A 111215-nucleotide genomic window follows, 5' to 3' on the forward strand; every position below is an offset into this window, starting at 1 on the left:
TTGTTCGATTTGAAGAAACTGAATATTTCTTATACTAGAATAACAGATCTTCAACCTATTTCAGATATTAAAACATTAGAGGACTTATCTATAGATAACACTCCTATTTCTGATATTTCACCTTTGGTAAATTTAAAAAATCTGAAGGCTTTAAATATTTCAAATACTTTAGTAGAAAAAGTAAGTATATTGGAGAGATTCACTCAAATGGAAAAATTAAAAGTATCAGGTATTGTGAAAGTTAAAAATATTTCTTTTGTGACCAAGATGCCTCAATTAAAAACTTTTGAGTGTTATAACACTAGTGTAAACAACCTGAAATATTTAGTTGGTTTGAATGAATTGAAAACCCTTAAGTGTTATAAAACAAAATTAAATCAGAAAAAAGTAGATACATTTAAAGCTCAAATGCCGAATGTTTCTGTTGACTTCTATTAATAGGATGAAGGAATAAAAATTCTAAACATCTATCAAAATAAATTTGATATTACACTCTTATACCTACCTTTGCTGGAAGTATAAGAGTGTTTTTTTTAATTATGGAACAATTACAAAAATTTTCTTTAGATGAAGTGAAAACACTTCAATCTTTAGCTGGTGCAGCAATTAATGATGTTATATATCATATTTGGAGCAATACCTCTAATGAACAAGAGGAATACCAATGTTTAGATTGGCTGGAATTAAGGTTTGATGATAAAACAAGACTAACCTTCACAGCTGGAGAAGAAAGTGATGGTATTAAGATCGTCGTATTTGACCCAGTAAAGGAACGCAAAAAACTCTTAGAACAGTTTGATGGAAAAATAGATATTAAGAGCTTCAGAGTAGTAAAAATGGACATTTGGAATGATATTCTAAATCAAAAGATTACCAATGTAAAGCTGACAAAAATTAAAGATGATTTCTTCCCAAATGATGAAATGATACTTGTTTTTGCTAACGAAAGCCAAATCAAAATATCTATATCATATGAGGACGGTTTGTTGGTAGAAGAGTATGAAGATGAGCCTCCTGTGATCAATTCTTTAGATAACTTTCCAGAGGAATAAAAACATAACATATATATAAGCCATCAGTTTGATGGCTTTTTTTATTTTTCTTACATAAGTATTTTTTTTAGTGTAAGTAAACTTTTTTTGGTTAAAAAGCATTTATATAGATGAACACCCCAAAATTTTAGACCCTTACAGTTGAACAAACCCCCAAACCACCCATTCTATTTCTTAAAATAATTTAACTTTTTTTCATAATTGACATCACAAACCTTTATCTTTAGGTAAAATTATGATCTTCTAATCAAACTCGTTTGTGAAAACTAAACTTCTAATCTTCTTTATAGTAATATTTGGAATTTCCTTTCAAATCAAAGCTCAAAAGAAAACATATTACCACGATTCTACTTATTATAAGTCTTACAATGATTTTTTACATTTAAGACTTTATACCGTTTATAAATTTAATAGTCTAGTTGTTAATTCACATGATGAACAAAATAACCGTAGACAACTCGTCTATTCTCCAAATGGTAATATCAATTTAGGTTTTGGATTTAATTATAAAGGTTTAGGTATTAATTTCGGTTTCAATTTTCCTTTTATCAATAATGATGATAAAACACTTGGGCATACCAAAAAACTTGACATGCGTTCTTATATGTATGGAAGAAGGTATGCTATTGATTTCGGCCTACAGTTTTATAAAGGATTTTATCTTACTGAATTCGATAAAGTTACAAGACCTAACAACCCAAATCCTCCTTCTGAAATCCGAGGAGATTTAACAATTAATACACTTGGAATTACTGCCTTTAAAATCCAAAATTACGAGAAGTTCTCCTTCCGGGCTGCTTTTGCTCAGACAGAAGTTCAAAAAAAATCTGCAGGTAGTTTAATCTACGGCCCCTACTTTAATATGGTATTTACAAAAGCTGACTCTAGCCTTGTTCCTGAACATATTAGAGATGAATTCCATATTTCATCTAATGTTATAAAAGGGACCTACGGGAGCTTAGGGTTAATTGGAGGATATGCACAATCTTTTGTTCTTGGTGAACGCTTTTTCTTAACAGGCGCCTTAGCAGTGGGTTATGGTGCTACTTATGGTAATTATACTTATACTACTGATAATGGACATGTACATGATACTACTTGGAAAGGTGGTGTAAAATTAAATGGCAGAGTGGCTTTTGGTTACAATCATGGTCGAAATTATATAGGTACTTCATATGTTATCGAAAGTTATAACATAACAACAAATCATGATAATATATCTATGTATTGGATGGGTCAGTTCAGAATAAATCTAGTGAGACGTTTCAATTGGACAGTAAAACCTTTGGATTGGTTATTAGCAAGAAAAAGAGAAATAACTTCTTCCAAGAAATAAAAAAATAGCCTTTGTAATTACAAAGGCTATTTTTTTTATCAATTAAATGAACTGAATTAATAAGATGTGTTTCTACCAGAGGCAGTTACTAATCCTTTCAGTTTATTATTAAACTTCTTAAGGTTAACTAACTCTTCACAGCTCATGTGCATTCTATATCTCCAATAGTGATATTTAATTGCTGGAATATTAATTCTCTCAGCTTCAGCATCTTCTCTTCTTACTTCACTATCAATAGCTAAGATATCCTGAAGAGGGAAAATACACCAAATTGAGTCAGCATATAAATGCTGTTTTAAAACTTGTTCAGCAATCCAAGGCTCACAATCTTGAGGCGCTTCTCCCCAATTTCCTAATACCTCATTATAGAATCTTTGTGTATCTCCTCTATCTTCTTGCCACCAACCTCTTACAGTTGACATATCATGTGATGACGGTGAAGCAACAGAATCATATGGATAATTTGCTGGGTGACCAAAAGCAATAGATGGATCTTTAGGCATTCTCTGAATTTCTAAAGATAAGATCTCTAATTCTTTCATTACACCTGGAACACAATCAGGAACCATTCCTAAATCTTCGCCACAAATTAACATGTTAGTTGCCTCTTTAATAGCCGGAAGTTTTTCCATTGCTTGAGCAGACCAAAGTTCTTCTTGACGCTTAAAGAAATAATCAACATATAATTCCTGGAAATGATATTGTTGGGCAGGAGTCAACTCTGCAAAAGTACGTGACTTATCCATCGTTACCCTTGGTGCATAATGCTGTCCATCATCATAACCCAAAGCTTGAATTAGTAACACCTCATTATGTAAGCTATAAAGACCATCTCTAATAGCTTCTAAACGTGCCTTATCTTTATCGTCTTTAGGCTTTATATCATTAAAGTAAGCTTGAATTTTTACTTGTGAATCAAAAGCAGCTTTAAAATTATAAGCACTTTCCCACTTTTGCTCTAAAAATTCTTTCTTTACCCAATCGGTATCAGCTCCAAACATCTCACCTAAGAAATGTTCTCTAATATATGGTTTACAGAAACGATCATGATTAAATGAAACACCTCTATTTTCTAATTCACTAACGTGTAAAGGAAGTGCTGGTCTAAACTGACCTAATAAACCTTGAACTGAATCGATAGGAATCTCCCAAATTCTGAAGAAACCTAAGATATGATCAATTCTAAATGTTTGGAAATACTGTGATAGATGAGTCATACGACTTGTCCACCATGCATAACCGTCTTTTTTCATGGTATCCCAATCATAAGTTGGGAATCCCCAGTTTTGACCATTAACTGCAAAATCATCTGGAGGAGCACCTGCCTGACCATTCATATTATATAAATGTGGAGATGTCCAAGCATCAGCAGAGAATCTATAAATACCAATTGGAATATCACCTTTTAGAACAACTCCTTTAGATTGTGCATATTCTGATGCTTCTAATAGTTGAGCATGTAAATGATATTGTACAAAGACATAAAAATTAACCTCGTCTTTTACTTTCGATTTAGCATCAAATAATTTTGCTACTTTCTTAGCATCATAATTGGCGAAATCTTCAAATTTAGAAAAATCTGGTGTTTTATATTTATCTCTTAAATAACAGAATGCGGCATATGGTAATAACCACTCTTCTTGTTCTTTAATAAATTCTTTTACCTTCGCAGTTTTAAAGAAACTTGCTTTCTTTTCAGACCAAATTTCTTTTAAGTAGTCCATTTTAGCATTCATTACTGCTTCATAATCAACAGTATCTAAAGCGTTCAATGTCTTTTTCAACTTCTTCAATTTGGTCATCTTCTTCTTATCCTTAAGATCACCAATTGCTTCTAAGTTGATATATAATGGATGCAAAGCATATACAGAAACAGATGCATAAGGATATGAATCTACCCACGTATATGTTGCCATTGTATCATTTACTGGTAAAATCTGAACAAGACGCATGCCTGTTTCAGAAGACCAATCTACAAGACCTTTTATATCTAAAAATTCACCTACTCCAAGACCATTTTCAGATCGTAAAGAGAATACTGGTAAAGCTACACCCATACCTTTCCAATTATGTTTATCATAATTGAAACGATGGTCTGAAAATTTGACAGCTACTTTTGGATCATTTTCAATAATATTGAAAACGTGATCAAAACCGCCTTCTAATTCTGGAGCAGCATTTTTATCTTTTGTATTGACCAATACATATTTGTATTTCAATTTATGATGACTTGCTTTGATAGGTGTAGTAATTGTCCACACATTTCTATCTGCATCATATTGCATTGGTAAAGCTTTAGCAATATCCCACTCTCCTAATTCTTTAGAAGAACCTACAACTTTTGCTACATAATCCGAATTAATTCTAGGAACATTAACTTCAAATGTATAAGAGGTATCTTTCGTAGATTTTTTAGGTGCTTTTACTTTTGGTGTACTTGTTTGAAAAATCACATCAAATGCAGCTGTATCAAAAGCATTTTCTACTTCATGATACGGATTCCAAGAATCGTTTAATACTACTTTTGATAATTTTTTATCTATAGCAACTGTTCTAGGTAAACCAGCTTCTTTGTAAACAATATCATTTCCTTGATCAATTAATAAATAATTGTATTCAAAGGATTTAGCACGAGATTTTGATAAGTCAATTTCAGCAATCCATACACCTCCACCTAGGTAAGACATTTTTAAGGCATCGGATTTTTTTCCTTTTCCCAAGACAGCAATTGAACCAGATATAGCTAATTGTTGACCAAATTGGGTATCATAATGTATTTTGAAAGATACTTTCATCGAAGATAATGTTTTTATATATTCTTAGAATGGTCTTGATTTTATTATTGCAAGGTACTTCTACCTTTTTTCATAAGCTAAAATAGTATAATGTTTTAGCTTTATAAAGTAGTTCAATAAGGTATTTTTATATTTTTTTTTTGCAACGGTTTGCGTTACGGGATGCATGATTAAAATCATCAAATTTAATCTATGATAAATACTCTTTTTAATTTTTATTACATAAATCAATAAAACTTCCATTGCTTTCTGATCAAGCAGAATAACTTTCAAATTAAAATTGTAAGGAAATATAGTTTTGTGACACCAATAGATATCATAAATCAAAATTTCATCAAAATGAAAAAGAATCTATTTCTCTTAATTCTATCTCTTCTTTCTTTAAATTGTTTTTCTCAAGAAGAAAATACATTACCCTCTAAATATCAATATATTGATGGTTCAGTACAAATAGGTAATGATTTCGTAGGTTCATTATCCTACGGTCATTCTTGGGGTTTAGGCCAAAAGAAAAAATTTGTTCTAGGTACTGGTTTAAGGTTTTCTGTTTTTCAAGGATGGAATAATCAAACTAAAGAATTCTACTCTGCTCCTCCTGAGTTTTATGGTAAAGAAGAAAAACAAGATACACTTTCAATAAACTCACCTAATCAAATGAATATAGTACTCTATATTTCTTTAAGCTACCGAATCAAAAGTAAGTGGGAAGTTGGAATGAATATCGATGCAATTGGTTACACCTTTGGTAAAGATCAAAATGCTATTTATACAGGAAATGGGGCAAGTCAGAATACCACAGCACAATCTAATAATGTATCAGCACTACTCGTTGCAGCAAATGATATAGGAATGTTAAGTTCTGAGTTTTATGTACAATATCATTTCAACGATAAATGGTCAGGACGTTTGGGTTTTGCACATACTTTTACAGAGTACTCAACACCTACAGAACTTCAACCTGGCAATAAAAGGTTTAGAGGTGTAAGTGATGGTGTGATGATTGGAGCGAGATACAACCTAAAATAATACATAATGAAATATACACTCTTATTTCTTTCAGTCCTCTTATGTAATCTAACAACATATTCTCAAAATGTAAATTCTTCAAAGTCTAAAGTAGAATTCGAAATAAGTAACTTTAGAGTAAATACCGTAGAAGGTTTTTTTAATGAGATGACCGGTAATGTAATATTTGATGAAGACGACTTATCTTCTTCTAAATTTGATGTTTGTATTTCCACTTCAACAGTTAATACTGGAAATGAAAAACGAGACGATCACTTAAAAAATGAAGATTTTTTTGATGTCGAAAAGTATCCAAAAATCTGTTTCATCTCTAATGAGATTATTAAAGACGGTGATAAATTTATTGCAAAAGGTAAGTTGATGGCACATGGCGTGACCAAAAACACCAATATTTATTTTATAAAAAACTCAGACTCTTTGTCTGGAGAAATGAAAATAAATAGATTAGATTTTGATATCGGTAAAGATACTGGAACGTTTACAGTGGGTGATGAAGTAAATATAAAAATCTTCTGTTTCCTCAACAATGAATAAAAAAAGGCTGTCTATAATTAAATAGACAACCTTTTATCTTTATACGATTATAATTTTATCTAACTATAAACCTAAAAGTTTTATATAAGCTTCCAATTTTCATTCGAATGATATATAATCCCGATGAGTATTCATTGCTCAATTCAATTGGTTGAATACTACTACCTTCTCTGAAAAATATAGAATTACTATTCATCACTTTACCCTGACGATTATAAATAATATATTCACCAACTTTATCTTGAGCATTTGAAGAAATCAAAAGACTAAGATCATCACCACTATCTATAAATGTAGGGTATAACTTCCAATTTGAAATGTTATCAATATCAACTTTAATAGGACCGTAATAAGTTTTTGTACCATCAAAATCGTATTGTCCTAATCTATAATATATTCCAGCTGGAGTATTTACAGTTGTTGAATAATCAATTTTAACAAGAGAATTACCTGCTGCATTATGTTTTGAAACTTCTTCCCAATTAATTTTATCATTTGATATTTCAATGGTAAAAAAGTCTGAATTTTCTTCTGTAGCTGTAGCCCATGTTAATAAAACATCATCTCCTTGAATTTCACCTGTGAAAAATAATAATTCTACTGGTAAGTCAGGAGGAGCTGTAGGTGTAAAAGTTTTATCATCATCGTCATTTAAAGCATCACAAAACCCATCGCTATTACATGTTCTATTTAAATTATTCATATCAGCATCACATAAATCTGCAGTACCATCTCCACCATAATCTATATAAACACCACCATTTGAACCGACTTCAGGGTCTAAGCGTAAATCACAATTTATACCAATACCTTCATGAATAACAAATGCACCATTTATAGGATCCCAAGATGTCCCCCCATATGTAGTGGAAACTGTTACTTCTCCCGTTACTTCAATAATCCCATCTTCAGCAATTGTTATTGAAGTACCAGAAACTTCCATATCACCCGTATTATTTAGATAACCTGAACTACCTACATTAATAGATTGTCCACCATTAAATACAATACCAGACTTAGAATTAAAATTGCCATTAACATTTAATTCACTGTTACTAGAAGACCAGTTTAATTCCTCGGTGATAGTTAAATCCCCCCCATCTTCAACATTAATTATTGTTCTTTGACCAGAATGTTGAGAATCTCCGTCACTAATATTTTTAAATGTTGCTGTACCTCCATTTAAAATATTCACTTCGCCTCCGTCACCACCTCCGTTTTTATTCACTAAGGTCAATTCTGTGGAAACATTGTTTAGATTAAAACCAATATTAATATGAATATAATACCCACCACTTTCACCAAATAGGATTTCATCAGTAGATTCCTTTGGGTAACCATTTGTACAAGTACCGGTACATGTCCAATTACTTGTATCTTCCCATTGAGCTTGAGTTGAAAATGTAACGTTACCGTTTGGGGTATATACTCCTTGAGCATACCCCTCAACCCCCGTTATTATTATAAAAAATAGCAACGTGATTGTTAGTTTAAGTTTAAGTTTGAAATTCATAAGTCAAATAAATACGTAATAAGTATTACAAATTTAGAATAAAAAAATTCACATTTATTATAAAACGAATTTTAATTTCCATTTTTTTAACAACTCATAACATTGTACTTTCTTACGTCTATAAAAATATGTACATGAAGTTCTTATAAGTAATTAACCTCTGCTCTACTTAGTATAATTATTTTCCATAATGATTTTCTTATATTGAATATCAAATAGTTAAATAACTACTTTGATCTATATTCACACAACATAATTATCAATAAGCCCTTATACTATTAGGATAAGGGCTTACTGTTGAAATAAAATGAAATATTAAAGTTTTGATCCTCGTAACCTTAATGCATTAGATATTACTGAAACAGAACTAAAACTCATAGCTAATGTGGCCAACATGGGTGATAATAAAATCCCAAAGAATGGAAATAACACTCCTGCCGCAATTGGTACACCTAAAACATTATAGAAGAATGCAAACACTAAATTTTCTTTGATATTTTTCATCACTTTCTCTCCTAATTTGAAGGCCCTAACTAAATTAGAAATATCTCCTTTTAATAAGGTCACTTCTGCACTCTGTATTGCAATATCGGTTCCATCGCCCATTGCAATACCAATATTCGCTTGTGTTAATGCAGGAGCATCGTTAATTCCATCCCCTGCCATTGCTACAATTTTACCTTTTTCCTGATATTCTTTTACTAAAGCTAATTTATCTTCTGGTAAACAATCCGCTTTAAAATGATCAACGCCAACTTGACTTGCTACATATTTAGCTGTTTGTTTGTTATCGCCAGTCAACATGATCACTTCCATACCTTTTTTGTGTAGGTCGTGAACTGCTTTGATAGCAGACTCTTTTATTGGATCAATAATAGATATAGCTCCTTTTAGTTCTTCTTTTTCTAATAGATAAACAACCGTAGCTCCTTTTCCTTGTTCTTCTTCAATTAAGGAGAATTGTCTATCATTTAAAAGACTCTCTTTTAAGAATTTATGATTTCCCAACTGGATGAGTTTACCATTTAATTTTGCTCGTGCACCTTTTCCAATGATATATTGATAATCTTTTATATCAAATGTAGTATCATCTATTTCTTTAGCGGCTAAAACAATTGCTTTTGCCAATGGATGATCACTATTTTTATCTAATGAGGCTGCAGTTTTAAGTACGTGATCTTCCTCCCAATCTGAAAAAGAAAACACTTGATGCACCTTAGGTTTCCCTTCTGTTAGAGTGCCTGTTTTATCAATCATTAAAACCTCTACGTCGTTTAATAATTGTAATGCTTCGGCATCTTTTACTAAAATACCATATTCTGCTCCTTTACCAGTACCCACCATAATTGACATTGGTGTCGCAAGACCTAGTGCACAAGGACAAGCAATTAATAAAACTGCAACTGCATTGACTAATGCATAGACAGCAGCATTCTCTCCTGTATAGAAAAACATCCATGCAACGAAAGTTAAAACTGAAATACTCACCACAATGGGTACAAAATATTTAGCAATTTGATCCGCTACTTTTTGAATAGGTGCTCTAGAACGACTTGCGTCATTCACCATTTCAATTACTTTAGATAATAAAGTTTCTGTCCCTACTTTTTCTGCAGACATTACAAAACTACCATTGGTATTGATCATTCCGCTACTTACTTTATCACCCACTTTGACTTCTTGAGGAATTGGTTCGCCTGTAATCATTGAAGCATCCATTGTTCCATAACCTTCTAATATAGGACCATCTACAGCTACTTTCTCTCCTGGTTTTACTCTTACCTTGTCTCCGTATTCTATGTGTTCTACCGCAATAATAACATCTTTATTTCCCCTAATTACTGTTGCTGTTGGAGGAGCCCATTGAAGTAAAGCTTTTAATGCGGAGTTTGTTTTTGCGTGTGCTCTCAACTCCATCAATTGACCTAACATCACTAACAAAAGAATAGTACATGTTGCTTCAAAATAAACATCTACAGCTCCATTAGATTTAAATTGATCAGGAAAGACAGATGGAAAGAAAAGTGCGAATACACTAAAACTAAATGCAACTATAGTCCCTATACCTATCAATGTCCACATATTAAAATTCTTTGTGATGATAGAAGACCAAGCTCTTTTCATAAAAATCCATCCAGTATAAAATACCATCGGTATACTTAATACAAACTGTATTATGTTCCAAGATGTCTGTGACATGAAAGCTAACATTTGATGATGCACACTTGGAATAATATGACCTAACATTGCTATTAAAGCTACTGGAATAGTAAAAATCAAACTCAACTTAAATCTTTTGAGCATATCATTATAAGCCTCATTCTCTTCTTCGTCAGAAGATTCCGGCATCACCACCTCTAAAGGCATTCCACATTTATGACAATCCCCAGGCTCGTCATAAATTTCATCAGGATGCATTGGACAAGCATATTTTACTGCTGGTTTTGGCTCTGGAATTTTTTCCAAAGGCATACCACAAACAGGACAATCTCCCATTTCATCATATACTTTATCTCCTTCACACATCATAGGACAATAATACTTCCCGGCATTCTCTGATGTAATTTTAGGTTTTTCGTATTCTATCTTTGGTATATCATGTATAATTTTATCTGCATAATCTTTGGAGTCAACATCTCGAGATGAAATTTGTTCCTTCACCTCATACCCTGCTTCACCAATTATTTTATTAATACATTTTTGGCAGGCACCTTCGGTAACCACCCTTAGAATATTCCCTTCTATTATTTCCCAATCTATCACTCTTGGATCAGCATCAAGAAGTGGTTGCACTTTGGCTTCACACATCTTGCAACTTAACGATGTATCTAATGTTAACTCTTTCATCTTCTTTTTTTCTTTTGATATACAAATATACATTTGATATCGATCAAGATATGTACAACATTATAATTAAATTGTATAAGATTTTTGATGTAAAAAAAGAGATATTTCTAATTTGAAATATCTCTTCATTTAAATGTGGTTATAATTTAATCCCAACAATTAGAATATCATCGGTTTGTTTATGTTTCCCTTTCCAACTGTGTAACTCATCTTCTAGAATGGCTTTTTGTTTCAACATTTCAACATGTTTTTGCTTTTGTAGTAGTTCTCTATACCTTTTCTTTAGAAATTTCCTGAAATCTCTACCGCCAAATTGATCCTGATAACCATCTGATTGGGTGTAGATAACATCATCTTCCTTAAAGGAAATAACTTCTTGATCATATACTTTTTTCTTAAAAACGTGTCCACCAATAGGGAATTTGCCGCCTTTAAATACTTTAAACTCATTATCTAAGAAACCGTAAAGCGTTTGTTTGGCTCCTGCAAACGTAAGTTCTAAAGTCTTATAATCAATCGAAATGATTGACATGTCCATACCATCTTCCACAGAAGTTTGACCTTTACTTGTTTGAGCTCGTATTTCCTTATCCAATTCCTCAAGTATAGTTTTAGGTTCATGAATATTCGATATATTAACTAATTGGTGTAATAAATCATTGGCCATAATAGTCATAAATGCTGCAGGAACGCCATGTCCTGTACAATCAATTACAGCAATAATTTTTTTGGTATTACTAATCTCACTAAACCAATAAAAATCTCCTCCTACAACATCTCTAGGTTCCCATATTATAAATGCGTCAGAAAAGGCACGTTTAATAATTACTTCAGGTTCCATCAAACTCTTTTGTATTTTACTTGCGTAATTTATACTAGAATTAAGTTGATTATTGACTTTTTCCAATTTCTGAGAGTGTTCATGTAACATTTCTCTTTGAGCCAAAATCTCATCCGTTTGTTGTGTAAGTTCCTCGTAAGTAGTTGCTAGCTCATCATTTTGTTTTTTCAGTTTTTCCTTTGCTTCTTTTTGCCATTTTTCATAAGTAATAATGACAATAAGATAATAACCAAGTATACCTAAATACATAGTCCCTGAAAACACATAATACAAATCGTCTGCTATTTCATTATGAAGTTCTACTCCAAAATATTCAATAACGAATAATAACACTACTGCACTTATTGTAAAAATAGACCATATAATTCCAGATAACTTATTTGCATACCAATAAGCTGAAACGATTGTACATAATAACCACGCAATTATTGGTGAGGATACACCTCCAGAAGTAAATGCTACTACAATAAACCCCGAAAGAGTTAAAAAGGAATAAGCGTTGCCAATTATGAAAGGTGTTACTTTGAATTTAAAAAGACCAATTAATATAACATGTACTGCTAGAAAATAGATACATACTTTTACTCCTGTCGGATATAACATTACAAACTGAGAAAACAGCATGTATATAAACGATAAAATAAAAGTAGTTTGTAAAGTGGCTAGCAAAAAATTTGCTTTTTTAATAGCTACTAGATCATATTTTTCTTGATCTGAAAGCATCCACATTGAAAACTTAGATAATATATTCATAACATTAATATTGAATACTTTTAGATATTTTTGGAAGAAATATAAATTGATTTTTTATTTCGATGGTGACTAAACCACGATCTATTTTTGAAAAAATGTATTCCATGATTTTGAGATATACTCTTTTCAAATGCCTAAATAAAATTCTCATTCTTAGTAGAATTAGTTATGAATATCATTTTAGACGTCCCTTTTCTAAGGTCAATATCTCTTTCACTTTCCTTAGGACTTAATCTAATTTCAAGAGGTATATCTTCAAAAAAAGATCTAAACACGCTTATATTTTCACAATGAAAATAGGGTGATCCTAATGGAACATTTTTCAATTCGATTGAATAATGTTTATTCTTAAAATACCTTGTACTTTTTTTAAGCCCTTGTTTTTTAGCAAGAGAACTTTCTTTTTTAAGAATTGGTGCAAAAGCTGGTATATCTCGATTAATTGTATTTGTACAATACTTACGAGTAATTAAATTCATGTAACAAAAGGTGTGTTAGTTAAAAATGTAGCTAGTGTATCAAAAAGTATATTAAAAAATAATACAAAATGCTTGCATAGTTAAAAAATCTGGCATCAACCTTAAAAAATTGTTATGTAACGTTAATGCCAGTCTCAAATTTAGTTTGAATGTGATAAAAAACAAACATTTATTGTATTTCCTTTTTTAAATCTCCACATTTCAACATCATATCCCCATAATAGGGGTTTCTAACTTCCTTTACATTGGATAACCAAGATGCTCCTAAATCATCATTAGCCATTGGACAGTACATCAAATACACCTTTTCGCCCTCTGGTAATCCTAGTTTGGAAATCAAATTTGTCATTTCTTTGGATACACTAACAAAATGTCTTCTTCTTGTATCAATGTTATCTGCATTGATCATTTCAGATAATCCCACTTTTAATTGTTTAGAAGACATCATCCAATACATATGTGCATCGCCTTTAACCCCTGACATTTTTATAGCTTCAATATTTTCAGATAAGTCATTGATTAATTCAGTAGCCTTTTTATCATCACTTGCCACAAAAGCATCTTTTACCAAGATATAGCTTTGATAAGCCTTCTCCAGTTGTTTACTAAAAGTTGATGATATCAATTCCTTATCAAATTTCTCGGGATGACTCATTTTAGTCATATCCATTTGTTCATGATTCATTCCTTTTTTAGGGTTGATCATGCTTGGCTTTCCTTTTAGTTGTGCTGCAGCATCAACAGTATATGTCCCTTGAGTCACCACTTCTTCACCTTGTTTTAATCCGTTTCTAATGATGTACGCATTAGATAGCTCCGTCCCTAAAACTACTTCTCTCATTTCGAAAGTAGGTTCTTTTTCTCCCACTACTTTAACATATACAATTGATCTAGGACCTGTCCATAATACAGCAGACTTAGGAACTACAATAACATCTTCTTTCACCGGTAGTGTTGCCATTAATTTACCTGTCACAAACATTTCAGGTTTTAATTTATTTCCCTTATTATATACACTACCTCTAATTGATGCTACTCTAGTTTTAGGATTAATAAATGGATCAATAAAATCTATTTTTGTTCCAAAATTTTGACCTGGATAAGATGACACAGAGAAATTAATTTTATCACCTACTTTTAACCATGCAAGATCACTTTCATACGCATCAAATTTCACCCACAAACGTGATAAATCTGCCACATCGTACATCACTTGTCCTTCCATAATGTGATCACCTTCTACAACATTCAATTTAGTGATCACTCCAGATATATCCGCTTTGATATCAAATTCTGTTTTTACTTTTCCAGATTGATCAATTTCTTTTATTTGTTGATCCGTCAACTTCCACAATCTCAATTTTTCTATAGCTGACCTTAACAATTGAGGATTGCGATCTTTCACCTTTTTAGCTTCAAAATATTCTCTCTGAGCAGTCACTAATTGAGGAGAATAAATAGTAGCCAACTTCTGTCCTTTTCTAACTCTTTCTCCAATATAATTGACATAACTTTTCTCTATTCTACCCGAAAAATGAGCTGTTTGAGAAAAGGTTCTTCTCTCATCTACGGCTACTTTCCCTTGCATTGTCAATACTTTTTCTGCTGCTTGTTTAGATACTTGAGTGGTTTGAATATTAGCTAAGGCAACAGCAGATGCTGATAAAGAAATATGTGACATATCTTGTCCATCACTTCCTGAAGAAGCAGGAATAAGTTTCATACCGCAAATTGGACAATTACCCGGTTCCTTTTGTCTAATTTGTGGATGCATAGAGCAGGTCCATATTTGTTCTTTCGTATTGGACACATTTTCTTCATGATCATGTTGATGAGATGATTCTCCAGAAAAGATTAACCATCCAGAAAATAGACCGATGATGAAAACTAAAATAATAACACTATATGATTGAATATACTTTTTCATTTTTCTAAAATTTAAGATAACAAACAGATTCTACTCTTCTACTCCTTCTATATAACTTAGCTTTGCTAAGGCTTCCCACTGAGATAGTTCTGCTTTATGTTGTTTAAATTGATAGTTGAGGCGTTGGATTTGCAAACGCAATAATTCTAAAAATTCTGACCCTTGAGGTTTTGCAACAGCATACGCTTCTTGCTGAATATCTATTGCTTGATCTACCTGGCTTAATTGATTTTGAATTATGACAATATCCCTTTTCGCATCCTCTAATTGATTTTGAACCATAATGTATTCTGATTTTAATACATTTTCTGTTTCTTGCTTTTTTAAAGAAATACTTTGTTGTTGCATTCGCAATTGCTCTTTTTTTCCAGAGTATTTTTTCTGATTAAAAAGAGGTATTGATAGACCAACCATAGGCATAATTGTATTTTTACCAGCATTTTCAGCTGTCATTCCCTGAGGTTGACCTAAAACGCCATAATCAACACTTACTTTTATTTGAGGAGCTGCCGATTTATTGACCGTAGTGAGCTCTGCTCCTAACACCTTTTCAGATGCCGTTAGAGATTGAAGTGTTGGATTATAGTCCAAATTTATTTGAGAAGATGTATTAAACTGAAATTGATCTTCCAATTGTATATCACCTAAATCTTTATTGACCACTAATTGTAATTGCTGATACAAAACAAGACTATCCTGAATCAAACCTTCAATTTTATTTTTAGCATCTTCTTCTTCCATTTGTACTCTAAGGACATCCACCATAGACCCTTTAGAATTTTCATATTGGGATAATGCGATGTTCTCAAATGAAGATAGTATTTCTAAATTTTCTCGTGCAGAAACTAAATCTTTCTTATTCTGGATCATCTTAAAATACGCAGCTCTGACTGAATACCTAATCGTATTTTCAGTCATCATTTTTTGATTTTGAGCAAGCTGTACCTTTTCATCTACCACTTGATATTTAGTTGATCGAGTACCAAACCAAGGTAACATTATCCCAGCTGAAACTTTATGATTTAATGGTCCATTTCTTGTTTCCACAGGAGAAATACCATAACCATACATTACTTCTAAATTACCGGATCCTTGTCCTTTTATTATTTCCTTTTCAGAAGCTACAGACTGAATATTCTGTGCTTGTGCTTGAACACCATAATTATTTTCAATAGCTACATTGATATAATTGTCCAAAAATTTATTCTGTGCATTTATCTGAAATCCAGAAATTAAAAACACAAATAGGATATATTTTTTCATGATCTTTTTCATGGTTATTTCTTTTTGATTAATGCACTTTCTTTCACTGCACAATACAACGTAGGCACTACAAATAAGGTCAATAATGCAACTGTCATACCTCCAAAGCCTGGGATAGCCATTGGTTTCATTATGTCTGCACCTCTACCCGTTGATGTAAGAATAGGTATGAAAGCCAATAAGGTAGTTGCCGTTGTCATTAAACTTGGGCGAATTCTCTTCATTCCTCCTTCTAAAACTGCAAGACGTATTCCTTTTATAGTATTCGGTGAATGCGAAGCAAATGATTGATCAAGATAAGTAGCGATTAACACGCCATCATCTGTTGCAATACCAAAGAGTGCAATAAAACCAACCCAAACAGCTACTGATAAATTCACCGTGTCCACATTAAACAAATGCTTCATATTGGTTCCCAAAAGATTGAAGTCCATAAAACCAGGTTTGCTATATAACCAAAGCATCAAAAAGCCACCACTAAAGGCCACTGCGATACCAGAAAATACCATCAGGGTTGTTTTAACAGACTTGAATTGGAGATATAAAATGAAAAATATCAACATCAAACATATCGGCATAACAATAGATAACCGTTTTGCAGCTCTTATTTGATTTTCATAGTTACCCGAAAACTTATAATTCACTCCCTTAGGAACAATCAAAGAACCATCATCAATCTTAGATTGTATATATTCAGATGCTTGATCTACCACTTGAACTTCTGAGAACTCTGGTTTTCTATCTAATAAAACATACCCCGTTAAAAATGTATCTTCAGATTTAATACTCTGTGGACCTGCTACATAATTTATATTAGCTAACTCTTCCAATGGTACTTGAATTCCCAAAGGAACATTGACTAAAAATTTCTTTAATACTTCAGGATTGTCTCTGTATTCCCTAGCGTATCTTAATCTTACAGGATAACGTTCTCTTCCTTCTACAGTATAAGTTAAAGGCATACCTCCAATCACCATTTCTAAGGTCATTTGCATGTCTTTTACACTCATACCATATCGGGATAATTTCTGACGGTCCAACTCAATTTCTAGGTAAGGCTTTCCGACAATTCTATCTGCAAATACAGCCTCTTTTTTTACGGATGGAACTTCTTTCAATAACTTTTCTAATTGAATACCGAAACTTTCTATCGTTTGTAAATCAGGTCCATATACTTTTATTCCCATTGGAGCACGCATCCCTGTTTGGGTCATGATGAGACGAGTTTGTATTGGTTGCAACTTTGGAGCAGATGTTAAACCAGGAAGGCGAGTTGCCTTTACTATTTCTTGCCATATATCATCCGGAGATTTAATATGATCTCTCCATTGTCTAAAATATTTACCGTTAGGATCTAATACTAATTCCCCTTTTTCATCATATACATACTTATCATCGTCATCAACTTTAAATCTCAATCTATTCCCATTTTCATCTGCTTTATATTCAGATTTATAATTGATGATGTTCTCATACATACTGATAGGTGCAGGATCTAAAGGCGACTCTGTTCTACCAGACTTACCCACTACAGATTCAATTTCTGGAATGTTTTTCACCGCCATATCCATCAGTTGCAAGTTTCGTTTACTTTCAGAAATACCTGCATTTGGCATGGTGGTAGGCATCAGTAAAAAACTACCTTCTGATAATGATGGCATAAATTCAGACCCAATTCCAGGAAAGGCTTTATTCATATTTTTATAGGCTCTCGATTCCGTTAAGTCTATGCCAACTTTGTTACCTAAAGTAGTAAAAGGAGAAAATAGCTTTGAGAAGCCAACCCAAGCAGAAACACCTGCAAAAACAAGTGCAATCACTATAGATAAAAATGTGGCTTTATTATCTAAACATTTTGCTAAAATTTTAGGGTATAATTTGATAAATAACTGAAAGCCTCCTAAGATGAGGACGATTAATCCTGCTACAAAAATAAAGTTTTTAAAATCACTTTCTTCCGCCCCTAATGGTAGCCAATCCATAGCCAATAAATAAGCAATTACTATCGCTACAATACTGCTTCTAACTCTATCGTAATACTGATCTGAAATAATATTCTTAATGGGTTTTTCAAAAATATTATAGAGGCTAATTAGAACAACACCTAGTCCTAGACTTATGTGAGAAAATATCATTATTCCAACTCCTGTCAATAAAAAAAGATATTGACCTATATTCTTATTTCCCTTTTTCTGCTCATTCGACTTAAAGAAATAATAGGCAAATGTGGGTAAAAAGATGAGTGCAACAACAACTGAAGCACACAATGCAAAAGTTTTTGTATAGGCAAGTGGCGTGAATAGTTTCCCTTCTGCAGCTTGTAAGGTAAATACTGGAATAAAACTGACTACAGTAGTTGCAACAGCAGTAACAATAGCTCCAGAAACTTCCTCAGTAGCATCGTAAATCACATCAACAAGCTTTCTACCCTGCCGTTGATCAAGATGCTTAATTAGGTTTTCAGACATGACAATCCCAATATCCACCATGGTACCAATAGCAATAGCAATCCCACTTAATGAGACTATATTGGCCACAATACCCATATATTTCATGACTATAAAAACCATCAAAACGGCAATAGGTAATAAACTAGAGATTAACATAGAGGCTCTAAGGTTCCAAACCATGATTAGCACCACGATCACTGTTATTAATATCTCTTGTAGTAAAGCTTCATTTAATGTGCCTAAAGTTTCTTTAATTAGTGTAGAACGATCATAAAAGGGAATGATGGTTAATTTACTAATTGATCCATCTGGCAATACTTTTTGAGGCATACCTGATTGGATATCGATAATTTTCTTTTTAACATTATCCACCACCAACATTGGATTGGCTCCAAATCTAGCAGTGACCACTCCACCAACAGCCTCAGCTCCTTCTTTGTCTAAAATGCCTCTTCTAACCGCAGGTCCTTCAACTACTTTAGCTACATCTTTTATTCTAATAGGTACATTTTCATTTACTTTAATGACTGCTTCTTCTAAATCAGAAAGTTTTTTGATGTAACCAATACCTCTCACAAAGTATTCTGCATTATTGACTTCAATAGTTCTTGCTCCAACATCTAAATTAGAATTTCTAACCGCATTCATCACTTGATTAAGTGTTACATCAAAAGCTTTGAGTGCATTAGGATCTACATCAATTTGATATTCTTTGACAAAACCACCCACAGAAGCTACTTCTGAAACACCTTCAGCAGACATTAAAGCATATCGGACTAAAAAATCTTGAGTAGATCTTAACTCATCCAAATCCCAACCTCCAGTTGGTTTTCCATTTTCATCTCTCCCTTCTAAAGTATACCAAAATACTTGACCAACTGCGGTAGCATCCGGCCCTAAAGTAGGTTGTACCCCCTCTGGTAAAGTACCCGGAGGAAGACTATTTATTTTTTCTAATATTCTAGTTCTACCGAAGTAAAACTCCGTTTCATCATTAAAAATAATATTGATGGTAGAAAAACCGAACATAGAATTTGAGCGGATACTTTTCACTCCAGGAATACCTAGTAATGATGTTGTTAAAGGGTAAGTAATTTGATCCTCAATATCTTGAGGAGAACGACCCGACCAATTTGTAAATACAATTTGTTGATTATCACCAATATCTGGAATAGCATCTACAGATACTGGATTGTAAGGAATATATTCGTTGATTTTTGATTTAAAGGGGCTGTGCATCAAACCCCAAAAGATCACCAAAATCAAAGCTGCTACTGTCACTACTCTATTGTAGAGAAAGAAGCGCACAATTTTATTAATCATTTTGATAGTATGTTTTAAGGTGCCTCAACGTACTAATAAATTGTAGTACAGAAAAGCATTATTAATTTAATAAATTAAATTATTGACAACAATTATGTTGTCCCTTAAAATACTATACACGAAAAACCTCAAAAGCGATGTTTAGAGGCATATTGGAATATATGGGGGGTGTTTTTTCCTCGACGGAAGACAATAGTTTAGTATCTCCTACTAAAAATTTTAGTGCTTCTGGAAGAATAAAATGGTAAGCAGTTTGCCAAAAATTATTGACGATTTCTTTGTAAGCAACTATTGGGATATTAACGATATCAATAAGATGATCAAAATGATCTGTCACCTTAAGATGTTCCGTATTTTGTTCACAACATCCCTTTTTAGTTGAATCTTGACTGCTTTCATGAGTAGATTTATTACAACATGCATGCGTTTCTTGCAAGCTAATCTCTTTCAACATCCCATTGCAATAATGAGTGTTTACTACTACTCCAATTGTTCCGAGTAGTAATAAAGTTGAAAAGATTATATGTTGAATAGACTTTTTCATTGATACAATTTTAATTAAATAACGTGAGGGAGCAAAATGAGGTGTGAAGATTTAATAAAATTAACAACATTAAGAGGGCATTTTTAAGTTTTAAACAATTCATCTAAATATTCTGCAATTTGTACTGTTTAAAGTATTCACATTTTTAGTAATGAGAATACTACACAAGATGAATTTGATATTAGAAAATAAATTAATTACTTCAATAAAAGCGGTGTTGTTAAGACTATGTAGCAAGTTTCATTAAAATCAACTATTATTGTTATACAATAAAATCCCTTAGCTTTTGAAAAAAAATATACTTCTAATATTACTAACGCTTATAGGCTATCAATTAAATGCACAAACTATTGTTTGGGCTGATACAGTATATAATTTCAGTTCTGAATTATCTTCTGCTAGTAATTCTGCAAAACAAGCTTTAGGTAGACCTAATGTACCAAAGAATTTAAATCAACATTCGCATGCTTGGCTAGCAACTGAAGATAGTTTAAGTAGTTTAACTGTTGGGTTTTCATATCCTTTAGAAAATATTCATCAGATTATTGTTGCAGAGAGTTTTTACCATAATGCCATTCAACAAGTAGATATTATTACTGAAAGTAAGTCGAAAATAAATGTCTATAATCAAAAAGCAGGGACGCTTCAACATGGTAGTCTTATCAGTAACTTTTTCATTAAACCACCCAAAGAAAAAATCATTGGAATACAAGTGGTATTAAATTCACAAAGTTCAACCCTTAGGTGTGGTATTGATGCTATAGGTGTTAGTACTTCGACACAAACTATCAGTGTTTTACCACAAGTAAGCGAATTACTGATGGATGAGCTTGAAATAAAAAAGTTATCCTCTGATATCAATACACCTCAAAATGAAAACTCTCCAGTATTAGATATACGAGGCGAAAGATTACTTTTCACTAGGCATGTAGATCATCGACCTGTATTAATGCAAGGTCATCAAGAGAATGAAAGATGGGAAGTACAAGAAGTGATTTTTGACTCTACATTTAATATATTAGACAAGTACATTTCTGCAATTAGTCCAGATGGTATAACTGCATTATCTGTGATTGACGCATCTGGTTCTGAATTTCAATTAAGTACTTTTGAACTTTCTGATAGTGTTTGGATCAATCAAGAACAGATTATTATTCCAAATGTAGAATTACTGAAACAAAAATCCGATTTCTTCCTCTCGAATAGCCGTAAAGTAATGCTGATGTCTCTAACAGATCATCGTCAAGAGAACACCTCTAATTTATATGTTAGTTTTAAACAAGAGAATGGCAGCTGGTCTACCCCAACAAGTTTAGGGAATCTTATTAATACATTAGGCAAAGAATCTTCTCCTTTCCTATCAGTAGATGGTAAAACATTATATTTTGCTTCTGATGGACATCAAGGGTTTGGAGGAAAAGATTTATTTGTTGCTAAAAGGCTTTCGGATGATTGGACAGATTGGAGTTCTCCAGAGAATTTAGGAGGTAGTATTAATACTCCTAATAATGAAAGTGATTTATTTATACCGATCACAGGAGAATTGGGCTATTTTTCTCGCTCTGATGCTCAAAATCAATCTGATATTTTCAGTATTAAACTTCCTATTTTATTACCTCCAGAACCAGTTGCACTTATTTCGGGAAGTGTTTTTGATAAAAAATCTAAAGAAGCAGTCCATAGTAGAATTATATATACAGACTTATCTACTCAAGAAGAAGTAGGTACAGTATTCTCAAATGCACAAACAGGGAAATATTATATCACTTTGCCCTTAGGAAAAGAATATGGTTTCTTAGCTCAAGCAACTGGATATTTATCTGAATCTGAAAACATCAACTTAAAAGAGGAGAATAGTGCTATTAAGGCAGAACAAGAACTGTATCTTATTCCTATTGAAAAAGAAGCTCATTTAACGCTTAATAATATCTTTTTTGATCAAAATAGCAGCTATTTAAAAGATAACTCCTTTGATGAATTAAATAGAGTTGCTTCTCTTTTAAAGAATGAACCAAGTATAAAAAAAGTAGAGATTTGTGGTTATACAGATCATCAAGGTGATGCAAAATACAATCAATGGCTTTCAGAAAAAAGAGCCAATTCTGTTAGAAACTATTTGATTAAAAAAGGGGTAAAACAGGATAGACTTAACGTGATAGGCAAAGGGGAATTAGAACCTATTGCTGACAATAGTACTCCAGAGGGTAGAAAACAAAATAGAAGAGTTGTTTTTACCATCACTGAATTAGAGGAAATTAATTAAATGACCTCAATCTCTTTTTTTGGATATAATTTAAATCTTCCGTAAATACTTTAGATGTATTGATATAATAATAGATAATTGCATCCAATAGAATGCTTTTATATTTACTATACAATATTAATTGCTCGTTGGCTTTAAAAAGTTGATCTGCCATTTGTCCAAACCATAACTGAGGAATTTGCTTCTCTCCTACACAGCTTAATATATCCTCCATTAACAACAGCATTTCTTCAAAGCTGTAATTATCAAATAAAGTCTTCAACTGTTCTTTAACAATGTAGATGTTTTCTGATTCTTCAATTCCAGTTTTAAGATCTTTCAACCCATCTTTTAATTGTTTCAATCTATTGTTGAGTTTAATTAGATCTTCTTCTAACTCAATAATCCCTTCTTCTATTACCGCAATAGACAAAATAGATTGAGCAGATTCAATTTTACCAATAGATAAATAGGCCTCAGCCCATAGTTGAAATTCTTTTAAAGAAACTTCTTGAAAAGAATCTAATTTTTCGGACAATGAATCAATTACTGCATTATAGTTTTTATTCTGGTATTGTAAAATCAAGTCGACGTATTCCATTTTTTGTGGGTCTTCTACTTTTATAGTGATGCTTGTATAAACGATTTAAATAGGGTAATGATAGTAAGAAATCATATACATTAACCAAATATAAGATATGTTAAACTGTGAGTAGATTGTTACGAGAAAAATATTTTGAAATAGTAAATAACATCCTAAAAAATATAAGAATAAGTGTAATTTTACACATTTTTAATAATTCCTATATCTACTATATTGCTCACTATTTAATCTAAAAAGCATTGTATATTTACATAAAATAACTGAAAATTAAATCATTATGATTCGAGGATTCATGTTGATATTGACCATGTTGTCAATAGGAACATTAATAAATGAACTAACTGATCTCCCAATACCAGGCAATGTAATTGGCATGATCATCTTATTCCTTTGTGTACAATTTAAGATTATACCTTATGAATGGGTAAAAGATGCTGCCGCTTCATTAACAAAGAGAATGTCTTTATTCTTTATTCCTGCAGGTGTAGGTATGATGGAATATTTAGATCTTCTTCAAGATAACTGGGTCATGATATCTGTAACGATTGTTGGAAGTATGTTTGCAGTTATTTTAGCTGCTGGGTGGACAGGTCAAATTTTAGGTAAAAAGGATCAAAAATAATGGTAGAGATTATCAAACACTTATTTGAAAGTGAAACGTTTGCATTAGCTGCAACCTTAGGTTTATTTTTGATCTTTGAACAGGTTTATCAGAAATTAAAAACGCCTTTATTAAATCCTGTATTACTTACCATCATCACATTGATTGTTGTTTTAATCTATGTAGATGTCCCCTATAAAACATTCAAAGAAAATACACACATGATTCACTTCATGCTAGGACCATCTGTGGTAGCTTTAGGTGTTTTATTGTATGAACAATTACATACTATCGGGAAAAATGCAATTGCAATTCTTACAGCTACTTTTTTCGGTAGTGTTGCTGGTGTGGTTAGTGTTATCGTCATCGCAAAACTATTTGGTGCTGATTATGATCTAATTGTTTCAATGGCGCCTAAATCTGTCACCACTCCTATCGCTATGGGTGTTTCTGCACAGAATGGAGGTATTCCTTCGATGACTGCAGTTTTTGTAATTATTGTTGGAATTCTTGGGGCATCAATTGGTCCATTAGTACTTGAAAAAGTGGGTATAAAAAAACCTTTAGCAAAAGGATTAGCAATGGGTTCTTGTGCACATGGCATTGGTACGGCAGCAGCAATTCAAATTGGCATGGTAGAAGGGGCAATTAGTGGATTATCTATTGGTTTAATGGGTATTTTCACGGCACTAACTACTCCTGTATTATTAGAATTATTTTTCTAGAATCAATTTTATCAAGTTCTTTCTTAAACCTCTTATAGTTCCTCCTATTCTTCCCCCAGTCAAGCATCTGAGTAGGTAATGAACAAATAGATTTAAAATATATTATTGAAGTATTATTATCCTGAGGCGAAAGCTTCACTTCTATATATTCAGAAAATGAAGAAAAACTAAATCCTGTTGTAGCATATGCTCTAAGACTTTCTTGATCATTCCCCACTTTATGAAATCCAGCATTCTTAAGTGCAATTGTTATTTTTGACATATTATCATTAACTGACCCACAAAGAGTTTTTCTTGCCTTGTACTTTGCAGTTAATGCGTCTAAATCTTTGGTAAAATGCTTTATGGCAAATATGACTGTTATTGTTATAATCAATAACGGCAATTGAAATCCGATAAATAAATCCATAGTTATGTTTTTGATAGTGAATAGCTAATATAAAAAAATAATACGAATATTATTTAATACTTTCACCAAAAAACGTATGTCGTTCTAAATACCAATTAGCTACCTCTCCTTCCTCTTCATCACCAATCATAAAATCATCAACAGATCCATCTTTTCCTCTTGATTGCACTCCTTTTTGTTCAAAAATTGAGGTATCAGTAATGATCTTCTCTGTAGATAGCATCAAAATATTATCTGTAGAAAATGGTGGTTCTATGTATAATAAATCAGGATCACTCAACATCACTTTAGTTAAATAATCTCCATTCTCATCCTGACATATTTGCTCTGTAAAATTTTCGACAGCCACTTGGTTATGAGGAAATAGTAAAGTCATTTCACCATTACTTTCTAGTAAAAACACATAAATGTAACGATCTCCTGTTTTCCAATTGAGATACAAATTAGGATCGTTGTAAATCACTAAGCCATACTTTTCTCCTTCGATTAAAGCGCCTTCAGTAACAATTTCTTGATCTGATTCTCTTTGAAGCCCCAATTTGTAGGGAAAATTAGCCTCATTAGCGGGTACCTTAGATACTAGCCACCCTTTGATATTTCCTAACCTTTTAGCATAATCAGAAAGAACATATATTTTCTCCTCTGATTTCCAATCTGTTTCATCTGGAAATGGATTTTGATTACTGTTATTATGTGCATGTGCTCTAAGCCAAGCATATTCTAACTTATTATTTTCGTTAAAACGCCCGATTAGACGGTAATCATAATCTTCATCTTCAACCAATGCTACCTTTGGTTGCCCCGATAAGTCTCCTTGAAGACTTTGAGATACTTTAGTGGAAGGAGGAATTTCTATAAAAATTTTCTTCCCGTCGATTTTTTTCTTTAAAAGGTCTGTAAGCTTAGATAGTTTAGGCGTTTTTTTACCTAGATTATATTTCACATTTTCTACATCAGATCCTTCCCAACCATCGTTTGTTTGATAAACCAATAAGCCTACCTCTTGATCTAAAGGTGAAAATGCAAGTAGATTTTGTTCTAATAGTTCATCAGAAAGGGTTTTTAACTCCTCTAAATCAATATCAGTCACACCCATTTTCATCACCTTAACTTTCAATCTATCAGGACTAAAAGGTGCCCACTTACTCACTTTTAATAAATCACCTTCTTTTAATTCATCTTCCCCTTCAATCACTTTTGCATAGCATGAATTGATACCAGACAAAGAAACCACCTTTAAAGTAATTCCTTTTTCTTCATGGGTTAATTCAGCTCCTTCTACAAGGCCTATTGCATTCCCTCCATCTAAATGAATTTTGAATTTATTTTCAGCATCAATTACTGCTACTTTTACTCCCTGATAGCTATCAGATACTTCTCCAAATAAAGGTTTTGCTAATCGTTCTTTCGTTGCTTCTACTACGGGGTCTTGTCTTGGTACAGAATTATAAAGAATAATAGAATTGACTCTCTTAAAAATATCATCCGCTGATTCATGAATACTTCCCATTTGTAAAGACTTCATAAAAGCATATGTAAAAACACCATGAGATTGTCCTCTATGGTCTTTATATTCTTTTGCTAATTGATAATCTTGAGCGGCAGAAACAACCAATGCCCCTTTCTCTACTAAGTTTTTACTTTTAGGATAGCTTTTGTTTAAATCAATATCATCAACAGGTACATAACGAGATCTTAGTTGTTCAACATCAATTTTACCTCTTGATGAAGAACCCGAGAAACAGTTATCAAATACAACCACTAATTCTCCACCTTTTGATAAAATTCTCGATAAATAATTATTGATTTCAACATCTAAAATATATTCTTCTGTTTTTAAAACATCTGAAGGTACCAATGCCTCATGTTTTTTATCCGCTTCATAAAATTTTGAGTTTTTGATTTGGGCACCATGACCTGCATAATAAACAAATACATCATCGCCTTTATTAACCGAACGTATCAAATTCTCAAACTCTTTGACAATGCTCTTTTTAGTGGTTTGCTTTTCAGAAACCAATAATTCCATGTTCTTGGTATTGAAACCATACTTTGATTTCAACAAATTATATATGGAAGTAGCATCATTTACTGCCCCATCTAAATCTTGCCACTCAGCGTATCTTGCTTTTTTTGAATTGGTATAAGTATCAACACCAATAATCAAGGCATGTTTATCGTTAGCGAAGGATAAAAGAGCAAAACAAAATAATATAGTAAAGCAGAAAAGACGTTTCATGTAGATAAAAATTTGATGTTTTTTTTGAGCTATCAGGAAATCATTGATTTTGAAAAAAATAGATTTTTCTCAATGATTAGATTATGATTATATAAAGATACAATATTTAAGAATAATCTAATAATGATTGATTCACCTTGTAAGAATAAAGCTATTCTTTATGTATATGTTATAAATACCTTTAAAAATAGACATTACGGAATAATTCTTGATCTTTATAATTGTACTTTACTTTGATAGATTTCAATTGTATACAAATCAATTCAACATTAATTATGAAACAATTTTTTGTACTACTACTTATACTTTTTTCTTTACAAACAAGCAAAGCGCAATGGATGAACGAAAATCTAGAAGGAAAATGGATTGGCACCATAGACTTTGAATTGTATCCTGATTTGGTTTTTGTGAATATTGATTCTGTCATTAAAGTCAAATTATTCTATCATCAAGAAGAAACAGAAAAAGTAGAAAATTATAAGGAAACTTCTGATTCTCTTACTTTCCAAATAGACACTCCTTCTATGGCTGCTACTTACCGTGGTGTAATTCTTAACGATAGTACAATTATGGGTAAGCTAGAAGTCGGTTTTAAAACTATTGATTGTAACCTCATTCGAATTGCTGCTATCAATATTGAAGACATGGGTAGCTTATTAGGCTATTTTAGTTTTGAAGATGGAAGAGTGATACAAATTGAACCTTTTTATATAGATGGTACAACTCACCCACTACGAATTTTAGATTACTATAACGGTAAACAAAGAATACTTTATCCTACCTATAAAGATAAAAATAGAGTCACATTTGCGGCTGGACCAAAAATGGCTACTTCTTATCCAACGGATTTTACCATCACTTTATTTAGAAACAATGAAGGTGAAGCCTTAAGATTACAATATGATTCTTTTGTTGAAGGTACTTCTCTTAAAGAAGGAAAACGTTTACAGGAATTAGCTAATACAAAAGAAGTAATAGTCAAAAATGATGGAAATCAAATTGAAGGTACATTAACTTATCCCAATATTGATACATCTAAACATCCCTTAGTAATTTTTGTCCCTGGAGCTGGAGCTCAATTTAGAGGAAACTTATTTGATGAATATATAAGAACTCTTCCTTATTATGGAATTGCTACTTACGTATATGATAAAAGAGGATGCGGCTTGTCAACTGGTGATAGAAAATCTGCCAATTTTGATGACTTTGCTAGTGATTTAGAAGCAATCATCAAAAAACTAAAAAAGACTAAACATATCGATGAAAACCGAATTGGTTTAGTAGGTTTTGACCAAGCGGGATATGTTATGCCTATAGCACTTCAAGAGAATGAAGACATCCAATTTGTGGTCAACTTATCTGGTGCTGTTACTCCTTTTGCTGATCAAGAAATTCAAGCTTTGCAAAAACGTTTGACTGCCGATCAGTTTACAAAAGAAGACATTGCCATGACACTTAAATATCAAGAATTGTTTATGAAATTCTTAGATGATGGTCAAAAAACACCTGAGTTAATGGAGGTATACAATAAGATCATTTTAACTCCAATGATCGAATACATTACTACTCTTGATCAAACAGAATACATTGATTGGTGGAAAAGGTATTATCAATTTGATGCTAAAGAAAGTTGGGAAAAACTCGACATTCCTGTTCTTTGTATTTATGGTGAACAAGACAACCTCTTAGATCCTAATACTAATATTGAACGTATTCAATCATTTAAAAATAAAGACCTATTTACGACGAAGATTTTAGAAAAATCTAATCACTTTCTTTTAAGAGGTGGAAAACGTGGAGATGTTCAACTCACAGAAATTGAAGGTTATCACCCCTATTTATTCAAAACACTCAACGAGTGGATTGGAGAAAAAATGGGATTAATAAAGTAACTACTCCCAATTCTATTTACTCTAAGTAAAATTGGTTTAACACAAAGAAACCCTGATACGTTTTACATATCAGGGTTTCTTTGTGTTATGTGCAAAAAGCACAAGGATATTTTATAATACCTTACGCTTCGTTTTGCCAAACGATTTTTCTATTTTTTGAATCTACATTAAGGATTACTCTTAATGGGTTAGGTATAATTACCAAACGAGTTGGCTTACTTTCTAACTCATCTACCTCAACTGGTACACCTTGACCGTGGTTACAATCAAATTGTTTACCTAATTCATTAGCTCCAGTATCAACATACTCTTGAGCGATATAACTTAAAGGAGAAAGCACTTCAGTATCTACCTTGTATTCTTCGTGAACATCTCCTAGAAGATCTTCCAAAGTCTCTCCATACTCATCAATAAAATCGTCTTCTAATTCATGTAACTCATCCTCGATATCATCATATGATTCGTCTTCATAAGTTAATGCATTTAATTGTTGGCGTTTTTCTATGATAGCAATAAGTGCTTTATCAATTGCTGTTGTATCCATAATTATTTTATTAAGCAGATTAATGCTTTAGTTAAATTAATTTTCAAAGGTTGAATATCTAAATTCGTTTTGATCAAACAAAATAAATTTAAGGTTAAATATACAGAAGATTGAATTATTCCTATCATTTATATGCTTCCTTCATTCACAACAATTTGTAATGTATCTCTAGAATACTGTCTCATATAGACATCATCAAGGGATAAATTTAAAGATTGAATGGAGTCTTCATTATAATTTTTGATAGTCACTAACTCTAACTCCTTGATCATCTCTATTTTAAATCTATCATCAAAAAGGTGAATGAGTTTTTCGATCTTATCTTGTCGGTGATTGACACAGATGGAAAGTGATAATGCTGAATTTTTAATCATATTCACTTTAATATTTAAACGAGCACATTCTGTTAAGATCACTCCTAAATCACCTTTAGAAACATTAAGGTAATCTTGTTCTTCAAATCGAATAAAAGTCTGGTTTCCCTTAAAAATTACTGAAGGTGTTGTTGGAAAGTCTGCAAAGTCGCCAATTGATGTTCCTTTTGCTTTTGGGTCAAGAAATGAATTCACAAACAAAGGAATATTCTTTAATGCTAATGGTCGAATAGTTTTATTATGAATTACAGATGCTCCAAAATAGGTTAGTTCTGCTGCATATTTATAGGGCAATTTATCAAATTTCTCTACCTCTTTAATACGTCTTGGATCTGAACTCATAATTCCCGGCACATCCTTCCACACACATACTCTTTCCGCATCCAAACAGTAGGCAAAAATTGCTGCGGTATAATCAGACCCTTCCCTGCCCAAAGTAGTTGATTTGTTATTTACAGTACCTCCAATAAAGCCTTGTGTGACAACAATCCCATTTTGAAGATATTCTGGTAAATCGGCCTTGATCATTTTTGTGGTCCAGTTCCAATCAATACTTGCTTCTCTCCAATGTTCATCGGTTTGAATATATATTCTTGCGTCTAAAAACTTAGTTTCTACTTTTTCTTGATTTAGATAAGCTGAAATAATATGAGTCGATAATAATTCACCGTAACAAACTACTTGATCATAGAGTTCATCATTGGAAAAATATCTAAGTTTTAAGTTTACTTCTAAGTCATGTATAATCTTTTCAATTTGATTGAAAATACTTGCTTCTTTATTGATGAATAACTCATCAGCAATGGTAAGGTGAAAAGATTTTAATGTTTCAATTTCAGTTGAATAATTGTCATTTTTGATAAATTTGACAACAATTTTTTCAATAAGATTTGTTGTTTTCCCCATTGCTGAAACAACAACAACAAGTTCTTTCTGATCAGAAAAGTCTTTGATAATGTCTTTTACATTTCTAACAGCTGCTGCATCTTTTACAGATGCTCCTCCAAATTTGAAAACTTTCATGTTTATTTATGGCTTAATGGTAGTAAATAGGATGGATAATAGTGTTTTTGCTTTGATTTATTTTCCACAAATTAAAACAAAAAATGGATTGTCGCTAACTCTTTTTAAAGATAAATACTGATTTATTACTTCGTTTTATAAGATAAAAAAAGAGTAAAAAATGAAACTTTTACATATCCACTTTTTACTCTATCATAAATATTTACCTATTAAAGGCACAAACATCTAAAGGATGTTTAGAACTTAATCTTTTCAATTGCTGCTTTAGGATCTTCTGCTCCAAAAACATAGCTACCAGCTACTAAAACAGTTGCTCCAGCTTCAGCAAGTTTCTCAGCGTTTCCGCTATCAACTCCTCCATCAATTTGAATCAATACATCTGCATTAGCAGCATCAATCATTGATTTTAATTTTCTTACTTTATCGTAAGTTGAAGGAATAAACTTTTGTCCACCAAAACCAGGGTTTACAGACATGATACAAACGTAGTCGATATCATTAATTAAAAACTCCAAACAATCTAATGATGTATGAGGGTTTAAAGCTACTCCTGCTTTTAGACCTAATTCTTTAATGTTTTGAATAGTTCTATGCAAATGTGGACAAGCTTCTGCATGTACAGAAATCATATCTGCACCCGCTTTTTTAAAAGCCTCCAAGTAACGATCTGGCTGTTCTATCATTAAATGAACATCCATAGGCTTTTTAGCATGTTTCTTAATTGCAGCACATACAGGTAAACCAAAAGATATGTTTGGAACAAACATTCCATCCATAATATCAATATGGAACCAATCAGCTTTACTTTCATTGATTAGTTCTACATCTCTCTGAAGATTAGCGAAATCTGCTGCTAAAACACTAGGTGCAATTATTGTTTTCATTAGACTGATTATACTATTTTATAAATAATCTTGTTGCAAAATTTCGACAAATGTAATTCTTTTTCCATTATTTCAATGATAAAAGATCAAAATTAGTTTATACTAGGTTTAAATTAATTGTCTATACAACAATTGTGAACATTTTATCAAAAATTAATTTACAGCTAATCAGCAATTTAAATCGGTTTCTGAAATTAAAACATGATATAAATTATGAATTTATAAGTGTGTACTCTATACACTTAAATTGTAAATAGAAAAAGATTAGTTAGTTTGCAATGAAACTATATAACTATCCTGTTTTAAGTAATACAATATGAGTAAACAATTACCTCAATTAGTTAAAGATGACATGTGGCTTGAGCCACAAACAGAACAAATTAACGCTCGTATCAACTCTTATAAAGAGCTTAAAAACGGCTTGGAAAACAAGTACGGTTCTTTATTAGATTTTGCGAACGCCTATAAGTTCTTAGGGGTAAATTATGACCCAGTTAACAAGGGTTGGTGGTATAGAGAGTGGGCACCTGCTGCTCATGCTTTGTATTTAGAAGGTGACTTTAATAATTGGAACAGAGATTCACATCCTTTAAGAAGAATTGAAGGATCTAATGAATGGAATGGTGTATGGGAAATTTTCCTACCAGAAGCAGACTATAAAAATACTTTTGTACACGGAAGTTTCATTAAAGTAAGAATAGTATCACAAATTGGTGATCATGAAAGAATTCCTGCTTATATAGAAAGAGTAGTACAAGAAGAAGGAACGCCTAATTTTGTGGGTCAACTTTGGTTTTCTGATGAAACTAACTTTGATTGGTCGGACGATAACTTTGTTACCTCTTCGATAAAGGCTCCTATTATTTATGAAGCCCATGTAGGTATGGCTCAAGAGGAAGAAAAAATGGGTTCTTATAACGAATTCACCGAAAATATTCTTCCTAGAGTTCGAGATCTTGGCTATAACTGTATTCAGTTAATGGCTGTTCAAGAACATCCTTATTACGGTTCTTTTGGTTATCATGTAAGTAACTTTTATGCAGCTACTTCAAAATTTGGTACTCCAGAAGAATTAAAAAATTTAATTAAAACTGCTCACAGTATGGGAATTGCTGTGATCATGGATATAGTACACTCACATGCCGTTAAAAACCACAATGAAGGTATTAACGAATTTGATGGTACGGCTTACCAATATTTCCATGCTGGAGAAAGAGGTCATCACCCCGATTGGGATTCAAAACTTTTTGACTACAGCAAATGGGAAGTTATTCAGTTTCTAGGTTCTAATGTCAAATATTGGTTAGAAGAATACCACTTCGATGGATTCCGTTTCGATGGTGTAACTTCTATGTTATATCATCATCATGGTCACGCTGGCTTTGGTAGTTATGATGACTATTTCAATATGGGCGTAGACGTAGATGCTGTAAGGTATTTACAACTTGCCAACGACATCGCTCATCAAATTAAGCCTGATGTTATTAGTATTGCTGAAGATGTTTCAGGAATGCCAGGTTTAAGTAGAGCTATTGAAGAAGGTGGTATTGGTTTCGATTATAGACTTTCAATGGGTATTCCTGATTTCTGGATTAAAATATTGGAAGAACAATCTGATGAACAATGGAACCTTTGGGATTTTTGGTCGGTGATGCTAAACCGTAGAGCCAACGAAAAAGCTATTGCTTATTCAGAATCTCATGATCAAGCTCTTGTTGGTGATAAAACAATTGCGATGTGGTTAATGGATGCAGAAATGTATACTGGAATGGACAATGCTAGTAACAGTCTAGTTATTGATCGTGGTGTTGCATTACATAAAATGATCCGTTTCCTAACTTGTGTTATTGGTGGCGAAGGCTACTTAAACTTTATGGGTAACGAATTTGGACATCCAGAATGGATTGACTTCCCAAGAGAAGGAAATGGATGGAGTCATCAATATGCACGTCGTCAATGGTCTTTAGTTGAAAATGGATTTTTAAGATACCAAAAGTTAAACAACTTTGATGGTGCCATGGTCCATTTAGTACGTGAACATGATACACTTGCTCCAAATACACCAGTTAACCTTTTAAATATGGATACTGAAAACAGTACAATCTGTTTCCAAAAAGGTGACTTAGTATTTGTATTCAACTTCTCTCCTACTAACTCATTACCTGACTACAAATTCAATGTAGGAAATGAAGGTAAATATGAATTAGTTTTATCTACTGATGAGAATAAATTTGGAGGCTTTGACAGAGTTAAAGCAGGAAGTGAATATTTCACAGATAAAGACAAAAACATCTCGATTTACAATACCAATAGAACTGCTTTGGTATTTATGAAGAAAGACTAGTTAATCATATATTATTGCTCTCTCTTTATTCACTTATTGAGAGAAATAAAAAAGCCTGAATCTATATAGACTCAGGCTTTTTTTATACACACATTCTTACACTAGTAACTTCTATTTCTGAATAATTCTATAATTATCAAATGCTTTATGATTCCACCAAACTGTTTTGCCATACATTGTGTTTGTAATTCCTTCTGCAGCCACAGCCCAATTACTTGCATTTGTTGTTTGTTCTGAAATTGCATATGGAAATCTATTTGGTAAACCTAAACCTTTATATTGTGTCCCTCCTCTTACAAAAGTAAGTTGAGGATAGTTTGTTCTTCTTACCTCTACAAAAGCTTCCGGACCATTTGTAAAAAGAGAAATATACTTTTGTTCAGCTATCAATTGCTCTGCGTTAGAGATATCCCAAGCAACATTCATCTGACTTAAAGTTCTTTGAATATGTTCTTCCAAATTAGCCATTGATACCTCTACCACGTAACCATCTTCTTCCTCCACTTTACCTTCAGCAAAAGTGATTGAACCATTTTTATCTCCAAATGACGCCGTTTTGACACCATATTGCTCAATCAAATTATATTGTCTTTCAAAAGACGCTCGAATACCTTTTTCATAGGCCACTTGAGGCGAACCTGCTGCACTCACCCCCAAGTTCACAGCTGCTTCTGCTTTAATAAATTCTAGTTCTGCATAAGACATAATATGCGATACACCATTGGGAGTTGATCTATACAAAACACCCAATCTAGAACGATCTGCAATAGCGAACTCTTCTCCTTTGGGCACACCATTCTCCTGACCTGTATATTGTAAATCTGCGTGGTTTTTAGTAGAATCAAAAACAGTTATTGATGCTGGTGTAGGTGTCGCATAAATATACATTCTTGTGTCTTTTCTTTCTTTCAACATATCAATCATTGTTTTCGAAGAAGAAAAATCGTCTCTATTATCTCTCACATAGTTTTTGAAAAATGGATGTTCATATGGCTGAGTTCCAGCATATGTCATCATCGCATCATCTTCTATTGATGTAAAAACAGGATATTTTGAAACATCACTAAATATTCTTGTTAATCCGGTTTGAGCAGTGGCTGCATCCACTTTAGAAATATGTATATATAACCTAGCTGATAATGAATTGGCTAACCTTCTCCACTTTGAAGCATCTCCACCGTAAATAAGATCTGATTGAGATTCCACACTACCACCATTGGATAATAATTCATTGGCAAGAGATAATTGATCAAACAAATCAGAATAAATATCTTTTTGATGATCATATTTTGGCTGAGTGATTGTTCTTTCATAACCCAATGCTACTGTTTTGAAAGCATCACTGTAAGGAACATCACCCCATACATCTGTCATGATAGAAAAGAAGTAAGAACGCATCACTAAAATGGCACCTTCCATTGCTTCATAATTCGCAATTTGTTTTTCATTACCAGTTGGATTCTCAGACAACGCTTTTTTAGTTTCTCTTACTTTATGTAAAGCCAATTCTAAATCATACATTGATGCAGAACCATTATCTGAAGATCCAGACATGGCGTATTTCCAATAAGCATCTATTGCATTCGATCTGTATTCATACCAATCTTCATCTATATATTGAATTTTTGCATACTGTTGTGCCCATAATCCAGATGCTGTTAAATTAAAATCTTCTGCTTGAAAACCATAAATCCCTCCAATTCTAGAATAGGTTGCATTTGCAAATAAGTTACCCGGATTCACATCAGTAGGAAAATTAGGATTGGTTTGCATCTCATCAAAATTCTTGAAACAAGACGTTGTTCCTAATGTTATTATGATGGATAATATATATATAATTGATTTTTTCATTTTACTGTTCATTGAGGTCCTTAGAAATTCATTTTGATATTAAATCCAAAACTTCTTGGTGATGGTAATTGGCCAAATTCAAAACCTTGACCATCTAGTCCAGTACCAAACCCTGCTTGAGGATCTATGTTTGGTGCATTTTTATGAATCATCCATAAGTTATTACCTACAAAAGCGACGCTCATACCCTTTATTCCATACTTATTAGTAAAGGCTGATGGTATATTATAAGCGATAGATAATTCAGCCAATTTAATATAGGTAGCATCGTAAATATACTCTTCATGAATACCATAAAGTGATTGATAATAATCCTGAGTTGGTACTACTTTATCGTTTGTAGAACCATCTGGAGCTACACCAGGTGTTATTCTACCACCTTCTCTATTTATTGCTGTTACATCTAAAACACCAGAATATTCACCAAACATATTAGTTACTGAGAAAATATCTCCTCCTACAGAAATGTCTATCAATGCCGATAATGTAAAGTTTTTATAGGATACTGAATTTCGGATACCTCCTCTCCAATCTGGATTGATTGATCCTAATTTTTCCTTCTCATCTGTCTTCATGGCATAACCGTTTTCATCTACCATGATATTTCCATGATCATCTCTTTGGTAACCATAACCATAAAAAGTACCTAACTCTTCCCCTGGCCTAGCTTCGGTAGTCAATCCCCAATAAGAACCTAATACAAAAGAATCTACTCCTTCTGCAAGAGAAACTACTTCATTCTTATTTTTTGAGAAATTAAATGATATATCCCATGTCAAATCATTTGTTTGTATAGGAGTTGCAAAGACCATTAATTCAACACCATTATTATCTATTTGTCCGGCGTTGATATAAGAATATCTATAACCCGAAGCTGCAGATACATCTGCTGGTACAATTTGATCATAAGTTGACTTCTCATAATAAGCTGCTTCAAACCCTAAGCGGTTATTAAAAAATCCCATATCCAATCCCACTTCCCAAGATTGAGTTGTTTCAGGTTTTAAATCAGGATTGGCCTGTGTTGTTTCATATTTAAACATAGGATAACCATTGTATGGCAAACCAGATACATAAACATTGGATGTTGAATAAGGAGATGCTCCATTACCCACTTCAGCCCAACCTCCTCTAATCTTACCACTTGATATCCACTGAGGTAAATCCATATGTTCTGAGAAGACATAAGATAAGTTGATGGATGGATATAAAAATGAATTATTAGCTCTTGGCAAAGTAGATGACCAATCGTTTCTTACAGATATATCGGCAAACAAGAAATCTCTAAAACCTACAGAAGCAGTACCATATAATGAATTGATAATTTGCTCTTCAAAATAAGTGGTTGATTCTACCTGTCCCGTTGCATTGGCTGGAGTATATACTCCCGGAGATGCTAAACCAAAAGCGGTCATAGAATTATTTGAATACACTCTGTACATATTGTTCCCTCCAAAATTGGCATTCACATTCCAATCAGTTCCAAAATCCTTTGAAAAAGAGAATAAGAAATCAAAGTTGGTTTCATTCACAAAGTAATTCGACTCTGTAAATCCACCATCCGGATCGTTAATAGAATACATAGCTGATTTAGACAAACGATTTTCGTTATATAAATCAGTACCACCTTTCACTTTGAAATTAAGGTAATCTGTAATATTCCATTTTAAGGAAGCATACCCGTTAATTCTATCACGTAATTGAGAATTAGTATTTTCGTGTAAAATCCAATAAGGGTTATCATGATAATTATAGTTCCAGTTATAAGGGGTTCCATCAGGTTTTTTATAATCCTTCAGCATATTCGTATCTACCTGACGACCAAACCAAACAAATTGTTGCATCACGTTATTCTCGCCATAACCCTGTGCAGGTAAGTTATCAGAAGAACGTCTAGAGTAAGTTACTTTTGAATCAAACTGCAAGTTCTCATGAATTTTATGCCCAAAATTTAAAGAGGCAGAATAATTTTCCAAACCAGTATTTGGTACCATCCCTTTCTGGTCTGAATACATCATCGAAAAACGCACATGAGATTTATCCGTGGCATTTTGAATCGATAAATTTGTAGTAGACACATGTCCTGTTTCGAAGAAGTCTTCAACATTATTAGGGTTAGACACCCAAGGAACTGATTCTCCATTTGAAAAGAATTGGGGAATCATTAAACCAGCATCTAATTTTGGCCCCCATGATTCATCTACACCATCATAAGTACCACCATTTGCTCCATCAACAAAAGAAAACTGACCATTTAAACCCTGCCCATATTCATTCTGATAATTTGGTAGAATTAAAGGCTTTTGAAAAGTAGTTGTATTCGATAATGAAACTCCTAATCCTTCAGAACCTTTACCTGATTTTGTAGTGATTACAATTGCTCCGTTTTGAGCTCTTGAACCATATAATGCTGCTGCATTTGGTCCTTTTAAAACAGTCATCGACTCAATATCATCAGGGTTAATGTCATTGATTGGAGAACCAAAATCGGTCCCCCCACTTGCTGTATTCCCTGAGTTGTAAGAGTTATCTACAGGAACACCATCAATAATAAATAAAGGCTGATTATTACCAGTTAATGACGAATTTCCACGAATAGTTATTCTAGAAGATGCACCCGGAGCTCCCGAAGATGAGTTGACCATCACCCCAGCTACTTTTCCATTTAAATTATTGAGAACATTGTTATCAGAGCCTTTTAAGTCATCCCCTTTTACTTCTGAAACAGAATAACCTAAAGATTTTTTATCTTTCTCAATACCCAAAGCGGTCACAACTACTTCTTCTAATTGTTCCACATCCTCTTTCATTACAAATTCAAAAACTGTTCGAGTTCCAATAGCTACTGTTTGTGTTTGATAGCCAATAAGTCTCACTATTAAGTTTTCTGAGGTTTCTTCAGCATTAATCAGAAAAGAACCATCAAAAGATGTTACAGCTCCAATTGTTGTTCCCTCTATCATTACAGTCGCCCCCGGAAGAGTTTCTCCAGACGCGTCCATAACAACACCCTCAATTCTTCTATCTTGAGCAAGAGACATGACAGTCAAGCCCAAGAAGAAAAAGAGAAATTGTAGTACTCCTTTTTTCATGATAATAGTATAAAAATTGATTGATTGATAAAAATAGGCGGTAATTATACCGTCTAAAACAGATTAATATTTATGTAGATTTAGTTATGATTTTCTATAAAAGTTATGATGTAGTCGAGGGTACAGATTTATTTATTTGACTATAGCACAGATTTAATGTTACAGTTTAGCTAGGTACGCCTTTTTGATTACACTACAAGTTTAACAACGTACATATCACAAAGCCAAAATCATTTAACATCTAACAAGAAATACCTTTCAGAGGCAAGAAATAGATAAGTAATTGATATAATGAAAGTTACTATTTCTTTAAAAAATGTTATTCTTCATCAGCGTTAAGTAACACTGATACTTTTTTTATAAATAAAAAAACAAGAGATAATACATTGACAGATTGATCCTTAACAATTCAGTCCTTGAAAGTCAATACAACATAAAAAACACAATGAAATTTGATTTATTTATTTCGAATTACAAAAATAGAATAGAAAAAAATATTTTGAATTATTTAACTACAAAAAACAAAAAACCACTTCCCAAAATGGAAAGTGGTTAATTACAATTATGATTCTTATTTTACTATTTTCAACTTATATGAATTAGTCCTTGATGATGTAATCAATTTCTGGTGATTTCTCAGCAAACCAAACTTTCTTACCATATACCGTTTGATCGATACCTTCTGACGCTTTCGAGAAGTTAGTATAGTTTGTTGTTTGTTCTGAGAACGGATAAGGGAACCTATTTGGTAAACCTTGCTCGTATTGAGTTGCACCTCTTACCCAATAAATTCTAGGTAAACCAGTTCTTCTCAACTCAGCATAAGCTTCAGGACCATTAGTATATAGCGCTAAATATTTTTGCTCCATAATTACTGTCATAGGATCTTTTCCACTTGTATTCACTTTATCAATTACAATCTGAGCATCTTCTAAAGCTGTTCCTACAGTCACTCCATTTTCAGGAATCACTGGTGCATTGTAATCTACAATGTCAGAATAGTGCTTTTCAAAAGACGCTTGAATGCCTTGCTCTACTAGCGTATTGTAAGCACCAACAGGCACTCCCAATCTGTATGCAGCTTCAGCTTTGATAAACAATAATTCAGAATAAGACATCCAGAATGATTTTCCTGAAGGCTGATCTCTAAATAAGTTACCAATTCTAGAAACAGAGCTTAAAACAGGCATTTCATCACGAGGAACTCCGTTTTCTTGTCCAACATACTTAGGATCATTTTCATCTGAATCCGGAGTAGGTTGAGCATAAATGTATAAACGGTTGTCATTATTTTCTTTCAACATATCTACAGTATTTTTTGATACTGCAAAATCGTCTCTATTATCAATATATCTATTGAAATAGAATGGGTGCATGTATGGTTGAGAACCAAGGTATCTTAACTCAGCATCATCTGAATTAGATTCAAAAACAGGACGGTTACCATCTCCAAACAAAGCTGTTAAACCTTGAGTAGCAAATGCTTGGTCAGTGTAACTCATTCTAATGTAGATTCTAGCTGCTAATGAATTAGCTAATCTTTGCCACTTTGTAGTTGAACCACCGTAAATTAAATCTGTACCAGAATCAATTTTACCATTGTTCGCTAACAAATCATTCGCCTCTGCTAATTCCTCAAGAAGATCTTTGTAAATATCACCTTGGTTATCATAAACAGGTTGGAAATTAGTTATTTCAAATCCTAAAGCCATTGTTTGGTTTGCTTCAGTATAAGGAATATCACCAAAAGCATCCGCTAGGTTAAGAAAGATATATGCTCTTGTTGTTTGCATTGCACCTATCAAAGCTTGAGCGTCTTTTTTCTGACCTTCGTCTCCTGTTTCTTCAGCAATAGCTAATCTTTCACGAGCTGCTTTTAAACCAAGTTCAAGATCATGTAAACCTGCCATGTTTGGCGTAGATCCAGAATTTGTAATACCTGCATATAATCTTTTCCAGATTTCATCCATTACAGACGGACGGTACTCATACCAATCCTCGTCTAAATATTGGATTTTAGAAAAATGCTGAGACCAAATACCTGCGGCAGTTAAGTTAAAATACTGACCTTGGATACCATATCCACCACCTGTACTTGAGAACAAAACGTTAGCAAACAAACTTTCAGGTTCTACATGAGAAGGATAGTTTGGATTCTCACGTAATTCATCAAAATTCTTAAAGCATGAGGTTAAAGTAAAAGCGATAACCACTGCGTAAATATATTTTATATATTTTTTCATAATTGATTTCTTTTGAAGGAAGTACTATACTTCCTAGATGAGGTAAGTCTTGTTATTAGAATTGCAATTTGATATCAAATCCAAAGCTTCTTGATGTTGGTAATTGACCAAATTCAAAACCTTGACCTGACATACCTGCACCAAAACCAGCTTGAGGGTCAATATTTGGAGCATTTTTATACATCATCCAAAGATCATTACCTACTAATGAGAATGTAGCTCCTTTAATACCAGATTTTCCTAACCATTCTTGTGGTAATCTGTATCCAATTGATAATTGAGCTAATCTGATATATGAAGCGTCATAAACATACTCTTCATGGATACCATATAGTGATTGATAATAAGTCATTGCATCAACAGCAACTTCGTTTTTCTTATATCCACCGTTGCCATCAGGAACAACACCTACAGTTCTACCTGCTTCTCTATTTACAGCAGTTACATCAAGTACACCTGCGTATTCACCAAACATGTTTGTTACAGAGAAGATGCTACCACCAAACGACATATCAATCAATGCTGAGAATACGAAGTTTTTATAAGAGAATGAGTTTCTAATACCACCTCTCCAATCTGGGTTAATATCACCTAAAGCAGATTTTTCTGATTCTCTCATTGGGATACCTTGTTCATTCACAATAATATCACCTTCTGGAGATCTTTGGTATTTGATACCATAAAGAGTACCCATTGGTTCACCCGGACGAGCTTCAGTAGTTAAACCCCAATACTCACCAAGAATGAATGAATCTACTCCATCAGCCAATGATTTTACTGTGTTGATGTTTTTCGTAAAGTTGAATGAAACATCCCATTTAAAATCTGTTGTTTGTATTGGTGTTGCATAGATCATAAATTCAAAACCTTTGTTTTCTATTTCACCAGCGTTAATAGTAGTATATCTATAACCTGAAGATGCTGATACATCGGCATTTACAATTTGATCATAGGTGTTCTTTTGATAGTATACAGCTTCAAAACCGATTCTATTATTTAAGAACGCCATCTCTAAACCAGTTTCCCATGAGTTTGTAGTCTCTGGTCTTAAGTTAGGGTTAGATTGGATATCACCATACTTAAACATTGGATTACCATCCCAAGGAAGTGGAGAACCATAAGTGTTCATAAGCATATAAGGGTTAGCTGCTGCACCTACTTGTGCCCAACCACCTCTTACTTTACCATTTGAGATAAAGTTTGGTAAATCAAACTGCTCTGAGAATACATATGATAAGTTAATTGATGGATACAAGAAACTATCATTCATTGCTGGAAGTGTTGAAGACCAGTCATTACGAACTGATAAGTCTAAGAATAAGTAATCTCTAAACCCTACTGCTGCTGTAGCATATAATGAGTTAATTACTTGCTCTTCGAAGTATGTTTCTGCTCCTACTTGACCTACTGCGTTAGCTGGAGTATAAATACCTGCTGTAGCAAGACCAGTCACTGTCATTGCATCTCTTTTATAACTCTTATACATGTTGTTACCACCTGCATTAGCTGAGATATTCCAATCTTGACCAAAGTCTTTTGAGAATGATAACAAGAAATCAAAGTTTGATTCGTTCACAAAATAGTTTTCTTCAACAAATCCACCTGTAGGGTTGTTGATAGAGTGTTTTGCTGTTCTTGACATACGATTTTCAGAATAAAAATCAGTACCGCCCTTCACTTGTAAACTTAAGAAATCAGTAAAGTTATATTTCATTGAAGCATAACCATTCATACGATCACGACGCTGTGAGTTTGTGTTTTCATTCACAATCCAATACGGGTTATCGTGGTAGTTATAGTTCCAGTTATATGGAGTACCATCTGCTTTCTTATAATCTTTCAATTGGTTAGTATCCACTTGACGACCGAACCAAACGAATTGTTGCATTACGTTGTTTGCACCATAACCTTGTGATGGTAAGTTATCTGATGATCTGTTAGAGTAAGTTGCTTTCGCATCAAATCTAAGTTTATCATTAATCTTATGACCAACAGCCATTGAAGTACTAATGTTATTTAAACCAGTATTTGGCACCATACCTTTTTGATCAGAATACATTAATGAGAATCTCAAGTTTGTATCATCAGTACCATGTGCAATAGCTAAATTTGTTGTTGAAACATGACCTGTTTCGAAGAAATCCCTTACGTTATTAGGACTAGATGTCATTTCAACCGCTTCTCCATTAGAAAAGAATTGAGTTGCCATATAACCAGCATCTAATCTTGGTCCCCAAGATTCGTCAAAACCATCATGAATACCATTACCTTTACCATCCACAAATGAGAATTCGCCATTCATACCTTGACCATACTCATTTTGATAATTTGGTAAGATTAAAGGTGTTTGGAAAGTAGTAGTGTTTGATAATGTAATACCTAAACCTTTAGCTCCTTTACCTTTTTTAGTTGTCACGATAATCGCACCGTTCACGGCTCTTGAACCATATAAAGCGGCTGCGTTTGGTCCTTTAAGAACCGTCATCGATTCAATATCATCAGGGTTCAAATCTGAGATTGGTGAACCGAAGTCAGCACCACCTGAAGATGTGTTACCTGAGTTATAAGTATTATCCACTGGCACTCCGTCAATTACATATAACGGTTGGTTATCACCTGTTAAAGATGAGTTACCACGAATAACTACACGAGATGATGAACCTACAGCTCCAGAAGAAGAAGTTACTTGTACACCAGCAACTTGTCCGTTTAATGCACCTAAAATATCATTATCTCCTGATTTAAGGTTTTCTCCTTTTACCTCTGTAACTGAGTAACCTAGTGATTTTTTATCTTTTTCCATTCCCAAAGCCGTTACCACAACTTCTTCTAGTTCTTGAGAATCTTCTTCTAAGATAAAATTGATTACAGTTTGCGTACCAATTGCTACTTGTTGGCTAGCATAACCGATAAGTCTCACTTCCAGTGTTTCGCTTACTTCAGGTAAAGCAATAGTAAATTTACCTTCAAAGTCAGTTACAGCACCTACTGTTGTTCCTACTACCATTACGGTAGCACCAGGTAGAGATTCTCCTGAGGCATCGGATACTACCCCACTTACTTTCTTATCCTGAGCATACAAGTTTGCGATTGTACACAAAGTCAAAGAGAAGAATAATAAAACTCTTTTCATGTTAATAGTAAATAATTAATTGGTTTATAAATAATTGGAGTCCATCTCCAAGATCGAGTTGTACTTATATTTAGCTAGTTTTTACATACATAATTTAAAATGGCAAAAGTTATGAGTGATCAGCCATTCAAAATGTAGGAGATTTAGCATAAGATAAATAATAAGTTTCTTTTGAGTTTTTTAGCAGGTTTTAGTTCTAAAAATTACTCATATAAATAGCCTGTAAACAGGTTGATTTTGTTTTAGTTTTTTATTAAAATTTTTGATTTATAAAAATGTCAGGTAACTAACATTTCATTAATCGAATTGGTTTTTAGTTTTTTTATAGTCGCAAGGATACGACAAAGAATATTTTTAGTTCAAATCACTTAACTTAATTTAATGTTATACGATGATTATCACCTCTATTTAACTACTCATAACACCATGTAACATTTGATTAACATCAGAAAAATCTATTAAATGTCATAATTATACTTATTTCATCTTTTTGATGAAGAAATCACAACAATACCCCTATTATTTTCAAAATTCACGATAGAATTAAGAAATCCATACAACTATAAAAATTAGTCAAAAAAAAAGTCACCTCAAAAGAGGTAACTTTTTTAATCTAAACCAATTGAATAAAACTAATTCTTATAATTGATATCGGTGTTATTTGTGAACCACATTTTACCACCATAAATTAAATTTCCTTGTTCAATATTTAAGTCATTTACAGCTTTATTATAATTTGCTGAATTTGTTCTTGATTCTGAAATAGGATATGGAAAACGGTTTGGCAATCCCTTTCCTGGCCATTTTCTACCACCTTCTACTACATCAATAGCAGGCCATCCTGTTCTTCTTAATTCTGCATATCCTTCAATACCATTAGAAAAAATAGAAATGTATTTCTGTTCCATAATCACTCTTATGATTCCTCCTTCTTTAGAGTAATCCAATCGAGCAATCACTTCTGCTGCATCTTCTGCTACTGTTTTAATTTCATGACCATTTACAGGTACAATTGGAGCTTGATATGCAGAAGCTTCTGAAAACTGTTTCATAAAAGAAGATGTAATACCTTCTTCAATAAAAAACTGTGGCGAACCTCCTACGTCTGTAATACCATTCAAAGCTGCTTCAGCTTTTATAAATTGTAACTCTGAATAAGTCATCCAAAAAGATTTACCAGCAGGCTGATCTCTAAAAATATTACCTATTCTAGAAATTGTTGCTAATGCAGGAGGTGCTGTTGCTCCATTAATCTGACCCACATATTCTACTGGAATATTTTCCTCCTCATCCATAGATTGAGGTGTTGGTTTTGCATATACATACAAACGCTTATCAATAAAACTGATATTATCGTTAGCATCTTTAATTTGTAATAGATCAACCAAGTTTTTTGAAACGGCAAAATCTTCTCTATTGTCTAAGTATCTGTTCGAATAAAAAGGATGAACATAGGGCTGTGAACCTGTATACATTAGTTGTGCATCGTCTTCATTACTTTCAAACATGGGATAGTCGGCAGGATTTCCAAATATCTTTTTAAGTCCACCTGTCACATCAATTTCAAACCCTGCCTCAAACGTATTCACTTTATTCAATCGAGTATAATATCTTGCCATTAATGAGTTGGCTAATTTTCTCCATTGATTAGCTCTACCTTGATATATCAAATCAGCGCCACCATCAATAGCTCCTTCTTTTAGAAGCTCATTTGCCTCTTCTAATAGTTTAAATACAGTAAAATATACTTGATTTTGAGTATCATATTTAGGTTGGCTGATATCATTTTTAAAAGCCTCAGAATATGGGATATTTTCAAAAAATTAAGCAAAAAAAAAACACTAGACCTTAATCTAGTGTTTCTTTGGGCGAATGATGGGATTCGAACCCACGGCCCCCGGAACCACAAACCGGTGCTCTAACCAACTGAGCTACAATCGCCATTGCATACAAAAACAAAAACTTGGGCGAATGATGGGATTCGAACCCACGGCCCCCGGAACCACAAACCGGTGCTCTAACCAACTGAGCTACAATCGCCATTTTGTTTTTTTGCTGTGCAAAGGTAACATAATTCACCTTCTTTTTCCTAATCTTATTTCGCAAATGAATTCAAATAAGATACAATCATCTGTTTTTAAAGGAAATAAATATAAAAAAAACATGTTTAATGCTTATTTCTCGCATCAAACATGTCTTATTTTAAACACTTTTTATTGACAATCTCAGATTAATTATCTTTCAAATGTCAATCTTTGTCCTTTTACACTATCATTAAATTGACCATTTTCAAAAGCTAAATGTCCAGAAACAATCGTGTGTGTGATACTTGAAGAGAAAGTATGACCTTCAAAAGGAGACCATCCACATTTGTAGTGTAAACTTTCTTTATTTACTTCATGAGATTGATTAGGGTCTACTAAAACTAAATCTGCCCAATATCCTTCTTTAATGTACCCTCTTTTCTCTACATCAAATAAAATAGCAGGATTATGACATGCTTTTTCAACGATCTTCTCTAAAGAAATTTTTCCTTGTTTATGGAAATCAAAAAGAACTTGTAATGAATGTTGTACTAATGGACCTCCAGAAGGTGCACTATTATATTTATTACTTTTCTCTTCTAATGTATGAGGTGCATGATCCGTTGCTATTACATCAATCTTATCATTTAGAACACCAGCTAGAACACCTTCGCCATCTGCTTTTGTTTTTACAGCAGGATTCCACTTAATAAATGCTCCTTTCTTCTTATAATCTTCATCAGAGAACCACATGTGATGTACGCATGCCTCTGAGGTTATTTTCTTATCCTTCAATGGAATATCATTGTCGAATAACTCCAGCTCTTTCGCTGTAGAGATATGAAGAATATGTAAACGAGCACCGTGCTTTCTTGCTAATGCAACTGCTTTAGAAGAAGACGAATAACAAGCTTCTGCACTTCTAATTTCTGGATGACATTCCATAGGAATATCTTCACCATATTTCTCTATATATTTTTCAAGATTCTCTGCAATCATAGGATCATCCTCACAGTGTGATGCAATGATCATTTGTGCCTTTTGGAAAAGGTTAGCAAGTGTTTCCTCATTATCCACTAACATATTTCCAGTAGAAGAACCCATAAAGACTTTTATCCCACAAACATTTTTAGGATCAGCCTTTAAAACCTCTTCTAAATTATCGTTAGAAGCTCCAATATAAAAAGAGTAATTTGCTAATGAAGTCTCCTTAGCAATAGCATACTTTTCTTCCAATTTTTCAATTGTTGTTGTTGGAGGTTTCGTATTAGGCATCTCCATAAATGAAGTTACACCCCCTGCTACTGCAGCTCTAGATTCTGTTTGAATATTTGCTTTTTGAGTTAAGCCAGGCTCTCTAAAATGAACTTGATCATCAATTAATCCTGGTAATAGGTATTTCCCATTAGCATCAATCAATTTTTCTCCGTTGTGAGAAATAGAAGCTGCGATTTTTTCAATCTTACCTTCATTGATTAAAACATCAGTTTGTTTGATTTGCCCCTCATTGACCATCTGGGCGTTTTTGATCAGAATCTTTGACATATTCTTATGTTTAATATTTGATTCCACGAAGATACATCCCAAAAGATCCTTTTTAAAAAAAAAGCATAAAAAAAAGACCTCAATTTGAGGCCTTTTATAATGTCTGTTTGTCTAGTCTATATTAGTGGAAAGAACTTTTTCGTTCCTGTTGTATCATAACTATTTGTCTTTTAACTAATTATAAATACGGCACTATAGCTATCATAAGCTATAAAATTGATGTATCTTAACAAGATTAACACTAATTTAAGATAAATGAATGAATTATCACTCATGAATTAAGCTATGATAATTTCACCTATCATTCATTTTATCAAATAATATTTCTTTAATGAGTTTTAGACCAAACTAATAAGGTAATACTTAGTGTACATTGCCAAATTTTCTATATCTGATTAAAAAATTTAAGAATATCACCCATCACCTCAATCCTTTTTACCTCATGATTGATTGTTTCAAAAGGAAAACCTAATACAATTACTCTTCGATTTTCTTTTTGATAGGCTACACCAGCACTCTTATTACTTCCTAAGTATCTACCAATTACTGCCCCATAAGTATCTGATGGATCTAAAGCATCCACAGACTCTACTGCATATAAATGGGTATCAATATTTTTTGCATAGGTGAGATCTTTAAATGATTTGAAATTTTTATGTGTCGCTACCAAATTTCCTGTTCTATCAGCATGTGCTCCCCTACTTTTAAAATGTAAACTATTCGTTGCAAACAGCACGTCATTATGTTTCCTCCCTTTATGAATACCTTCATTGGTAAAAACCAAATCTGAGCCAACAAAAGCACCTGTAATTAATAATCTACTATCTTCTTTTCTTGAGAATTGGATCAATTTATCTCTAAACGATATTGAAAAACATTCATAGTCATACAATTTAGTCTTACGATTTAATGTTGACTTTTGCTCTCCTAATAATACATCAATAATTTTATATCTATTAAGGTCAATAGCACCATTTTCAACAGATGCTTTACTTGTTGATACAAAAGATCTTTTATAATAGAATAATGCTTTTCCATGTATTTTAGTAAAGTCGTGTGTATTTCCCCTGACTAATATAGTTTCAGCATCTGCATAACTTCCTCCATGTCCAGGGGTGTCATCATCTAACCATTCTGATTTTGGGTTATAATCATATTGCTTCCCTGTGAAACTCACATCAACACCATCTGCTACACCTTCATTTTCTGATGTAAAACCTTTATAGTTATCCGTTTCAATAGAACTCGGTCCTCCTATTCTTTCAAATGCATTGACAATAAGCACAGGATCGTTATGAAAATCAGCTAACGCCAATTCTTCTGTCGAAAAACTCTCCCCTCCCTCATTTAAGGCGGTCACCTTAAACTGATATAGTTTTCCTTTTTCTACCTTTAATTGAAAAGTCGAATCCTTTGTAATTTGACCATTATCCCAACCTTTATTTCCGATTTGTGTATACACTTTAAAATAAGTTGGCTTTGCTGATTCTTCTAGAGGATCTACTTGAGGTTTCCATTTTAGTATAGCCTTTGACTTTTCGAGTTCAACAGAAAATTGTGTAGGTTTTAAAGGACTTACTACATATTCTGTTGCATTTTGATATGCTAGATATTTAAGTATTCCTTTATAGATGGCACGACTCACATCAAATCTAAATTTAGGGTCCAAAGCAAATTGCATGTCCTTAAAATTCTGATGTGATAGCAACTCTATAAGTATGGAAGGAACATTAGTATAAACGGCTTCACTATATCTTCTATCCCATAGTTCTCTTCTATTCCAGATAGAATCATGAAGAACTCTAATATCATTTACGATTTGAGTTTGTACAATATCTGCTAAATCTCTGTTTGTAAATCTTGACTGACCTGAAGGAAATTCTTCTCCCTTTTTCATATTGGTGGTACTATATATCATTAAAGTACCTTTCGTAGTGTCTGATTCCGAAATTCCAGAATCAGTATGTAAAGCAACGGCAAGATCTATATCCAAATTCAAACCTGAAGAGGCTATTTCTGGGCTTAAAGCATAAGGTGCTCCTACTAACCAATTGACCCATTCTCCTCTGCATTGATAATCATCTTTATAATCGTTTTCATTTTCGTTTGGAGTAAATACATGTTTTGGAGCCCCGCTATATTGTAAATGATACCTAGCACCTTCCATAAAACGAGGTCTACCACTTGTAGCAGTCCCTCTCTGTATATTACCAATTCCACCACCAAAACGCACTGCATCTGCAGTAATCATAACATTTTCACCTTTGTCCAAAGAATGACTTGATAAAGTGACTTTTTCATTCTCAGAACCATTAAAAGTAAAAGTACCTAAGTAGACCCAAGTACCTCCACCGATCTTTTGATTAACGATAAATTCTTTCTTCTGTTCTTGATGATAAACAGTATATTTTGCATCGGAAACACCATTTTCTAAAGAGGCATAACTGATGTAAACAGCAAAATCTCCTTTTAATTTTGATTGAGCACTCCAAGTAATCACTTCTTTTTTATGGTGGGTAGGTTTAAACTTTCTATAAGTACCCATCGTGAAGGGCTCTTCATTGTCATTATAGATCATTTTATTTAGAAAACCCTCACCTCCGGCAAAGACCGTTCCTTGTTCCGAGTATCCTTTTCTATCCCCATCGTTATCTACCACTAAGGAGGTTTTCTGAGTATCTCTTTCCCTTGGTAATATTACTCTAGCCCCTGCTTTTTCTAACATGGGTGTTAAATATGGCAACACAAAAGAAGTAGGTAATAAATCTTCTACGGTTTGAAATAATCTGGCTCTTTGCCATTCCCATCTATTTAAAGAAGATTCGTAATACCATCCATGACTATTCCATAATGCTATATTTTTATTCTCCAGTCCCTTCGAAAAATGAATATTATCTATACTACTTACCCATTGAACTCTATTGGAATCTTGTAATGGCATTAAATTTCTTGATAGATCAATATCATGATCATTGCGATATATATTGGGTACTAAATCTTTTAACTCGCATTTTGGTGTAATCGGCCACCTATTCTTACGAGCAATTTTCACTTTCTCTTTTTCAGTAGATTTCCCTACATAAAACTTAAGATCATATTCTTGATATGTTTTCCCTAAGATGTTTCTCACTTGAAAATAAATATCTTCAACATCCTCATTTCTGAGTGGAGTATATTCAAATTGTTTACCAAGGAAAAAGTTAATCTTCTTCGATTTAGGTACTATCTGAACCGTTTCTAATTTTGCTGAAGTATCAGGAATAAAGTGATATTCTTTATTTATTGCTTTTTCTAAATATGACTTAAACTTATTGGTAACATCGCTTTTAGATTGTCCAATAAGTAGTAATGGAAAAAATAACAAAAGGGCAGAAAAAATCCTTTTCATTTTCAAAAAAGTAAGCGTTAGATAAGAAGAATACTATTTAGATGATCAAACCACATTCAATATAAACCTGAATCTTATTTTTAAATCAAATGGATAATCAATCGATAATCTAAAATATATTGCTCTATTATTTAGTTAATTGTAGTATTTACCAATTTGACAGTAATGCCATTGGATATTAGATTCCACTTGGTATAACTTGAGTAACACAATAAGTTAACCAAAGGTGAAAATATAAAATAAAAAAGACGGATAAAGTATCCGTCTGTTTCACCTTCAGTAATATAAATTAAAGGCTTTCACCTTTATCAAGTACTTTTCATTGTTTAGCTTAACGCTTTTATCACTAAACGTGCTACAATTTTTGCATCACTTTCAGTTAAACGTTCTTTACTAAATACTTCAGTTGCTCTTGCAGAAGCATACTGAATTGGTATTGCAGGAAAAACGGCGTTGAACATTTCAACGTTGATATCCTTTTGAATTTCACCTGTATTATACCCTCTTTCTACCATTCTTTTTGAGCTTTCTGGTATTTTTAAGACCATTTCTTTACTCATCAAGAAAGTGTAATCATTCATAAGCATATTGATAAACTTTGCTCTTGAAGGATTATCATTTGCTAAGTTAAATATTTCAACACAGAAATGATAGATCACTGCTTCTAAAGTGTCGTATTCTTCCATATATTTAAAAATTAAATTACGGAAATACTCAATATTAGAATGATATAAAGATTGAACTAATGCAGCTTTACTTGGATAGTGTCTATATAAATATCCATCAGCTACTTGTGCTTTTTTAGCAATTGACGAAACGGATGCTCCCCCATACCCCTTAGAAACGACCATTTCAATAGTTGCTTCCTTAATTCTTTGTAGTTTTGTTTCGTCGATACTTTTTGCCATCTTCTATCAGTTTCTGTTGTATAATGAATGAACGAATTCTCATTAATGAATATACAAAATTATAGGAAACCAATAAGCAACCAAACTTTTTTAAAAATATATGGATGTTAGCATAATAAAATATGCATTTTGAACAGATTATGGTAATAATTAATTAGTTCAAGGAATAACTTTAACTTTCCAAGGGATTTCTTCCTTCCTAAATCTTTACTTGTAATGTGAAGTAATAATTCCTTCCATCTGAAGGTATTATACCTGGACCTGGATACCCTGTTGCTCTTCTTGTAAAGTACATATTATTAGTAAGGTTATTTATACCTGACTCAATACCCAACCATTTAAAATTATATTTTGCTGATAAATCCATTACATAATAGCTTGGAATTGGACCATAAACGGCATCAGCTAACGGTTCTTCTGTATTCGCTGCATCTGTATAATGCTTTTCAACATAAGTATATTGAAGAGATAAATTGAAAGATTTATAACCTGCATTCAATCCTGTTTTGATATTAAAGGGAGGAACTAACTCAACATCTTTACCATCATACACTCTATCATCTGAAATATATTTACCTTGTATTAAAGCTACATTAGCAAAGAGATTCACATGATAATCTGATAAAGGTGAAAAAATATCCATCCATTTTATTTCTGCATACGACTCTACTCCTAACGTATATGCATCTGCTATGTTTGTTCTAATTGGATTTGCTGGGTTAGCCAAACCAATTTTATCATTGTATCTCAAATAAAAAGCACTTACATCATAATTTAACCACTTTAAAGCACCTCTTGCTCCTAAATCTGCAGAATATCCTTTTTCATCTTTTAGATTAGGATCAATTCTCACATTCGTATTTAAAGATCTTAAATCTGAATATGTAATGGCTCTATAATTCTGAGATAAGTTGGCATAAACCTCTAAATCATCTGTTGGTTTATAACTAAAACCAATACCTGCGATAAATATATTTCTATTGTTTTCTATATTATCCTCCATCGGACGAGTGATCTCTTCTATTAAACCATCATCGCCCGGTTCGTAAAACGTTTGCTGATAATACCCTTTACCAGTAGTTTGAATCATTTCAAAACGTATACCGGGTGTAATTGAGAATTTGTCTGATATCTGAAAAATATTTTCAGCAAAAAACGCGTAATTATTTATTCTAAAATTATGGTCTGATAATAAAGAATCTGGATGAGAAAAAGAAAAGTCAGCATCTTTACCATCCGAAGCATCACCTTGCTTTTTATCATCATTACCATGATAAAGACGAGAACCCACAACAAAAACAGAAGGCTTCCCTCTAAAATCATAATGCTGCATGTATCTTATTTCAGTACCAATATTTCGAAATTCATCCGCCACTAATAACCTTGGTTCATTATAAGGATCAAGTTTATTCAAGTTTATACCTAATGCATCTCTACTAGCAAGTAAGCCAAAATTTCTCATTTCAATTTTAGCTTTTGGAGAGAGTTGGTATTGAAAATTGACTGAAGCAATATTCCAATTCACTTTAAACCAGTTTTGATCGGTATAAGATGCCCTTGGATCGTTGTAGAATTCATCATCAGTTAAACCACCTGGCTGCTGAGCTAGGTAATCCATATGAGTTATTTCTACTCCTATTTTCAACTTATCATTGATATCATATTGTACTCCTGTAAATATTGTATTGACATTAAAATCAGAATTAGGTCTCCAGCCATCTCCTTTTTTGTATTGGTACATGGCATAATAATTCACTTTACCTTTTTGTCCGCCAATACTATTAAATGAATTAAACAGACCAAAAGAACCCACTGTCTGTCTTGTGACGAACTCAAAAGGTTTTTCTGTATTTCCTCTCTTCATTTTAAAGTTCAAAAGACCTCCAAATTGAGTTCCATATTGTAAAGAAGCGGCTCCTCTAACTATTTGAACTTCTTCTACAGCTTCCATTGGTGGAGTATAATAGCTTTCAGGGTAACCTAATGCATCTGCAGCAATGTCATAACCGTTTTGTCTTGTATTGAAATTAGAGGTCCTGTTAGGACTTAGTCCTCTACCTCCAATTCCTAGTTGAATTCCTGCTCCATCACTTTCCCAAATATTTAAACCTGGTACTCTATTATATACCTGACGAGAATTGTTTGTAGCTAAATTGGCAGTCAGATTATCTACCAAAATGACTTCACTCTTTTTCCCTTCAAAAATGGAAGTTCCTACTACAGCTTCCATTCTTTTAATTTCTGCTGATGACGAGGCATCTCTCACATCTACTTCCTCTAACAACGTTTCTAAAGGTCGTAAGGTGAAATTCAAATTTTGATCGGCATTCGTAATGGTTACATTATTTTCTAATGGTGAGAATCCATATAAAAAAACACCAATACTATAAGTTTTACCTTCTGATAAATTATCTAATTGATATTCTCCTTTATCATTGGTGATCACTTTTTGTGTTTTTCCTTTTATATATACATTCACTCCCTCCAAAGGTTGATTGGAAGAATCTAATACTTTACCGGATATACTCCTTTGTGCATTTACATAAGAAGCGGTAATAAAAGAAAGACAAATAAAAAGTAGTAATCTGTATTGCATAAAAATTATCCATTGAAAGGAAGAATCCATTCTTTAGGTAAAAATGAGTCTGAAAGTTCTGTTAAGTCGATAGTAGGATCAATAAATCTTTTACTTGATCGACCATTTAAAGACACAAAAGCATCTACATAAACTTTAGGAAACTCAATACCTTTTTTCTTGTATTCTTCTTTCAAATATTTAGCGTATTGTAAAATAAAATCTGGTTGAGTGGCCATCATTTTTTCTTGTAATGGCGTTAAATAATCACTGTTTGTTATTTCAATTCTATGATTATTTTCTGGGTTTTCCACATAAAAAGTAGCAGCTCCTGATTTTTCCATCAGCATCACTCTCCAAGAAAACCTAAATCCTTGTTCTGTCCAGAAAAGATTATCATCATAAAGAGCATATCTAAACGGAAACGATAATTGTAGGATAAAAAACAATAAGAATGAGGCTCTCATTATCTTTTGTGGAATAGAATTTAGTTTACCTCTCTGTACCTTAAAATCTAAGTTTTCAGTACTAAAAAAACGACTTAAGGCAATAATAATCTTTTCATGAAACTCATCAGAAAAGAAGATTAATGTACTCAAGATCATAATGAAAGGAAACATTCCGATAGGGAATAATAATGAAGTAATAATATGGAAAAAGATTACAGCTAAATAAGCATATATTCTTGTTTTCTTATTGGCCAATAAAAAGGGTACAAATAAATCGTAAAAACAACCTGCCCAAGAAAAGAAATAGGCAACCCATTTATATTTAAATAATGGACCTATTATCCATAAATCTGTTCTAGAAGCTAACCACAACTTTAAAGGTTGTGCTCTAAAAAGCCAATCTGCGTTTATTTTGGCAACACCAGCATAAAAATAAACTATAGCTAATTGTAATTTCACTACATTGATTGTCCAAGCAGATACATGCGTTCTAAACGTCTCTGGATTTCTATAAACATCGACTGAAAAACGTCTGTGAGCAGGAAGGAAGATCATGATGAAAGCCATCAAACTCACAAAATAATAATGATTTAGATAATTGGTTAGGTCAATAAGTTCAACATAAGTGAATGTCAAGAAGTAAGTTAATGCTGATAGTCTATAAAAGGCGCCAAAGGTAATTCCAATGGCAGAAATAATCATTAAAATGAAAATCAGATACATGCCCAAATCTCCCAAAGGGCTTATCCATGAAAAACCGTAATAATGAAAAAAGAACGAGGGTTGAATAAACTGTGAGTCTATCCAACCGTTCGCCCAAAATCTTATAGCACTCCCTGCCATCATTAGGCCAAAGATCATTCTAAAAACTACAAGAGGTGCAATAGAAACTTGTTTGTGTATGTATTCTTCTATTTTAGTCTCCATCACTATCTTGATAAGTAATTTTCACAGAAAGAATAGATGGCATTTCTGATTTTATCATTACCACCAACTTTGACATTTCTGTATACAAAGTTTCTACAGTCTCGTCTTTTTGATCTATATGATTTGAAAATGGATCAGAACATTTGTCTAATTGTGCCAAAATCACATCAAATTGATTATTGATTTTTTCAGAAAGGTCCTCTTCTACTGCACCTGCTGTATAATAAGCTTTCAAATAGTCTGCTAAACCTAACTCGCTACCGCCATTAAAGATATTTTTTAATGATGTAACATTCGACTTTAGTAAATCTAATGTTTCTTGACTGTAGTAAGCTTCTACAGACATTGGTGAAGAGTTACCTGAGATTGAATTTTTACCTAAAGCATATCCTACCCTCTGATTCTTACATCTCTCATAAGCTTTATTGAACTCATTAATAATGTAAGATATAGAACTACTTGGATCCACCCCTTCGTTTGAAGTGAATTCATCAGAATAACCTGAAGTCCATGAATCATAAATTGCAATAGCATCATTATTTACTGCATTCACCACTTTAGTTAAATACATACGACGATTTTCTTCTTGAGCGTCTGTAGTGTATAAATCTAATGTTGCCCCTACGTTTAATAAATAATCTAATGCAGGAAGACCTTTTACATTAAATGATGAGATAGACTCAATATTGAAATCACCAGCAGCAATTTTAGTTTCTATTTCAGAAAATTTAGTTGGAAAAGAATTGGTATTCACTAATAAGTTTGAAGTCAATGCTTCCCCATATTGAAATGCATTCACCTTAGCCCAATTACCATAAGCATCATCTAATTTACTTCTAAGGTCAGTAAGCGTAACATCATTTGTGTTTTCCAAAAATTGGTTTGTAGCGACTAGTAAAGCAGCTGTACTTTCTGAATAAGCCTTAAAAGCTGGTAAAATAAGGTTATCTGAATAGTTTTCTAACATTTCTTTTTGAGAAAACTCAACACTCACACTGTCCGAAGAATCATCACAAGAATAGAGTATTGTACAAAAAAGAACTGTAATAAATAGGTTAATTTTGTTCATTAGAAAAAATCAAATTTAGGTGTATGCACAACAACTCAGCAGATAGATTGTCTGCTGAGCTGATTATGTATTTGTAAATATTTTGCAAAGATAATTATAAATTACTCATTACCTCATCAGAGAAGCCATAAGTATTTTTAATTATTGCTTTAGCTGCTTCCATTTGAGCATTTAAAGCTTCTTTGTTAGCATTTTTAATATCCTCAACATAAAGAGAACCTAGTACCCCTGCAATTTCTTCGTTAGTGATCACTTTTGAAGTATTGTATTGTAAAGCTGTAGCAAATGCAACTGCCTCAGACCAGTGGTGTAGGATGTCCCCAAGTTCAGTATCTGAAATCACTGAGTTTGCATAGTGAACAACGTTTATTGCTACTAATTCTTCCCATTTGTTTTGGATAATAATTGCTTGAGCATCTCTTGTTTCATAGTCTTTATCAGAAATAGCTTGACGACCTGCAATAAATGCATTAAAGATATCTCCTCTTACATCATAAACATCTGCTCTTGAAGCAGCATATTTAGCCCAATAGTATTTTGTTGCTTCTTCGTTAGATAAATAATCTGTTGTTGCACCAAAGTAACCGAAACCTTCATCCCAGTAATGTTCCATGTCAGTACCTTTACCTTCAGTAACTGTTTCGTTATCGGCTCCTTCAAGTTTTTCTGGAGTTAAATAATAAGAAACAGATTGGAAGTATAAAACAGCACCCATTAGACCTTTTCCTACCATTTGAGCTGGCTCATGACCATTTGCATCAAATAATCTTCCTCCAATGATATTATCCATGTTACCTGATGCAGCTTCTGCTGAGGCAAAATAAAATGGAATTTGAGTATAAACATTAGCCAACAGTGTAGGATCGTTAGCTGTTTTACTTTCTAAATCTTTTGATGAACCAAATAAATCACCAGACTCGTTAGTATAAATCGCATTCATGTCAACTGCAGAAAGCTTAGTAACGCCATCATTACCAGATTTGATATATGATTCTAATGAATCTAACATCATGATTCTTGCTGTTTGACCAGAGTAGTCAACATTAGCAAAATCATAATCTGTTTTAGCAGAAGGAGTGCTGTCAGAATCATCATTACATGAGAACAATACTGATGAAATTGCAATTAAAGAGATAAGAGATTTAAAGTTTAGTCTTTTAGTATTCATTTTCGCTTTTAATATTTTTTGTAGCTGAAATTATTGTGAAACAAACGTAATGCTTATTAAGATTAATTACAAATAATAAACATATTATTTATAATGAGTTTAAATAAAAATAATATTTGTTTGAACAAAAAAAAGAGATCACTTATAAAAGTGATCTCTCAATGTCTGTAATTAAATTACAGCTAAATATATTTTAAATTCTAATTAGAATTTGAAATCTTGTTTGAATGCGTTCAAACCTAAGTATTTAGCAGTAGAACCTAATTTTTCTTCGATACGAAGTAATTGGTTGTACTTAGCCATACGGTCAGAACGTGAAGCTGAACCAGTCTTGATTTGACCACAGTTCAATGCTACTGCTAAGTCAGCAATAGTGTTGTCTTCAGTTTCACCTGAACGGTGAGACATTACTGAAGTATAACCAGCTCTGTGTGCCATTTCAACTGCTGCAATAGTCTCAGTCAATGAACCGATTTGGTTAACTTTGATCAAGATTGAGTTAGCGATACCTTCGTTGATACCTCTTTCTAATTTCTCTACGTTAGTTACGAATAAATCGTCACCTACTAACTGTACGCTGTCTCCACAAAGATCAGTTAACGCTTTGAAACCTTCCCAATCGTTTTCGTCCATACCGTCTTCGATAGAAGTGATAGGATATTTCTCAGCTAAAGCAGCTAAGTATTCAGCTTGCTCTTGAGAAGTTTTAACGCCACCTTTCATGTCGTTGAATTTCTCATAGTTGTATTTACCATCTACGTAGAATTCAGAAGCAGCACAATCAAGAGCGATAGTGATGTCTTTACCCCATACGTAACCAGCGTTTTCAACTGCTAATTTTACTGAATCTAAAGCATCTTCAGTTGATTCGAAAGCTGGAGCAAATCCACCTTCGTCACCTACTGCAGTAGAAAGACCACGGTCATGAATAACTTTTTTCAATGCGTGGAATACTTCACAACCAATACGGATAGCTGTAGTAAAATCAGGAGCAGCAACAGGTTGGATCATGAACTCTTGGAATGCGATAGGCGCATCTGAGTGAGAACCACCGTTGATGATGTTCATCATTGGAACTGGCATTGTGTTCGCAGAAACACCACCTACATATCTATATAAAGGAAGACCAAGTTCAGCTGCTGCAGCTTGAGCAACTGCTAAAGATACACCCAAGATAGCGTTAGCACCTAATTTTGCTTTATTTGGAGTACCATCCAAAGCGATCATTGCTTGGTCGATAGCATTTTGTTCAAATACAGAAGCTCCGATTAATTCCTCAGCAATAATTTCATTAACGTTTTCAACCGCTTTCAAAACGCCTTTACCTAAATATTCAGAACCACCGTCACGTAATTCTACAGCTTCATACTCACCAGTTGATGCTCCAGATGGAACTGCAGCACGACCAACTGTACCAGTCTCAGTTGTTACATCTACTTCTACTGTAGGATTACCTCTTGAATCAAGGATTTGTCTTGCGTGAACGTCTACGATTAAACTCATGTCTTCGTAAAATTAATAATTGTTGATTTTTTAAATAACGATCCAATATTAGACAATCAAAACGGTTTAAAACATGACTATTGTCAGTCTAGGAAAAAGACTATTAAAAGAATCAATGCATAATCTAAATAACTCTTTGTTATTGACCCATTTACAGATCTAACGGATAAAAAAAATACAAAAAATTATTAACAAATATTTTAGATAAAATTTAAATAAGTGTAATTTCAACACATTAGTTATCAGTGATTTATAAAAAAATTGAGATTGCTTTGTACTATCAAAACAATCTCAATTATATTAAATATACTCTCTGATATCTATAACTCTCATGCCTGCTCTTCTTGCTGCTTCTATTCCGGGAGCACCATCTTCGAATACCATACAGTATTGTGGCTCTACCCCCATCCTTATAGCACATTGCAAAAATGTTTCAGGATTAGGCTTGCCATTCTCTACTTGATCGTACCCTACTTTTACATCAAACATATGAAAAGCTCCAATTCCTGTTAAAGTATGCTCTATGAGTTCATCATTACCTCCTGTACCTATCGCCATTGGAAGTTTTCCAAAATACTCTTTTGCCACATCTAAAATTGGATCTATAGGTTTCACATCACCTTTTGATACTAATTTTAGATATTCATTTTCCTTTTTATCAGCGTACAAGTGTGCGTCGACAGAGAAACCATTTTCAGAAGCAATCTTTTCTAATATTTCTACTGTGGTAACTCCAGCTAATTCATAAAATTCCTTTTCAGTAAAATTATAACCTAGCTCATCAAAAACTACTTTCCATGCTAAATAATGAGTAGGCATTGTATCTGCTATAGTTCCATCCATATCAAAGATTAACCCTTTAATTTGAGGTGGAATATTAATTTTTTTCATTTTATCACTGATTATTTTTGACGAAATTAGTTAGAATTACCTTGTATAAAAAGAATTCAAAGAACTATTTCTTTGATAAAGTTGTTGCTAGATATTCATTTTCTTTCAGAATTTTATTAGCTACTAATGTGCTATAAAAACCATAACCTAAGATCATAAAAAAGCCTATTTTAAAAAATATACCTTCAAAAATAAGGCTACTATCTAAGATCCCTAATAGACCAATGTAGATTAAATACATAATAATAGGTCCACCTGTCGCAAAAAGAGGAGATTTATTTGTCATATAAGCAAAGAACATAAACAATCCTCCTAAAGCTGTTTGAATCCCTACCCCAAAAGTAAACCCTGTATTTTGTACTAACAATTGAAAGGCTACCATACATAAGTTAAATACACCAATACCAAAAAGAAGGTTTTTAGATAACTTCATTTTGTTTAATGAATCTTTAACCTCTGCCTTTTGGTTGATTTGTTTAGCTAGAAATTTCGATTGCTCCTTATCTGTTCCCAAAATTGGGTAATGACAGACCTCACAGTCTTGTTGAGTGCTTTCGTGTGTTGTTTCACAATTACTACATACCAATAGTTCCGCTTGTTCCATAGTTATTTTTGACGTTTAGACTAAAAAAAATGATTTTCCTTTAAGGATAATTTTCTCTATTCTGAAAAAGAAACCTATTAATGAGAGAAAGTTGTTAATTATAAATGATGTAAAAGACTTCAAATGTCATTCACATCATTATTTATTTCTTAAAATGAAGGTAATTGAACCATTTGTGATACCTTCTATATCAGCATCAGCTCTATTTGGAGCAAATGATAAGTTTCTAACTGCATCTTCATATTGCAATACTACTGTTCTTGGCACTGACCTAAATACAGTTTTTAAGGCAATTACATCTCCATATTCATCTACCTGAATATCAATAATTATTTTACCTGTTGCAGAAGAACGGTCATTCACAGAAGGAGGCTCTAACCAATTCCAACCAGGCATACTTAATGCTGATCCTCCAGATCCCCCATCGGATTTCATTTGAGTATCAGAATTTAAAGTACCTTTTTCTGTTCCTTGATTACCTTGAGCTCCTTCAACATTACCTTTATTATTAGATTTTTGTTGATCAGCGACTCCTGTACTATTGACAGGTCCCATCACATTTTGAGGAGTTTTAGGCTTAGGTTTTTCCTTCTTAACCTCTTCTTTTGGTTTTTCTATTTGTTCTTTCTTTTCTTCCTTTTTTATCACAGGTTTTTCTGTAACAGGAACAGGAGTTTCCACTTCTTGATCGGTTACTGCTTCAGGTTCATTCGTTGGAGTTTCTTCAGTAGGTACTTCCTCTGGAATATCTTCAACCACTTCTTCAACAGTTTCCTCTATGGTTTCTTCAGGTGTTGGTTCTGGCGTTGGTTCAGAAGGTTTTGGATCATCTAGAACATCATTATCTTCTACAAAAGGAGTTTCCGATTTCGTATTTCCAAACCCAGCGTCATCCATACCAAAAGCAACTTCAATTCCATATTGCGGAATTGGAGGATCTGGTGGAGACCAGACAATCGTATACCAAGCTAAAATCAATATACCTATAGTCACTAATGTTGTGAAGAATATTGAAATCCATCTATGCTTGAAATCCTGATCTCTTTCTGCCTTTGTTTTCTTTAAAGCCATAATTACTTTCCAACTTTAGAGGTAGGTTTTGTAGCTATTGACACTTTCGCTTTTAACCCTGCCGCTATACCTGCAACATTCACTAAATGTTGAACTGGAACATCTTTATCTACAGTTAATACTACTACTCCTTCTTTTTTCTGAGGTAGTACGTTCTTTAGCTCTTCTTCTAAATAGTTTAGTGGTACTTCTACTTCGTTGACATAATATTTTAAGTCCTTTGTAATACTCACAGACACCTTAGGCATCACTTTAGTTGATGTTTTACTACTCGGGACAGAAATTGGTAAACCTGAAGGTGTTACAAAGTTTGAAGTCAACATAAAAAAGACCAATAATAAGAAAATCATGTCCGTCATGGACGACATGTTAAATGATGGATCAATTTTATTTTCTTGTTTTAAGCCCATAACTTTTAATTATTTTGTAGAAGCTCAATAAATTCTATGGTTACTACTTCCATTTTATGTACTACATCAGCCATCGCTCTTACTAAATAATTATAAGCAATGTAAGCAAATATACCTACTGCTAATCCACCTGCTGTAGTGATCATTGCTTCATAAATACCTGAAGATAGTAATTTGGGGCTCACAGAACCTTCTTCTTGAGAAATAGCAATAAAGGCGTTAATCATACCAATTACTGTCCCAAAGAATCCAATCATTGGAGCAGCACCTGAGATCATACCTACTAATGCTAAATTTTTCTCAAGTTTGTAAAGCTCAATTTTTCCAACATTTTCGATACTTTTCTCAATCATTTCTAATTTAGAAGTGGTACCGATATAATTTAGACCCGACTTAATCATTTTCCCCATAGGGGTTTGTTCCTTGTCTGCGTATTTTTTAGCGGTTTCAATATCACCTTTTAATACATAAGCCGTCACTTTATCCACCATTTTGGTAGGATCTTTTTTGGCTTTTCTAATAGTCAATAATTTATTCACTAATAGATAGAATGCTATGACAAAAAGCACCCCTAGAATTACCATAGTGATACCTCCTTTTTCAATCAACTCAAAAAGAGATACTGATTCTTCAAAAACACCTTGCATACCTGTTTCAGGCATTGCTGTGTCTTGTAAAACGCTCATTAAAAAGTTCATCTATAGTACTGTTTATTTTAATTTTTTATTTTCTGATAATCCAAGCTCCTTTATACGATTTTTGCACTTTTGACAAATCCGCTTTGGCTTCTTGGTGAGAATTAAATCCTTTTACTGCTACTCTGAATTTTTTACCTGAAGCAATTACACCTACATGATCAAAGCCTTTGTTTTCTGCTTCTTTCACTGCTTTTTCAGCATTAACTTTTGCACCAAATGAAGCAATAACAATATGATATTCACCATTTCTTTCCGATGAGCTATTCACTTCTACTACAGGGTCAGCTTCTACTACCTGAGGTTCCTCTTTTTCTGGTACTGCTTCTTCAGTTGACACTTCGTCTGATGTTCCTTCTTCCGTAGAAGAATTTTCATTAGTCACATCGTTCTCTTCAGTTGTATTTTCAACAGCTACATCCTCTGTATCAATTACTGATGGCTTTAAGAAAAAATAGGCTCCAGCAGTGAATAATATGATGACAGGAATTGCAATAAATAACCAAATTGGTCTTTTTGATTTACTCTCCTCTTCATAAATATCATCATCAGCATAAATTGGTTCATCCTCAAGAATTTCTTCTTGTACTAATGGAGTAGCTGTGATTTTAGGTAAACCAAAACTATCAGGAATGATATTACTTTCACTTCTTTGTCTAAACTCTATCTCTTCATCATCAGACATTACAAAATATCCAAGATCACCAATAGGAGCTGTTTCACCATCTTCTAAACGCTGCTTGATGTTCATTACGAACATACTGATTTGAATTGCTATTTCTTCAGCATCATATTCTTCATTTTTAGAAATAAATTCCACTAAAGAATAGACTTCCTTGTCTTTTTCTTCAATCTCTGTTTTATAAGAGATATTTACATGTGGCGGCTTAATAAGATTTCCTGATGGAGAAAGCTCTGCCCCACTTTCTTCAGACCAAAAAGTACCCAAATCTGGGATAACAACAACGCACCAATCTAAAAGTGCTTCTTTTATTGCATCAGCAATCATGCGTTTATATTTATAATTAAAGAGTAAATATCAAAAATCATCAAAGTATTATATCAATACCATTTTACGCCTTTATAAAAAGACGTCTTTAATGTATCTATCACTTTTCACATACATTATTGATACCAATATATTTGAAGTAATGAAATCAATATGTAAAAAAAGTATTACAATAGACTATCAAACATCCTCTAAAATAAAGAATCAATATTTGATATGAAAATTCTTTTTGTGTTATATAATTAAAATCAGGCCTTCCTTTTAATAAAAGGGTAAAAAACCATTTGAATAGAGAGAAAACAGGCTTCTGTTAAAACTTATAACTCAAACCAGCCATTAATTGAAAACCTCTCACATCATACCTATTATAGTTTTGATACTTTTGGCTAAATAAATTATTTACCAGACCAAAAGCAGAAAGATTTTCGTTAAATTGATATTGAGCTGTTAAATTAAGATCAAAAATTACAGGTAAATTTATTTCATTTCTAACTCCTGTTGAAGGATCAAATTCTACTGCTTTAATTCCAATTTTATTATACAGTACTGCACCAAATTTCCAATTAGATAGATATTTATAATTAACCGTAACAGAGTTCTCTGATAAAGGACGATGATATGCCTTACCTATTAAAGTGTCTTGCACATTATAGGCGTTTAGACGAGCTTGGGCAATTACCTCCCACTCTCTTTTACTCCACATCCCTTCTAAATCAATTTTAAAATTACCTGTTTTATTATTGGTTGCATAAACCATCTCAAATCTTGATACATCAGTTACCGAATTCACAAAGAAACCCATATTATTCGATGAGGCATAGCCTATGCTACCTTTAACTCCCATCTCATCAGATAAGATGGCTTCAGCTCCTAATTCTATATTAATTACTTTATCCTCGTGCAATAAATTTAAATTATTATTCACCCAAGGGTTCTGACTTGACAATCCTTTATAGTTCACTAATTCAAGATCACCATCTATTTTTATATAGGCCGCCAATTCATCTTCACTAATTGTATATCTCAATAAAATATCGGGATAGATATAAAAGCCTTTATCATATTGAGAAGAATCTCCACTATAGGCTAATTTCAAACCAGCTTTAATGTATAAATCGTCAATAAATGTTTGATAACTAGCCCCCAATTTAAACCAACTCCTATTATTACTAATTTCTGTATCTGTTGTTGTTGTATTTGAATATTGATTGTAGGCTGCTTTTAAATCGACATTAATTTTTGTTTCCTGATTTATATCGAATGCTCCTCCAAGGTCTATACCTACCTCAATTTCACTTGCCTTATAGTGATCAAATGTATAATCAAAAATTACATCTCCACGCAGAGAGTAATTATTATCTGTAATGTATGATGGCATTTCATGACCCACAGAGAAATTAATGTTCTGAATAATTTGTTTGATACTATCTTGAGAAATCACATTTGGATCTGCATCGAAACCATAAAAATGAGTTCCTTGTCTTTGATAATTGACAGAAGCATTTGTAATACCATAATCAGAATACTTGGAAGCAAAGGCGTCAAATTCATTACGACTTTCAGCTGATAATTTTCTACCTACCGACCCTTCTTGAGATGATTTATGATAGTATTTAACACCATAATCAAAATCTGGATTGGTATTACCATTAATACCTAATTCAACATATGGAGTTAGATAATTACCAAAACCAGCTCTGATGTATTTATCATAGAATTTCTTTTCTTCTCTTTGATCCAGCACTGCGGGCAATTGTTGAGGAAGAGAATCAGCCACTTCTTCATTGATTAATTGCACCGAATATTGTTGAGGTACCTTTTTATTTTTTCTTTTTACCTTTTCAAGCTTTTCATAATCTCTACTCATAACAGGCAGTTCGAAACTAGATTGCTTCTCTATTACTACTTCTGCATTATCTAAGCTAGAGTTTTGTGCGTTTGACAATTGTAATGCTCCTAAAAAAATGAGCATACATAGCATTAAATTTCTCATTTATTTTTAGTTTGTTGGTGGAACAGTACTTTTATCTATCTTAATTTGTTTGATATCTTCTAATCTCTTTATGGCTATAAGCTTATCCTCTTGAGAAACAGTATATTGCTTCACAGACTCTAAAGTAGCTTTAGCATTAAATAAATCATCAATTGATATATAATTCTCTGCTATTAAAAGGTACGATTTACTGGTCCAAATCGGATAACCAGCAAATTTTTTCTGTACTCCTAATAAAGCTTCTGTACTTTCTGTAAACTTTGATTCCACCGTTTTCTTAGCATCTTCAGCTCCTCCTGCTTGACTTCCTTTTTTGTAAACTTTTGCCAACTCTCTTAAAGTTAGGCCTGCATGATATTGAGCTTGAGCACCAATCTCACTACTAGATTCTTTAGAAAGTTGATCAAACCCAGTGAGTGCTTTAAGGTAGTCTCCTTTCATTAATGAGATCTTTGATAAATAAAGTTTAGCTTCTAAAACATAACGAGTCATGTTTTCATCTATAATTTTATTCGCATAGGCACTAGCCGCAGTATAATCTTTTTCCTCAAAATGCGACTTCATTAAACCCAAATTCACAGACCAAGTTGTTGTTCTTCTAGTAGCAATCTTATCTAATTCATTGTAAGTTTTAATCGCGTCTTTAAATCGTTTTTCTTGCATTAGTAAATCACCAACATAACGTAACGACTTTTCCTTTTCAGGCATGTGTTCTACTTTTTCAAAAGCCTTGATTGCCTCTGTATTATTCTTAAGCATTCTGTATGAAAAGCCTAATGAAAAATAAATATCATCAGAGAACTTAGAACTTGGTGTAGTGGTAATAAATGAGGTAAGAGTTTGAACAGCCCTACTATATTCTTTTTCTTGATAAGGCTTCATAGCAGCATTAAAATCATCAATTAAAGTTGCATTACTTTCTGGATTTGCCTCTTTAAAAATTGATTTGTAATGTTCTAAATCTTGTACAACATAGTTTTCATTGTCCATTTCCTGCAAAGCTTCTATCGCATTTTCTGCTTCTGAAGAAATTGGATCTTTATCTATTAAAAATTTGTAATCGGCCTCTGCCAATTCATTTTTTGCTAGCAATGAATAGACTAATGCTCTGTGAGCAACGGAAGAAATAAACACAGAAGACTGAGGATATTTATCAATAACAATACTATATTCTTTAATCGCCTCTTCGTATTTATACCCTTCCCTTAATAAATTGGCAGCATGATAAGCTGACAATGGAGCAAAAGCAGACGTACTATATTCTGAAACAATGGATTTATATTGTCTAAAAGCATCGGTTTTCATACCTCTCGCTCTTTTAATTTGAGCTCTCTGATAGGCAATGTATTCCATATCTCTGGAACCATAGCTCTCTGCCATAGCATAAGATCTTTCTGCTACTTCATATTTATGGGTACCGAAATAACAATCAGCCCTTCTAACAATAGCTTCCGTTATTTTTTCTCTAGGCTCTGAATTCCTTCCTTGGTTGATGTAATAGGTATAATTATCTATTGCAGAAGAATAATCAGCAACAGCATATTGCACATAAGCTAAACCGTATTTTGATTTAAGATTGTATTCAGAATTCTCTGGTATTTGCTTATAGTAGTAGGCGGCCGTATCGTAATAAGAAAGTGCTGAATATCCTTCTCCTAAGTAAAAGTTAGATGCTTGCAACAGTTCATCGTTATACGGATATTTTTGAGACTTTCTTAAAAGTTTCACTTCCCCTGCCTCATCGTTATCATTTCCTAGTTCTACCGCTTTATTGAATGCGGCTTCTTGATAAGCCATTTTTTCAGCTTCAGTTAAATACGACTTCTTGTCCAGTATTTTCAATGCTTTTGAATAATCTCCAGAATTGACAAAAGCCAAATTCATTAAATTCTCAATTTCAGTATATCTACCTGAATTAGGGAAATAAGCTAAAAAGTAATCACATGCTCTTGGTACCTGTGCATAAAATTCTAGATCAAAAAGTATTTTACAAAAGTTATAAGAAGAATGTTCTTGAATTTCTTTATTGAATTCTAACAATGAAGCCTGTTCAAAACCTATCATTGCTTTTCCTTTATCACCCAAACTTAGAGCAACCACACCTAAATTATAGGCAGCTAGCTGAGCAAGTTTATCTTTTTCTCCACTATCTGCGGCATTAGAAAGATAGGGTAAAGCTTCCTTTGGTTCATCAATTTTAAATTTTGTATAACCAATTTGATAAGAAGTTATTCTATCAACGGCAAACAAGGGAATTTCCTTTAAATACTCCTCAAAATATAAATTAGCTTTCTCAAAATTATTCTTTTTAAAATATACCTTTGCTGCAAAAAGAAGTGCGTCCATTGGTAGATCAATCCCATCAGCTTTAGCTTGAGAGATCATTTTCAACATCTTATCTTCTTGTCCTAATTGATAATAAGCTAATGGCAATAATGCAAAGGCAAATGGTCTAATTTCAGGATCGTTTACTGCTTTTTCTAAATCTTGCGCAGATTTCTCATACTCTTTATTATCATATTCCATATATCCTGCATAATAACTTGACTTATTAGCGTATGGATGTGTCCCTTTTTTTAAGACTTGAAATAATTTGTTGGCTTCTTTTCTATTTCCTTGATCAAAATTAGCATAGGCAGCTTGGTAAGCAATTTTCCTATCTTCATCATCGTAAAAATCAAAAAATGGATCCTTATTAAAAGCCTCAATAGCTTTAGAATACTCCCCTTTTTCAAAATAATGTGACCCTAATGCTTTATAAGCTTTATTAGAGAAGGGATGAACAGGGTATTTCTTAACAAAATCTTCTATTTGTTTATCTGCATCTGGGTGTGCTAATTCCATTTGGCACAACGCTAAATAATATTCAGCTGCGATACACTTTTCATTTTCGCCACAGTATTTATTCGAAAATGTTTCAAATAGTCTACGGGAAGCAGAAAAATTATTATCTGTAAATAAAACCTTGGCTTTATTAAACAATCTCTCCTCTTCTGAGTAATATATCTGTTGTTGAGCCATTAGTTCTGTAATGCCTTTTAATATAAAAGCAAACATTAGGCAGTATCTAATCAGTCCTTGATTCATTATGAGTTAGGGAATTGAAGCAATTAAATTAATTCAAGTTTAATTGAAAAAGTAATTCAAAATAAATATTTTATCTCAGAATATCTGAAATAAGGTGATAAAAAAACGAATTTGGAGTTTTTAAAGCATGATTCCTAAAAAAATATTCTTCAAAAATAAGAAAATGAATTGAAACAAGCTGTATTTTATATTAGTACTTATATTTCTTTATTATCAACAGTTTGTTTAATTATTTATAAATACCATTTTAAAAATGAATAATTAATGAAATATTCTAAAAATATAAGTAAATTTGATATAAAATTGATTTAACTGAAGAAGTTAGATCATTTATTTTGTTCAAGTAATTAACTGAACTACATTATTAACTTTTTAAAAGTGTTTGACAATCAAGGGATAACACAAAACAATTATGACAAAACTTAAGATTGCAATCCAAAAGTCAGGTCGTTTGAGCGATGGATCTTTAAACTTGATCCGTCAGTGTGGAATTAAGATTCCTAGAATGAAGGGTGCATTAAAAGCTGAAGCTAGCAACTTCCCTCTAGAGTTTTTGTTCCTTCGTGATGATGACATTCCGGGTTACGTTCAAGATGGCGTTGCTGATCTCGGTATCGTAGGAGCCAATGAGGCTGTTGAAAAAGATAAAAATGTAGACACAGTCCATCATCTTGGTTTCTCAAAATGTCGACTTTCAATTGCTATTCCTAAAGATAAAAAATACGACGGTCTTAAAGATTTAGATGGTAAAAGTATCGCTACTTCTTACCCAAAAATCTTAGGTGATTATTTAAAAGAGAACGGTGTTACTGCTGATATTCATGAAATTTCAGGATCTGTAGAAATTGCTCCTAACATCGGTTTAGCTGATGCTATTTGTGATTTAGTGAGTACTGGTTCTACATTAATGCAAAATAACCTGAAAGAAGTTGAAAGCATCTTCGATTCAGAAGCATTAATGATTGCTACACCTGGTTTATCTGAAGAAAAGAAAGCTATTGTTGATCAACTATTGTTTAGAATAAATGCTATTCAAACTGCTGACAACAATAAATATATTTTATTAAATGCTCCAAAGGAAAATTTAGATACAATCATTAATCTACTTCCTGGAATGAGATCTCCATCCATTCTTCCTTTAGCTAACGAAGAGTATGTTTCTATTCATACTGTAATTGCTGAAGATGATTTTTGGAGTAAAATTGAAGCTCTTAAAGAGGCTGGTGCAGAAGGTATCTTAGTTGTTCCAATTGAGAAAATGATTCTGTAGAACCTATTGATCGCTTATGAAAGTATACAAAAATCCAGAGAGATCAGAATGGAATGACCTTCTTCAAAGACCAGCAATGCGTATTGAAGAAATTGAAAAACAGGTCACTCCTATTCTTAAGACAGTTCAAAAAGATGGTGATTCTGCTTTAAGAGCATTTTCAAGACAATTTGATGGTGCAGAAGTTGATTCAATCACTGTATCTGAGAAAGAATTTGAAGAAGCTATTTCATTAGTAGATGATGAATTAAAAGCTTCCATTGATATTGCTATAGAAAATGTTAGCAAGTTCCATGCTTCTCAAAAAACGGAAACGTTAGAAGTGGAAACAATGGAAGGAATAAACTGTTGGAGAAAGAGTGTTCCTATTCAAAAAGTAGGTTTATACATCCCTGGTGGATCTGCACCACTTTTTTCTACAGTAATCATGATCGGTGCTCCTGCTATTATTGCTGGATGCCAAGAGGTATGTTTATGTACTCCTCCTAATAAAGAAGGTAATATTCATCCTGCTATTTTATATACTGCTCAAAAAATTGGGTTAAAAAACGTATACAAAGTAGGTGGTGCTCAAGCAATTGCTGCAATGACTTTCGGTACAGAAACGATACCATCAGTATCAAAAATATTTGGCCCTGGTAATCAATATGTAACTGCAGCTAAACAATTAGCAACTAAAGAAGGTGTTGCCATTGATATGCCTGCAGGACCATCAGAAGTATTAGTTTGGGCTGATGCTACTGCTCACCCCGAATTTATTGCTGCCGATTTATTATCTCAAGCTGAACATGGCGCTGACAGTCAAGTGATTTTAGTTTCTTCATCAATGGATACCATAGAGAAATCAATGGTTGAAGTAGAAAAACAATTAAGAGTACTTCCTAGAAAAGACATTGCTGCTAAAGCTTTATCTCATTCTAGAAGCTTTTACATTGAAGACGAAAATGTTGCATTAGATTTAGTCAATGAATATGCAGCTGAACACTTGATTTTATCTTTGGATAATGCGGAAGAGGTCAGTGAAAAGATCATTAACGCAGGTTCTGTATTTGTTGGTCACCTCACTCCAGAATCAGCAGGTGATTATGCATCAGGTACAAATCATACATTACCAACCTATGGTTATGCTAAGAATTATTCTGGTGTTTCTTTAGATAGTTACTACAGAAAAATTACTTTCCAAAAAATAAATAAAAAAGGACTTACTGCTTTAGGACCACATGTGGAACGAATGGCAGAAGCTGAAGAGTTACAAGCACATAAAAATGCAGTCACTGTTCGGTTGAATTCTTTGAAATAATAAAAAAGGGTTGATGTTTTTTTAACATCAACCCTTTTTTTAGCTCTAAATTGGATTAAAGATTAAATGATAACTTTATTCCATCCATAAGCATATCTGTTCCAATGATTGCGAGAATTAAACCCATAATTTTACCTATTACAGCAATTAAGTTTCCTCCTAGTTTCTCAAGAATACGATCACTAAGTACGAAAGCTAGATAGGTCAGGAAAATCATAACTCCAAATACAACAACAACTATAGCTATTTTTTCATAGCCAGCATTTGTCACTTGGTTCATTGCTGTTACAATAGTTCCTGGTCCAGCTAATATTGGGATAGCTAAGGGAGAAACAGCTATACTATCTGAGTTTTCTTCTGTTTGATTCGTGCTAATTTTTGATTTCTTAGACATCAACATTTCAAACCCAACATAAAAAAGCAATACACCACCGGTAATTTTAAAAGCTGGAATTGTGATCCCAAATAACTGGAATATATATTTTCCTGCAATTACAAAAACCACAACAATTAAAAATGCTGTAAATGTTGATTTCTTAGCAATATGTTTCTTGTCCTCTTTTGTTTTATCTCCAACCACTCCTAAAAAAATAGGTGTATTAGCAATCGGATTCATAACAGCAAAGAAACTTAAGAATACTGTTAGTGCATAGGTTAATAATTCATGCATACTACTTGTTTTGATCTAATTTTTTCATCACTCGTCCGCAATGTAGCATCTCATCGCCAAAATAAGGGTTGATCACTTCTTCTGTTGCACTTAACCAATCTGCACCCGTATTGTTGAATGCCATCGGACAATGAACAACATAAACATCCATTCCAGCGTTCCCTTCTTCAGCAATCTTTTGATAAAATTTCGTTACTGTTTCGAATTCTTTTCTTTGTGCTGCTAAATCATCTGTTGCGACAATAATATTCACAGCATTACTCACCTCATCAGGAGTGTTTTCTGGTAAAACTGCTTGTAACCTTTTGGCATACGTTTGTGCTGCTGTCGGGTTAGAATTGATTAAACATTCAGACAGCTTAAAATATGCTTGATGCCCTTTGGCTTTTGCTGCATCATAAACTACTGGTTTTAATTCCACTTTCTCGTCTTTAACACGCTTTTTAGCATCACCCGGTTGGCATGAGAAGAAAGTAAAACTTAATAAAAATACAGGTAATAAAATTAATTTTCTCATTGTTCTTAAAATAAATCAGTTGAAAGATATTTGTCCCCTCTATCGCAAACGATAAATACTATGACACCTTTATCTATTTTCTTTGCTGTTTCTAAAGCTACATAACATGAACCACCACTACTCATTCCGGCAAATATGCCTTCTTCTTTCGCTAACCTTCTTGCTGTTTCTGTAGCTTGTTCCTTAGAAACATCTATTTTTTGATCGACACGGCTTTCATCAAATATTTTAGGTAAGTATTCTTTTGGCCATCTTCTGATACCAGGAATTCTAGCTCCATTTGCAGGTTGAGCTCCAACAATTTGAATGGCACTTGATTGCTCCTTCAAAAATTTTGATGTACCCATAATTGTACCTGTAGTTCCCATTGCAGAAACAAAATGAGTCACCTCTTGATTAGTATCTCTCCAGATTTCAGGACCAGTAGTTTTATAATGTGCTAAATAATTATCGGGGTTATCAAATTGATTCAGCATAAAATACCCTCCTTCTTCTACTTTTGATAATGCATAATCTCTAGCACCTTCCATAGATATTTTTTGTGGAGTTAAAGTTACTTTAGCTCCATAAGCTTTCATCGATTTCACTCGCTCAATAGTAGCACTATCTGGCATTACTAATTCAATTTCAACCCCCATTAAGCTGGCCATCATTGCTAAAGCAATTCCTGTGTTTCCACTTGTTGCTTCAATCAACTTCACTCCTTCTTTTAAATCCCCTCTTTTTTGAGCCTCATTAATCATATTAAAGGCTGCTCTATCTTTTACACTACCCCCCGGGTTTTGACCTTCCAATTTAGCGAAGATCTTAACATTAGGATTAGGGTTCATATTTTGTAATTCGACAAGTGGGGTATTGCCTACTAAAGAAAGTACTGAGGACATAAATTTTTTGTTTGAATGTAATTACACTTATCACTTGAGGTAAAAAATATCCCACACTAAATGATGTTTTTCATTTTCTCAAGTAAATCATGCTAAGATCTTTATTTTTTTGTTGGATATCAATAAAACCTAAGGTAATATTTTTGTAAAAGTTAAGTAATGAATACAAATGAAAGTATATGAAATTAGAGAACTATATCTTACTTTTGGCTTTCAATTTAAAACCGAACATAAAGAAAGAAATTTCTAACCTTATAGAACACATATACTTGTTATGACAGAACAAACATTAAAGAAAATTGCCCTTAATGATGTACACGAAGCTCTGGGTGCTAAAATGGTTCCTTTTGCAGGATACAACATGCCAGTCAGATATTCATCAGACATCGAAGAACATAAAACTGTTAGAAATGGTGTAGGTGTTTTTGATGTATCACACATGGGTGAATTCATGTTGAGAGGTCCAAAAGCACTAGATCTTATTCAAAAGGTTTCTTCTAACGACGCTTCAAAACTATTTGATGGAAAGGCACAGTATTCTTGTCTTCCGAATGATAAAGGTGGTATTGTAGATGATTTAATCATTTATAAAATCAAAGATGAAGAATATATGTTAGTTGTGAACGCTTCTAATATTGAAAAAGATTGGAACTGGATTTCTAGTCATAATACTGAAGGCGTAGAAATGGAAAACGTTTCTGATGAGTATTCTTTATTTGCAGTACAAGGTCCTAAGGCTTCAGAAGCGATGCAATCTTTAACTGAAGTAAATTTACAGGAGATGGGATTCTACACTTTCTCATTAGGTAAATTTGCTGGAGTGGACAATGTTATTATCTCTGCTACTGGATATACAGGATCGGGTGGTTTTGAACTTTATGTTCCTAATGCAGTAGCTGAAACTGTTTGGAAGAAAATTTTCGAAGCTGGTGCATCTTATGATATTAAACCAATCGGTCTTGGCGCTAGAGATACTCTACGTTTAGAAATGGGTTATTGCTTATATGGTAATGATATAGATGATACTACTTCTCCTTTAGAAGCTGGTTTAGGTTGGGTAACAAAGTTTACTAAAGACTTTATCAACTCAGATAATCTTAAAAAGCAAAAAGAAGAAGGTGTTACACGTCGTTTAGTAGGTATCGAATTATTAGACAGAGGTGTTCCAAGAGGTGGATACAATGTATTGAATCTAGAAGGAGAAGTCATTGGCAAATTAACTTCTGGTACAATGTCTCCAATGTTGGGCAAAGGTGTTGCTTTAGGTTATGTCAATAGACCTTTAACAAAAGCAGGATCTGAAGTTCTTATTGAGGTAAGAAATAGAAAGTTAAAAGCAGTTGTTTCAAAACCTCCTTTCTACAAAGGATAAGTACTTGGAAACTATAAAACATAAAAAAACCTTATCATTTAATTGATAAGGTTTTTTTATTGTAGTATATCTTTTACTTGAGGCCTGAGCTTTTCGAATAAAATAATCAACTCTGATTTATCTTGTAGAAAATTATCTACCCTACTATGTATCAATCTATTTTGGGAATCAATATCTAATGTGTCTAGATCTTTATCATCCCCTATGATACTCTCTGCATCCACATACTCTTCATAGAGTAAAACACCATCATATCTAGTGATTGTAAAGTGCAATACTGAAGAGTTCAAATCATCACCTGTAAGTGATGCTTGGAAAGTATCTAATTTCAAAGGCTTACTGTAAGTTAACTCATATTTTTTGGTATACAGAACACTACCATTCAGATCTTTCTGAAGGTCTTCTTCTTCACAACTACCAAGTAGTAGCAAAATAAAAATTCCGTATAGTAACCGTTTTAACAAAAGCACTCAGTATTATTTATAATTTCGTTACGCGAATATACTAAATTTTAACTCTTTAAACTTACAAATATTGAAATTTTGTTAAAAAATTAAATTTTATTGACATAGAAACCACACAATGAACTTTCTACACTAATGGATAATAAATAATAATCAAAAAAAAAGGTATCGAAATATATTCAATACCTTTTGTACCTGGGGTGGGACTCGAACCCACACGAAGTTGCCCTCACCAGATTTTGAGTCTAGCGCGTCTACCAATTCCGCCACCCAGGCGATTATAATAACATTGTTGTACTCGAGGTGGGACTCGAACCCACACGAAGTTGCCCTCACAAGATTTTGAGTCTAGCGCGTCTACCAATTCCGCCACTCGAGCAAATGTTTTATAACAATATTTTTTGTAGTACCTAGGGTGGGACTCGAACCCACACGTGGTTACCCACACAAGATTTTGAGTCTAGCGCGTCTACCAATTCCGCCACCTAGGCTGAAAATAAATCATATAAATAGTACCTGGGGTGGGACTCGAACCCACACGAAGTTGCCCTCACAAGATTTTGAGTCTAGCGCGTCTACCAATTCCGCCACCCAGGCATTAAATGAAGTATTTCCTACAGCTCTCCGTTTGAAAGCGATGCAAATATGCATGGTTAAAAATTAGAAAGCAAACTACTTTTCTATAGTTCTCTATCTCTAATCCTTAACCATTTGAAATTTAGTCTATAAATTTTTTAAAAATACTATCCCAACCCTCTATACGAGTACTAAGAGAGCAATTCTTTTAAATATTCATGATCTGTTAGGTCTATTTTAGCAGGTACAACACTTGCATAATTATTGTTAATAGCCCATTCATCAGTATCTTCTCCCTCATCAGACAAGACATATTTACCAGTTAACCATAAATATTTTCTACCACTTGGGTCTACTCTTTCATCAAATTCTTCTTGCCACTTCCCTTTGGCTTGTCTACAATACTTGATACCTTTAATTGGTTCTTCACTCACCTTTGGGAAATTCACATTTAATGCCACTCCTTTTGGCAATCCTTGATCAATAACTTTAGAAGCTACCTGAGTAATCAAAGATTCAGTATGAGTAAACTCTGCATCATGACTATAATCACAAACAGAAAAACCAACAGCAGGCAATCCTTCAATAGTAGCTTCCAATGCTGCACTCATTGTTCCAGAATATAAAATGCTTACTGATGAGTTACTTCCATGATTAATACCACTTACCACTAGATCAGGTAATCGGTCTAGAATATGATTTTTAGCCAATTTCACACAATCAGCAGGTGTCCCTGAACATTGATAGGCCTTTATATTTAATTTTTCAAATAGGTCAGACTCATGATATTTCAAAGGATCATGAATTGTAATAGCATGTCCCATTCCAGATTGAGGACTATCAGGTGCGACCACCACTACTTCACCAATCTTATGCATCACATTAACTAAGAATGCTATTCCTTTTGATGTTATTCCATCATCGTTGGTTATTAAAATTAAAGGTTTCATATTTTTTATCATTAAAAAAACGGGCAGTATTGCCCGTTAAATATAGTATTTATTAATTCAAGAAGGTGTTATAAAATCATATTTTGATTATACCATTCTTAACTTCCTTCCTCAGGACCAACAAGAGTATCATAATATCTTACAATCTGAAGAAAATCTTCACGATCTTGATAATCTAATTTATTTACTCTTATAAATGCTTCCACTTTATCTTTGTATTTACCAAAATAAACCAACATTGTCTCCAACTTTCTGGTGTCAACTTGTCTTATCTCAGCATACAAATCCATTAAATAAAAATCATAGACTAAAACTCTCCTCCTAGTATTAAAGTTCGACCCCCAATATGGATCATATGACGTTTCAGATATTTCTGCAATTCTTTCTCTAATTAATAGCACATAAGGGTCTCCATCTTCCAACAATTCAAAAAAGTGATTTTTCACATACCCTTTTGCTTGTTTGAATGGTAATGAATAAAAATACCTTTCCCTTTTAGTCATCGCATCCATGATTTGAAATGACCTTACATTTTGGGCTCCAAAAGATTTAATTACTCCATTAACGATAATTTGAATAGACTCTACCCCTTCTTCTAAAGAATATTTTAATTTTCCTTTTAATGTTGAACCATCATTAAGATCTACCTCACCAAAATGCCAATATTCGGAAGGGAAATCTTGAGCTTGAAGATTAAATGAAATTAGGAGGGCACTAATAATGCTTAAGATTCTAAGTTTTATCATCGAATGATAGATTGTGTTTATTGTTTTTAGGTGATTCATTTTCATAACAAACTTTTGAGATAACTAAATCTTCAATTGGCATCTAGTATTTAGCACTTATATTAATCACATATAATTGTCATCCTAAAATAGATACTCACCTTACTTAATTAAAAATACATTTATTATTTGTGAAATTGAAATAATATCGACGATTCTTCAATTCTTAGCTCAAAAAAATCCTATGATGATCTTAGATAATTAAAAGTCGAAAATTGAACTTTTTCAATAAATTTTATAACAAGTGAATAATTATTCATTTTTATAGCGAATTTTCGCTATTTAACATTTATTGATAAAATACAACATTAAACACTATTTAATATGCTTTTATTAAATACTAAACAATTTATAATACTATTTTTATAAATTAGTTGAAATGTTTTTAGCGAATTTTCGCTTTTTTTATTCATTTCGCTTTTTATATATTTGTGTCAACATCAAATCACCAATAGCTAACGTTTGTTTAAATGAAGACAGTATCTACTTTAACTGAAAAAAACATTGAAATCAAAGAAATGATGACAATGGAACACCAAAGTATTTTAACAGAAGATGCTTTGAAGTTTGTTGCTACTTTACATCAAAGATTCAACAAAAGAAGAATTGCATTATTAGATGCAAGACTTAAAAGACAAGAAGAATTAGATAGCGGTAAATTGCCCACTTTTTTGGCTGCCACTGCCTATATAAGAAACAGTGAATGGACGGTTGCAGAGGTCAAAAAAGACATTCAAGACAGAAGAGTAGAAATAACTGGTCCTGTTGATCGTAAAATGATTATTAATGCGTTGAATTCTGGAGCCAATGTTTTCATGGCTGATTTCGAAGATGCCAACTCTCCCACTTGGAGTAATTGCATGAATGGTCAGCAAAATTTAAAGGACGCTGTCAATAAGAACATAAATTATACACACCCAAAAACTGGAAAGGAATACCTTCTTCATGACACTACTGCAACCTTATTTGTTCGTCCAAGAGGTTGGCATTTAGAAGAAAAGCACATGCAATTTGAAGGCATGAACTGTTCTGCTTCTTTGGTAGATTTTGGGTTATACTTCTTCCATAACGCTAAAACACTTATAGAAAACGGAAGTGCGCCTTACTTCTACTTACCAAAAATCGAGAGTCATTTAGAAGCGAGATTATGGAATGACATTTTTGTTTTCTCACAAGAGTATATAGATATACCACAAGGATCAATTAAAGCCACGGTATTAATTGAAACAATTTTGGCAGCATTTGAGATGGATGAAATCTTATATGCTTTAAAAGAACATTCTGCAGGTTTAAACTGTGGTAGATGGGATTATATATTCTCATACATTAAAAAATTGAGAAATATCCCTGGACACACACTACCTGATAGAGCCAAAGTCACTATGAATGTTCATTTTATGAAATCATACTGTGAGTTATTAATTCAGACTTGCCATAAAAGAAAAGCATTTGCTATGGGCGGTATGGCGGCACAAATACCAATCAAGAATGATCATAAAGCCAATCAGAAAGCTATTGATAAGGTTGCCAAAGATAAGACACGTGAAGCTTTAGCTGGACATGATGGCACTTGGGTCGCACACCCTGGCTTAGTTCCGGTTGCTAAAAAAGTTTTTGATCGTTATATGGGTGCTCCGAATAACATCAACAAACCTTTTCAATACAAAAAAATTAAAGCAGAAGATTTACTGAAAGTTCCAGAAGGCAATATCACACTTGCGGGATTGAGAACTAATATTGATGTAGGTATTCAATATATCAGTAAATGGTTAGAAGGACAAGGTGCAGTACCTATCTACAATTTAATGGAAGATGCTGCTACTGCTGAAATCTCAAGATCACAAGTATGGCAATGGATTAAAAATAAAGCCATTACAGCCGAAGGAAAAGAGATTAATGAAGTACTTTATCATCAAGTAATTGATGAGGTGATGCACTCCTTTAAAGAACTTTTGGGAGATGAAAGATTTCATCAATCAAAATTATCAGAAGCTAAAGTAATTTTTGACAAGTTAGTTTTGACAGATGAATTCGTTGAATTCCTGACGTTACCTGCTTATCAACAAATTGATTAAAGATATCAAGATGCAGAGGTAAATTGGGACATACATCTGCTGCCATCATCTTTTTTGGTGAGTACATCAAAATTGATGGTGGTCTTTTCCAGACATTTTCAAACTCTAACTTTTTTATCAGGCAAAAATTATTGCCCTGGTACTCTATTGTCTAAATTTTTATATAAAACCAAAAAACAACATCGATTATGACTAAGAATGAAAGAATTGAAGCGCTTAAAAAAGAGTGGGCAAACAACCCAAGATGGTCGAATATTGAAAGACCTTATACAGCCGAAGAAGTAATTAAACTTCAAGGTAATGTTGTCGTAGAACACACCTTAGCTCGTATGGGAGCTGAAAAACTATGGAAAGGGCTTCATACTGAAGAATATATGGCAGGACTTGGAGCTTTAACCGGTAACCAGGCCATTCAAGAAGTGGAGGCTGGATTAAAAGCTATTTACTTAAGTGGATGGCAAGTTGCGGCTGATGCAAACCTTGCCGGACAAATGTACCCAGATCAATCGTTATACCCTGCCGATTCAGTTCCAAAAGTGGTACAAAAAATTAACAACGCCTTGAGAAGAGCAGATCAAATACAATCTGTTGCTGACAAAGATGATATTGATTACTTGGTGCCGATTGTTGCTGATGCTGAAGCTGGTTTTGGTGGTAATCTAAATGCATTTGAGCTCATGAAAATGATGATTGAAGCTGGTGCTGCAGGTGTACACTTTGAAGATCAGTTATCATCAGCAAAAAAATGTGGACACCTTGGGGGTAAGGTATTAGTACCTACGCAAGAGGCCATTAATAAATTAGTTGCTGCCCGTTTAGCTACAGACGTTTGTGGTACTCCTACTATTATTGTTGCAAGAACTGATGCTGATGCGGCTAATTTGCTTACTTCAGATATCGATCCAAGAGATCGAGAATTTATTTATGGAGAAAGATCTTCAGAAGGTTTCTACAAAGTAAATAATGGTATGGAACAAGCTATTTCAAGAGGTTTGGCTTATGCTCCATACGCTGATTTAATCTGGTGTGAAACTTCTCACCCCGATTTAGCAGAAGCTCAAGCTTTTGCAGATGCTATTCATGCTAAGTTCCCTGATAAACTTTTAGCTTATAATTGTTCTCCGTCTTTCAACTGGGCATCAAAATTAAGTAAAGAAGAAATGGGAAGCTTCCGTGAGAAATTAGCGGCAATGGGCTATAAATTCCAATTCATTACACTTGCTGGCTTCCATGCCTTAAATACAAGTATGTTCCAATTAGCAAAAGCATACAAAGAAAGTGGCATGGCAGGTTACTCTCAGTTACAAGAGAAAGAATTTGCATTACAAAAAGATGGATTTAGAGCAGTGAAACACCAAGCTTTTGTTGGTACAACCTATTTTGATGCAGTACAAAATACTGTTACAAATGGTAAATCTTCAACAACAGCAATGGAGGGTAGTACAGAAACTGCTCAATTTTAATCAGAAGAGATTTAATGAAATAATTTTTCATCAATAGTCATAACAAACAACTTCCTACTAACATATTAGTTACTTGTTTTTATAAAGAACTCGCCTTTATGGGTGGGTTCTTTTTTTATTGATCATCTAAAACAAGTTCTTCTAGTTGTTCAATTTCTTCAGCTGTTGTAAATTCTTGATCATTGACATAAATACTTCCATTCGTTGCCAATGCTATGCGTTTATAATCTTTAATTACTTTAGGCAAACCTAGATGATTAATAGGTGCGTAATTTAATATGATATGAATCGGATTTTTTACTTGAGGCAGCAATTCAATATCTCGAACTGTAGACTGATTGTCCCCTACTAAAATAAAGGTATTGGCATCAGTATACTCTTTTTCTGCTTTTAAAATTGCTTCAATGTCATTTTCGGGTAAATCTCCTCCATCCCCTTTACGTTTCACCATTGACATTAAATTCATCACAGGCATCACTTTACTAGAACGTATAGAGTAAATTCCTTCTGTCTCACCAATTTTCTTTTGATGACTCATTTTTGTATCACCATCATTAAAAAATACGAAACCAATCACCTGATCTTGAGCTCTTTCTTTTATCAACCAAGAAAGTAGATCTAAAGTATATGGGTACATACTTCCTGTCCAGTCACTAACAACTACAGCTTTATTCCATACGTCTCTATTTTTTTCGAAAACTTTGGAAGTGGTCTCCGTTAATTGCTGGTCTTCTCCTAACTTTTTCTTGACAAGATGATGGAATTTATTATCAATATGCTTCCTTCTCTTTACTTCTTCTTCAGGTGATAAGTCTTGCCTTTTATGTTTATCATAGTAAACGACAATACCATGAAACTTTTGGGTAAAATCTTGTTTATTCTCACCTCCAACTTGTTTGATGATTCTCCATCGAATTACGGGGTCATCGATAGCTCCATCAAACCATTTAGAAAAAGCATGAATTCTATTCGTATTCAGTAACGAAAAATCAAAATTCTTTGGATGATCAGTATATACTAAAAGTACACTATCAATTTGAAGACGTGAAATATCATTTGCTTCTGGCAATTCTAAAATCTCAGATTGACCATAAGCCATAGGTAGCGTAAAGAAATGTTTAGTAGAATCTATTTCTAGTGTATGCACATCTCTGTAAGCTGCTCTAAAATAAAGTTGCTCAGCAGATTGTGCATACACATTATAAGTTATAATTTGAAGAATAAAGATTAACCACCATTGGCTATTTCGTCTAGTTCCATCCATCGCATCATTTTCTCATCAACTTCTTCCATCACCTGACCTAATGTTTCTGATACCTCTCTGATATCATCGGGTGATGTCACACTTCCATCAGACAATTTCCCTTCCAATTCTTCTTTTTTTGCTTCAAGAGTTTCAATTTCTTGCTCTAAAGCTTCGTATTCTTTTTGTTCTTTATAAGAAAGTTTCTTGGAACTTGTCTTTTGCACGACCTTTTTATCGTCGGCTTTTTTCTCTTCTTTTAGTGCCTGCTTCTTTTGTTTTTCTACCTCATCAAGGTAGGCTCTATATTCAGAATATTTACCATTGAAGTCTTTGATAACACCATCTCCCTCAAAAATAAATAAGTGGTCCACTAACTTATCCATAAAGTATCTATCGTGGGTTACCACTATCACACATCCTTGAAATTCCTCTAAGAAGTCTTCTAAAACACTTAGTGTATCTAAGTCTAGATCGTTTGTAGGCTCATCAAGAATTAGGAAGTTAGGATTCTTTAAAAGTATGGTACACAAATACAACCTTTTTCTCTCCCCACCTGATAGCGTAGAAATATACGAATGTTGTTTCTCTGGTGTGAACAAAAACTTATTCAGTAATTGAAGTGGCGTAAGTGTTGTCCCGTCTGACATAGTATGATTTTCTGTGATGTCTCTTACCACATCAATCACTTTTCTATCTTCGTCAAAACTTAAGCCTTTTTGTGTATAGTAACCATAGACAATGGTCTCTCCTTTTGTGATGGTTCCTTCGTCTATTGATTCAGTACCCGTTAACATATTTAGAAAAGTAGACTTTCCGACACCATTGTCTCCAACAATACCAACTCTTTCTTTTCTTTTAAAAATGTAAGAGAAATCATCAACAATTTTCTTTGTTCCGAATGATTTGTAGACACTTTCAAACTCAAGGATTTTTTTACCCAATCGGGACATATTCACTTGAATTTGAACTTTCTCATCTTTCTTTCCGCTATTTGCTTTTTTCTTGAGGTCGTGAAAAGCATCCATTCTATATTTTTGCTTTGTACCTCTAGCTTTTGGCATTCTTCTTACCCAATCAAGTTCCTTACGCATTAAGTTTTTAGCCTTTTCCACAGTAACGGCGTGGTTAGCTTCTCTTTCTGCTTTTTTCTCGATATAATAAGAATAATTACCTTGATGGGTATAGATTGTTGAATCTACCAATTCTATAATTTCAGTACAGATTCTATCTAAGAAGTATCTATCGTGAGTAACTAACAGAATAGATAGTTTAGAACGGGTTAAATATTCTTCTAACCATTCAATCATATCTAAATCCAAATGGTTAGTCGGTTCATCAAGAATCAATAAGTTGGGTTCTTCGATAAGGACTTTACTTAGGGCTACTCTTTTTTGCTGCCCACCAGATAAAGAAACCATTTTCTGTGCAGTATCTTCTATCTTGAAGGCCGTAAGAATTTGTTTCACTCTAGCTTCAGCATCCCAAGCTTTCATTTCTTCCATCTTAGCAGTGGCAATATCCAACTGTTTTAAAACGGCATCAGAATAGTCTAGTGTGGAAGCTTGTAAAGCTGCTTCATAGTTTTTAACGGCTCCTAAAATTGGAGAATCACTTGATAGAACGTAATCTAAAACATTCTGTCCTTCTTCAAATTTCGGTTCCTGCTCTAATAATCCTACTGTAATATCTTTATTGATGGCAATTTCACCACTGTCTAAAGATTCTTTTCCTGCTATAGAATTTAACAAAGTAGATTTACCTGTACCATTTTTTGCTACTAAGGCTACTTTCTGACCTTGCTGAATACCAAAGCTTATATTTTCATATAAGGGTTTTTCGCCCCAATATTTTGTTGCATTATCAACTGATAATAGATTCATTCTCTTCTAATTTTAACTTCTGACAAAAATAGAAGATTTCCATGGGTTTTGAACAGTTTAAAAGGATATTAATCTTTATTTAATGGTAATTGATGTTTAATATCAATGACTACATCACAGAGAATTCAATTCTTCTATTTTTAGTTCTTCCTTCATCTGTTGTATTATCTGCAATTGGCGATTTCTCTCCATATCCTTTTGCAGTTAAACGTTTCGCGTCAATTCCTTTTTCAATTAAATAATTAACTACCGCTTCTGCTCTTTTTTGAGAAAGTTCTTTGTTATAATTATCGTCTCCAATATCATCAGTATGACCTCCAATTTCTACTTGTATATCTTTATTATTAGACATAAAAGTTAAAATCTTATCTAGTTCAATTTGTGATTTTCTTTTCAGATTAAATTCGTTCGAATCAAAAAAGATATTATTTAAAGTGATGTTCTTCCCTGATTCAATTCGATCTAAAAAGATATCTAGCCTTTTACCATCCACTCCCATATTATGCGTATCAAAGGTAAGACTTTGAAATAGGTAGCCAGGGCGTGAAATGTAAAGGGCATATTCTTGATCTTGATTCAAAACGATCAAATATTTCCCCGTTTTTTTATCAGAAAGTAATACTGACTCTGTCTCTTTGTTTTCTAATAACTTTAATTCTAATTCTGCTTTTAAAGGCGTTTTTGTGATAGCATCATAAACTACACCTTCCAAAAAGCCACTTAAAACAACAGGTTGAATTTCTTGTGGAATATCAATGGATACTAAATGAGAATCTCTTGTACCATCCTCTTGAATTTCTTCCTTTGAAAAATAACCTTTAGATCCGTCTGCAGAAACAATAAATGCAACTTGATCTGTATGATCATTCACTGGATAACCAATATTTCTAACCTCTCCCCATTCTTGTGAATTTTTCTTTTCAGAGATAAAGATATCCAAACCTCCAAAACCTAAATGTCCTTTTGATGAAAAATATAGCGTTTGCCCATTGGCATGTATGTAGGGAGAAATATCATCATCTGTAGTATTGACAACGTCTCCTAAATTAACAGCTGGCTTCCATTGTCCTTGACTGTTTAACTCAGATTTCCATATATCTTTTTTACCTAACCCTCCTCTTCTATCAGACACAAAATACAACGTTCTTCCATCTGCAGATAATGAAGGTTGTGATTCCCACTCAGCAGAATTCACATTAGGACCTAAATTACGAGGCTTTAACCATGTATCACCTTCTTTAATTGCCATAAACAAATCACAACTACCATAGCCTGGTAAATCTCTTGTCGATTCACAAGAAGTAAAAATCATAATAGTTCCATCTGCTGAAATAGTACAAGTACCTTCATTAAATTTAGTATTGAGTTCTTTTACTTCTTCAGGCGACGCCCATTTCCCTTCCTGCTTTTTAATTTTATAGATATTTTCGTCTGTGTTTTTATCACGTGCTGTAAAATACATTTCTTCACCGTTGGCAGTAATCGCAGGGAAATATTGTTGGTCTTTTACATTGACAATTTCCCCTAAATTCATAGGGCTATAAGGCAATGCATTTTTCATGTTGGCTAATGCATAGTTACATGAGGCAATAATTTTATTCGCCGATTTTTTCTCCCTGTATAATTTCTTATCAGGATTAAAATCAAGAAATTCTATAGCATATTTTTTAGCTTTTTCATAATTCCCTTCCGACCACTCATATTGAGCTAGAGAAAGATGAGCCAAAGCATATTTAGGGTTATCACCACAACAATTCATTAATTGAGCATACAATGCTCTTGATTTTATATAATCCCTTTCTAATATGTACAAATAGGATAACAGATAATAAGAATCACCAAAAGTGGAATCTGCCGCAATTGATTTTTCTAAGAGCAATTTTGCTTCTCCAATTTGCCTTATTCTGATTGCTTCTTCCGCTTTAATAAAGTGTTTAGATGCTTTATTAGCGTTTTGTGCACCTACTACTGATGATAGTAATAGAAATAGATATATAAAAAATTGCTTCATTTATTTTTAAGTAAATAATTTCTCGGCTAACTCGGCGACTGTCCCAACAGGTATCACCTTCATTTTCAATTTAGTGAAATCAATTCCTTTAGTATTGTATTTCGAAATAAACATTTCTTTGAAACCTAACTTTTCAGCTTCAGAAATTCTATTTTCAATTCTTGATACAGCTCTCACCTCTCCACCAAGACCTACTTCTGCTGCAAAACATGTAGTAGATTCGACGGCTATATCTTCAAAAGAAGAAATTAAAGAGACCACTACCGCTAAATCAATTGCTGGGTCTTCTACTCTTAGACCTCCTGTTATATTGATAAAAACATCAGAAAAGTTAAGTTTATAGCCTGATCTTTTCTCCAATACCGCCAAAAGCATATTTAATCGTTTTGCATCAAAGCCCGTAGAACTACGTTGTGGATTTCCATACACAGATGGTGTAACTAAAGATTGTATTTCAACTAATAATGGTCTGTTACCTTCCATAACTGTACCAATTGCAATACCACTTAATCCATCGTCTCTTTGAGACAACAATATTTCTGAAGGATTGCTTACTTGTCTTAAACCAGAGGCAATCATTTCATATATCCCTAACTCTGACGTTGAGCCAAATCTATTTTTTGCTGTTCTTAGAATTCGATAACTCATATGTCTATCCCCTTCAAATTGTAGAACAGTATCAACCATATGTTCCAATACTTTAGGACCTGCTAAACTGCCTTCTTTAGTAATGTGACCGATCATTAAAACAGGTGTTCCTGTATCTTTTGCAAATCGGATTAGCTCTGCTGCACATTCTTTAACTTGAGAAACACTACCTGCGGCTTGTTCTAAAAATGGAGACACTAAGGTTTGTATAGAGTCAATCACCATTACATCAGGTGTCATTGTTTCTACATGGGCAAATATTTTTGATGTATCCGTCTCAGTCAAAACATACGTCTCTTCTGATGAAAACGGAATCCTCTCCGCTCTTTGTCGAATTTGTTGTCCACTTTCCTCTCCAGAAACATACAACACCTGCTTATTATTTAGAGATAAAGCAATCTGTAGCATTAATGTAGATTTACCAATACCGGGTTCTCCGCCAATCATAACTACCGAACCAGGAACGATACCCCCACCGAGAACTCTATTTAATTCTTCGTCTTGCGTAATTATTCTTGCTTCTTTCTCGTATTTTACCTCAGTAATTTTAGTCGGTTTTGCTGTTTCTGCCCCTACGTTTACATAACCACCAGATTTTGTTGCAGTGGAACTCATCTTCCAATCCCCTTTTTTAGGAGTTTCTTCCTTTTGAAGTTCCTCTACAAACGTATTCCATTCGTTACACGTAGGACACTTGCCTTGCCATTTTGGCGATTCAAAACCACAATTCTGACAAAAATATGCTGTCTTTATTTTTTTAGCCATTTGATGCTTCTCGTTCTATGTCTGATTTTCTGAGATGAAAGAAATTCTCTTGAATGTGATATTAGTTCTTAGATTTTAATTTTACAATTTTTTTGAAAAAGTTATCATCACTTTACAACAGGAAGTTTTTTTACCTCAAAATTGATCAAAAGTGATGATCAAATTGATAAATGGTCAAAAAAAGATTTTAATTTGTACTATAATTTTTTCAAGAGCATATTTCATCTTACATCTAATATGCCCATTGATTTGTGATTTTTTAATAGACACAAGTAAAATATAGATGTTAGAACTAGTTACATATCACGAAAACAGCCCATTACTTTTTACACAAGTTATTTTTTGGGTTCTTTTTGGGTCCATCATCATTATATATCAATTTATTTATAAAAATATTACGACTAGAAATGTATTGTTATTATTAGCAAGTTTGTATTTCTATTACATGTCTAGTGGTTTCTATTTTGTTCTTCTGTTATTTTCAACCATCGTTGATTATTACATAGGAAAACAAATATTCAATTCTAACGATAAAAAAACGAGGCGATTCCTAGTCACTTTAAGTGCTGCCATTAATTTATCATTATTGGCCTACTTTAAATATACTTTTTTCTTTACAGAAGGAGTTAATACTTTATTCGATTTAACCCTTGAACAAGAGAACTACCTTGCGGTATTTTTCAACACTGTATTTGGAGCTGGAATGGATACCTCGAATATATTTTTACCTATTGGTATATCCTTCTATACTTTTCAAACCATAAGTTATTCTGTAGATATTTATCGTGGGGACATTAAGCCAGTAGATAATATTTGGGATTTTGCCTTATTTGTTAGTTTCTTCCCTCAGCTTGTGGCTGGCCCTATTGTTAGGGCGTCTGAATTTATTCCACAGATTCATCAACCCTATAAAGTAAAGGAGAGTGAATATGGACATGCACTATTTTTAATTGCTTGTGGTCTGATAAAAAAGATCATGATTTCTGATTATATCTCCATTAATTTTGTGGATAGGATTTTCGAATCGCCTTGGTCCTACTCTGGTTTCGAAAATTTAATGGCAACATATGGTTATGCAATACAAATTTATTGTGACTTTTCTGGATATACTGATATTGCAATTGGTGTTGCTGTATTATTAGGCTTTAGATTACCGTTAAACTTTAATTCACCATATAAAGCTACCGATATCACAGACTTCTGGAGAAGATGGCATATTTCTCTGTCTTCCTTCTTGAGAGATTACCTTTACATCCCTTTAGGCGGTAATCGTAAAGGACAAGTGAGAACCTATATCAACCTTTTTGTGACTATGTTACTAGGTGGATTATGGCATGGAGCACATTTTAGGTTTATCATTTGGGGTGCGTTACATGGAGGAGCATTGGCCCTTCATAAATTATGGATGGAGTTTTTTGGAAAGAAAATTGGGCATTTTAAATATCAAAATATTATAGGAGGTGTTATCACATTTCATTTTGTCTGCTATGCTTGGATTTACTTTAGAGCAGAAGATATGCAACACGCCACAAGTATGATTAGTCAGATAACTACAAACATGGACCTTAGCATTGCGTTGGAAGTAATACTTGCTTACAAAAATGTATTTGCAATTATGGTTTTTGGATTTTTTATACATTGGATGCCTCAAAGTTGGAAAAACAAATTAGCTATTGAGTTTATTTCAATGCCTGATTTTGCAAAGGCTGCTTTTTTATTTTTTATAGGCTTTGTATTGTTCCAAAGTCGATCTTCAGATATACAACCATTTATTTATTTCCAATTCTAATATTGTTCACGTATATTTACAATTAATGGTGTTTATTATTATTATGTGCTCTTACCCTTCTAAACTTACGTTTTTATGCAATCAGCAACAATCTACAATCTAAGAAGTGCTCTATGTGCTTTTACTTTTATGTGTGTGACAACAAATTTATTTGGTCAAAGTATCAAACAAAAAAAGGCGGAAGAGTTTCTCCGTCTATCTGGTTTAAAAGAATATACTCTTCAAATTGATGAAATAGCTCTTGCTAAATCTGATGAAGAATTATTATTTCTAGATGATAGCCAAAGTAATCTTGAAATTAAGGCAATTATAAAATTGTACTTAAATCATGATAACATCAATCATCATATCAAAGAATATCTAGCTCATAAAGTGGATGAATCATTATTGAATCATGCTAACTTATTTCTAGAGAACCCTATTAATGAAGATATTCAAGGAACTAGAACAAGAACTTTATCAAGATTTGAAAAGATTGATAAAGCCAAATATGTCAATAGCTTTGACATGGAAAATGTCGATCAAGATCGATTTGACATTTGTGTGAATATTTATCAGTTATTGAAAATTGGTAAAATAACGGAAAGCATCTTACATCAAACCACCTTAAACGTATCTATGGGCTTTAATGAACATAAGTCCACAGATAAAAAGACGGAAGAAGAGATTAAAAACGAAATTGACATGATGTTCTCAGATCAATACCGTCAGGTAATGATGACGAATCAGATTGCCAATATGATGTATATTTTCTCAGGTATTTCTAACACTACTTTAAACTCTTATATTAATAAGTGGCATACATATGATGGAGAAAAAACACTAATATTAATGGACGAGGCTATTAATTACTCTTTTATTGAAGTTATGAAAGAAATAAAAAATCATGGCTCTTAAAGTTTACTCATCAGTTATGATGATAATTAAGAAGTTGAAACTATATATATAGTCTGTCTATTGACAAAAAATAAGGTGATCACATGAATTGATGAGATCACCTTATTTTTTATTCCATAATTTAGCATCTCAATCTTTCTATGCTCTCTTCTTTAACGAGTGAAACTATAGTATACTAGAACATCTGTTATCAGCGATAACAAAGCACCCTACTTCAATGATTAAAGACATGAGGTAGTTTAATCCTTATTTGGCATCAAGACTACCACCCCTATTAAACAGGCATAGTTTGAAACCATAATCTTACTAGGAACAACCTAATTAAACTACACAAAAAAAGGCTACCACATTTAAAAATGTGGTAGCCTAAATATTAATATCTTAAGTATATTAATTTATGCTTTATGAAATGGATTTAAACCCACCAAGAAGTCGTTAATATGAATAAGTGATTCATGTATCCCTTGAATAGAATCAGGGGTATATCTATAGGCTAAAGTATACAAAATAAATAAAGCATATAGAGACACTAAGAAATAACCACTTTTTGCTCCTAACCTTTTTCGTTTTGCTCCAATATAGAATATTAAAGTAGACAATAAGGTGAGTACTAATAAGATAATTCTGAAAGAACCTATGAAATCCATTTCAGCATCCCCAGACATCTCAATAGTTTTCCCAGACATCAAAGTATAAATTGTTAGAGGCAAACCTAATGCAAAACAAATGTCAAAAATATTTGAGCCTAAAGCATTAGAAATTGCATCGTTATAAGCACCGTTATTCGCACTCTTCACAGAGATGATCGTATCTGGAACTGAAGTTGCTGCAGCTGCAAAAATTAAAGCCACAATGTACATATCCCAATTCATACCCTGTCCTAACATTTCACATCCTTTAGTTAAAAAGTGACATGCAGCACCTACTAATGCAGTTGATGTTAAAAGTAAGAACCATGCTCTTCCGGTATTCATTTCTTTATTACCAATAATTGCATGAGATAGGTCTAATTGTAATAACGCTTTAATACGTCCACCTTCACCCGCTTCATACTCATACTCATCATGTTCATCTCCATGGTCATCCATTTTAATAAACAATAAAGAAACTACATAAACTACATATAGAGACATTAAGAATGCACCATGCATCCATGTTAATTCTTTTTCTGATACAAAAACGATTAAACAAATAATAGCTAACATTAAAGCCGTACCATCACGTAAAATCACTTTAGGATTTACATTGATGAAATTAACTTTTCTGTTAATTACGATAACGCTTATTATTACCGCTGCAGGGATAATCATAATATTAAATACCGCACTACCTGATGTAGTACCGATTCCACTTGCAAAACCTTTTGCGTCACCTGCTATGACCAAAAAGAAAAATGTGGTAAAAAGTTCAGGCATAGAACTACCTATTGCATCAATAGTTGCTCCTTTAACACCACCTTTCATATTTCTACCTAAAAACCCAGAGGCATCCTCGAATCCATCACACGCTCTCCAAATTACAATACAAGCAATAAAAATAATGACCAGACCTAAAAAAATTTCCATTCTTTGTTAATCTATTTGACTTATTAGTTTTTTTTCTTCCAATAACGCAATAATCCCGCCACACTCATAAAGGGTGGATTGGCAGCATCATATTGTTTTAATGCATCATCCTTCAAACCTAACACTTTTAACTCATTATTTACATATGTTATGAAAAGTTCTTCCATTTTTTCCTGAGAATAGTCTTTTTCCATATACATTTTGACAATATCTGCCATCTTATATAAGTCTTTTTCAAGTGCAATGAGGTGATTCACTACATCAGTAACGACACCGAAATGAGTTAAGTATAATTTAGCAGGAGAAATTTTACGAATTAAATCAATTGATGCTTGCCATTTCTCTAAATTAATATCCGGAGGAGGACAAGGAGCAACCACAGGACCCTCTCCAATTTTAACTCCCGCAACATCGCCAGTAAATAATAAATCTTCTATTTGCCACGCAATATGATGGTTAGCATGACCCGGTGTATGCCAAGAAATAAGATCAACATCTCCAACACAGACTTTTTCGCCATTTTCAACAGCTATTAATAGATGTTCTGGAATATTATGCATTTCTCCCCATAACCTATCCATATCTTCTTTATAAATCATTTTTGCTGACGCCATTAACTTTGAAGGATCAGCCATATGTCTTACCCCAAAAGGATGAAGATGAATTTTTGCACCATGTTCTGCAAATTTCCAAGCAGCACCAGCGTGATCTAAATGAATATGAGTAATAAATACATTCATAATATCTTCCACTTTATACCCCAAGTGGTTGATTGCTTTTTCTAAAACTGAAAAAGTGGAATGAGGACCGGTCTCAATTAAAATAGGACCTTCTGAAGTTTCAATTAAATAGGAAGCGATGGCTTCATCACAACCTAAAAAATTTAAATCGATGGGTTGAATGTTATGCATGATTATTATATATGTTTAGAATATAAATATGAGAGTAAATTTGAATGCAAAAAATGATTAGTATTACATTGATAAATTATTTTAAATCACTCTTCCCTATTTATTTAATTACGAAGTAAAATGAGATCACTCTAGAAATGTTTTTTGAGTAGTACCTATTATAATGACTCCTTATACCTACAAGAAATAAACAATTGCCTCAGATGGATAAAACCACATCATATATAAGAGAATATCTTCATTATTCATGCTGCTATTAATCACAATAAAATTTAAATTCCTGATAGGAAAAAAGGCAATTAATCTTTTTTCACCTTAAAAAATTCTATATTTATAGTTAGAAAGGTTAAACAATATCTTATTGTTTCATTATCCTAAGTTTATACTACTCTTTCATAATATCAATCTTAATATAAAGGTTGATTAAGTTAACAATATGCACTCGAGCTTACGTTTATTTTTTGTAATATCAATACTCGTTTTTTGTATTACCGAAGATGTATTTGCCCAGAAAGCAAACTTCTTTATCAAAGATATTGACATTATTGCGGATACTTCTGTAACCTCTCTTTCTGTACATGGCATTCATGATAGGAGAAGAAGAGGCGAGATAACCCTACCTTTTTATTTTGAAGATATTGAGCAAGTTTTTGAAGTAAGAGTGTACCTTAAAAACGAAGAAAAAATTACTGATTTAAAATTAATCCATGCCAATGATTTTAAAGTAATAGAGGAACCTTTGAGTGTAGGTGATAATGTATATAGGTTTAAACTTCAATTTGTAGAAACAACAAAAAACACTAAGCCATCATTTGTCATGAACTTATGGACAATTGACGGTCAAGAAATAACCTATGAGCAAAAATTGCTTCCTTACACCAATACAGTTGTTGAAATAGCTGATAAAAAAATATCGGAAGTAAGAGAATTATACATTGGTGAAGAAAAGGAGTATGAAATACTAAGTAACAGAAGGGACAATTTAAGGGTAGATAATATTTGGCACGAACAAAAAGACCTCTCTTGGAGACTTTTTGAAAGAGACAACAAACTCTACATTAGTGTATTACCCAAGTTTGTAAATACATTTTCTACTGAAATTCTTTTTGAGACACTTATTCCTAATATTATCAATGGGAAAAAGAAATACGAAACTATGCCACTAGCCTTAAACTTTAAGGTAAAAGCACCTCGTTTGACTTATTTAGCCACTGATAAGAATGAAATTGTTTATGAAGGTCCTAAATCAAATGAAGAGGGAATAGAATTACAAATTCAACAAAACCGTAAACTTCAACTTGAGAAAACATATAGAATTGAAAATCAAGAAGAAAAAGGGGGCAATTTAATTGCAGAGCTCTTTACAAAAAGAAACATGAGTAACAATAAAACACTCTGTTTATTACGTGTTTACGATTACCACACCCTACAAGATGGCTACCTCTATATAAAAGATGGTGATGACGCTAAATTCATTACCAACTTTAATATTATATCAAAAAATATTATTGAATCGATCGAAGTTTTAAGGCCCGGACGTAACTGGACAAGTAACTTGTCGGTCTTCCCTGGTGAAACCGTTTCTCTTAAGTTTTCAGGAAAACAGATGCAACATGCTCGTTATATCTTTGAAGGTTTAAGTAACAGAAATATTGACTCTGTAAATACTACCATGGAAATGCAAACCATGCAGATAAGTGTACCTTTAAATATTAGCCAAAAGGAATTAAAAATATACAATGGAAACGAATTTACAGGACATTCTATAACAATCACCGAAAAACAATCTCCTAAAAACTTTGATTTTGTGACTATCGATTGTGGTGATGGACCACGTATTGTAAGTCAAATCGAAAAGCCGATTTTTTATCCTAAAGCAATCACTGATGTTATACTTAAATTCAATACCGAAGAAATTGATGGCTTACAATTGTATGGTAAACAATATATCACATTAGATGTTAGAGTCATTGGCCCACAAGGGCAATTGATAGAACTGGCTAGAGATGAAAATATTGTGATCTGTCCTGGAGAAACTTCTCCTAGGCACTTTAACTATGAGAAAAACAATTGTACAGATCCACTAGTAACGCTAAACAAATATCTAGGGATAAAAACACACCGTTTTGAGGATTGGACTAAACTAGAAATATATATTACACATCAAAAAGATAAATATTCTGAACAGTCTTATCAAAAGAAGATTGAGATTTACGCTTCAAGGAGATCTCAATTTGATATTGACCTGTCCTTCCCTGCCGGTTTATTAGTGAAAAAAGCCAATGAAGACGATATTTCTTCTGGTATTAGTGGTATTAGTATCTCAGCAATTGCTCAATTTAAGTTCTTTAAACCTGGTACAATAGGTCGTGTTAGACCTTATCGTATTGGTGTAGGATCCATTGCTTTAAATGCCTTCAACCTTTCTGACAATGAAGACATTGATAGAGATTTAGGTATTGTAGCCTTAGGATCTGTCCATCCATTACAAAGACCCGGACGTAAATTATCTTTACCACTCTACATTGGATTTGGGTATTTCTTAAAAGCTGATACTTTCTTTTGGATGGTGGGGCCTGGAATTAGTGTAAGTTTCTAATTGGATTTAATCTCGCCTACATAGATTTTTGGAAGCGTTGTAGGAACAAGTAAATCGGGATGCTGTTTCCCTCCAGACTTTTCTTTTACCTCTTTTGATAAATAGTAAACTAATTCCTTCAATGATATCAATTGATTGCCTGTATAATCTGCTTTCCCTTTTGATATACCATTAAGAATAGAAGAAGTAAAAATACTGTAATCAGACGCTTCTTCATTTAACGATGATTCCTTTCCTGTAGCTGCAGCTAAAACCACTACCCCATTTTCATTCGATGATATGTTTCTATATCCTTCAACGTTTTGAGTATTTTTAAAAATAGCACCCAGTTTTTCATTATGCTGAGTATCCAAAATTAATATTACTTGAGCGGGGAATTTTGATAACTCACTCGTTAATTCTTTCCAGTTTAGAGAGGTGGATGAAAAAGAATTAGGATTGGTATCATAAGTAGTTAAATGGAACTGATCTTTATAAAAGGTACCGTGTGTAGACAAATAAACAATTACTATATCATTGGCACTAACTTGTTGATTCATAAATGACAAAGAAAATAATATAGAAGCTTTATCAGCGTCGCTATTGGTCAACCTAGTCACTTTTACATCATTATAAACATGTCCTCTTTGCTGTCCTAAAAATAAATCGGATATTGCTAAAGCATTTTTGTGTGCACCATTAATATTCAATACCTCATGTTGATGTTCTGAAACTCCAACTGAAAGAACATATAGATTTTTCTTTTCAATCACATCTACCTCCTTGAGTAAGGAATGAATGTCTAAATCCAACGTTTCATCTTCTGTTTCAGAAACAATTACCTTAGGTGGAGAAGTCCAATTACAATTTTGATTTTCAATAAACATGCGTAATGTCTTTTCCTCATTACCTACAGCGTATTCATGTTTAACATGATAGTTAAAATGATCTCCCTCTTTTGTTGTCTCAATATCTCTGATAACAATCGGTCGACCATCAATTAGTAATTTTATGGTCTTTACAGAAGTACTACTTTTAATAATAGCTTCTACCATCACCTTACCGTCAACAACAAATTCCTCTGCTTGAGGTGATATCCATTCTATTTTTGGTTTTACATCTGCTAATAATACATGTTCTTTCTCTTTTAAATCTAAAGTGGTTTGCGCAGATTGAAATCCTCCGAGAGTATAAATTTTTTGTAACACTTGTGGTTGATGGTACATTTTTGCAAAAGTACTTATCTCACTAAATTCAGGAAGATCTCCAAATTCTTTTTTCATTAACCACCCTACATATTTTTCCCCTCCAGCCGAAGCTGAATAATATCCTTGAGGCGACCAAACTACCCAATCATCGTTCTTAGAGATAAAAAGTGATACTAACAGCTCTCCTGTTGCTAGGTTCCATACTTTATATGTTTGGTCTAAAGAGAAAGTCAAGAGATATTTATCGGAATGTAAAGCACTCATTGCATTCACCTGCTTGTTGTGCCCCATAAATTGAAATTTCTCCTCACCACCTTCACTAAATACTTTTAATGATTTTTTATTACTTACTATTATTTGATTATTGATCTTGCCATAAGTAACAATTTTACCATCTTTTTTAGGGTCAACAGATAATTCAAGGGTACCATTTTTTAAAGTATAATCATCAACTTTTGACCAACCATCCTTAGACAACTGAGTTCCTTTTTGACTAGATGAGGTGTGCAACATTAATTTCATTTTAGTGAAATCAAAAGCATACTGATCATTATTATGTCCAGTATATAAATGATCACCCATAGAAGTGATGGAATCAAAATATTTAGATTGATTGGTGTAAACTCTTACAATTTTATCTTGATTTAGATCCCATAATTGCATTTCACCTTTATGGCCACTTGCCACGAGAATATAATCTTTTGATGAGTTTGCAAATTGGGCTGAAGACACTATTCCGTTCTTAGATTTGAAGCTTTTTTGTTGTTCCCATGCTTCAGTATCATACAATACTATTCTACCTTGAGAATCCGTTACCAATAATAATTCATCATTATCAGAAAAATCCAGGCTTGTAATAAAGCCTTTAGTATCGGTTAATGACGCTACCTCTGTACCGTTAGTATTCCATACATAAACTCTACCGTGGTCATCCCCTGCTACTACAAATTTGTTATCTACAGAAATTTCTACATTGGTAAATTTATCTGCTGTTTCCCATACTTTCATTAACGAGGCACTTTTCATACCTACAGACATAGAATACATTTTTACTGTACCATCAAACGAAGAGGTAACTAAACGACTACCATCATCTGATAAATCTATATTATATACTAAATCAGTATGTTCTTCAATAGTTAATTCTTCATAAGGTTCTTCTTCGAAAATTTCATTATCAAGAAAAGGCATATACCACACACGAACAGTTTGATCTACTCCAGATGAAATTAAATACTCTCCATCTGCTGAAAATTGTAAATCTGTAATTTTACCTTCATGCCCTAGTAAGGAGGCAATTTGTTCTCCTGTAGATAAATTTAGGATGGCAATTTCATGCTGATCTAAATTACCTCCAACAGCAATTAGTTTATTATCAGGTGATAATGAAAGAGCGTTATATTCACCACCTTTGCCTGCTTCATTTACATTACCCCAAAAAGTATTGATAAGTTGCTGAGATTTTGTGTCCCAAACTCTCATCGTTTTATCTTCAGAAACAGAATAGATTTTTTTATTGTTTCCAGAAAATAATACTTTTCTAATAATTGAGGTATGCCCTTTAGAATCCACCACAATTTCTTGCCCTTTTTCTTGGGCAATTGATGGTAAAAACGTTAATAATATCAGATAAAAAGAATATATAGAAATCCTCATTTTGAATTATGAAGCTTAAAAAATTAATTTTGTCTATGCAAAATAAAATTATTATCCGTCATTTTTAATTAAAATCGTATTTTTGCAACATCCACTAAAATAAAAGTGGTATTTTTTTTCGGTGATGAACTCATTACCTCATTTTTTCCTATACTTTTTATATCAATTGATCCGTCAAAAATTAGAACAATATTATTTAGGTCATGTAATTCTTAAAGCAATTAAATTGATCTTAGCTGCTTGGAAAGAATTTAATTTAGACCATGCTTATATATATGGAGCTTCATTAGCTTATTACACCATCATTTCTCTTCCGGCAGCATTGAACCTGCTTTTTACTTGGTTAACCACATTTTTTGATGAGGCACAAGTAAAAGAAGATATGATAGAAGAGATTGCTTTAATCACAGGTGATGTTGTCGCTTTAGAATTAGAAACTATGATCAATAGTTTGACGGCTTTACAGATAAACCCAACGATATCTACTACCATAAGTATTGGCACTTTAATATTCACTTCTACTTTATCATTTCATACATTAAAGATTGCTTTGAATAAGTTTTGGAAGGTCCCTAATCGAAAACAAAAATTCAAACAACTCATTATAGACCGATTAGTGGCATTCAGTATGTTACTTGTTGTAGGTGTACTATTTATAGTATTAATCTTTGTTGACTCAGCCATTAGTTTCCTATCTGATTTTATTCGAGAATGGATGACTACAAAAACAGTAGATTTTATATATGCTGTCCGACAATTAGTGACTATTTTGATTTCATCAGTACTTTTTACAAGTATCTATAAATTCATCCCAGATGTAAAAATCAAATGGAAAGATGCCTTTATAGGTGCAATTGTAACCACCATTTTATTTCAATTCGGTCAATACGGTATTCGTTATTATCTTACACATATTCAAGCCAATTCTTCTTGGGGAGCAGGATCGCCCATAATTGTGGTCATGGCATGGACTTTTTACTCTGTACAAGTGATGTTTTATGGTGCAGAGTTTACTTATGTCTATTCAGAAGAATACGGTAAAGGAATTGAATCTACAATAAATCATGGAAATGAATAATTATACATTAATAATAGCCGATAGTAATCATATTGATACCATAGCTCAGTTTCAGGTTGATATGGCATGGGAAACAGAAAGTTATAAATTGGATCTTTCTACAGTAAAACGTGGTGTTAAACACATCATAGACAACCAAAACCTCGGAAGATATGTCTTAGTTATGGATGGCGATACTTGTATTGCTTCTATGCTAAATTTATACGAGTGGTCTGACTGGCGATGCGGCAACGTTTTATGGATTCATTCTTTGTATGTAATTGAAACATACAGAAGAAAAGGTTTATTCAGAATGATGTACAATCATGTTAAAGAAGAGGTAGATAATGCTGATGATTTAATGGGATTACGTCTCTATGTCGAAAAAGACAATAAAAGAGCACAAGACACTTATAAAGCTATGGGGATGACAAAAGAACATTATGATATGTACGAATGGTTAAAATAAACCCTAAAGTCTATCTTTTTTTACAATATCCTCTTTACTTCTCATCTTTTAAGTATAAATTTGAAGTTTAATATCAAAATATCTTTTTCTACGAAGCAATCGATCTTGAAAAGAATAGTCTATATACTTTTATCTTTCCTTTTTCTATCATCCATCACTTTTGCACAAACTGATAATAAAGATGATGAAGAAGTAGTTGAAGGGCAAGAACCTAATAAGGATGGTGTTACCCTTGAACAGGATAGTTCATGGCTAAAAGGACCACATACTACTTGGTATCTTACAAAAGATGACGTTTATAAGATACACTTCGAAGAACATGTAATGGACTCTTCTTATACTCATTTACATCGTTATGATGTACATGGACAGAAAGGATACGTTCATCAAACTCTTGGTAATAACGCTAGTGCGTTAAGAAGCTATTGGGATCTACCCATCACAGATTTAAAGCAAACTATGGGCATCACAGCTTTTGACCCATATACTTTAGACCTAAATAAATGGCAATATTACAACGCTTACATTCCTGTTACCGATTTTAACGGTGTTGTTGGACAAGATAACAGGGGTAAAATTGGCGGGCAAATTGGTCGTAACATAGATCCCTATTGGGCTGCTGGAGTTTATTTTCAAAGATATTCAGAGCCTTACCTTATTGGTCGTGATAAAATCAGTAACTCTTATAACGGGCAAGTTCACACCGCATTTGGTCTCAATACTCGATACGAATCCAAAGACAATAAGTATAAATTAATGGCCAGCTTTTACCAATATTTCCATGAAGGACCAGAATCTGGTGGATTAGCCATGAAAAGTTTAGTCACTGAAGAACAATCACCTGACGACTTATTTGCTTTAGGAAGAGGGCAGCTTACCAACTATTTCCCTGATGGGGTGAGTTCATTTAAATGGAGTACCAACTACCAACTTTATCATCAATATGCTTTAGTAGATAGTGCTAAACTACAAGTATTTCATGAGTTTAATAGAAATCAATATCGTTATCAATACGCCAATTCTGAAAGTACTATAGCCACCAATAGATTGTATTATGATCAATTTAATGACCACACATACAACTATGTATTAAGCCTTGATGATAATGCAGGGTTTGCTCCAGGGTATCAACCTCCTGTTGATACAAATTATAAATATGGCGACAAGCCTTATGTAGGCTATAAAAAAGAATATATTGACAATAAAATGGGTGTAAAAAGTAGATTAGGCCCTACTTTTTGGTCAGGCTTTATAAAACATCGCTTTTACAGATATCAACAACAAAATTCTGACGACTTTACACCTATCCCTGTAGACCAACAATTATTTGTTGGGGGTGATGTTGAATTACAACTCCCTAAAAAATTAGGTGCGTTAACCGGACATGCAGAATATGACCTTTTAAAAGGGAATATATTTAATATAAATGCTGATATAAAAAGTAAATATTTAAACGGAGGATTTGTTCTTCAAAACACTCTTGCTCCTTTATTTACACAACAGTTCTCTAGTGTATTTTTGTCTTGGCAAAACGACATGGATCCAATTTCTAGACAACAAATATATATAGCACCTCAACTACCATTGGGAGAAAATGGTAATTTCTCTGTATTTGGAGAGGTCAATAATATTGGGAATTATATTTATTACAATAAATATGCTCGACCTGTTCAAGTAGATGAAAATATTACTTATTCTAGATATGGGACAAAGTTTAAGATTAAATTAGGCCCTATTCAACAAATAGCACAGGTAGTATATACTCAAAATAACAATCAAGAGGTAATGCCTACACCTGAAATTTTTGCCACTTATGAACTCTCCTATGTTAAAGAATTTAGAGATGGCATGATCAGTTTATATACAGGCTTCGATACAAGATTTATTTCTAGTTATTATGGATATGCTTTTAACCCAGTTACTCAGCAGTTCCATGTACAGAACGACTATAAAACAGAAGGAAACTTTAATCTAGACTTTTTTGTCAACTTCAAAATGAGAAGATGTATGGCTTTCCTTCGATTAAGCGATCTTATGAATTTAGCAGACGCAAGAAGTGGATACTGGGCTACTGCAGGTTATATGGGACCTGGCTTTGGCTTATCTTATGGAGTGCGTTGGTTAATGTTTGAATAAAATAATTATGAAGAACCTAGTTTTTACACTATTACTTTTTTGCTTGAGCAGCACACTATTCGCTCAACGTTTTATTGCTGTCGATAATTACGGTAGAAATAGAATTAAACTATACGAAGGGGACGAAATTCGTTTTAAGATGACTGGAGAAAAAGCAGTTTATCGAGATGAAATCTATGCGCTAACAGATTCATCTTTTTACCTTTCAAGAACTGGTACCGAAGTTCCTTTATCTGAATTATCTGAAATTAGAAGAGCAAGAATTCTTCCTAGAGTTATCTTTGGTGGTAGCGTATTTATTGGTACTGGATTTTTGGTTTCTAGTGCAATTAATCGGGATGAAGAATCGGTAAAAGCAAAGGATATTCAGGTTTATCAAGGTATAGCTTTTTATGCTATTGCTATAGCAATGCGCCCTTTCTTTTGGAAGAAATACCGTTTAGGAAAAAATTCTCAGGCACAAATTTTAGATGTCACAATCCGAAAAAAGCCTTGATTGTTAACAAAAACATTAGTAAGTTAGGTTAAACTTACCAACCCCCTTATGCATAAATTAGCGATTACTTGGAGCATTACCCTTCTATTATTAGGACATTTTGCTTTCGCAGAAAAAAAAGTCGACATCAGTTTTATGACTGAGGCTTCTGGATTTCGTCTTTTAGAAATAGCAGAGGATTCTTCCACTATCAAAAAATTGAAAGAAGTTGATGCAGAACTTTACATCGGTTTAATCGACTTTTCTAAAGATAGAACAAAAGCTTTACAGATATTCAAAGAGAATGGCATACAATGTCATGCTTGGCTCCTTCTGAATAAAGGAGAAGGTTATTTTCCCAATGCACACAATGCCGAATCTTACCTTAAAAGGTTTGAGCAATTTATTGCTTGGTCTCAGAAAAATGGGTTCCAATGGAAAAGTATGTGTGTAAGTTTAGCACCCTATATTACTGACCAAAGAATTGTAGATAATGGTTATATCTCTGTGTCAAAAGTTATTCTTAAAAGAATGATTAGCGGTTCTATCCAACACCAAGGAGATATTGAATATGGTAAGCTAAGAAACCTATCTAACAGAAATAATTTAAAAACGGTCAATATTGTCTCGCCATATTTAGTAGATGGTCGTGAGGTAAATGTAGATTCTTGGAAACAAATTACAGGCACTTTTGACATTCTACATGATGAAGAATATATTGAAATATTTAATCATTATACTACTTCTACCGTACTTACATTAGCACAATTAAAATCTTATCAAAGTGGGTTTAATACCATTATTATTGGTTCTGCTAACGATAAAAAACCTTTAAGTAAGGAGGAGAACCCAAGACCTTTACAGTGGAAAGAATTAACTCAATACGTTACTTTATTAAGGCAATACGATAAATCCATCATCATCTATGGATTGGATGGAGCTATCAAAAAAGACATTTTAAATAATTTATCGCAACATCTTACCGACGATAAGTTACCCAATTTAAAAGCTGCAGAAGAACAAATCATTAAAGAAAGAGAGAACACTCAAGTAATTTTATCGTTACTTTCTCATACAGGATGGCTCCTTTTCTTTGGTCTTTTCTGCTTCCTCACGTTCTTTATTGCCACGATAAGAACACTTAAACTCATTTTTTAATGCACCTTAAGGAAAGCATCTCCTATTGTCCGAAATGTGGCAAAAAGGAATTTATATTTGATAAAAAACGATTCGTCTGCAACAGTTGTCACTTTGACTTATACATCAATGCTTCTGCTGCTGTTGCTGCATTAATTCTTAACGAAAAAAATGAGTTACTCCTTTCCAGAAGAAAGTTTGATCCACAAAAGGACACTTTAGATCTTCCAGGAGGATTTGTGGATATCCACGAAAAAGGAGAAGACGCCTTAAAAAGGGAAATCAAAGAAGAACTAAATTTAGAAATCACCGAAATGCAATATTTCGGTTCTTTTCCCAATACCTATACTTTTAGAGACAACGATTATTATACGTTAGACTTGGCTTTTGTCTGTAGGGTCGCAACTTTTGACAATATACAAGCCAACGATGATGTAAGTGCTATTGAGTTTATTCCTTTGGATAAAGTGAATGTAGATGAGATTGGTTTGAGTTCTATTAAGGTGATTGTAGAAAGTTATTTAAAAGCTAATTTATAGGTTAAACCCCACCCTAAACACCCAAGGATCTTTCTGAATAGGATTATTTTCTTCTTGATACACAAAGGAATACAACAATTGAAAACTGATACCAAAAAAGTCTCCGAATTGATACGTATATCCTGTCCCTGCTCTTAGAGAGGGAAACCAATGTCTTTTGTATTCTGCTTGTGAGGGATCGGAGGCATTCATGCTTTCTACCTCTGCATCTAAATGTGGATATCCTTGTTTTGGGGTATATTGAGAAAATAAACGACCTCCATACACCCATAAATCTTTGTTACCTACTTTTGAATACCTCAATAAAGGAGATATACCAACATTGGTTTTCTTTTTGACTCCCAATGTTTTATACAACTGAGGGGCAAGTTCTACGCCTGGATATTCTCCTAAGGCAACGTTCATTCCTCCTCCTACTTTCAAGAACTTTCCTAAGTCTATGGTGGCATCAGGAATTTCTAGCTGATCTAACTCTGGGTTAGCAAAGGGTATGTCTTTTTTGGTGGAAATTTGAAACTGCCAAGGGCTTCCGTTGACGGGATCAACCCAACCTGTTTTTCGCATGGCGGAGGCTTCTATGGAGAACAATCTTCCTATTTTGAGGGAGTAACCTGCTCCTACTAAAAAGTCACTTTTCCAGCTTGAGGTGGTTGACTTTGCTACGCCTTCAGATGATATAGCTACGGAGTCTGCTTCGTAAAGACCATAGTATTCTATTTGTAAATAGGGCAACCACTTTTTAGGTTGTACTCTTACAAAAGCTCTTCCACCAAAGGACCAATCCGTTTGAAGGGAGTCGTAGAGCATGGAAATATTTGGTCCGATACCTACACTCCATGCTTCGCTTAATGGTAATTGTATGGAAGGAGAATACGTTACTTTTAAAGGATCTTGTTGCGATACAGTGACTGTATTACCTATGTTTAACGCTTTTGACAACATACCGATACCTTCGCCCAAAGACATATTTTGCATATCCTTAAATTTATCTAGGAGCTTTAAGTTTGGACTTTGGATTTCTTTGTTGGGATCAAATCCATTGAGATTACTTTTTATGACTTGATCTATTCCTTTTTTTCCAAAACCTAATGTGACTCCTGCCAATATCCCCCAATCGTTGTATTGGTAGTGATAGTTGATATCAGTATGTAAGGTGATGATTTTATCTTTCTTGTTTTTCCATGCGTAACCTCCTCCTACACTGATGTAATTGGTATGTGCTTGCCATCCATGACCTAAGGTCAACATTCCTTTTCGTTGTTCTCCCAATCGGTATTTTAGCTTGCTTTCTGCTAACCAACGCTCAGCGATATCCAAGTTCAAAGAGTCTGAGTTGAAAGAGATATTTAACCCAAACAAGGCTTCTAACTCCCATCGTTTGTAACGGTAGCTTAAGCCTGAGGTGAGGTATGGAGCAATGCTCCAATTTTCATCCTCCATTAGCCCACAATTGAAATCATGGGCTTTTGAGATACCTACTCTACCTCCTACAAAAGGTACCAATTGTGGTACCTCTCCCATTTGCAACAAGCTGTCTTCCAATTGTTGTTGTTGGAGGGTAGCTTGTTGTTGTTTTAGTTGGGAGAGCGAGGGGTAGGTTTGGGAGAATGTTATCCCGTGGATTAGAAGGAGGAATATGAATAGAGATTTTTTCAAAAAATATTTTGTGTTAAATTTAAAGACTTTTATGAATAAATTAGTTCAAAATGACACCGCGTTTAACACTTCGAACAAGAGTTTGAGTAATTATTATAAAATCAAAAATTTGCAAGTTATTTTATTCCCCTTTTCAATTTTGGTCACAAAAATATAATACTTAACCTCACCACCTAACCATTTTATTTCACGAAGTTTTTTATTCTCTTCAATTACTTTATTAAAATCCCACTTCTCAACATCATAATTATCTACCATAAAATCAGAACACCACCAATTATTGAAATCAAAATCACCTTCAAAATAAGAATAACATATTTCAACACTATCATTCCATATTTTACCATGATATCTATTATAGCTATTGGAATAAACAAATTCAATTATATAAAAAGAGTTCGATAAATCTATTCCTTTTTTCTTAACCAATTTTTTTCTTATATAATGAAAATATTTTAGATCCTCATCGAAGATATGGTTTTTCTTCCTGGATTTTAATTGTTCTTTTAAAATTTCATTTGAAATACTTTCAAAGTCTTGACATAAGATTTTATTCCAACAAAATATTAATGATATTAATAAAACATATTTCATAATCTATTCATTATTTATTTTTAGTCTATTAATAATAGGGTTGTTTGTTTCTGGATAGAATAAACTTTCATCTGTGATATAATTAATTATCATAGAATTTCTATCCCACATTTCATTTGGTCCAATACCATAAGATGCTCTTAGAGGAATATTATGTTCGTTCCTTATCATATTTTCATAATAAGTCGCATATTTTTCATTATTTGGAACAGTATCTAATCTACCTTTATCATTAATATATGAAAACCATATGCTATCATCTCTCGTTTTATCCCAAGTATCTTGAATATGTGCTAATTCATGACCTAAACCAATAAATGGATCTCTTAATGTATTATTAAAAACATCAATTCCTCCATTCATATTATCTGGATTCCACCCTACCATATTACCCTCTGGAGACGCTTGATTGCTTTTAGATTTCATTAAACTTACACCTCTTGTTGTATTCGAACTTAAACTTAAAACTAATGATTTTCCTACTTCACCTTCCATTAATTTATTAAGAGCACTAGAAACCTGGTTTACAAAATTCATATTTCCTGAATATTCTTCTCCTGATGAATTAATAAAGGCATAATTATTATCATTATTTACCCCCCAATGATACCTTCCACCTTCTGTAAATAGAAAAATACTATCTCCATTTACATCAATACCATTAATAGGATTATTTGCAACATATTGGTATGAATTTAAATTCTGATATTTTTGTGAATATCTATCTACAACAAAAAACGTCCCAAACTAGCATCATAATGTCTAGCCCTATAATCAATAAAACCAATTTCCTCCTGCTTCTCTTTTCCATGGTATTGGAATTTATGATCAGGTGTTCCTTGCTTTTCAATTCCCACCATATTCATACCAAATGGGTAGTAGTGGTTTTCTTGGACTATGTAGTCGTTGAAAGATACTCGGATATCATCAAAGTAAACATTTAACTCAGGTGATTGGTTATGAATATCTACTTTTACAAATTATGCATTGGCTGGATGGAGTTTGCAACTCTTGTCTTTAAATGCTTTGAGTAATGTAAGATTGCTTCGTTTCTGTTGGAAATCAATTTTTAATGTGTGATTATCAAAAATTGACCTTATGAATTATTATTCTTTTTGGTTTGATGTTATAAGTTCGGAAACTTATTCAATAACCAAGTTCCGAGTGACGCTAGCGCTTAACACTCGCGAACAGTGAGGGGATGTTTAACCCAAACAAGTCTTCTAGTCCCCATCGTTTGTAACGGTAGCTTAGTCCTGTTGTGAGGTATGGAGCAATGCTCCAATTTTCATCCATCATTAGCCCACGATTGAAATCATGGGCTTTTGATACGCCTACTCTACTTCCTACAAAAGGTTCCAACTGTGGCACTTCTCCCATTTGCAACAAGCTGTCTTCCAATTGTTGTTGTTGGAGAGTAGCTTGTTGCTGTTTTAGTTGGGAGAGTGAGGGGTAGGTTTGTGCCTGCAACACCTCTATTGTGAAAAATAAGAGCAAGAAGAGAGTGTATCTCATTTTTAGATGTTTGTTTTTTGACGTTATGTTGTAAGTCAAAGACTTAATCAATAGATGAGTTCTGAGTGACACTGCGTTTAACACTCCGAACAGTGGGGGTAGATGAGACTACTGAGCTAATTTTACTATACCTAACTTTTCTAACTCCTGTTGTGCCTGTTCTATTTGAGATTTTGTACCAATATAAAACTCGACAAACTCTATCCGCTCTTCACTTTCAGCACTTTTCTTTACTGTTCCATTAGCTCCTATAAAGCCTACTACTGTGTCAATTGGCACTTTTTTAATTTCACCAAAAGAAGGCAACTTATTATCAGGAGTTATTCTCTCGTAATAGTATTCAGGAAACTCTCGCCATCCTTCATTTCCCGTAAATTGAGTTTTTAAAACACCATTTTGCGGTATTTCATAAACACGTTTTTTCCCCTCGTACTTTGTAGGGATGCCGTCTTTTTGATTAAAAATGATTAACACGTAACCTTTATAATCTTTTGGAACAACAATAATTTCTTGCTCTCCGCTATCACAGCTAAATAACATAAACGATATTATTAAAGACAAAATCATCTTTCTCATCTTTCAAAGTCTGTTTGTACTTTCTTATTCCAATCTTCTACTGAATAAGTTGTTTCTCCCTGTCTAACACCTGTAAAGTTTCCTTTATCGTTAAACATAATCTGCATATTGACATTAAACAGCTTTTCCTTATTATCATCAACCAAACTATGCAATCCACCATTTTCCATCTGAGCACCTAAGAATAATTTTGTTTTGCCCGACTGGTCTGTGATAAACGATTCTGTACTTGGAAACTCATCTCCTGTAAATGACCCTGTAACAGTCAAGTGAGGATACCGATTAATGTTCTGAATACCAGAGAGGTACAAATCATGTAGCATTATGATTTCTTATAGAGTCAGTCAATTCTTCAATAATGTTTGTTTTTTCAAAAAAAGACTTTAAAAAAACATTATAATTAACACCAAAAATATAATTACAATCTTTAAAGTATATTCTATAGTAGAAAAAAAATACATTCTCAATTTTAATAAATTCACTTTTATGATGTTTCTTAGTAAAGATTACATTCTTTATAAAAAACTTATTGTCTTTTATTTGAATTTCTTTTATTAAAAATAACATTTTCAGAATTAATAATTGAAAGATAGCAATAGGAAATAATATCAATAATGTTCGTATTGTATCAGATGAAGATAATATAAATATTATTTCAAAAATTAGAAATATGAGGATCAAAACTCCAACGCTTCGATTTAAGTAAAAGTAATTTTTTATTGATAAATACATAATATAACTTTTAATGACTAAATTTTAATCTAATTCCTATTTCTAATCCAATTTCCCCTACAATACCTAATCCTCCTTTTGCTCCTGTTGCTACTGAACCTGATAAAACAGTTTGATCTTTTTCTACTTCTAATTTACCTCCACCTACAACTCCTGGTAATAATGTTTGTCCTACAGATCCTTCAACTTTAAAATTTGATTTAGGTCCTCCTCCAATACCTTGATTATATTCTATTTTACCTCCGCCTTCAATACCTTTACCTATTATCAAACCGTGAGTAGTTTTTACTTGAAAAAGTCAAAGACTTAATCAATTGGTGAGTTCGGAATGACACTGCGTTTAACACTCATATCTTTACATAAATAAAGAATAATACAATTTTCATAAATTGAAAATTATATTATTTGGGACAAGAAAAGTATTGCTTTAACACTAGATATATTAGAAATAAAGTACTAATAATATCGTTTCGGAGGAATTGACTTTCTTGTTTCTCTTTTCGAGCTAGAACAGTACCCAAGGAAGTTTCATTGTATATCTATCCTGTATTTTATGAGTAAAAGCGATAAAAGAGAATCCAAATTTTCTTCAATCCAAAACAATAAAACTATGAATCAAAAGTACAGTGTTGGTATTGATATTTCAAAAT

81 protein-coding genes and 6 tRNA genes (1 of these 87 cut by a window edge) are annotated in these 111215 nt (G+C 33.0%); 24 read left to right on the forward strand and 63 right to left on the reverse strand.

The annotated features are described in order from the left end of the window. From NH26_RS04775 to NH26_RS04785, 3 genes are all read left to right on the forward strand, one after another. Positions 1-438, forward strand: the end of a protein-coding gene (locus NH26_RS04775; protein ID WP_084812061.1) for a leucine-rich repeat domain-containing protein. It extends 2151 nt beyond the left edge of the window; 438 of the gene's 2589 nt are visible here — the last part of the coding sequence; its start codon lies off the left edge, out of view; its stop codon occupies positions 436-438. A gap of 101 nt (positions 439-539) precedes the next feature. Then, positions 540-1052, forward strand: coding sequence for a hypothetical protein (locus tag NH26_RS04780; RefSeq protein ID WP_044222298.1), 513 nt, complete (start codon positions 540-542; stop codon positions 1050-1052). 259 nt (positions 1053-1311) lie between these two features. Then, positions 1312-2388, forward strand: coding sequence for a DUF4421 family protein (locus NH26_RS04785; RefSeq protein ID WP_044222301.1), 1077 nt, complete (start codon positions 1312-1314; stop codon positions 2386-2388). Positions 2389-2444: 56 nt separating this feature from the next. Here NH26_RS04785 and NH26_RS04790 read toward each other — a convergent pair whose 3' ends face one another. Further along, a complete protein-coding gene (locus tag NH26_RS04790; protein ID WP_044222303.1) occupies positions 2445-5183 on the reverse strand; it encodes a 4-alpha-glucanotransferase in 2739 nt (912 codons plus the stop codon). 339 nt (positions 5184-5522) lie between these two features. Between NH26_RS04790 and NH26_RS04800 the strand changes: the two genes are divergently transcribed. Both NH26_RS04800 and NH26_RS04805 read left to right on the forward strand, forming a co-directional pair. Then, the gene (locus tag NH26_RS04800; RefSeq protein WP_139262865.1) at positions 5523-6209 is read left to right on the forward strand and encodes a hypothetical protein; all 687 of its coding nucleotides are present in this window, start codon (positions 5523-5525) and stop codon (positions 6207-6209) included. Positions 6210-6215: 6 nt separating this feature from the next. Continuing rightward, positions 6216-6743 (forward strand): YceI family protein, encoded by a 528-nt coding sequence (locus NH26_RS04805; protein WP_044222311.1) that lies wholly within the window; start codon positions 6216-6218, stop codon positions 6741-6743. A gap of 55 nt (positions 6744-6798) precedes the next feature. Here NH26_RS04805 and NH26_RS04810 read toward each other — a convergent pair whose 3' ends face one another. The 8 genes from NH26_RS04810 to NH26_RS04845 form a co-directional block, all read right to left on the reverse strand. Continuing rightward, positions 6799-8220: a T9SS type A sorting domain-containing protein gene (locus NH26_RS04810; RefSeq protein ID WP_158021887.1), complete on the reverse strand. Its 1422-nt coding sequence runs from the start codon at positions 8218-8220 to the stop codon at positions 6799-6801. 351 nt (positions 8221-8571) lie between these two features. Next, positions 8572-11103, reverse strand: coding sequence for a copper-transporting P-type ATPase (locus tag NH26_RS04815; protein ID WP_071397086.1), 2532 nt, complete (start codon positions 11101-11103; stop codon positions 8572-8574). Between the two features lie 139 nt (positions 11104-11242). Next, positions 11243-12697 (reverse strand): PP2C family protein-serine/threonine phosphatase, encoded by a 1455-nt coding sequence (locus tag NH26_RS04820; protein WP_071397087.1) that lies wholly within the window; start codon positions 12695-12697, stop codon positions 11243-11245. A gap of 134 nt (positions 12698-12831) precedes the next feature. Beyond that, the gene (locus NH26_RS04825; RefSeq protein ID WP_044222320.1) at positions 12832-13176 is read right to left on the reverse strand and encodes a hypothetical protein; all 345 of its coding nucleotides are present in this window, start codon (positions 13174-13176) and stop codon (positions 12832-12834) included. A 169-nt stretch (positions 13177-13345) separates the two neighbouring features. Then, a complete protein-coding gene (locus NH26_RS04830) occupies positions 13346-15103 on the reverse strand; it encodes an efflux RND transporter periplasmic adaptor subunit (RefSeq protein ID WP_044222323.1) in 1758 nt (585 codons plus the stop codon). 30 nt (positions 15104-15133) lie between these two features. Beyond that, positions 15134-16378 (reverse strand): TolC family protein, encoded by a 1245-nt coding sequence (locus tag NH26_RS04835; RefSeq protein ID WP_044222325.1) that lies wholly within the window; start codon positions 16376-16378, stop codon positions 15134-15136. Between the two features lie 2 nt (positions 16379-16380). After that, positions 16381-20139, reverse strand: coding sequence for an efflux RND transporter permease subunit (locus NH26_RS04840; RefSeq protein WP_044222328.1), 3759 nt, complete (start codon positions 20137-20139; stop codon positions 16381-16383). A 112-nt stretch (positions 20140-20251) separates the two neighbouring features. Beyond that, positions 20252-20683, reverse strand: a complete 432-nt coding sequence (locus NH26_RS04845; protein WP_044222331.1) for an HYC_CC_PP family protein — start codon at positions 20681-20683, stop codon at positions 20252-20254. A gap of 286 nt (positions 20684-20969) precedes the next feature. Between NH26_RS04845 and NH26_RS04850 the strand changes: the two genes are divergently transcribed. Then, positions 20970-22946, forward strand: a complete 1977-nt coding sequence (locus NH26_RS04850; RefSeq protein WP_044222334.1) for an OmpA family protein — start codon at positions 20970-20972, stop codon at positions 22944-22946. On the opposite strand, the gene NH26_RS04855 is transcribed toward NH26_RS04850, so the two are convergent. Next, the gene (locus NH26_RS04855) at positions 22939-23526 is read right to left on the reverse strand and encodes a hypothetical protein (protein WP_044222338.1); all 588 of its coding nucleotides are present in this window, start codon (positions 23524-23526) and stop codon (positions 22939-22941) included. The two genes, NH26_RS04850 and NH26_RS04855, sit on opposite strands and share 8 nt — an antisense overlap. Before the next feature lie 280 nt (positions 23527-23806). Between NH26_RS04855 and NH26_RS04860 the strand changes: the two genes are divergently transcribed. Further along, positions 23807-24151 carry a CidA/LrgA family protein gene (locus tag NH26_RS04860; RefSeq protein ID WP_044222341.1) on the forward strand — a complete coding sequence of 115 codons (345 nt, stop codon included), beginning with the start codon at positions 23807-23809 and terminating at the stop codon, positions 24149-24151. Beyond that, positions 24151-24855, forward strand: a complete 705-nt coding sequence (locus tag NH26_RS04865) for an LrgB family protein (RefSeq protein ID WP_199880228.1) — start codon at positions 24151-24153, stop codon at positions 24853-24855. Before NH26_RS04860 ends, NH26_RS04865 begins: the two co-directional genes overlap by 1 nt. Here NH26_RS04865 and NH26_RS04870 read toward each other — a convergent pair. Continuing rightward, positions 24824-25264, reverse strand: coding sequence for a hypothetical protein (locus NH26_RS04870; protein WP_044222344.1), 441 nt, complete (start codon positions 25262-25264; stop codon positions 24824-24826). The genes NH26_RS04865 and NH26_RS04870 overlap by 32 nt on opposite strands. A 49-nt stretch (positions 25265-25313) precedes the next feature. Further along, positions 25314-27503 carry a caspase family protein gene (locus tag NH26_RS04875; RefSeq protein ID WP_084812062.1) on the reverse strand — a complete coding sequence of 730 codons (2190 nt, stop codon included), beginning with the start codon at positions 27501-27503 and terminating at the stop codon, positions 25314-25316. A gap of 275 nt (positions 27504-27778) precedes the next feature. Between NH26_RS04875 and NH26_RS04880 the strand changes: the two genes are divergently transcribed. Then, positions 27779-29395, forward strand: a complete 1617-nt coding sequence (locus NH26_RS04880) for an alpha/beta hydrolase (RefSeq protein ID WP_044222349.1) — start codon at positions 27779-27781, stop codon at positions 29393-29395. Between the two features lie 121 nt (positions 29396-29516). On the opposite strand, the gene NH26_RS04885 is transcribed toward NH26_RS04880, so the two are convergent. The 3 genes from NH26_RS04885 to rpe all read right to left on the reverse strand — a co-directional run bounded on the left by NH26_RS04885 (position 29517) and on the right by rpe (position 32220). Then, positions 29517-29939 (reverse strand): hypothetical protein, encoded by a 423-nt coding sequence (locus NH26_RS04885; protein ID WP_044222352.1) that lies wholly within the window; start codon positions 29937-29939, stop codon positions 29517-29519. A 128-nt stretch (positions 29940-30067) separates the two neighbouring features. Further along, entirely contained in the window at positions 30068-31336 is a 1269-nt protein-coding gene (locus NH26_RS04890) for an aspartate kinase (RefSeq protein ID WP_044222357.1), read from the reverse strand. Between the two features lie 236 nt (positions 31337-31572). Then, on the reverse strand, positions 31573-32220 hold the full coding sequence (rpe, locus tag NH26_RS04895) for a ribulose-phosphate 3-epimerase (RefSeq protein WP_044222360.1): 648 nt from the start codon (positions 32218-32220) through the stop codon (positions 31573-31575). 316 nt (positions 32221-32536) lie between these two features. Here rpe and NH26_RS04900 point away from each other — a divergent pair, with 316 nt between their 5' ends. Beyond that, positions 32537-34564 carry an alpha-amylase family glycosyl hydrolase gene (locus tag NH26_RS04900; RefSeq protein WP_044222363.1) on the forward strand — a complete coding sequence of 676 codons (2028 nt, stop codon included), beginning with the start codon at positions 32537-32539 and terminating at the stop codon, positions 34562-34564. A 111-nt stretch (positions 34565-34675) separates the two neighbouring features. Here the strand turns inward: NH26_RS04900 and NH26_RS04905 are convergent, their stop codons facing one another. The 23 genes from NH26_RS04905 to NH26_RS05015 form a co-directional block, all read right to left on the reverse strand. After that, positions 34676-36415, reverse strand: coding sequence for a SusD/RagB family nutrient-binding outer membrane lipoprotein (locus tag NH26_RS04905; RefSeq protein WP_158021889.1), 1740 nt, complete (start codon positions 36413-36415; stop codon positions 34676-34678). A 20-nt stretch (positions 36416-36435) separates the two neighbouring features. Continuing rightward, entirely contained in the window at positions 36436-39507 is a 3072-nt protein-coding gene (locus NH26_RS04910; RefSeq protein WP_044222368.1) for a SusC/RagA family TonB-linked outer membrane protein, read from the reverse strand. 599 nt (positions 39508-40106) lie between these two features. Beyond that, complete coding sequence (locus tag NH26_RS04915; RefSeq protein WP_044222371.1) at positions 40107-41750, reverse strand: SusD/RagB family nutrient-binding outer membrane lipoprotein; 1644 nt, start codon at positions 41748-41750, stop codon at positions 40107-40109. 55 nt (positions 41751-41805) lie between these two features. After that, a complete protein-coding gene (locus NH26_RS04920; protein ID WP_044222373.1) occupies positions 41806-44883 on the reverse strand; it encodes a SusC/RagA family TonB-linked outer membrane protein in 3078 nt (1025 codons plus the stop codon). Between the two features lie 632 nt (positions 44884-45515). Further along, positions 45516-46694, reverse strand: a complete 1179-nt coding sequence (locus tag NH26_RS04925; protein WP_084812064.1) for a SusD/RagB family nutrient-binding outer membrane lipoprotein — start codon at positions 46692-46694, stop codon at positions 45516-45518. Positions 46695-46750: 56 nt separating this feature from the next. Beyond that, a tRNA-His gene (locus NH26_RS04930) sits at positions 46751-46824 on the reverse strand. A gap of 25 nt (positions 46825-46849) precedes the next feature. Next, positions 46850-46923 (reverse strand) — tRNA-His (locus NH26_RS04935). A 194-nt stretch (positions 46924-47117) separates the two neighbouring features. Then, positions 47118-48452 carry a dihydroorotase gene (locus NH26_RS04940; RefSeq protein WP_044222379.1) on the reverse strand — a complete coding sequence of 445 codons (1335 nt, stop codon included), beginning with the start codon at positions 48450-48452 and terminating at the stop codon, positions 47118-47120. A gap of 385 nt (positions 48453-48837) precedes the next feature. Further along, on the reverse strand, positions 48838-51840 hold the full coding sequence (locus tag NH26_RS04945; protein ID WP_052431955.1) for a golvesin C-terminal-like domain-containing protein: 3003 nt from the start codon (positions 51838-51840) through the stop codon (positions 48838-48840). Between the two features lie 326 nt (positions 51841-52166). Continuing rightward, complete coding sequence (locus NH26_RS04950) at positions 52167-52748, reverse strand: TetR/AcrR family transcriptional regulator (protein WP_052431956.1); 582 nt, start codon at positions 52746-52748, stop codon at positions 52167-52169. A 199-nt stretch (positions 52749-52947) separates the two neighbouring features. Next, the gene (locus tag NH26_RS04955) at positions 52948-55344 is read right to left on the reverse strand and encodes a TonB-dependent receptor (RefSeq protein ID WP_044222595.1); all 2397 of its coding nucleotides are present in this window, start codon (positions 55342-55344) and stop codon (positions 52948-52950) included. A 5-nt stretch (positions 55345-55349) separates the two neighbouring features. After that, positions 55350-56699, reverse strand: coding sequence for an HTTM domain-containing protein (locus NH26_RS04960; protein WP_044222382.1), 1350 nt, complete (start codon positions 56697-56699; stop codon positions 55350-55352). Beyond that, positions 56689-57768 carry an imelysin family protein gene (locus NH26_RS04965; protein ID WP_044222385.1) on the reverse strand — a complete coding sequence of 360 codons (1080 nt, stop codon included), beginning with the start codon at positions 57766-57768 and terminating at the stop codon, positions 56689-56691. The genes NH26_RS04960 and NH26_RS04965 overlap by 11 nt, the downstream gene beginning before the upstream one ends. Before the next feature lie 94 nt (positions 57769-57862). Then, a complete protein-coding gene (locus NH26_RS04970) occupies positions 57863-58936 on the reverse strand; it encodes a DUF4856 domain-containing protein (RefSeq protein WP_044222389.1) in 1074 nt (357 codons plus the stop codon). A gap of 204 nt (positions 58937-59140) precedes the next feature. Beyond that, a complete protein-coding gene (eno, locus tag NH26_RS04975; RefSeq protein WP_044222391.1) occupies positions 59141-60439 on the reverse strand; it encodes a phosphopyruvate hydratase in 1299 nt (432 codons plus the stop codon). Between the two features lie 300 nt (positions 60440-60739). After that, positions 60740-61330 (reverse strand): HAD family hydrolase, encoded by a 591-nt coding sequence (locus NH26_RS04980; RefSeq protein ID WP_044222393.1) that lies wholly within the window; start codon positions 61328-61330, stop codon positions 60740-60742. Between the two features lie 64 nt (positions 61331-61394). Continuing rightward, positions 61395-61934, reverse strand: a complete 540-nt coding sequence (locus NH26_RS04985) for a hypothetical protein (protein ID WP_044222395.1) — start codon at positions 61932-61934, stop codon at positions 61395-61397. Between the two features lie 138 nt (positions 61935-62072). After that, positions 62073-63005, reverse strand: a complete 933-nt coding sequence (locus tag NH26_RS04990) for a hypothetical protein (protein ID WP_044222398.1) — start codon at positions 63003-63005, stop codon at positions 62073-62075. A gap of 2 nt (positions 63006-63007) precedes the next feature. Next, positions 63008-63415 (reverse strand): ExbD/TolR family protein, encoded by a 408-nt coding sequence (locus NH26_RS04995; protein ID WP_044222400.1) that lies wholly within the window; start codon positions 63413-63415, stop codon positions 63008-63010. Between the two features lie 5 nt (positions 63416-63420). Continuing rightward, positions 63421-64101 carry a MotA/TolQ/ExbB proton channel family protein gene (locus NH26_RS05000; protein ID WP_044222403.1) on the reverse strand — a complete coding sequence of 227 codons (681 nt, stop codon included), beginning with the start codon at positions 64099-64101 and terminating at the stop codon, positions 63421-63423. A 37-nt stretch (positions 64102-64138) separates the two neighbouring features. Then, complete coding sequence (locus NH26_RS05005; RefSeq protein WP_044222406.1) at positions 64139-65119, reverse strand: SPOR domain-containing protein; 981 nt, start codon at positions 65117-65119, stop codon at positions 64139-64141. Between the two features lie 310 nt (positions 65120-65429). Further along, positions 65430-67091 (reverse strand): TonB-dependent receptor, encoded by a 1662-nt coding sequence (locus NH26_RS05010; protein WP_044222409.1) that lies wholly within the window; start codon positions 67089-67091, stop codon positions 65430-65432. A gap of 27 nt (positions 67092-67118) precedes the next feature. Then, the gene (locus NH26_RS05015) at positions 67119-70169 is read right to left on the reverse strand and encodes a tetratricopeptide repeat protein (protein ID WP_044222412.1); all 3051 of its coding nucleotides are present in this window, start codon (positions 70167-70169) and stop codon (positions 67119-67121) included. 442 nt (positions 70170-70611) lie between these two features. On the opposite strand from NH26_RS05015, the gene hisG reads away from it, so the two are divergent. Together hisG and hisD are read left to right on the forward strand one after the other, a co-directional pair. After that, on the forward strand, positions 70612-71469 hold the full coding sequence (gene hisG, locus NH26_RS05020) for an ATP phosphoribosyltransferase (RefSeq protein WP_044222415.1): 858 nt from the start codon (positions 70612-70614) through the stop codon (positions 71467-71469). A 16-nt stretch (positions 71470-71485) separates the two neighbouring features. Next, positions 71486-72769: a histidinol dehydrogenase gene (hisD, locus tag NH26_RS05025; RefSeq protein WP_044222418.1), complete on the forward strand. Its 1284-nt coding sequence runs from the start codon at positions 71486-71488 to the stop codon at positions 72767-72769. Positions 72770-72824: 55 nt separating this feature from the next. Here hisD and NH26_RS05030 read toward each other — a convergent pair whose 3' ends face one another. From NH26_RS05030 to cysM, 3 genes are read right to left on the reverse strand one after another with little or no spacing between them, the layout of a single operon-like run. Further along, positions 72825-73439 carry a MarC family protein gene (locus NH26_RS05030; protein WP_044222422.1) on the reverse strand — a complete coding sequence of 205 codons (615 nt, stop codon included), beginning with the start codon at positions 73437-73439 and terminating at the stop codon, positions 72825-72827. Position 73440: 1 nt separating this feature from the next. After that, on the reverse strand, positions 73441-73956 hold the full coding sequence (locus tag NH26_RS05035; protein ID WP_044222425.1) for a DUF3347 domain-containing protein: 516 nt from the start codon (positions 73954-73956) through the stop codon (positions 73441-73443). A 5-nt stretch (positions 73957-73961) separates the two neighbouring features. Beyond that, on the reverse strand, positions 73962-74840 hold the full coding sequence (cysM, locus tag NH26_RS05040; RefSeq protein WP_044222428.1) for a cysteine synthase CysM: 879 nt from the start codon (positions 74838-74840) through the stop codon (positions 73962-73964). Between the two features lie 274 nt (positions 74841-75114). On the opposite strand from cysM, the gene gcvT reads away from it, so the two are divergent. Beyond that, the gene (gcvT, locus tag NH26_RS05045) at positions 75115-76212 is read left to right on the forward strand and encodes a glycine cleavage system aminomethyltransferase GcvT (RefSeq protein WP_044222432.1); all 1098 of its coding nucleotides are present in this window, start codon (positions 75115-75117) and stop codon (positions 76210-76212) included. Between the two features lie 56 nt (positions 76213-76268). Here gcvT and NH26_RS05050 read toward each other — a convergent pair whose 3' ends face one another. From NH26_RS05050 to NH26_RS05080, 7 genes are all read right to left on the reverse strand, one after another. Then, the gene (locus NH26_RS05050; protein WP_044222435.1) at positions 76269-76643 is read right to left on the reverse strand and encodes a hypothetical protein; all 375 of its coding nucleotides are present in this window, start codon (positions 76641-76643) and stop codon (positions 76269-76271) included. 225 nt (positions 76644-76868) lie between these two features. Then, positions 76869-76952: transfer RNA gene (locus NH26_RS05055), tRNA-Leu, on the reverse strand. A gap of 19 nt (positions 76953-76971) precedes the next feature. Beyond that, positions 76972-77055: transfer RNA gene (locus NH26_RS05060), tRNA-Leu, on the reverse strand. A 28-nt stretch (positions 77056-77083) separates the two neighbouring features. Then, positions 77084-77167, reverse strand: a tRNA-Leu gene (locus NH26_RS05065). Positions 77168-77189: 22 nt separating this feature from the next. Then, a tRNA-Leu gene (locus NH26_RS05070) sits at positions 77190-77273 on the reverse strand. Positions 77274-77443: 170 nt separating this feature from the next. After that, positions 77444-78202: a 5'/3'-nucleotidase SurE gene (surE, locus tag NH26_RS05075; RefSeq protein ID WP_139262871.1), complete on the reverse strand. Its 759-nt coding sequence runs from the start codon at positions 78200-78202 to the stop codon at positions 77444-77446. Between the two features lie 98 nt (positions 78203-78300). Continuing rightward, positions 78301-78948 carry a hypothetical protein gene (locus NH26_RS05080; protein ID WP_139262874.1) on the reverse strand — a complete coding sequence of 216 codons (648 nt, stop codon included), beginning with the start codon at positions 78946-78948 and terminating at the stop codon, positions 78301-78303. A gap of 509 nt (positions 78949-79457) precedes the next feature. Here NH26_RS05080 and aceB point away from each other — a divergent pair. Together aceB and aceA are read left to right on the forward strand one after the other, a co-directional pair. Then, positions 79458-81062: a malate synthase A gene (aceB, locus tag NH26_RS05085; RefSeq protein WP_044222444.1), complete on the forward strand. Its 1605-nt coding sequence runs from the start codon at positions 79458-79460 to the stop codon at positions 81060-81062. A 188-nt stretch (positions 81063-81250) separates the two neighbouring features. Beyond that, the gene (aceA, locus tag NH26_RS05090) at positions 81251-82525 is read left to right on the forward strand and encodes an isocitrate lyase (protein ID WP_174549703.1); all 1275 of its coding nucleotides are present in this window, start codon (positions 81251-81253) and stop codon (positions 82523-82525) included. A 115-nt stretch (positions 82526-82640) separates the two neighbouring features. Here aceA and NH26_RS05095 read toward each other — a convergent pair whose 3' ends face one another. The 4 genes from NH26_RS05095 to radA form a co-directional block, all read right to left on the reverse strand. Next, positions 82641-83789, reverse strand: coding sequence for a hypothetical protein (locus NH26_RS05095; protein WP_139262877.1), 1149 nt, complete (start codon positions 83787-83789; stop codon positions 82641-82643). After that, a complete protein-coding gene (locus tag NH26_RS05100; protein ID WP_044222452.1) occupies positions 83753-85651 on the reverse strand; it encodes an ABC-F family ATP-binding cassette domain-containing protein in 1899 nt (632 codons plus the stop codon). The genes NH26_RS05095 and NH26_RS05100 overlap by 37 nt, the downstream gene beginning before the upstream one ends. 109 nt (positions 85652-85760) lie before the next feature. Then, complete coding sequence (locus tag NH26_RS05105; RefSeq protein WP_044222455.1) at positions 85761-87662, reverse strand: OmpA family protein; 1902 nt, start codon at positions 87660-87662, stop codon at positions 85761-85763. Positions 87663-87668: 6 nt separating this feature from the next. Continuing rightward, positions 87669-89075 (reverse strand): DNA repair protein RadA, encoded by a 1407-nt coding sequence (gene radA / locus NH26_RS05110; protein WP_044222458.1) that lies wholly within the window; start codon positions 89073-89075, stop codon positions 87669-87671. Positions 89076-89358: 283 nt separating this feature from the next. Between radA and NH26_RS05115 the strand changes: the two genes are divergently transcribed. Together NH26_RS05115 and NH26_RS05120 are read left to right on the forward strand one after the other, a co-directional pair. Beyond that, a complete protein-coding gene (locus NH26_RS05115; protein ID WP_044222460.1) occupies positions 89359-90864 on the forward strand; it encodes an MBOAT family O-acyltransferase in 1506 nt (501 codons plus the stop codon). Positions 90865-90939: 75 nt separating this feature from the next. Beyond that, positions 90940-91761, forward strand: coding sequence for a hypothetical protein (locus NH26_RS05120; protein ID WP_044222462.1), 822 nt, complete (start codon positions 90940-90942; stop codon positions 91759-91761). 395 nt (positions 91762-92156) lie between these two features. Here NH26_RS05120 and NH26_RS05125 read toward each other — a convergent pair whose 3' ends face one another. Both NH26_RS05125 and NH26_RS05130 read right to left on the reverse strand, forming a co-directional pair. Further along, positions 92157-93326, reverse strand: a complete 1170-nt coding sequence (locus tag NH26_RS05125) for a sodium:calcium antiporter (protein ID WP_044222466.1) — start codon at positions 93324-93326, stop codon at positions 92157-92159. 23 nt (positions 93327-93349) lie between these two features. Continuing rightward, positions 93350-94237, reverse strand: coding sequence for an MBL fold metallo-hydrolase (locus NH26_RS05130; RefSeq protein WP_044222469.1), 888 nt, complete (start codon positions 94235-94237; stop codon positions 93350-93352). Between the two features lie 436 nt (positions 94238-94673). On the opposite strand from NH26_RS05130, the gene NH26_RS05135 reads away from it, so the two are divergent. After that, positions 94674-96836, forward strand: coding sequence for a hypothetical protein (locus NH26_RS05135; protein ID WP_044222472.1), 2163 nt, complete (start codon positions 94674-94676; stop codon positions 96834-96836). Here NH26_RS05135 and NH26_RS05140 read toward each other — a convergent pair. Continuing rightward, the gene (locus NH26_RS05140; RefSeq protein ID WP_044222475.1) at positions 96833-99679 is read right to left on the reverse strand and encodes a caspase family protein; all 2847 of its coding nucleotides are present in this window, start codon (positions 99677-99679) and stop codon (positions 96833-96835) included. The genes NH26_RS05135 and NH26_RS05140 overlap by 4 nt on opposite strands. A 124-nt stretch (positions 99680-99803) precedes the next feature. Here NH26_RS05140 and NH26_RS05145 point away from each other — a divergent pair, with 124 nt between their 5' ends. From NH26_RS05145 to NH26_RS05170, 6 genes are all read left to right on the forward strand, one after another. Then, positions 99804-100757: a YihY/virulence factor BrkB family protein gene (locus tag NH26_RS05145; protein ID WP_044222478.1), complete on the forward strand. Its 954-nt coding sequence runs from the start codon at positions 99804-99806 to the stop codon at positions 100755-100757. Further along, on the forward strand, positions 100750-101205 hold the full coding sequence (locus tag NH26_RS05150) for a GNAT family N-acetyltransferase (RefSeq protein WP_052431961.1): 456 nt from the start codon (positions 100750-100752) through the stop codon (positions 101203-101205). Before NH26_RS05145 ends, NH26_RS05150 begins: the two co-directional genes overlap by 8 nt. Before the next feature lie 105 nt (positions 101206-101310). Further along, on the forward strand, positions 101311-103341 hold the full coding sequence (locus NH26_RS05155; RefSeq protein WP_044222483.1) for a putative porin: 2031 nt from the start codon (positions 101311-101313) through the stop codon (positions 103339-103341). Positions 103342-103348: 7 nt separating this feature from the next. Beyond that, on the forward strand, positions 103349-103837 hold the full coding sequence (locus NH26_RS05160) for a hypothetical protein (RefSeq protein WP_139262880.1): 489 nt from the start codon (positions 103349-103351) through the stop codon (positions 103835-103837). 48 nt (positions 103838-103885) lie between these two features. Next, complete coding sequence (locus tag NH26_RS05165; protein WP_139262883.1) at positions 103886-104974, forward strand: hypothetical protein; 1089 nt, start codon at positions 103886-103888, stop codon at positions 104972-104974. Continuing rightward, entirely contained in the window at positions 104974-105492 is a 519-nt protein-coding gene (locus tag NH26_RS05170; protein WP_044222493.1) for an NUDIX hydrolase, read from the forward strand. The genes NH26_RS05165 and NH26_RS05170 overlap by 1 nt, the downstream gene beginning before the upstream one ends. On the opposite strand, the gene NH26_RS05175 is transcribed toward NH26_RS05170, so the two are convergent. From NH26_RS05175 to NH26_RS05210, 8 genes are all read right to left on the reverse strand, one after another. Beyond that, positions 105487-107148: a hypothetical protein gene (locus tag NH26_RS05175; protein ID WP_139262886.1), complete on the reverse strand. Its 1662-nt coding sequence runs from the start codon at positions 107146-107148 to the stop codon at positions 105487-105489. The two genes, NH26_RS05170 and NH26_RS05175, sit on opposite strands and share 6 nt — an antisense overlap. Before the next feature lie 93 nt (positions 107149-107241). Further along, positions 107242-107742, reverse strand: coding sequence for a hypothetical protein (locus tag NH26_RS05180; protein ID WP_044222499.1), 501 nt, complete (start codon positions 107740-107742; stop codon positions 107242-107244). A 3-nt stretch (positions 107743-107745) separates the two neighbouring features. Continuing rightward, positions 107746-108408 carry a M91 family zinc metallopeptidase gene (locus NH26_RS05185; RefSeq protein WP_317040993.1) on the reverse strand — a complete coding sequence of 221 codons (663 nt, stop codon included), beginning with the start codon at positions 108406-108408 and terminating at the stop codon, positions 107746-107748. A 59-nt stretch (positions 108409-108467) separates the two neighbouring features. Then, on the reverse strand, positions 108468-108707 hold the full coding sequence (locus NH26_RS25370; protein ID WP_084812066.1) for an RHS repeat domain-containing protein: 240 nt from the start codon (positions 108705-108707) through the stop codon (positions 108468-108470). A gap of 205 nt (positions 108708-108912) precedes the next feature. Beyond that, positions 108913-109257, reverse strand: a complete 345-nt coding sequence (locus NH26_RS25645; RefSeq protein ID WP_199880229.1) for a hypothetical protein — start codon at positions 109255-109257, stop codon at positions 108913-108915. Positions 109258-109365: 108 nt separating this feature from the next. Then, positions 109366-109797, reverse strand: a complete 432-nt coding sequence (locus NH26_RS05195) for a DUF6843 domain-containing protein (RefSeq protein WP_071397092.1) — start codon at positions 109795-109797, stop codon at positions 109366-109368. 32 nt (positions 109798-109829) lie between these two features. Then, a complete protein-coding gene (locus tag NH26_RS05200; protein WP_044222509.1) occupies positions 109830-110156 on the reverse strand; it encodes a hypothetical protein in 327 nt (108 codons plus the stop codon). 419 nt (positions 110157-110575) lie between these two features. Beyond that, on the reverse strand, positions 110576-110836 hold the full coding sequence (locus NH26_RS05210) for a hypothetical protein (RefSeq protein ID WP_044222515.1): 261 nt from the start codon (positions 110834-110836) through the stop codon (positions 110576-110578). Between the last annotated feature and the right edge of the window lie 379 nt (positions 110837-111215).

The organism is Flammeovirga pacifica (assembly GCF_000807855.2).
Taxonomy (GTDB): Bacteria; Bacteroidota; Bacteroidia; order Cytophagales; family Flammeovirgaceae; genus Flammeovirga; species Flammeovirga pacifica.

Excerpts from the sequence above, each read along its gene's own strand:
- NH26_RS04780 (WP_044222298.1), top strand. The coding sequence starts at position 540 with ATGGAACAATTACAAAAATTTTCTTTAGATGAAGTGAAAACACTTCAA.
- NH26_RS04790 (WP_044222303.1), bottom strand. The coding sequence starts at position 5,183 with ATGAAAGTATCTTTCAAAATACATTATGATACCCAATTTGGTCAACAA.
- NH26_RS04800 (WP_139262865.1), top strand. The coding sequence starts at position 5,523 with ATGAAAAAGAATCTATTTCTCTTAATTCTATCTCTTCTTTCTTTAAAT.
- NH26_RS04805 (WP_044222311.1), top strand. The coding sequence starts at position 6,216 with ATGAAATATACACTCTTATTTCTTTCAGTCCTCTTATGTAATCTAACA.
- NH26_RS04815 (WP_071397086.1), bottom strand. The coding sequence starts at position 11,103 with ATGAAAGAGTTAACATTAGATACATCGTTAAGTTGCAAGATGTGTGAA.
- NH26_RS04820 (WP_071397087.1), bottom strand. The coding sequence starts at position 12,697 with ATGAATATATTATCTAAGTTTTCAATGTGGATGCTTTCAGATCAAGAA.
- NH26_RS04825 (WP_044222320.1), bottom strand. The coding sequence starts at position 13,176 with ATGAATTTAATTACTCGTAAGTATTGTACAAATACAATTAATCGAGAT.
- NH26_RS04830 (WP_044222323.1), bottom strand. The coding sequence starts at position 15,103 with ATGAAAAAGTATATTCAATCATATAGTGTTATTATTTTAGTTTTCATC.
- NH26_RS04835 (WP_044222325.1), bottom strand. The coding sequence starts at position 16,378 with ATGAAAAAGATCATGAAAAAATATATCCTATTTGTGTTTTTAATTTCT.
- NH26_RS04840 (WP_044222328.1), bottom strand. The coding sequence starts at position 20,139 with ATGATTAATAAAATTGTGCGCTTCTTTCTCTACAATAGAGTAGTGACA.
- NH26_RS04845 (WP_044222331.1), bottom strand. The coding sequence starts at position 20,683 with ATGAAAAAGTCTATTCAACATATAATCTTTTCAACTTTATTACTACTC.
- NH26_RS04855 (WP_044222338.1), bottom strand. The coding sequence starts at position 23,526 with ATGGAATACGTCGACTTGATTTTACAATACCAGAATAAAAACTATAAT.
- NH26_RS04860 (WP_044222341.1), top strand. The coding sequence starts at position 23,807 with ATGATTCGAGGATTCATGTTGATATTGACCATGTTGTCAATAGGAACA.
- NH26_RS04865 (WP_199880228.1), top strand. The coding sequence starts at position 24,151 with ATGGTAGAGATTATCAAACACTTATTTGAAAGTGAAACGTTTGCATTA.
- NH26_RS04870 (WP_044222344.1), bottom strand. The coding sequence starts at position 25,264 with ATGGATTTATTTATCGGATTTCAATTGCCGTTATTGATTATAACAATA.
- NH26_RS04875 (WP_084812062.1), bottom strand. The coding sequence starts at position 27,503 with ATGAAACGTCTTTTCTGCTTTACTATATTATTTTGTTTTGCTCTTTTA.
- NH26_RS04880 (WP_044222349.1), top strand. The coding sequence starts at position 27,779 with ATGAAACAATTTTTTGTACTACTACTTATACTTTTTTCTTTACAAACA.
- NH26_RS04885 (WP_044222352.1), bottom strand. The coding sequence starts at position 29,939 with ATGGATACAACAGCAATTGATAAAGCACTTATTGCTATCATAGAAAAA.
- NH26_RS04890 (WP_044222357.1), bottom strand. The coding sequence starts at position 31,336 with ATGAAAGTTTTCAAATTTGGAGGAGCATCTGTAAAAGATGCAGCAGCT.
- rpe (WP_044222360.1), bottom strand. The coding sequence starts at position 32,220 with ATGAAAACAATAATTGCACCTAGTGTTTTAGCAGCAGATTTCGCTAAT.
- NH26_RS04900 (WP_044222363.1), top strand. The coding sequence starts at position 32,537 with ATGAGTAAACAATTACCTCAATTAGTTAAAGATGACATGTGGCTTGAG.
- NH26_RS04905 (WP_158021889.1), bottom strand. The coding sequence starts at position 36,415 with ATGAAAAAATCAATTATATATATATTATCCATCATAATAACATTAGGA.
- NH26_RS04910 (WP_044222368.1), bottom strand. The coding sequence starts at position 39,507 with ATGAAAAAAGGAGTACTACAATTTCTCTTTTTCTTCTTGGGCTTGACT.
- NH26_RS04915 (WP_044222371.1), bottom strand. The coding sequence starts at position 41,750 with ATGAAAAAATATATAAAATATATTTACGCAGTGGTTATCGCTTTTACT.
- NH26_RS04920 (WP_044222373.1), bottom strand. The coding sequence starts at position 44,883 with ATGAAAAGAGTTTTATTATTCTTCTCTTTGACTTTGTGTACAATCGCA.
- NH26_RS04940 (WP_044222379.1), bottom strand. The coding sequence starts at position 48,452 with ATGTCAAAGATTCTGATCAAAAACGCCCAGATGGTCAATGAGGGGCAA.
- NH26_RS04945 (WP_052431955.1), bottom strand. The coding sequence starts at position 51,840 with ATGAAAAGGATTTTTTCTGCCCTTTTGTTATTTTTTCCATTACTACTT.
- NH26_RS04950 (WP_052431956.1), bottom strand. The coding sequence starts at position 52,748 with ATGGCAAAAAGTATCGACGAAACAAAACTACAAAGAATTAAGGAAGCA.
- NH26_RS04955 (WP_044222595.1), bottom strand. The coding sequence starts at position 55,344 with ATGCAATACAGATTACTACTTTTTATTTGTCTTTCTTTTATTACCGCT.
- NH26_RS04960 (WP_044222382.1), bottom strand. The coding sequence starts at position 56,699 with ATGGAGACTAAAATAGAAGAATACATACACAAACAAGTTTCTATTGCA.
- NH26_RS04965 (WP_044222385.1), bottom strand. The coding sequence starts at position 57,768 with ATGAACAAAATTAACCTATTTATTACAGTTCTTTTTTGTACAATACTC.
- NH26_RS04970 (WP_044222389.1), bottom strand. The coding sequence starts at position 58,936 with ATGAATACTAAAAGACTAAACTTTAAATCTCTTATCTCTTTAATTGCA.
- eno (WP_044222391.1), bottom strand. The coding sequence starts at position 60,439 with ATGAGTTTAATCGTAGACGTTCACGCAAGACAAATCCTTGATTCAAGA.
- NH26_RS04980 (WP_044222393.1), bottom strand. The coding sequence starts at position 61,330 with ATGAAAAAAATTAATATTCCACCTCAAATTAAAGGGTTAATCTTTGAT.
- NH26_RS04985 (WP_044222395.1), bottom strand. The coding sequence starts at position 61,934 with ATGGAACAAGCGGAACTATTGGTATGTAGTAATTGTGAAACAACACAC.
- NH26_RS04990 (WP_044222398.1), bottom strand. The coding sequence starts at position 63,005 with ATGGCTTTAAAGAAAACAAAGGCAGAAAGAGATCAGGATTTCAAGCAT.
- NH26_RS04995 (WP_044222400.1), bottom strand. The coding sequence starts at position 63,415 with ATGGGCTTAAAACAAGAAAATAAAATTGATCCATCATTTAACATGTCG.
- NH26_RS05000 (WP_044222403.1), bottom strand. The coding sequence starts at position 64,101 with ATGAGCGTTTTACAAGACACAGCAATGCCTGAAACAGGTATGCAAGGT.
- NH26_RS05005 (WP_044222406.1), bottom strand. The coding sequence starts at position 65,119 with ATGATTGCTGATGCAATAAAAGAAGCACTTTTAGATTGGTGCGTTGTT.
- NH26_RS05010 (WP_044222409.1), bottom strand. The coding sequence starts at position 67,091 with ATGCTCATTTTTTTAGGAGCATTACAATTGTCAAACGCACAAAACTCT.
- NH26_RS05015 (WP_044222412.1), bottom strand. The coding sequence starts at position 70,169 with ATGTTTGCTTTTATATTAAAAGGCATTACAGAACTAATGGCTCAACAA.
- hisG (WP_044222415.1), top strand. The coding sequence starts at position 70,612 with ATGACAAAACTTAAGATTGCAATCCAAAAGTCAGGTCGTTTGAGCGAT.
- hisD (WP_044222418.1), top strand. The coding sequence starts at position 71,486 with ATGAAAGTATACAAAAATCCAGAGAGATCAGAATGGAATGACCTTCTT.
- NH26_RS05030 (WP_044222422.1), bottom strand. The coding sequence starts at position 73,439 with ATGCATGAATTATTAACCTATGCACTAACAGTATTCTTAAGTTTCTTT.
- NH26_RS05035 (WP_044222425.1), bottom strand. The coding sequence starts at position 73,956 with ATGAGAAAATTAATTTTATTACCTGTATTTTTATTAAGTTTTACTTTC.
- cysM (WP_044222428.1), bottom strand. The coding sequence starts at position 74,840 with ATGTCCTCAGTACTTTCTTTAGTAGGCAATACCCCACTTGTCGAATTA.
- gcvT (WP_044222432.1), top strand. The coding sequence starts at position 75,115 with ATGACAGAACAAACATTAAAGAAAATTGCCCTTAATGATGTACACGAA.
- surE (WP_139262871.1), bottom strand. The coding sequence starts at position 78,202 with ATGAAACCTTTAATTTTAATAACCAACGATGATGGAATAACATCAAAA.
- NH26_RS05080 (WP_139262874.1), bottom strand. The coding sequence starts at position 78,948 with ATGATAAAACTTAGAATCTTAAGCATTATTAGTGCCCTCCTAATTTCA.
- aceB (WP_044222444.1), top strand. The coding sequence starts at position 79,458 with ATGAAGACAGTATCTACTTTAACTGAAAAAAACATTGAAATCAAAGAA.
- aceA (WP_174549703.1), top strand. The coding sequence starts at position 81,251 with ATGACTAAGAATGAAAGAATTGAAGCGCTTAAAAAAGAGTGGGCAAAC.
- NH26_RS05095 (WP_139262877.1), bottom strand. The coding sequence starts at position 83,789 with ATGGATGGAACTAGACGAAATAGCCAATGGTGGTTAATCTTTATTCTT.
- NH26_RS05100 (WP_044222452.1), bottom strand. The coding sequence starts at position 85,651 with ATGAATCTATTATCAGTTGATAATGCAACAAAATATTGGGGCGAAAAA.
- NH26_RS05105 (WP_044222455.1), bottom strand. The coding sequence starts at position 87,662 with ATGAAGCAATTTTTTATATATCTATTTCTATTACTATCATCAGTAGTA.
- radA (WP_044222458.1), bottom strand. The coding sequence starts at position 89,075 with ATGGCTAAAAAAATAAAGACAGCATATTTTTGTCAGAATTGTGGTTTT.
- NH26_RS05115 (WP_044222460.1), top strand. The coding sequence starts at position 89,359 with ATGTTAGAACTAGTTACATATCACGAAAACAGCCCATTACTTTTTACA.
- NH26_RS05120 (WP_044222462.1), top strand. The coding sequence starts at position 90,940 with ATGCAATCAGCAACAATCTACAATCTAAGAAGTGCTCTATGTGCTTTT.
- NH26_RS05125 (WP_044222466.1), bottom strand. The coding sequence starts at position 93,326 with ATGGAAATTTTTTTAGGTCTGGTCATTATTTTTATTGCTTGTATTGTA.
- NH26_RS05130 (WP_044222469.1), bottom strand. The coding sequence starts at position 94,237 with ATGCATAACATTCAACCCATCGATTTAAATTTTTTAGGTTGTGATGAA.
- NH26_RS05135 (WP_044222472.1), top strand. The coding sequence starts at position 94,674 with ATGCACTCGAGCTTACGTTTATTTTTTGTAATATCAATACTCGTTTTT.
- NH26_RS05140 (WP_044222475.1), bottom strand. The coding sequence starts at position 99,679 with ATGAGGATTTCTATATATTCTTTTTATCTGATATTATTAACGTTTTTA.
- NH26_RS05145 (WP_044222478.1), top strand. The coding sequence starts at position 99,804 with ATGAACTCATTACCTCATTTTTTCCTATACTTTTTATATCAATTGATC.
- NH26_RS05150 (WP_052431961.1), top strand. The coding sequence starts at position 100,750 with ATGAATAATTATACATTAATAATAGCCGATAGTAATCATATTGATACC.
- NH26_RS05160 (WP_139262880.1), top strand. The coding sequence starts at position 103,349 with ATGAAGAACCTAGTTTTTACACTATTACTTTTTTGCTTGAGCAGCACA.
- NH26_RS05165 (WP_139262883.1), top strand. The coding sequence starts at position 103,886 with ATGCATAAATTAGCGATTACTTGGAGCATTACCCTTCTATTATTAGGA.
- NH26_RS05170 (WP_044222493.1), top strand. The coding sequence starts at position 104,974 with ATGCACCTTAAGGAAAGCATCTCCTATTGTCCGAAATGTGGCAAAAAG.
- NH26_RS05180 (WP_044222499.1), bottom strand. The coding sequence starts at position 107,742 with ATGAAATATGTTTTATTAATATCATTAATATTTTGTTGGAATAAAATC.
- NH26_RS25645 (WP_199880229.1), bottom strand. The coding sequence starts at position 109,257 with ATGAGATACACTCTCTTCTTGCTCTTATTTTTCACAATAGAGGTGTTG.
- NH26_RS05195 (WP_071397092.1), bottom strand. The coding sequence starts at position 109,797 with ATGTTATTTAGCTGTGATAGCGGAGAGCAAGAAATTATTGTTGTTCCA.
- NH26_RS05200 (WP_044222509.1), bottom strand. The coding sequence starts at position 110,156 with ATGCTACATGATTTGTACCTCTCTGGTATTCAGAACATTAATCGGTAT.